The 115,343-nt window shown below is 60.6% G+C and carries 98 protein-coding genes (2 of these 98 running past the window's edge); 43 read left to right on the forward strand and 55 right to left on the reverse strand.

Annotation, left to right across the window (positions count from 1 at the left end):
- A protein-coding gene (gene pncA, locus QQL64_RS14995; protein ID WP_284401117.1) for a bifunctional nicotinamidase/pyrazinamidase crosses the window boundary here: on the forward strand, positions 1 to 103 show its end. The gene continues 536 nt to the left of window position 1, outside the view; only the last 103 of its 639 coding nucleotides appear in the window; the start codon falls outside the window, past its left edge; it ends in the stop codon at positions 101 to 103.
- On the opposite strand, the gene QQL64_RS15000 is transcribed toward pncA, so the two are convergent.
- Complete coding sequence (locus QQL64_RS15000) at positions 100 to 288, reverse strand: CPXCG motif-containing cysteine-rich protein (RefSeq protein WP_284402211.1); 189 nt, start codon at positions 286 to 288, stop codon at positions 100 to 102. The two genes, pncA and QQL64_RS15000, sit on opposite strands and share 4 nt — an antisense overlap.
- Before the next feature lie 142 nt (positions 289 to 430).
- On the opposite strand from QQL64_RS15000, the gene QQL64_RS15005 reads away from it, so the two are divergent.
- On the forward strand, positions 431 to 1,273 hold the full coding sequence (locus QQL64_RS15005) for an ion channel (protein ID WP_284401119.1): 843 nt from the start codon (positions 431 to 433) through the stop codon (positions 1,271 to 1,273).
- 40 nt (positions 1,274 to 1,313) lie between these two features.
- Here QQL64_RS15005 and QQL64_RS15010 read toward each other — a convergent pair whose 3' ends face one another.
- The gene (locus QQL64_RS15010) at positions 1,314 to 1,688 is read right to left on the reverse strand and encodes a YciI family protein (protein WP_284401121.1); all 375 of its coding nucleotides are present in this window, start codon (positions 1,686 to 1,688) and stop codon (positions 1,314 to 1,316) included.
- 197 nt (positions 1,689 to 1,885) lie between these two features.
- On the opposite strand from QQL64_RS15010, the gene QQL64_RS15015 reads away from it, so the two are divergent.
- Complete coding sequence (locus QQL64_RS15015; RefSeq protein WP_284401123.1) at positions 1,886 to 4,084, forward strand: alpha-N-acetylglucosaminidase; 2,199 nt, start codon at positions 1,886 to 1,888, stop codon at positions 4,082 to 4,084.
- Positions 4,085 to 4,096: 12 nt separating this feature from the next.
- On the opposite strand, the gene QQL64_RS15020 is transcribed toward QQL64_RS15015, so the two are convergent.
- The 4 genes from QQL64_RS15020 to QQL64_RS15035 form a co-directional block, all read right to left on the reverse strand.
- Complete coding sequence (locus tag QQL64_RS15020; RefSeq protein WP_284401125.1) at positions 4,097 to 5,320, reverse strand: ABC transporter permease; 1,224 nt, start codon at positions 5,318 to 5,320, stop codon at positions 4,097 to 4,099.
- 10 nt (positions 5,321 to 5,330) lie between these two features.
- Positions 5,331 to 6,650 (reverse strand): ABC transporter permease, encoded by a 1,320-nt coding sequence (locus QQL64_RS15025; protein WP_284401126.1) that lies wholly within the window; start codon positions 6,648 to 6,650, stop codon positions 5,331 to 5,333.
- 145 nt (positions 6,651 to 6,795) lie between these two features.
- A complete protein-coding gene (locus QQL64_RS15030; protein ID WP_284401127.1) occupies positions 6,796 to 7,551 on the reverse strand; it encodes a LytR/AlgR family response regulator transcription factor in 756 nt (251 codons plus the stop codon).
- Positions 7,548 to 8,633, reverse strand: a complete 1,086-nt coding sequence (locus tag QQL64_RS15035; RefSeq protein ID WP_284401129.1) for a sensor histidine kinase — start codon at positions 8,631 to 8,633, stop codon at positions 7,548 to 7,550. Before QQL64_RS15035 ends, QQL64_RS15030 begins: the two co-directional genes overlap by 4 nt.
- 286 nt (positions 8,634 to 8,919) lie before the next feature.
- Here QQL64_RS15035 and QQL64_RS15040 point away from each other — a divergent pair, with 286 nt between their 5' ends.
- The gene (locus QQL64_RS15040) at positions 8,920 to 9,441 is read left to right on the forward strand and encodes a nuclear transport factor 2 family protein (RefSeq protein ID WP_284401130.1); all 522 of its coding nucleotides are present in this window, start codon (positions 8,920 to 8,922) and stop codon (positions 9,439 to 9,441) included.
- Between the two features lie 76 nt (positions 9,442 to 9,517).
- Here QQL64_RS15040 and QQL64_RS15045 read toward each other — a convergent pair whose 3' ends face one another.
- Both QQL64_RS15045 and QQL64_RS15050 read right to left on the reverse strand, forming a co-directional pair.
- A complete protein-coding gene (locus tag QQL64_RS15045) occupies positions 9,518 to 11,122 on the reverse strand; it encodes a tetratricopeptide repeat protein (protein WP_284401132.1) in 1,605 nt (534 codons plus the stop codon).
- A gap of 119 nt (positions 11,123 to 11,241) precedes the next feature.
- Complete coding sequence (locus tag QQL64_RS15050) at positions 11,242 to 11,943, reverse strand: aspartate/glutamate racemase family protein (protein ID WP_284401134.1); 702 nt, start codon at positions 11,941 to 11,943, stop codon at positions 11,242 to 11,244.
- A 226-nt stretch (positions 11,944 to 12,169) separates the two neighbouring features.
- Here QQL64_RS15050 and QQL64_RS15055 point away from each other — a divergent pair, with 226 nt between their 5' ends.
- Together QQL64_RS15055 and QQL64_RS15060 are read left to right on the forward strand one after the other, a co-directional pair.
- Positions 12,170 to 12,775 (forward strand): hypothetical protein, encoded by a 606-nt coding sequence (locus tag QQL64_RS15055; protein WP_284401136.1) that lies wholly within the window; start codon positions 12,170 to 12,172, stop codon positions 12,773 to 12,775.
- A 285-nt stretch (positions 12,776 to 13,060) separates the two neighbouring features.
- Positions 13,061 to 14,302 (forward strand): outer membrane beta-barrel protein, encoded by a 1,242-nt coding sequence (locus QQL64_RS15060; protein ID WP_284401137.1) that lies wholly within the window; start codon positions 13,061 to 13,063, stop codon positions 14,300 to 14,302.
- Positions 14,303 to 14,338: 36 nt separating this feature from the next.
- Here QQL64_RS15060 and QQL64_RS15065 read toward each other — a convergent pair whose 3' ends face one another.
- Positions 14,339 to 15,427 (reverse strand): hypothetical protein, encoded by a 1,089-nt coding sequence (locus QQL64_RS15065; protein ID WP_284401140.1) that lies wholly within the window; start codon positions 15,425 to 15,427, stop codon positions 14,339 to 14,341.
- A 302-nt stretch (positions 15,428 to 15,729) separates the two neighbouring features.
- Between QQL64_RS15065 and QQL64_RS15070 the strand changes: the two genes are divergently transcribed.
- Positions 15,730 to 16,296 (forward strand): HD domain-containing protein, encoded by a 567-nt coding sequence (locus tag QQL64_RS15070; protein WP_284401142.1) that lies wholly within the window; start codon positions 15,730 to 15,732, stop codon positions 16,294 to 16,296.
- On the opposite strand, the gene QQL64_RS15075 is transcribed toward QQL64_RS15070, so the two are convergent.
- Positions 16,252 to 17,223, reverse strand: coding sequence for a LysR family transcriptional regulator (locus tag QQL64_RS15075; RefSeq protein ID WP_284401144.1), 972 nt, complete (start codon positions 17,221 to 17,223; stop codon positions 16,252 to 16,254). The two genes, QQL64_RS15070 and QQL64_RS15075, sit on opposite strands and share 45 nt — an antisense overlap.
- Before the next feature lie 102 nt (positions 17,224 to 17,325).
- On the opposite strand from QQL64_RS15075, the gene QQL64_RS15080 reads away from it, so the two are divergent.
- The gene (locus QQL64_RS15080; RefSeq protein WP_425603903.1) at positions 17,326 to 18,390 is read left to right on the forward strand and encodes an alkene reductase; all 1,065 of its coding nucleotides are present in this window, start codon (positions 17,326 to 17,328) and stop codon (positions 18,388 to 18,390) included.
- Between the two features lie 74 nt (positions 18,391 to 18,464).
- Here the strand turns inward: QQL64_RS15080 and QQL64_RS15085 are convergent, their stop codons facing one another.
- Positions 18,465 to 18,998, reverse strand: a complete 534-nt coding sequence (locus tag QQL64_RS15085) for a DUF6630 family protein (RefSeq protein WP_284401148.1) — start codon at positions 18,996 to 18,998, stop codon at positions 18,465 to 18,467.
- Positions 18,999 to 19,274: 276 nt separating this feature from the next.
- On the opposite strand from QQL64_RS15085, the gene QQL64_RS15090 reads away from it, so the two are divergent.
- Positions 19,275 to 20,291, forward strand: coding sequence for a hypothetical protein (locus QQL64_RS15090; RefSeq protein ID WP_284401150.1), 1,017 nt, complete (start codon positions 19,275 to 19,277; stop codon positions 20,289 to 20,291).
- Between the two features lie 44 nt (positions 20,292 to 20,335).
- Here the strand turns inward: QQL64_RS15090 and QQL64_RS15095 are convergent, their stop codons facing one another.
- Positions 20,336 to 21,001, reverse strand: coding sequence for a glutathione S-transferase family protein (locus QQL64_RS15095; protein WP_425603904.1), 666 nt, complete (start codon positions 20,999 to 21,001; stop codon positions 20,336 to 20,338).
- A 239-nt stretch (positions 21,002 to 21,240) separates the two neighbouring features.
- On the opposite strand from QQL64_RS15095, the gene QQL64_RS15100 reads away from it, so the two are divergent.
- From QQL64_RS15100 to QQL64_RS15110, 3 genes are all read left to right on the forward strand, one after another.
- Positions 21,241 to 21,591 (forward strand): carboxymuconolactone decarboxylase family protein, encoded by a 351-nt coding sequence (locus QQL64_RS15100; RefSeq protein WP_284401151.1) that lies wholly within the window; start codon positions 21,241 to 21,243, stop codon positions 21,589 to 21,591.
- Between the two features lie 211 nt (positions 21,592 to 21,802).
- On the forward strand, positions 21,803 to 22,051 hold the full coding sequence (locus QQL64_RS15105; RefSeq protein ID WP_284401156.1) for a hypothetical protein: 249 nt from the start codon (positions 21,803 to 21,805) through the stop codon (positions 22,049 to 22,051).
- Between the two features lie 139 nt (positions 22,052 to 22,190).
- Entirely contained in the window at positions 22,191 to 22,379 is a 189-nt protein-coding gene (locus QQL64_RS15110; protein ID WP_284401158.1) for a DUF805 domain-containing protein, read from the forward strand.
- A gap of 159 nt (positions 22,380 to 22,538) precedes the next feature.
- Here the strand turns inward: QQL64_RS15110 and QQL64_RS15115 are convergent, their stop codons facing one another.
- From QQL64_RS15115 to QQL64_RS15165, 11 genes are all read right to left on the reverse strand, one after another.
- Positions 22,539 to 22,964 (reverse strand): GFA family protein, encoded by a 426-nt coding sequence (locus tag QQL64_RS15115; protein WP_284401159.1) that lies wholly within the window; start codon positions 22,962 to 22,964, stop codon positions 22,539 to 22,541.
- On the reverse strand, positions 22,945 to 23,601 hold the full coding sequence (locus QQL64_RS15120) for a glutathione S-transferase family protein (RefSeq protein WP_284401160.1): 657 nt from the start codon (positions 23,599 to 23,601) through the stop codon (positions 22,945 to 22,947). The genes QQL64_RS15115 and QQL64_RS15120 overlap by 20 nt, the downstream gene beginning before the upstream one ends.
- 331 nt (positions 23,602 to 23,932) lie before the next feature.
- Positions 23,933 to 26,245 carry a prolyl oligopeptidase family serine peptidase gene (locus QQL64_RS15125; RefSeq protein WP_284401161.1) on the reverse strand — a complete coding sequence of 771 codons (2,313 nt, stop codon included), beginning with the start codon at positions 26,243 to 26,245 and terminating at the stop codon, positions 23,933 to 23,935.
- 177 nt (positions 26,246 to 26,422) lie between these two features.
- On the reverse strand, positions 26,423 to 27,178 hold the full coding sequence (locus QQL64_RS15130; protein ID WP_284401162.1) for a class I SAM-dependent methyltransferase: 756 nt from the start codon (positions 27,176 to 27,178) through the stop codon (positions 26,423 to 26,425).
- Between the two features lie 68 nt (positions 27,179 to 27,246).
- On the reverse strand, positions 27,247 to 27,909 hold the full coding sequence (locus QQL64_RS15135) for a hypothetical protein (RefSeq protein ID WP_284401163.1): 663 nt from the start codon (positions 27,907 to 27,909) through the stop codon (positions 27,247 to 27,249).
- A gap of 2 nt (positions 27,910 to 27,911) precedes the next feature.
- A complete protein-coding gene (locus QQL64_RS15140; protein WP_284401164.1) occupies positions 27,912 to 28,436 on the reverse strand; it encodes an RNA polymerase sigma factor in 525 nt (174 codons plus the stop codon).
- A 246-nt stretch (positions 28,437 to 28,682) separates the two neighbouring features.
- Entirely contained in the window at positions 28,683 to 34,715 is a 6,033-nt protein-coding gene (locus QQL64_RS15145) for an autotransporter-associated beta strand repeat-containing protein (RefSeq protein WP_284401166.1), read from the reverse strand.
- Positions 34,716 to 34,985: 270 nt separating this feature from the next.
- Complete coding sequence (locus QQL64_RS15150) at positions 34,986 to 35,798, reverse strand: sulfotransferase family protein (protein ID WP_284401168.1); 813 nt, start codon at positions 35,796 to 35,798, stop codon at positions 34,986 to 34,988.
- 110 nt (positions 35,799 to 35,908) lie between these two features.
- On the reverse strand, positions 35,909 to 36,649 hold the full coding sequence (locus QQL64_RS15155) for a tetratricopeptide repeat protein (RefSeq protein WP_284401169.1): 741 nt from the start codon (positions 36,647 to 36,649) through the stop codon (positions 35,909 to 35,911).
- A gap of 218 nt (positions 36,650 to 36,867) precedes the next feature.
- Positions 36,868 to 39,153, reverse strand: a complete 2,286-nt coding sequence (locus QQL64_RS15160; protein WP_284401171.1) for an FdhF/YdeP family oxidoreductase — start codon at positions 39,151 to 39,153, stop codon at positions 36,868 to 36,870.
- A gap of 332 nt (positions 39,154 to 39,485) precedes the next feature.
- Complete coding sequence (locus tag QQL64_RS15165; protein WP_284401173.1) at positions 39,486 to 39,698, reverse strand: hypothetical protein; 213 nt, start codon at positions 39,696 to 39,698, stop codon at positions 39,486 to 39,488.
- Positions 39,699 to 40,160: 462 nt separating this feature from the next.
- On the opposite strand from QQL64_RS15165, the gene QQL64_RS15170 reads away from it, so the two are divergent.
- Positions 40,161 to 40,715 (forward strand): hypothetical protein, encoded by a 555-nt coding sequence (locus tag QQL64_RS15170; RefSeq protein WP_284401175.1) that lies wholly within the window; start codon positions 40,161 to 40,163, stop codon positions 40,713 to 40,715.
- 134 nt (positions 40,716 to 40,849) lie between these two features.
- On the forward strand, positions 40,850 to 41,437 hold the full coding sequence (locus QQL64_RS15175) for a hypothetical protein (protein ID WP_284401176.1): 588 nt from the start codon (positions 40,850 to 40,852) through the stop codon (positions 41,435 to 41,437).
- Between the two features lie 30 nt (positions 41,438 to 41,467).
- Here QQL64_RS15175 and QQL64_RS15180 read toward each other — a convergent pair whose 3' ends face one another.
- Both QQL64_RS15180 and QQL64_RS15185 read right to left on the reverse strand, forming a co-directional pair.
- Positions 41,468 to 42,127, reverse strand: coding sequence for a hypothetical protein (locus tag QQL64_RS15180; RefSeq protein ID WP_284401177.1), 660 nt, complete (start codon positions 42,125 to 42,127; stop codon positions 41,468 to 41,470).
- A gap of 139 nt (positions 42,128 to 42,266) precedes the next feature.
- Positions 42,267 to 42,650, reverse strand: coding sequence for a hypothetical protein (locus QQL64_RS15185; RefSeq protein WP_284401179.1), 384 nt, complete (start codon positions 42,648 to 42,650; stop codon positions 42,267 to 42,269).
- A 507-nt stretch (positions 42,651 to 43,157) separates the two neighbouring features.
- Here QQL64_RS15185 and QQL64_RS15190 point away from each other — a divergent pair.
- From QQL64_RS15190 to QQL64_RS15200, 3 genes are read left to right on the forward strand one after another with little or no spacing between them, the layout of a single operon-like run.
- Positions 43,158 to 44,030 carry a fumarylacetoacetate hydrolase family protein gene (locus QQL64_RS15190; protein WP_284401181.1) on the forward strand — a complete coding sequence of 291 codons (873 nt, stop codon included), beginning with the start codon at positions 43,158 to 43,160 and terminating at the stop codon, positions 44,028 to 44,030.
- Positions 44,027 to 46,966 carry an FAD-binding and (Fe-S)-binding domain-containing protein gene (locus tag QQL64_RS15195; RefSeq protein WP_284401183.1) on the forward strand — a complete coding sequence of 980 codons (2,940 nt, stop codon included), beginning with the start codon at positions 44,027 to 44,029 and terminating at the stop codon, positions 46,964 to 46,966. The genes QQL64_RS15190 and QQL64_RS15195 overlap by 4 nt, the downstream gene beginning before the upstream one ends.
- Before the next feature lie 49 nt (positions 46,967 to 47,015).
- Positions 47,016 to 47,849, forward strand: a complete 834-nt coding sequence (locus QQL64_RS15200) for an enoyl-CoA hydratase/isomerase family protein (RefSeq protein ID WP_284401185.1) — start codon at positions 47,016 to 47,018, stop codon at positions 47,847 to 47,849.
- A gap of 77 nt (positions 47,850 to 47,926) precedes the next feature.
- Here the strand turns inward: QQL64_RS15200 and QQL64_RS15205 are convergent, their stop codons facing one another.
- The 3 genes from QQL64_RS15205 to QQL64_RS15215 all read right to left on the reverse strand — a co-directional run bounded on the left by QQL64_RS15205 (position 47,927) and on the right by QQL64_RS15215 (position 51,587).
- Positions 47,927 to 48,655, reverse strand: coding sequence for a TSCPD domain-containing protein (locus tag QQL64_RS15205; RefSeq protein ID WP_284401187.1), 729 nt, complete (start codon positions 48,653 to 48,655; stop codon positions 47,927 to 47,929).
- A 194-nt stretch (positions 48,656 to 48,849) separates the two neighbouring features.
- Entirely contained in the window at positions 48,850 to 49,341 is a 492-nt protein-coding gene (locus QQL64_RS15210; RefSeq protein ID WP_284401189.1) for a hypothetical protein, read from the reverse strand.
- Positions 49,342 to 49,439: 98 nt separating this feature from the next.
- On the reverse strand, positions 49,440 to 51,587 hold the full coding sequence (locus tag QQL64_RS15215; protein ID WP_284401191.1) for an adenosylcobalamin-dependent ribonucleoside-diphosphate reductase: 2,148 nt from the start codon (positions 51,585 to 51,587) through the stop codon (positions 49,440 to 49,442).
- A gap of 400 nt (positions 51,588 to 51,987) precedes the next feature.
- Between QQL64_RS15215 and QQL64_RS15220 the strand changes: the two genes are divergently transcribed.
- The 5 genes from QQL64_RS15220 to QQL64_RS15240 all read left to right on the forward strand — a co-directional run bounded on the left by QQL64_RS15220 (position 51,988) and on the right by QQL64_RS15240 (position 58,964).
- Positions 51,988 to 53,310: a Do family serine endopeptidase gene (locus QQL64_RS15220; RefSeq protein WP_404601072.1), complete on the forward strand. Its 1,323-nt coding sequence runs from the start codon at positions 51,988 to 51,990 to the stop codon at positions 53,308 to 53,310.
- Between the two features lie 207 nt (positions 53,311 to 53,517).
- On the forward strand, positions 53,518 to 54,903 hold the full coding sequence (locus QQL64_RS15225; protein ID WP_284401206.1) for a LysM peptidoglycan-binding domain-containing protein: 1,386 nt from the start codon (positions 53,518 to 53,520) through the stop codon (positions 54,901 to 54,903).
- 13 nt (positions 54,904 to 54,916) lie between these two features.
- The gene (locus QQL64_RS15230; RefSeq protein WP_284401208.1) at positions 54,917 to 55,618 is read left to right on the forward strand and encodes an HAD family hydrolase; all 702 of its coding nucleotides are present in this window, start codon (positions 54,917 to 54,919) and stop codon (positions 55,616 to 55,618) included.
- Positions 55,619 to 55,736: 118 nt separating this feature from the next.
- The gene (locus tag QQL64_RS15235) at positions 55,737 to 57,113 is read left to right on the forward strand and encodes a leucyl aminopeptidase family protein (RefSeq protein ID WP_284401210.1); all 1,377 of its coding nucleotides are present in this window, start codon (positions 55,737 to 55,739) and stop codon (positions 57,111 to 57,113) included.
- Positions 57,114 to 57,233: 120 nt separating this feature from the next.
- Entirely contained in the window at positions 57,234 to 58,964 is a 1,731-nt protein-coding gene (locus tag QQL64_RS15240; RefSeq protein ID WP_284401211.1) for a M1 family metallopeptidase, read from the forward strand.
- A gap of 9 nt (positions 58,965 to 58,973) precedes the next feature.
- On the opposite strand, the gene QQL64_RS15245 is transcribed toward QQL64_RS15240, so the two are convergent.
- The 14 genes from QQL64_RS15245 to QQL64_RS15310 form a co-directional block, all read right to left on the reverse strand.
- A complete protein-coding gene (locus QQL64_RS15245) occupies positions 58,974 to 59,582 on the reverse strand; it encodes a DUF4126 domain-containing protein (RefSeq protein ID WP_284401213.1) in 609 nt (202 codons plus the stop codon).
- A 311-nt stretch (positions 59,583 to 59,893) separates the two neighbouring features.
- Entirely contained in the window at positions 59,894 to 60,904 is a 1,011-nt protein-coding gene (locus tag QQL64_RS15250) for a trypsin-like serine peptidase (RefSeq protein WP_284401214.1), read from the reverse strand.
- 254 nt (positions 60,905 to 61,158) lie between these two features.
- Positions 61,159 to 63,465: a carboxy terminal-processing peptidase gene (locus QQL64_RS15255; RefSeq protein ID WP_284401215.1), complete on the reverse strand. Its 2,307-nt coding sequence runs from the start codon at positions 63,463 to 63,465 to the stop codon at positions 61,159 to 61,161.
- A gap of 10 nt (positions 63,466 to 63,475) precedes the next feature.
- The gene (gene lipA / locus QQL64_RS15260) at positions 63,476 to 64,486 is read right to left on the reverse strand and encodes a lipoyl synthase (protein ID WP_284401216.1); all 1,011 of its coding nucleotides are present in this window, start codon (positions 64,484 to 64,486) and stop codon (positions 63,476 to 63,478) included.
- A gap of 8 nt (positions 64,487 to 64,494) precedes the next feature.
- Positions 64,495 to 65,163 carry a lipoyl(octanoyl) transferase LipB gene (lipB, locus tag QQL64_RS15265; RefSeq protein WP_284401217.1) on the reverse strand — a complete coding sequence of 223 codons (669 nt, stop codon included), beginning with the start codon at positions 65,161 to 65,163 and terminating at the stop codon, positions 64,495 to 64,497.
- Positions 65,164 to 65,284: 121 nt separating this feature from the next.
- A complete protein-coding gene (locus tag QQL64_RS15270; protein ID WP_284401219.1) occupies positions 65,285 to 65,575 on the reverse strand; it encodes a YbeD family protein in 291 nt (96 codons plus the stop codon).
- A 35-nt stretch (positions 65,576 to 65,610) separates the two neighbouring features.
- Complete coding sequence (locus QQL64_RS15275) at positions 65,611 to 66,837, reverse strand: D-alanyl-D-alanine carboxypeptidase family protein (RefSeq protein WP_284401221.1); 1,227 nt, start codon at positions 66,835 to 66,837, stop codon at positions 65,611 to 65,613.
- A 63-nt stretch (positions 66,838 to 66,900) separates the two neighbouring features.
- Entirely contained in the window at positions 66,901 to 67,833 is a 933-nt protein-coding gene (locus QQL64_RS15280) for a septal ring lytic transglycosylase RlpA family protein (protein ID WP_284401223.1), read from the reverse strand.
- On the reverse strand, positions 67,830 to 68,798 hold the full coding sequence (mltB, locus tag QQL64_RS15285) for a lytic murein transglycosylase B (RefSeq protein ID WP_284402213.1): 969 nt from the start codon (positions 68,796 to 68,798) through the stop codon (positions 67,830 to 67,832). Before mltB ends, QQL64_RS15280 begins: the two co-directional genes overlap by 4 nt.
- A gap of 135 nt (positions 68,799 to 68,933) precedes the next feature.
- Entirely contained in the window at positions 68,934 to 70,049 is a 1,116-nt protein-coding gene (gene rodA / locus QQL64_RS15290) for a rod shape-determining protein RodA (protein WP_284401225.1), read from the reverse strand.
- Positions 70,046 to 72,055 (reverse strand): penicillin-binding protein 2, encoded by a 2,010-nt coding sequence (mrdA, locus tag QQL64_RS15295; RefSeq protein ID WP_284401227.1) that lies wholly within the window; start codon positions 72,053 to 72,055, stop codon positions 70,046 to 70,048. The genes rodA and mrdA overlap by 4 nt, the downstream gene beginning before the upstream one ends.
- Positions 72,056 to 72,101: 46 nt before the next feature.
- Positions 72,102 to 72,590, reverse strand: coding sequence for a rod shape-determining protein MreD (gene mreD / locus QQL64_RS15300; RefSeq protein ID WP_284401229.1), 489 nt, complete (start codon positions 72,588 to 72,590; stop codon positions 72,102 to 72,104).
- Entirely contained in the window at positions 72,587 to 73,588 is a 1,002-nt protein-coding gene (gene mreC, locus QQL64_RS15305) for a rod shape-determining protein MreC (protein WP_284401230.1), read from the reverse strand. Before mreC ends, mreD begins: the two co-directional genes overlap by 4 nt.
- 21 nt (positions 73,589 to 73,609) lie before the next feature.
- Positions 73,610 to 74,656 (reverse strand): rod shape-determining protein, encoded by a 1,047-nt coding sequence (locus QQL64_RS15310; protein ID WP_284401232.1) that lies wholly within the window; start codon positions 74,654 to 74,656, stop codon positions 73,610 to 73,612.
- 263 nt (positions 74,657 to 74,919) lie between these two features.
- On the opposite strand from QQL64_RS15310, the gene QQL64_RS15315 reads away from it, so the two are divergent.
- From QQL64_RS15315 to QQL64_RS15360, 10 genes are all read left to right on the forward strand, one after another.
- A complete protein-coding gene (locus QQL64_RS15315; RefSeq protein ID WP_284401234.1) occupies positions 74,920 to 75,855 on the forward strand; it encodes a carbohydrate kinase family protein in 936 nt (311 codons plus the stop codon).
- Positions 75,856 to 75,885: 30 nt separating this feature from the next.
- Positions 75,886 to 76,245 carry a DUF1304 domain-containing protein gene (locus QQL64_RS15320; protein ID WP_284401236.1) on the forward strand — a complete coding sequence of 120 codons (360 nt, stop codon included), beginning with the start codon at positions 75,886 to 75,888 and terminating at the stop codon, positions 76,243 to 76,245.
- Between the two features lie 20 nt (positions 76,246 to 76,265).
- The gene (locus QQL64_RS15325; RefSeq protein WP_284401237.1) at positions 76,266 to 76,952 is read left to right on the forward strand and encodes a M24 family metallopeptidase; all 687 of its coding nucleotides are present in this window, start codon (positions 76,266 to 76,268) and stop codon (positions 76,950 to 76,952) included.
- A gap of 123 nt (positions 76,953 to 77,075) precedes the next feature.
- Positions 77,076 to 79,232 (forward strand): elongation factor G, encoded by a 2,157-nt coding sequence (gene fusA / locus QQL64_RS15330; protein ID WP_284401239.1) that lies wholly within the window; start codon positions 77,076 to 77,078, stop codon positions 79,230 to 79,232.
- 160 nt (positions 79,233 to 79,392) lie between these two features.
- The gene (locus tag QQL64_RS15335; protein WP_284401240.1) at positions 79,393 to 80,994 is read left to right on the forward strand and encodes a peptide chain release factor 3; all 1,602 of its coding nucleotides are present in this window, start codon (positions 79,393 to 79,395) and stop codon (positions 80,992 to 80,994) included.
- 160 nt (positions 80,995 to 81,154) lie between these two features.
- Entirely contained in the window at positions 81,155 to 84,805 is a 3,651-nt protein-coding gene (locus QQL64_RS15340; protein WP_284401243.1) for a response regulator, read from the forward strand.
- Between the two features lie 3 nt (positions 84,806 to 84,808).
- Positions 84,809 to 85,666, forward strand: coding sequence for a CheR family methyltransferase (locus QQL64_RS15345; protein ID WP_284401244.1), 858 nt, complete (start codon positions 84,809 to 84,811; stop codon positions 85,664 to 85,666).
- The gene (locus QQL64_RS15350; RefSeq protein WP_284401245.1) at positions 85,663 to 86,232 is read left to right on the forward strand and encodes a chemotaxis protein CheB; all 570 of its coding nucleotides are present in this window, start codon (positions 85,663 to 85,665) and stop codon (positions 86,230 to 86,232) included. The genes QQL64_RS15345 and QQL64_RS15350 overlap by 4 nt, the downstream gene beginning before the upstream one ends.
- A 3-nt stretch (positions 86,233 to 86,235) precedes the next feature.
- The gene (locus QQL64_RS15355; protein ID WP_284401246.1) at positions 86,236 to 87,234 is read left to right on the forward strand and encodes a diguanylate cyclase domain-containing protein; all 999 of its coding nucleotides are present in this window, start codon (positions 86,236 to 86,238) and stop codon (positions 87,232 to 87,234) included.
- A 65-nt stretch (positions 87,235 to 87,299) separates the two neighbouring features.
- Entirely contained in the window at positions 87,300 to 88,211 is a 912-nt protein-coding gene (locus tag QQL64_RS15360; protein WP_284401248.1) for a CPBP family intramembrane glutamic endopeptidase, read from the forward strand.
- 78 nt (positions 88,212 to 88,289) lie between these two features.
- Here QQL64_RS15360 and QQL64_RS15365 read toward each other — a convergent pair whose 3' ends face one another.
- Genes QQL64_RS15365 through QQL64_RS15375 form a run of 3 tightly spaced genes read right to left on the reverse strand, consistent with a single transcriptional unit; the run spans position 88,290 to position 92,202 of the window.
- Positions 88,290 to 88,757, reverse strand: coding sequence for a hotdog fold domain-containing protein (locus tag QQL64_RS15365; RefSeq protein WP_284401249.1), 468 nt, complete (start codon positions 88,755 to 88,757; stop codon positions 88,290 to 88,292).
- A gap of 54 nt (positions 88,758 to 88,811) precedes the next feature.
- Positions 88,812 to 91,292, reverse strand: a complete 2,481-nt coding sequence (locus tag QQL64_RS15370; RefSeq protein WP_284401251.1) for an acyl-CoA dehydrogenase — start codon at positions 91,290 to 91,292, stop codon at positions 88,812 to 88,814.
- A 1-nt stretch (position 91,293) separates the two neighbouring features.
- On the reverse strand, positions 91,294 to 92,202 hold the full coding sequence (locus tag QQL64_RS15375) for an alpha/beta fold hydrolase (protein ID WP_404601045.1): 909 nt from the start codon (positions 92,200 to 92,202) through the stop codon (positions 91,294 to 91,296).
- 115 nt (positions 92,203 to 92,317) lie between these two features.
- On the opposite strand from QQL64_RS15375, the gene QQL64_RS15380 reads away from it, so the two are divergent.
- The 5 genes from QQL64_RS15380 to QQL64_RS15400 all read left to right on the forward strand — a co-directional run bounded on the left by QQL64_RS15380 (position 92,318) and on the right by QQL64_RS15400 (position 97,000).
- Positions 92,318 to 92,896, forward strand: coding sequence for a TetR/AcrR family transcriptional regulator (locus QQL64_RS15380; protein ID WP_284402215.1), 579 nt, complete (start codon positions 92,318 to 92,320; stop codon positions 92,894 to 92,896).
- A gap of 148 nt (positions 92,897 to 93,044) precedes the next feature.
- Entirely contained in the window at positions 93,045 to 94,814 is a 1,770-nt protein-coding gene (locus QQL64_RS15385; RefSeq protein WP_284401252.1) for a phosphoenolpyruvate carboxykinase (GTP), read from the forward strand.
- A 255-nt stretch (positions 94,815 to 95,069) separates the two neighbouring features.
- Positions 95,070 to 95,618 carry an RNA polymerase sigma factor gene (locus tag QQL64_RS15390; RefSeq protein WP_284401253.1) on the forward strand — a complete coding sequence of 183 codons (549 nt, stop codon included), beginning with the start codon at positions 95,070 to 95,072 and terminating at the stop codon, positions 95,616 to 95,618.
- Positions 95,615 to 96,073 carry a hypothetical protein gene (locus QQL64_RS15395; protein WP_284401254.1) on the forward strand — a complete coding sequence of 153 codons (459 nt, stop codon included), beginning with the start codon at positions 95,615 to 95,617 and terminating at the stop codon, positions 96,071 to 96,073. The genes QQL64_RS15390 and QQL64_RS15395 overlap by 4 nt, the downstream gene beginning before the upstream one ends.
- Before the next feature lie 21 nt (positions 96,074 to 96,094).
- Positions 96,095 to 97,000: a DUF4097 family beta strand repeat-containing protein gene (locus tag QQL64_RS15400; RefSeq protein ID WP_284401255.1), complete on the forward strand. Its 906-nt coding sequence runs from the start codon at positions 96,095 to 96,097 to the stop codon at positions 96,998 to 97,000.
- Positions 97,001 to 97,064: 64 nt separating this feature from the next.
- Here the strand turns inward: QQL64_RS15400 and QQL64_RS15405 are convergent, their stop codons facing one another.
- On the reverse strand, positions 97,065 to 97,934 hold the full coding sequence (locus tag QQL64_RS15405; RefSeq protein WP_284401256.1) for a hypothetical protein: 870 nt from the start codon (positions 97,932 to 97,934) through the stop codon (positions 97,065 to 97,067).
- 286 nt (positions 97,935 to 98,220) lie between these two features.
- Between QQL64_RS15405 and QQL64_RS15410 the strand changes: the two genes are divergently transcribed.
- Positions 98,221 to 101,112, forward strand: a complete 2,892-nt coding sequence (locus QQL64_RS15410; RefSeq protein WP_404601046.1) for a bifunctional diguanylate cyclase/phosphodiesterase — start codon at positions 98,221 to 98,223, stop codon at positions 101,110 to 101,112.
- Between the two features lie 14 nt (positions 101,113 to 101,126).
- Here the strand turns inward: QQL64_RS15410 and hslO are convergent, their stop codons facing one another.
- A complete protein-coding gene (gene hslO / locus QQL64_RS15415; RefSeq protein ID WP_284401257.1) occupies positions 101,127 to 102,020 on the reverse strand; it encodes an Hsp33 family molecular chaperone HslO in 894 nt (297 codons plus the stop codon).
- A 112-nt stretch (positions 102,021 to 102,132) separates the two neighbouring features.
- Between hslO and mtgA the strand changes: the two genes are divergently transcribed.
- From mtgA to QQL64_RS15430, 3 genes are read left to right on the forward strand one after another with little or no spacing between them, the layout of a single operon-like run.
- Positions 102,133 to 102,879 carry a monofunctional biosynthetic peptidoglycan transglycosylase gene (mtgA, locus tag QQL64_RS15420; RefSeq protein ID WP_284401258.1) on the forward strand — a complete coding sequence of 249 codons (747 nt, stop codon included), beginning with the start codon at positions 102,133 to 102,135 and terminating at the stop codon, positions 102,877 to 102,879.
- A gap of 37 nt (positions 102,880 to 102,916) precedes the next feature.
- Positions 102,917 to 103,885, forward strand: a complete 969-nt coding sequence (locus QQL64_RS15425) for a glycosyltransferase family 2 protein (protein WP_284401259.1) — start codon at positions 102,917 to 102,919, stop codon at positions 103,883 to 103,885.
- A 44-nt stretch (positions 103,886 to 103,929) separates the two neighbouring features.
- Positions 103,930 to 104,358 carry a CBS domain-containing protein gene (locus QQL64_RS15430; protein ID WP_284401260.1) on the forward strand — a complete coding sequence of 143 codons (429 nt, stop codon included), beginning with the start codon at positions 103,930 to 103,932 and terminating at the stop codon, positions 104,356 to 104,358.
- Here the strand turns inward: QQL64_RS15430 and QQL64_RS15435 are convergent, their stop codons facing one another.
- Entirely contained in the window at positions 104,359 to 105,621 is a 1,263-nt protein-coding gene (locus tag QQL64_RS15435) for an NTP/NDP exchange transporter (RefSeq protein WP_284402218.1), read from the reverse strand.
- A 114-nt stretch (positions 105,622 to 105,735) separates the two neighbouring features.
- On the opposite strand from QQL64_RS15435, the gene QQL64_RS15440 reads away from it, so the two are divergent.
- Positions 105,736 to 107,313: a GMC family oxidoreductase gene (locus QQL64_RS15440; RefSeq protein WP_284401261.1), complete on the forward strand. Its 1,578-nt coding sequence runs from the start codon at positions 105,736 to 105,738 to the stop codon at positions 107,311 to 107,313.
- Between the two features lie 204 nt (positions 107,314 to 107,517).
- Positions 107,518 to 108,846, forward strand: coding sequence for a serine hydrolase domain-containing protein (locus QQL64_RS15445; RefSeq protein WP_284401262.1), 1,329 nt, complete (start codon positions 107,518 to 107,520; stop codon positions 108,844 to 108,846).
- A gap of 98 nt (positions 108,847 to 108,944) precedes the next feature.
- On the opposite strand, the gene QQL64_RS15450 is transcribed toward QQL64_RS15445, so the two are convergent.
- The 7 genes from QQL64_RS15450 to QQL64_RS15480 all read right to left on the reverse strand — a co-directional run.
- Positions 108,945 to 109,994 carry an energy transducer TonB gene (locus QQL64_RS15450; protein ID WP_284401263.1) on the reverse strand — a complete coding sequence of 350 codons (1,050 nt, stop codon included), beginning with the start codon at positions 109,992 to 109,994 and terminating at the stop codon, positions 108,945 to 108,947.
- Positions 109,995 to 110,354: 360 nt separating this feature from the next.
- Positions 110,355 to 110,879 carry a met regulon transcriptional regulator MetJ gene (gene metJ / locus QQL64_RS18225; RefSeq protein WP_345782658.1) on the reverse strand — a complete coding sequence of 175 codons (525 nt, stop codon included), beginning with the start codon at positions 110,877 to 110,879 and terminating at the stop codon, positions 110,355 to 110,357.
- A 588-nt stretch (positions 110,880 to 111,467) separates the two neighbouring features.
- On the reverse strand, positions 111,468 to 111,863 hold the full coding sequence (gene gcvH / locus QQL64_RS15460) for a glycine cleavage system protein GcvH (protein WP_284401264.1): 396 nt from the start codon (positions 111,861 to 111,863) through the stop codon (positions 111,468 to 111,470).
- Positions 111,864 to 111,956: 93 nt separating this feature from the next.
- Positions 111,957 to 113,057, reverse strand: a complete 1,101-nt coding sequence (gcvT, locus tag QQL64_RS15465) for a glycine cleavage system aminomethyltransferase GcvT (protein WP_284401266.1) — start codon at positions 113,055 to 113,057, stop codon at positions 111,957 to 111,959.
- Between the two features lie 93 nt (positions 113,058 to 113,150).
- Positions 113,151 to 113,792: an alpha-ketoglutarate-dependent dioxygenase AlkB family protein gene (locus tag QQL64_RS15470; RefSeq protein ID WP_284401268.1), complete on the reverse strand. Its 642-nt coding sequence runs from the start codon at positions 113,790 to 113,792 to the stop codon at positions 113,151 to 113,153.
- On the reverse strand, positions 113,773 to 114,360 hold the full coding sequence (locus QQL64_RS15475; protein ID WP_284401269.1) for a class I SAM-dependent methyltransferase: 588 nt from the start codon (positions 114,358 to 114,360) through the stop codon (positions 113,773 to 113,775). Before QQL64_RS15475 ends, QQL64_RS15470 begins: the two co-directional genes overlap by 20 nt.
- Positions 114,361 to 114,415: 55 nt before the next feature.
- Positions 114,416 to 115,343 carry the 3' portion of an amidase gene (locus QQL64_RS15480; protein WP_284401271.1) on the reverse strand. The gene runs 473 nt beyond the window's last position, so the window shows 928 of its 1,401 coding nt (coding positions 474-1,401); its start codon lies beyond the right edge, outside the window; the stop codon is at positions 114,416 to 114,418.

The following is a 115,343-nucleotide window of genomic DNA, read 5'->3' on the forward strand; positions in this document are numbered from 1 at the left end:
GGATCTTACCCGCCCGGTAACGCCGGACAGCGATGCGAACACGCGTGCGGCGTTGGAGGCGGCAGGTATCGGTATCGTGGAAGCCGCCTCGCAGCTCGCTTAGGCGTCATCCTCGCCAGACGCCGATACATGGGCGTAGTCGTCCGCGTCGATCCATACGTCGATACTGATGGGTCGGCAGCACACCTGGCAGTCTTCGATATAGCGCTGATCGCCCGCCGACGCATCGACCAGAATCTCGATGCGTTCGCCGCAATAGGGGCACTGAATGTGGCGCGGGGCGAGCATGGCGCTAGTGTAGATCGAACGATCGGGCGACGGCGCTACAATCCCGCCGTGGCGCTGAATGGAGCAAACGCACATGACCGGGAAGCGAATTTCTTTGCTGGGGCGACGGCCGCGCATCGTACAAATCGGCGGGCGATCCTTCGTGTCTGAAGGGTTGCGGGAACGCGTCTGGGATGACTTCTACCATCGCGCCCTCACCATAACCTGGCCCGCCTTTTTCGGCATTGCCAGCAGCGTGTTCCTGATGTTCAACGCCGTGTTCGCGATGATCTACCAGATCGATCCGCACGGCATTGCCAATCAGTATCCGAAGGGGTTCGCTGGAGCGTTTTTCTTCAGCGTGGAAACGCTCGCCACCGTGGGTTACGGGGACATGCATCCGCAGTCCATTTACACCCATATCGTGGCGACGGCGGAAATCATCATCGGCATGGGCAACATCGCCGTGATCACCGGACTGATCTTTGCGCGTTTCTCACGTCCGCGCGCCAAGATCATTTTCGGCAAGCACCCCGTCGTGCGCATGCTCGACGGCAAGCAGACGCTGATGATTCGTGCCGCCAATATGCGCCTGAACCTGATCGCGCAAGCGTCGGCGCAACTTCACCTGCTACGCATCCACTCCACGCCAGAGGGGTTCCAGCTGCGCCGTATCGAAGATATGAAGCTGGTGCGCGACCAACATCCCATATTCATGCTGAGCTGGGCCCTGATGCACGTGATCGACGAGCAAAGCCCGCTCTGGGGCGCCACACCCGAGAGCCTGGAGGCCAGTGAATCAGCCCTGCTGATAACCATCGAAGGTACCGACGAAACCACGTCGCAATCGATGCTGGCCCGTCATCAATGGGGCATCAAGGACGTGCGATGGAATCATCGCTACATCGACCTGGTGCGGCGGGATGAAAACGGCGTCAACGTCATCGACTACAGCATCTTCGACGAAGTGCTGCCGCTGGACGAAGAGGAGAAGCAGTCTACGTGACTCGTCCGGCCACGTTGGGGTTCGCCGTGCTCACCCCAACCTACGCCCCGACGCGCTGCCGCTCCGCATTGATATCGTGCACCGGCCGCACTTCGATGCAGCCGGTCGCCGCCCACGGAAATGTCTGGGCAATGCGCAGCGCCTCATCCATATCCGCTGCCTCGATCAGATTGAAGCCGCCGAGGTACTCGCGCGTTTCCGCAAACGGGCCATCGATGATGGTCGTGCGTTGATTGCGCACCCGTACCGTTTTGGTCTGAGAAGGTGGTTCCAGCTGCATGTAATCGAGCAGATGCCCATCCGCACGCAGCTCATCGGCATGCTTGAAGCAGCCACTCATCATCGCGTCGTACTGACCGGGCGGCAACGCATCGAGCAGCGTGTCGTCGTTATAGATCATGACCAGAAATTTCATGACGTACTCGCTCAGGTTGTTGGACGAAGCGGCAACCGGCGCAGATTAGGCCAATCGTTGGCAAAGAATCCACTGCCCATGGTCACGGTGACCGGGGATACCGCCGTTATTCTGTAGCAGGCCATGCGATGATCGGCCAGATCGGGCATGAACGACCGGTGGTGGTCGAGTCGCCTGGCGTCCGAGGATGATATCGCATGCGTCCGTATGTCCTGCTCCTGCTGTTTGCTGGCATCGGAGGGTTTCTGCCAGGTGGCGCGACGTTTGGCGCGACTTCGCCGCCCTTCGATGTCCGTCCCGAACGCGATGTCCTCCAACGGCTCATGCCACGGCAGGCTTCACAGTTCGAACTTGCCGCCTTCGACAGCGCGGATGGTCATGAGCGCTTTCGCATTTCAAACGATAGTGGCCATATCAAGGTCGAGGGCAGTACACCCAGCGCCCTGCTCTTCGGGGTGAACTGGTATCTGAAGTACGTGGCACACGTGCAAATCTCGCCCAACGGCGACCGTCTGGGCACACGCACTTTTCCTCTGCCCACCGCCGTTATCGAGAAGGAAACTCCGTACGCCTATCGCTATGCCTTGAACCAGAACGTCGACGGCTACACCGCGGCTTATTGGGATTGGCCACGCTGGCAGCGAGAGATCGACGTACTGGCGCTGTCGGGCATCAACGCCATGATCGTCGAACGCGGCATGGATACCGTGCTGTACCGAACCTTCCGCGATGTCGGTTATTCGGATGGCGAGATTCGTCGCTGGATCACTCAGCCCGCGCACCAGAACTGGCAACTGATGGGCAATATGTGCTGCTTCAACGGACCGATCAGCACCACGTTGATGCAAAAGCGTGTCGCCTCGGCGCAACAGATCGTTGCGCGCCTGCGCGAACTCGGCATCACGCCCGTGCTGCCCGGCTTCTATGGCATCGTACCGGCCGATTTCCAGAACAAGTTCCCGCATGCCCATGTCGTGCCGCAGGGCGAATGGGCAGGCTTCACCCGCCCCGGCTGGCTCGATCCGCGCGACCCGATGTTCGCGAAGCTGGCGGCGGCCTTTTACAGGCATCAACACGAACTGTTCGGCGACAGCAGCATCTACGATATGGAAGTGTTTCAGGAAGGCGGCGATTCCGGCGACGTACCCGTTCCCGAAGCCGCTCGCGATGTGCAGAACGCATTGCTGACCGCGCATCACGACGCGCGTTGGATGATGCTCGCCTGGCAAGGCAATCCGCGGCAAGACCTGCTTAGCGGCGTCGATCGCCAGCATCTGTTGATCATCGATATCGACCACGATCGCGTGCCGCGCGACGATCGCCAGAAAGATTTCCAGCACGCACCTTTCTTGTTCGGCGGCATCTGGGAATTCGGTGGCCGCACGACACTGGGTGCCAATATCGGCAACGTCACGGAGCGGCTGCAGCGACTGGGACGCACCAACGACAATATGTCCGGCACCGCATTGTTTACCGAGGGGATGGATACCAATCCCTATGCCTTCGATCTGTTCACGGAAATGGCCTGGCGCCACGAGCCCGTCGATATCGCACAGTGGACCGCCGACTATGTGAAGCGCCGTTACGGCGCGGCCGACCCGCGCGCACTGGCAGCCTGGAACGTATTGCTGAATACGGCATACGACATTCGTGTCGACAGTGTGGTTTTCAACAGCGAACGCGATGCGGCGCAGGAATCCCTGTTCGATGCGCAGCCCAGCCTCGCCGTAAACCGCGCATCGAACTGGTCGCCCGAGGCCATGCGCTACAGCGCCGAAGCTTTCAAGCAAGCCCTGCCAGACCTGCTGCAAGTAGCACCTGCACTACGCAGCAGCGCGACCTATCAGTACGACCTGGCGGACATCGCGCGCCAGACGCTGGCCAACGAAAGCCGGCTGTTGCTGCCGCAAATCAAGACCGCCTACGACAACAAGGATCGTCAACGCTTCGAAACGTTGACTCGGCGCTGGCTACAGCTGATGGACTTGCAAGACCAGTTGCTCAACAGCAACCGCGACTTCCTCCTTGGCGCATGGCTTGCGCAGGTCCAGCCCTGGGCGTCGATACCCGAGGAACGCGCACGACTCGACTATGACGCCCGCTCCATCCTCACCACCTGGGGCGACCGCAAAGCCAGCGAAAGTGCCGACCTGCACGATTACGGCAACAAGGATTGGGCCGGCCTGACTCACGATTATTACCGCTTGCGATGGCAGACCTACTTCCGTGCGCTCGGCGATGAACTGCGTACGGGCCTCCCCGCCAAGCCCATCGATTGGTTCGCCCTCGGCGACGCGTGGAACCGTGGCACACAGCACTACTCCGATCGTCCGGTTGGCGATACGTATGCGATAGCCACGCGCGTTGCCGAAGCGCTGCACCTCGGCAGGCATTAGCTCAACGTGTCGTTACACCGAGCGGGTCACCTCCGCCGGCGACAAACGGGACGCACGCAGCGCCGGCACAAACACCGCTGATTGGCCAAGTAACAACAAAGCCACTGTACCCACCACCACGTACGCCAGCGACAATCTTTCCATTTCGAATCGATCGACCAGCAGCAGGTTCAGCCCCACTGCCAGCACGGCGCCAACCATAACGCCACCGAAACTGATCAGCAGATTCTCCGTACAAAAGTAGCCGAGAATATCGCCACGCGTCGCGCCCAATGCGCGGCGTACACCGATATGCTTTCTACGCTGGCTGACCCAGAAACTGGTCAATCCCACGATGCCGGCCGCCGTGGTCGCCAGCAGCACCAAGCAAATCACGCCCATGAGAATCGCCATGCCGCGGTCGCTACGGTAAGCGGCAGCGCGTATCTGGCTGAAGGTCTGCACATCCTTAGGTCCGATCACACGTAGCGGATTGGCGGCAAACAACGCTTTCGGTGCGGCTTGCGCCACCTCGGTCAGCTCGCCTGGCCGCGCACGCACCAGATAAGTCGTACCACTCATAAGTAATCGAAAAGGCACCAGGGTGGAACGTTCGACCCACGCATCGGAAAAACTACCGATCCATGTTTGCAGGCGGTCGACCACACCGATAATCGTGCTCGGCGGTGCGTTGCCGATGCATATCGTTTTTCCCACGGCCGAATCGCCAGGAAAAAGTTTGTCAGCCAACGCCTTGGTGATGATGATCACCTTCGGCATCAAGCTGTCGCGTGCAGCCATCTGCCCGACTTCTTCGCTGCGAAAATTGCGCCCAGCGACAAGTGTGAGGCCGAGAGTAGATAGGGCGTGCTCATCGGCGAAATAAATCGCGGTCGGAGACGTCGCGCTTTTCTGATCCATCGTATAGCGCACACCCTTCGACCAACCGCCGCTGCCCAGCGGGTACGCATTGCTGGCAAATACGTCCGCCACACCTGGCGTACGCCGCAACGTTTCCAGATCGGAAGACATCAATGCCCGCGCCTGCTGCGGCGTCGGACTACCGATCCATTGATTCTGGATCATCAGTACATGGTCTTCATCTACGCCGCTCGGTCGCGACAACCGCACCACGCGCTGATGGATGATGAACAGTGAGTTGCATACGATCGCCAACGTCAGTGCGATCTGCAGCACGATCAACACCGTCCCGGCCTTGTGATGCCAGAGTGCGCGCAGGATAGGCTTTATCTGCATGAACTTCGCCTCACTGTGATTTCAGCTGCCACGAAGGCTGCACGCGCGCGGCGCGCCACGCTGGATAAATCGCGGCAACGACCGTCGCAAAAATCGATACCAGCAATGTCAACCCGATCAGACTGACATTGGTATGGGCGAGCCTTGCTATCTCCGGCTCGAACAGGAGATCCGTGCTGAGCACGCCCGCCGCCGTGAGCGCCAAGCCGAGCACGCCGCCAGCCACACCCACCATCACCGCCTCGGCGATGAACTGCCGATAGATCGCGCCGCGCGATGCCCCCAGCGCACGACGTACGCCAATCTCTCCCGCACGACGCATGATCTTGGCCAGCAACAAGCCGATCGTATTGACCAGACACACCAGCAAGAAGCCTGCCGCCACCAGTAAGGAGACTTTGGCTTCCGGGGGCACCACGCCTTCGTGATCCAGCCAATCCGTCAAATCGAACAACCCCACATGGCTAACCCAATGAAACCTGCCACTGCTCTGTTGTTGTGCCGCGTAACCACTGAGGAACTCGCTATAACGCTGCACCGCCGCCGCGTCCGGCAACTCGACCCATAGCGACACCCACACGCACTCCGATTGCAGCCACCCGTCCCAACCGGGCGCCATCGGTTTGGACGAACCGGAACAGCTGTTATTGCCATTGGTATCCATGTGCAGGTCCACCGCACGCGTAAAAGGCAAGTAGAAATCGGGCGTGTCGGCAAAACCAGAACCATTGTTGACGTCATAGAACCGCGGCTGTGGGTTCCAGTCATCGATGACACCGACGATGCGATAGTCATGACCATTTAGATCGAGCATGCGACCGACACTGTTCGCACCGCTAAACAGTTTCTGATTGAGTTGGCTGCCGATGATGATCACATTGGCGCGTTGCTGATCGTCGCTATCGTTCCAGCTACCGCCGTATGCAAAGCGCGCCTCGAACATCGGAAAGAAATCCGCGTAGGCGGCGTAACCATTCGCCGTGAAAGCCCGATGCGCACCATCCTGCGGCACCACATTGTCGACCACCGGATAGATGGCTGTCTGGCGTTTCCCTACACGGGCGCGCATCAAGGCCATGGCATCCCTATAGGTCAGGGCGTCGGGCAGATGGTTGCGGGTCGAACCATTCTGCGGGCCCAGATTGTCGATTTGCGGAACGAACAGTTGCGCCGACTTATCCGGCAGCGGATCGCCCGATACGGCGCGGAACACCGCGTACGTCGTCATCGACGCAGCCACGCCCACCCCCATGATCAGCACCATCAGCGCAGTCAGTCCCGGACTTCGCCTGAAGCTGTGCAGAGCAAGCTGGAAGTAATAACCGAGCATGGGCTGGTCGCTCCTGGGTGACCCATCCGCCATCGGGAACGTGACGGCGCCACTCATACCCTGCCGTGGCGGCAGCAAAGCCGCATCGCTTTTGTGATGGCCGGCCGATGACGGGGGTTAGCGGTCTAGGGAGCGAGGCGAGCGGTCAACGAAGCCCGAGGGCGACACGCGCAGCATTCCGGAATCGGCGACTCAGATCGAGGCGCGTACCGTCATGGAGAACGACCTCCGCGTGACCGTGGAACATCGTATGAACTTCGCGAATACGATCCATGTTCACCACGATGCTTCGATGAATACGCAAAAAATGATTCGGATCCAGCGACTCGTACAGATGCCGCAGGGTCTCGCGATGCAGATACGTGTTGCTGCCGACATGGATGCGCACATAGTTGTCATCGGCGCGAATCCAATCGATATCCGCCACGGGTATCACCATGCTCCGTTCGGCCGCCTGTACGCTGATACGCTTCGCGTAGCTTCCATGACCATCGGCCGACGCATGCCGGCGATCGATCTGCAGCCCATACCAATGCTTCCGGACCCGGTCCATAGCCTGATCGAAACGCACCTGGTCGATCGGTTTCAGCACGTAGTCGATGGCGTTGGCGTCGAAAGCCTCCAGGGCGTGCTCCGCGAATGCGGTGGTGAACACCACCATCGGCAAAGGTTCGGGCGCGTGGCCATCGCGTAGCAAAGTGAAACCGTCGCCTCCTGGCATCTGGATATCGAGAAACAACAAATCGGGCGCCAACGCGGCCATCGCCTGCATCACTTCCTGGACGTTTCCGCACTCGCCGACCACATCGATATCCGTGTGCGACGCCAGCGCCTGCCGCACCGCTACACGCGCCAGAATCTCGTCGTCGACCAGCAACGCGCGGATCTTTGGCGTCGTCATGGGCTGCACTCGACATATGGAAAGCGCAACTCCACGCGCGTGCCACCATTGGATCTGCGCGAAAGATCCATCGTTGCGGCATCGCCGAACATAGCCCGCAACCGGGCTCGGGTATTGCTCAGGCCGACACCCTCGATAGGCCCGTTTTCCGGCAAGCCGAGTCCGTCGTCCTCCACGCTCAGATGCAGATCCCCGTCGATATGTCGCGCAAAAATATGCAACTCACCGCCATCGGTCTTGGTCAGCAAGCCGTGGCGCAATGCGTTTTCCACCAGCGGCTGCAAAATTAGACTGGGCACCATGGCGTTGCCAGTGTTACCCATATCCACATGGGTCACGAGGCGATCCTGAAACCGCACCTTCTGGATACCCAGATAGGATTCGAGGAATTGCATCTCTCGCGACAAAGGCACTTGCTGAGCATGGCGTTCTTCGAGGGTCAGCCGGAGAAAGTCGCTCAGCCGCGCAATCATCAGCTTCGCCTGCGGCGGATCGGCCAGCACCAGCGCCGAAATGGCATTGAGCGTATTGAATAGAAAATGGGGCTGCAATTGCATGCGCAGCACCTGCAGTTGCGACAGCGCGAGCTTGGTCTCGAGCTGAGAATTGCGGAGGCGTTCGTCCTTCAGCGAGTTGCGCGAGGCCATACCGCGCAACACCACTAGCATGAGCCAGTAGGTAAGTAACGCCAAATGAAATTTGTAGATCGCTTCTGTGTGAAGCAGATCGGTGAAAGAGTAGACATGACCTTTCGGATTAGGGCCGCACCACCAGAAAAAAAACTGCAGCATGACCAGGCTCTGCAGAGTAGCGACCCCGATGCTGCACGGAACATGCAGCATCCAGAACCGCCGCCAATCCTGCGAACCCATGCGCCCCAGCCAAGCGACCAGCGGCGTCAAGAGCATCCAGAGATAGAAATCGATCAGGTTCCAAGACAGCGCGCGGTACCACGAAACCGGATGCCCTTCGCTGATCGACCCCAGTACCGTACTTGCCGCGTACGAGAACGCGAGCATCGTCCAGAAGCCAAACGCAAGACTGACTACTTTCAGGTTGTGTGTGCGAGCAAGTTCGGTCATTCCTCTCTCGCCTCGTCGTTGTCCGTCATGCTGGCGAAAGCTGGCATGACGGCATGTGCGTAGTGGCCGTAGTGTGCGGACTCTACCTCCCATTGGGAAGTGTCAATTCCCACCACTACGTCTTGTCGAAACTCGCGATCGTTTCGCGGCTCTAGATGGGGTTACCGCTAACCCTCCCGATCCTACCGCTTACCCCAGGCCGCAGACGTTCATCACAAAGTACATGTCTCCTCCGTGTGTGTAGCCCACCATGGGCATACATCATCTTTTCCAACAGGAATGCGCCATGGCCGCTCTCGATTATCGCCGTTCGTTGTTCGGTGCCACCGTAGCCGCTGCGCTACTGGCTTATGCTGTTTTCCTTCCGCAATCCATTGACCTGCATGCGCAAGAATCGATGTCCGCATCGGCCGACGAAACTCAATTGTCCGAAGCGGGTGTGATGGCCGTCGACAATCACTGGAGCATCGCCGAATTGACCGGCGACATGGACTATCTGAACAAGATGCTGCTTCCCGAATACCGCTCAGTGAACACTGACGGCACGGCGCACTCGAAGGCGGCCATCGTCGCGGGCGCGGCAAAGCGCAAGGGCACCGATATCGCCAAAGCGAAGCTCGAGTTTGCCACCTACCAAAAAGAACACCCGTTTGGCAGCGCCGTGGTCATTCATGGCAACACGGCGATTGTGTCTTTCTACGATCCGGCACTTGGTCCGCAAAACGGCGTCAAGTCATCGGATGTCTTCGTCTACATTGATGGTCAGTGGCATGCGATATACTCGCAGCACACCGGCGTTCATGGTTGATCGAAGGCATCTCCCGTCGTCCCGACCAGCGCGGGACGACGGGCCCTAGATAGCTGCAGCAAGCCAGGGCAACGCGTTAGCGGGCCTGCAACGCCTCCACCACACCGAGACGCTGCATGTCCTGCAGCAACAACTGCACATCGCCCATCTGTTTCGGCGTCAGCTGCCGCGAAACCTGGGCGATCAATTTGTTCCGGTTAGCGACAGTCGCGTCGCTTAGCGCAGACGAGAGGCTCACGACGTTCGTCGAATGCACGCATAACGCGTAGGTAACGACGAGGTCTTTAGTCACACCCAGCCCGTTTGCATACATCAGGCCGAGATTGAATTGCGCCGTTGGATTTTCCTGCTCGGCACCTAAGCGAAACAACGCGATGGCGCGCGCGTAATCCCGCGGCACGCTCAGGCCTTTGACATACATCATCCCAAGATTGGTCTGCGCGGTGGCGTTACCTTGATCGGCGCTTTTTTGGAACCACTCGATGGCTTGGGCATAGTCTTTGGATCTGCCTTCGCCATTGAGGTACATGGTGCCAAGATTGGCCTGCGCCTGAGCATTCCCCTGCGCCGCGGATTTGTTGTACCACGCAAAGGCATCGGCATAGCTCTGCGGCACACCGCGGCCCTTGCTATACATCGTGCCCAAGTTGACCTGAGCGCCGGAGTCATTCTGGTCCGCGGCCTTTTGGAACCACGAGAGAGCTTGAGCGTAGTCTTGTGGTACGCCGTAGCCCATGTCGTACATCTCGCCCAGATTAGATTCTGCGCTGGCATTACCCTGGTCGGCGGCCTTGCGATACCACTGCACTGACTCGCCGAAGTCCTGTGCCACACCATGGCCATGGTTGTACATGGCACCTAAGTTGTTTTGCGCGTTGGCGTTCCCTTGATTGGCGGATTCGCGATACAAGGTCACCGCTTCCGCGTAATTCTGCTGTACTCCGATGCCTTGGTCGTAGGCCCTCCCAAGGTTGTACTGCGCCCATGCGTCGCCTTGCGCGGCCGCTTCGCGATACAAGTCGGCCGCTTTCACCGGATCCTTTGGCACGCCATTGCCGTTGGCATACATCACGCCAAGATTGGTTTGTGCTTTAGTGCTGCCCTTCGCCACCGCCTGGTTGTACCAGCGCAGGGCCTGGCCATAATCCTGCGGCACGCCCAAACCGTTTTGATACATCTGCCCGAGGTTGGCTTGCGCCGTCGAGTCGCCCTTCTCCGCTGCGTTGCCAAACAGGCTGAGAGCCTGGTTATAGTCCTTCGGCACGCCCTGGCCGGTTTCATACATCAAGCCCAGGTTGTTCTGCGCAACGGTATTGCCCTGCGCAGCAGCCTTGCCGTACCAAAGGGCGGCCTGAGCAAAGTCGCGGGGCACGCCTTCACCATGCGCGTAGATAAAGCCGAGTCGGGTCTGCGCGTTGGCATCCCCTTGCGCTGCCGCAAGACCGAACCAATGCGCAGCCTGTGCTGCGTCCTGTGGCACGCCGTGACCTTGGGCGTACATCAAACCGAGGTCATATTGCGCAACTTTGTTTCCGCGCTCGGCCAGCGGCGTGAATTCCGCCACGGCAACGGCGTAATTACCCTCTTTGGCCGCAAGAACACCTTTTTGAACATCCGCAGCAATGACGACGTTGCACGCCAACAGCAACACGCCGCCAAGGCATGTACTCCATCCTTTCATGATTGTCCCCTGTTTACTGAACCACCCTGACGTCAGCGATGCGGGCTATGCAATCGCGTCACCCGCTAACCTTAGCGTATGACCGTCCCTTGATTTATGCCACAGGAAACGCTCTGCCGCTAAGTATCCGCGGTGAGCAGCGCTATTTCCGCCGCTTTACGGGCATGAATGCTGGTGGTGTCGAAAAGCGGAACCGCCGAATCGCGTTGATCGACCAACAACGCGATTTCGGTACAACCCAGAATGATGGCCTGTGCGCCGCGAGCGATGAGATCGGCCATCACGCGTCGGTACGCCTCACGCGAGTCGTCAAGGATTTTCCCCAGGCACAATTCCTCATAGATCACGCGATGGACGGTTTCGCGGGCGTGCGGTTCCGGCGTCAGCACCGTCAACCCATGCTGTCGCAGGCGATCGGCATAGAACGCCTGCTCCATGGTGAACCGGGTTCCCAGCAGGCCGACGGTGTCGAATCCTGCGGACGCAATTTCCGCAGCGGTGGCATCCACGACGTGCAGCAACGGAATGTGCACGGCAGCTTCGATCGCCGGAGCCACTTTGTGCATCGTGTTGGTGCACAAAACCAATAAATCGGCACCGGCCGATTCAAGCTTGCGCGCGGCCTCCGCCAATATATGGCCGGACGTTTCCCAGTCGCCGATGCGTTGCAGTTGCTCGATCTCATGGAAATCGACGCTGTACAGAACGATCTTTGCCGAATGCAGACCACCCAGGCGCGCCTTGACCGCCTCGTTGATAAGACGGTAGTAGGGAACGGTGGATTCCCAGCTCATGCCGCCGATAAGGCCAATTGTTTTCATCGTTCATCCTTGAAGGGTACGGGCCGTTATGGACGGCCAAGGGGCGTACATCATGCATCGCTTCACAGACCAAAAGCGACAGGAATCGTACCAAAACTGGCACAAATTGCCGTATGACTTAAGTTTTTCCGATACCTGCCGATAACCCTGTTGGACCTTGCCATCCCGAGGCCCAACGGTGAATTCAGGATCGCCTAGCCATGGCGGCCACTGCCCGGGGACCTGCATGATCAGCACTCGGCCAAACCTCGCTTATCTCAAAGCTGCCTGGGCGGCGCACGCCAGCATCAGTGCCGAGAACTGTAAGCAGAGCTACGAGGAAGCAGGCATCAGCTTCGAGCGCGTCAACCATTCCTGGATCGTCCGCAAGGACGACACCCAAGTCTCTACCATGCCACTGCGCTATACCCGGCAGGACCTGCGTATGGGCTTTCTGGGCAGGATTGAAATGGAGGCGCGCAAGGCCGCCGCCGATATCGAGGCGGTTTTGTTGCGCGATCTGGATTTGCCTGACGATCACACGATCAGCGTGGAACTTGAGCAATCCATGCGCCAACTGCGCCGCAATGGCAGTCGCGCCCTGATCATCCTGATTGGGCCGGCGATGCTCACCGACACCCCCGAACAGATCTACGTAGAAATGCATGCGTTTCTCGATGCACCCAGGGCGTGTCTCTACGCACGCCGGGGCACGGAGGACCTTCTCGCGAATGCTTCCAAACGCGAGCGCCATCCGCGAGCAACCACCTATATCGAACTTGCCCAGATGGTGGCGGCGACCCTCAATACCGCCATGAACGCGGCAGTTTCAGCAGGGCTCGCTACGTATTAAAAAATCAAACTGACACTCTTATCGCGGTAGCATCGTCGCCGTGAACGTCAACAGCGTATGCGGCGGACGGAGGCGACGATGCGTTGCGCGATGCTAATCGTGTCACTGATGGGCTTGACCGGGATATCCGGATTCGTTCCGGCCGCTGCCGATGCTGCGCAGGGAACGCCCGCGCCTTTGCAAAGCGCCCATTGTGCGCAAAGCATCTTCAAGCGCCTCGGTGCCGCGTATCGTGAAGATGCACAACCACCTGATCCGAATAGCCCCGCCCCAGCGCGAAGAGGCATGAGTGCACCCTTGGATTCGCCCGCCTTCCCATCGGCCGAGTGGCAACTGGGCGGAGCCAGCTTTCCCATTGGCGCACCGGATGAGAATTCGCAGTATCCCTTGGAAAAAGCCGTGGGATGCACGGCGCTTGGGCAATGGATGCAGAAACATCGCATCGAGGCTTTCGGATGGGTGAACGTGGCGGGAAATATCAGCAGCTCCAATTTCACCAACTTTCCGCTTTCGTACCAGGTGCGTCCGAACCGCGTCGAGTTCAATCAAGTGGTCTTCAATATTCAGCGGATCGTGGACACCGTACAAACCGATCATGTCGATTGGGGCTTCAACGTTTCCACGCTATACGGTTACGACTATCACTTCACCACGATGAAGGGAGTGTTCAGCAACCAACTACTGAACAACTCGGTGCCGAATACGCAACTTCCGGGCCACATCTATGGCATCGATCCCATGTTGTTCTACGCGGACCTTTACGTACCTTGGGTTGCCGAGGGCATGGTGATCCGGTTCGGCCGTTGGCTATCGTTGCCGGATATCGAGGCGCAGTTTTCTCCGAACAACTACCTGGTAACGCATTCCATCCTTTACACCGCCGATCCATATACCCAAATGGGTGTGTTGACGACCACACGCCTCAACGCGCAATGGACCGTGCAAGTCGGACTGCACGGTAGCGACGACACTGCGGTCTGGAATCGCAGCGCGCGACCCACGTTTCAGGCTTGCGTTCGCTGGGTGTCGTCCAGCAACAACGACATGCTGTACCCATGCATCAACAGCGTGAATGGCGACAACTACAACTACGACAACCTGCAAATGTATGTGGCGACATGGGGCCATCGTTTCAGCCAGCGCTTCCACATGCTTACCGAAGCGTATGAGATGTACGCTCGCGGCATCCCCGGCTATGGTCCGGGTGGCGCGCCGGGGATGGCCGGATCTTCACCTTTTCCGGGCACGGCTGGCGAGTTTGGCATCGTCAATTATCTGAACTTCGAGCTGGACACGAACAACATGCTGTCCTTCCGCAATGAGTTCTACAACGACGAGAAAGGGCAGCGCACGGGCTACGCCACGCGCTACAGCGAGCACACGCTTGGACTCACGCACTGGGTATCCCAAGATCTCGAGATTCGCCCCGAACTGCGCTATGACCACTCGTATGACGAAGCCGCTTTTGACAGGGGCAAACGCGACTACCAGGTTGTCGCTTTGATCGATGCCATCCTGCATTACTGATACGCAGGTCGCTGTCGTAAACGCTACCCGTGCGTGTTAGCGCTGTTGAGCATTCAGCGACTGCGATGTCTGCGCACATTGCGTGTAGTAGGTTCTGATGGTGCCTTTGATGACTGACCCGAATCCAACGACAAAGCCGTAGCGCAGGGCGTTTCTTGTATCGCTAACCCATGCCCCCAGGGTATGCGCAGCGAGCAGCTGCTCAAGTTGCGCCAGGGTGTAAGGGCGACTGATAACCAGGGCGTCGTCGACGGCATCGATCGTTTCGAGTTGTCGCGGCAGAACTTCCTGTTGATCGACCTCGAAATGCGGATAGGTTCCGTGCGCCACGATCTGTCTCGCGCGACTGGCACCGATCGTGTAGTACGCCGTGAGCGTCTGACCATTGGGACGGCATTGCAGTGTGATCTTGTTGACGCCACCGCGAACGATTTGGCTGAGAACCAGGCTAGGCACTCCGGACGACGACTCGTAGGTCGCTCTGAGCATGAGATAACCGTTGTTCGCCAGTCCCGTGGCAAGCAGCTGGTCTGAGCTCAGCCATACGATGTCGTCATGCGATGTTGCGGGCGATGTCGTAGGTGCTGGCGTGAATGGAGCAGGATTGATGCCCATGTCCTTCAAGTAGGAAAGGATGTCACCCGATGCCGGCTGCGTCTTGCCGGTCTCATTCGCGGGCGGATCTGTGACGACAAACGCGTTCAGCCCGATGCGATCGTTACCGGATGGCGCCCAGCGATAGAGTCCGCCGAGATACGCATAGGCACAGGCGCCCACGCACACGGCCGCCTTGGGTGTAGTCGGCGAACGATGCTTGAGCCTCGGCACACCCAGATGCGTCGTCATCGAGCCCGCACGAAACAGCCGGCCCAGGGCAATGCCGGCAGCAAGGTCGCCGCCCTGCGAGTTCAGATAGATGTCCGAGCCAGGCGGAATCTTCCGCGAGTCGATCAGTGCCCCAACGCGGTGGGGAGCGTCCGCATCGATAACACCGTAGAGATAAACCTGCGGCGCCTTGGCGACGGTGAGCGTCAAGCGATCATCGTTGACCTGGATGGACAGCTGGCCGTCGAGCGGCGCCTGCGAGGTTCTTCCCGCGACACCTTGGCCGTAGGCCGCGAGCATCGGACCGATGCAAGCCGCCAGCAATAACGCGAACTGTACGAAGCGCCGGCGTCCAATGACCCGGCGAAGCCTATTTTCATCAACGTTAACGGGTTGCACCGCGATGTCCGTCGTTCAAAGCGCTGAGTGTCGCTCGGATCGGATGTCCCACAGGTGAACTAGGTGAATGACTAGGCGCCGATGCTCGGGGTGCGAGGCGTCGGTCGGCTCTAGACAGGGTCATCTGAAGGCCTAAGTGTCTGTCGCGCATTTGCAATCCGTTGCCGTTTAACTAACCCGTTCCGACTAAAGCAGCGGCTGTCATGACATCCACGAAGAACGTTCAGGAACTCCTGGATCTGCTATCCGCGAAGGGCAACGATGCCTACTTCGGCGAAGAAGTCTCGGTTCTCGAACACAGCCTGCAATGCGCCCATTTTGCCGAACAATCGCACGCCAGTCCGGCCACCATAACGGCCGCCCTGCTCCACGATATCGGACACATCTTGCATGGCTTGCCGGAGGATATTGCTCGGTACGGAAAAGATGGACGGCACGAAGAGATTGGAGCGACCTATCTTTCGCATTGGTTTGACGAAGCAGTCACGGAAACGGTCCGCTTGCATGTGGCCGCCAAACGCTACCTTTGCGCAACCGATCCCAGCTACATCTCTCAGCTTTCGCCATCTTCCATCGAAAGCCTGCAAATCCAGGGCGGCTTTATGAGCCGCGAAGAAGCGAACGCCTTTGACGCATTGCCGAATGCAAAGCTTGCCGTTCAAGTACGTCGCTGGGATGACGACGCCAAGATCCCGGCATTGAAGGTGCCTGGGCTGCAGCACTATCTACCCATCTTGCGCGCCGTTTTGCGAACCCCTGTTACGCCGTAGCTGGCTTCGACGCCGATCTTCGGCAGCGAGCGACAGCTCTTGCAATCGCGTCCTGAGAAAATCGATAAACAATCGCGTTCTCGCCGGCAATAAGCGTGTTTCGGTGATGGCGTGCACTTGGACCGGCGAGAGGCTCCAATCGGGAAGCACACGGCGCAATCGACCCATCGCAACATCATCGCGGGTGAGTTCGCTATCCAGCGCAGCGATACCCACGCCTGTGACGGCAAGGGAGCGACTCAGACCGACACTGTTCATGACGAAGCGCGACTCGACCGTAACGTCGACCCTTTCATCGCCGCGATGAAATGTCCTCAGTGCGCCACGCTGTTTCGATGCGCCCTGCCCAACACACAACACATGGCGCACTAGATCATTGGGATGTTCGAGTGGCGGCGCCTGTTTGATATAGCTGGGCGCTGCGTACAGATAACGCGGTATCAACGCGATCTGCCGGGCGACCAGCGTCGACGGTGCGGTCGGTGGCGGTCCGATGCGAATGGCGAGATCGAAGGGCTCGGTTTGCAGATCGACACGTCGCGGCGTCAGATCGAATTCGAAGCCGATCAAGGGATAGGTGATGGCGAAGTCCCTAAGGATCGGAGCGAGATAGCCGGTGGCGAAGTCGACTGGCATCGAAACACGCAAGGTGCCGCTGGGTCGCTCAACCACATCGAGCAACGATTCATGCGCGACACGCGCCTCCTCGACGATGCTTTGGCAACGTTTGAAGTACACCTCGCCGGCCTCGGTGAGTTCCACCTTGCGCGTGGAGCGATGCAGCAGTCGCAGGCCGATCACTTTCTCCAGCTCCGCGATGTGCCGCGACAGCGTCGAGTTCGGCATATCCAACGCCTCCGCCGCCTTGCGGAAGCTCTTGGCCCGGGCGACCTCCACGAACAGCCGCATATAGCTCAGTAGCTCCATGGCCATTGCTCCATGAATGGATCAGTGTATTCAAATATACCTGTTTATCCTCTTGATGGAACAATGCAGTATGGCGCCACGCTTTCCCATCAGGAGTTCAACGTGAACACCCTCTTCAGCACCCTTCAAATCGGCCGCCACACCCTGCGCAACCGCCTGGTGATGGCGCCGATGACCCGCTCACGCGCCGACGACACCACCGGCGTGCCCTCCGAGCTGGCGATCGCTTATTACAGCCAGCGCGCCAACGCCGGCCTGATCATTACCGAAGGCACCTACCCCTCGCCCACCGGCAAAGGTTATGTGCGCACGCCGGGCATCCATTCCGCGGCACAGATCGAAGCCTGGAAATCCATCACCAGTGCGGTGCATGCCGAAGGCGGCCGCATCTTTCTGCAACTGATGCACACGGGCCGAATCTCACATCCCAGCATGCAACCGAATGGCGCCACGCCTGTTGCACCCTCTGCCATCCAACCGGCGGGCAAGGTGTTCACGGCGACCGGCCCGCAGGACTTCGTGATGCCGCGCGCGCTTAGGACCGATGAAGTAAGCGGTGTCGTGAATGAGTACCGCCTTGCGACGCGCAACGCACTGGAAGCGGGTTTCGACGGTGTCGAACTGCATGCCGCTTCGGGCTATTTGCCGGAGCAGTTCCTCTCCTCCAGCACCAATCAGCGCACCGACCGTTACGGCGGCTCGCTCGCCAATCGCGCGCGCTTCATTCTGGAAGTGCTCGCGGCGATGACGGAAGAAGCCGGCAGTGATCGCGTCGGCATCAAGATGTCGCCGGAAATGGGTTTCAACGACATCAGCGACGCGCACCCTCAGGAAACGTACCGTTACCTCGTGGAGCAGCTCGCCCCGCTCAAATTGGCTTACCTGCATGTGGCTCGCAATAAGAGCGAGTTCGACTATCGCGCATTGCTACGGCCGCTTTTCAAAGGCACTTACTTGCACGGCGGCGGACTGACCAAGGAAACGGCGTCCACACTGATCGCGCAGGGCGATGCGGATGCCGCAGTGTTCGGCAGCCAGTATCTGGCCAATCCTGATTTAGTGCAGCGATTCCATGCCGATGCGTCACTCAATACGCCGGACCGCGACACGTTCTACTCCCCCGGTCCGCGCGGCTACATCGACTATCCCGCATTGGCTGCGGCATAAATCGCGCCGTTCGCTTCAAGCTCGCCTACCAAGAAGGTCCGTTTCGCATCGAAGCGGACCTTGGTCCTACGAACTCAGGTGACTTCACTGCCCAGTCGCAGGTTGATGCCCAGGGCTGTCGCCAATTCGCGTAAAGGCTCGTTGTCGCGCGTCAGCGTGACCCAACCGGCGTAGCTATCGTCGTCGGTTTCACAGGCCCACAAGGTGTAACCGTGCTCATTGAGGCGGTCGTACGCGATGCCAAAGAGCGACGCCGCGTCGATATCGGCGTGGAAATCGTCGTCATCCGGATCGCCGCCCCAGTCGATCGATATATTCCAGCGCGAGGACAGTTCGTCGATGGCTTGCACTAGCGCATGCGTGTCCTGGGCGTCGATACGGAAGCCCGATCGCCAGTCGATGATTCGTCGAATCACCCCGATGGGTTCAACGTCATGCTCATCGGCATGGACCACCGCATCTCGGTATTCCGCAAACTGCTGCAATGCCATCTCTTGGTCGCCGGGATTGATCAGTAGCAACAGCTGCCAGACCCGAGCTTCCACGGAGTCGTCGTCGCTCTCGTCGAAGCCGTCGTCGGCATCGAAGTCGTCATCGGTTGGGTTCACGGCAGGCTCTCAGTATCGATGGAACGCATCTTAGTCAATCCATCCAAGGCACCGACTCCAGCGCGTGGCTGCCGACCGTCCTCTTTGCGAGGTGTTGGCATGCTTGCTCGACGCGGTGGGTGATCTAGCATAATTTTCATGCACGAATCATGCCCCAATAACGACAAAATAGTTACATATTGTCGAAGTTTTGAACTGCAGCACACTTCGCGAACATAAAAACGATCATCGTATGCGCCACAACTTATTTCACCAGCATCGACACAGGGGGGCCTCATGATCGAGCTGGAAATTCAGGCCCTTGCGGTGAGTCGCGAGGGTCTTCTGATTGACATCGGTCGATGCGTCGTCGCGAGCGGATATACCCTGCAGCGTCAACGTCTGACGCAGGACGACCATGGTGTGCTGATGACGATGGTCGTGCGCGGCCCCTCGCGCAAACAGCGCACGCTCGAAGACGCGCTGGAAGCGCATGAACGCATCGTCAGTTTCGACGTCTCGCCGTTTGTGGAAGGCGCGCCGAAACCGCATTTCGCAGCATCGCCCCCCGCCCCGGTGATTCGACAACCTATCGCCCAGGCGCCGAAGACGGCTATCGCCGCCGCGCCGGTTGTCGCGCCTGCGCCGGTTGTCGCGCCTGCGCCGGCAGTCGATAAGCCAGCAGTCGACAAGCCCGTAGTCGATAAACCGAAAGCACCCGAGCTCGCCGCGGCACCGGCGATTAACGCCGTACCCGAACGGCAACCGGAGCCCGAGCCTGAATTCGAATTCTTCATCGCACCCCGGCCGGCGCCCGCACCCGCACCTGCGCCAGTTGTGCTCGAACCGTTTGTCGAAGTGATCCCGCTGGGCCCGGACGTAGCAGCCGTCGAAAAAGTAGTGCCGAAGTTGACCAACAGCTATCCGGAAGTTTTTCCGCGACTGCTAACGCTGGAAAACGAGGTGGTCGATGCCGCGCGAGAATCGTCGCTGATGCTGGCGGGACAGCGCACCGGCACCTGGGTATTCGAACGCGATTACGCCAACAGCGCCAAACTCGATTTGCGCGATGCGATCGAACGCATCGGCATCCCCGCGCTGCGTGCGCTGGTCGACGTCGAAAACAAAGGCGAGCAGGTACATATCCACAACAGCCCGCTATGCACGAAGGATGGTCACTCCGGCTGCACATTTTTCGCGGGCTATCTGGAGGGGCTACTCAGCCCCGCCGTTGTATCGAACGAACTATCGATTTTCGCCGTGTGTTGCCGCAGCTGGGGCGCGGGTGAATGCATATTGGCACTCTCGGGTTGAGCGAGTCGCCGGCAGTGCAAACGGCATCGGGTAGCGTTTTCGAATCAGTCGCGATCAGGGGCTCCTAGCGGGAACAAGGGGCGATAGGGCCTCGCCTCGTCCACCGCACGGGCAAACGACGGTCGCGCCAGCAGCCGTTGTCGATACGCGATCACGTTGGCGAAGGACGGATCGATGCGATGCGTCCAGTCCGCATAAAACAGGAACGGCGCAGCGCCGCAATCAGCCAGACTGAAGCTGTCGCCCGCCGCCCATTCGCGATGGGCCATGGTCTTGTCGAGCCATGCGTAGGCCGTATCGAGCATGGCGCGTGCATCTGCGACACCACGTGCGTCGCGCTCCGTTTCGGGCCGCAATGCGTCGAACACGATCTTTTGTTGTGGCGTAGAGATGTAGTTGTCGAAAAAGCGATCCATGAATCGCACCCGGAGCGCCACACTGGCATCCGCGGGAAGCAGCGACACTGGCCCCGGATGATGCAGACCCAGATGCTCGATGATGATGCTGGCCTCCATGATCGTGCGATCGGCATCGACCAGGACGGGCATGCGTTTCACCGGCCATAGTGCGGCGAACTCCGTCATGATCTCTGCGTCGTCGTAGGCCAGCTTGCGCCACTCGAACGGCGTGCCGTTTTCATAGAGCGCCACCAGCACCTTCTGGCAGTACGAGGAAAACGGGTGTGCGTAGAGCTTCAGCGTCATTGTCATGTCCTTCCAGTTAGCGTCAGGGAGGGGCAACCAGCTGCCCACTCTCTGACGACGAACCGAACCAAGAGAAATCGACCCGCCCGACTATGTTCATGCAGCCGGCTGGCGCGCCTTTTGCTTCTGTCGCTTGTTGCGGTGGCGGGGACCCCTTCCCCGAGTCCTCCCGGCTGGGAGCATCATTAAACGCTCCAGCCGGGCGCGGTGCCCGGCTGCAGCCCCAAACGGTCAGGAGACATCCCATGATGGATTGGCTGGATTACCGCAAGCAGTTGATGGGTCGCATCGGCGAGATCGGCAAGCTCAGTCCGGATACGGTCGCCGGATACCAGACTTTATCCAAGGCAGGACAGAAGACAGGGCATCTGGATGCCAAGACGCGTGAGCTGATCGCATTGGCCATCGCGGTCACCACACGTTGCGATGGTTGCATCACCGTACACACCGGCGAAGCGTTGAAGCACGGCGCCAGCCACGAAGAAATCGCCGAGGCGCTGGGTGTTGCCATTGCGCTCAACGCAGGCGCAGCGCTGGTGTACTCGGCCCGTGTCATGGACGCAGTCAGTGCTCACGAAGCAGGCCAAGCGGCGTGAATACCACGTATACGGTGCCGCACCGTTGTTGCGGCACCGTATGCGGGATGGCCACTTAAAAAATGAGGAAAGATGACTCTGCCCCCCGTTTCTAGACCCCCATTTCTCCCCTTTGCCGTCATGCCCATTTCAAAATCGGGCCCGTCATACGTCGTAGCCAATACCACGGGGCTTATCCCGCGACCTGGCCACCACCGAAGGGAGTGACGACGTGCTTCTGACCCCCGAAGAAATCGAGCTGCGGCTAGCGGAACTGAGTCGCTCGATGCCGCGCCTGCTTAAGGACAATCACGGCACCGAATTCTGGATCGAATTTATGGAACGCGCCGACGCGATCAAAGACCGCGTATCGCTCGATCATTTTGATTGGGTGACGGAAAGGATCTACGAAGTACTCGTGAATTACGGCATATCGCCGCCGTCGCGTTGGATACTCGGCCCTTTGTCCAACATCCGTTGAGGTGTGCTGCGTCGTGAGCTGACGCGTACAGTGGCTGGATAGCGTCAAGAAGAAATCAAACGAATAAGGGTGGCTGAATGCCGTCCTTTTTTGTGGCGTAAGCTATGGCCCACTCCAATGGGGAGTAAAGGGGCAACTTATGCATATGCATCCATTCTTTGGGTTGATCGCAGGCATCCTGGCAGTGATTCCGGCCTGGAAGATTGTTTCCAAGGCTGGCTACAACGGCGCATGGGCACTTTTACTGTTCATCCCGCTCGTCAACATCATCATGATGTACGTCTTCGCGTTCAATGTCTGGCCGATCGAGCGGGCACGTACGCCGTAATCGCCAGTAACAGTAACAAGCCAGGTCACATACCGGGCTGCATTTTCAACGCATGCCGGCAAACAGGCGAGCGTAGATAATCAACAGATAAACGGGGTCAGATGGTGCTTTTAAAAGCCCACCTGACCCCGTTTTTCGTAACGCTCATCAAAGAGTTCGTCAGGGAAGCTCCTGATGCTGTGGAAGGTCGTCGTTGATCGTGTACCACGGCGCCTTTGAGCCGACAAAAATGTGTGCGGTCGGCTGTATCGATGGCGCATCGACCAGCGTGCCCAAGGTGACGTGCACGTATTGCCCATCGCGAACCACCGAATAAAGATAAGCTCCGCACCGTTTACAGCGCGCGTCATGCCCATTTTCATCGCCAAAAATCAAAAGCGCCTCGTCGCCCTCGATGACTCTGAATTTGCTTCGTTCGATACCTGCAAAAGGCTTGAAGGCGGAACCGGTCGCTTTTCGACATTGAGAGCAGTAACAGTTCAGCGCATAGAGGAAGCTATCCTCCACGCGGTAACGGACGTCGCCACATAAACACTCGCCCGAAAGCATCCGGCTCGAACTCGTTTCATGAAGGCTCATGTTCATACTTTTTTCCCTCGAGCCATGCCTTCCTGGAGTGACATGTTTCCATAGCGCGCTTGTAGCCTTCGCGTGCGCGGACGCGAGCCATATAAGACTGCTCTACCTCGCCAAAGGTGATGCCTCCACTTGTTTTGGCCAACTCCAGGGCGTAGGTCACCGAAATGTCGGCGGCGGTGAACGTCTCGCCGGCAAGATAGGGCGTGCGTGCAAGCTGCCGCGTCACCAGCGTTAGCCGGCTCTCGAAAACGCTTAGCGCTTGGGCAGCGCTCCAGTTTTGCCGCTCGGACTCCGGCGCAAAATTGCGGGCACCAACGACGAAGTAGATGGAAGCCGCGAGGCCGGCTTCACCGAGGTGGAGGAACTGCTGGTAAGCGGGGAAAGCAGGATCGTGTGGGTCGGGCGCGAGCGATGTCGGTCCGTAGCGAGCCATCAGGTATTCCATGATCGCAATGGACTCGACCATCGTGACGTCGCCGTCCTGAATCGCCGGAATGAAACCGGCAGGGTTGATGGCCAGGAACTCCGCATCTTTCTCGACGCCGGCCAGAAGGTCCACCGGCCTCAGCCGGTACGCGAGCCCCATCTCCTCCAGCAGCCATACGACCCGGAAACCTCTTCCTTCACCAAATACAGTGATCATCTTTCGACATCCTTCTTTGATTCGGCCTTATCGACCCCCATCGAAAAGACGAACGGGAATGTCGAAAATCGACATCGTCGGCAGGATCTGCATTAGAGCTGGCACAAACGTTTGCTCCATGAGTTTCTGACTCGTTGCCAGAACGATAGCCATGGAGCAGATCAATGCGATCGGCGGTCTATTCCCAAGTCCTCCCAGTGACTTGGGCCATTAAACCCTCATTGTTACGAGCCTCTCAATGTCCGCTTCGGGTCGAAAGCGAACACGACGACAACTGCAAGAACTGATGCAACAGGGAATTATTCGCCAGCAGCAATTCTTTTCAGATACATCAATTTTTCGCTACTCCATTACGGTCTTCTCTAGGCACCGGCAGTTGTGCATCAAGGAAGGCGAAAATATCGGCGAATTCCGCTGCCTCGGCCCCGAGCGAAACCTGGATGCCATGCCCTCCATGCGCATCGGTACGAATCCAGACCGGGCGCCCGCTGGTATCGGCAGTACGCAAGCGCGCAGCGAACTTGCCTGTCTCCCAGGTAGCGACGCGGCTGTCGTTGAGACCCACGCTCAGCATCACCGCCGGGTAGGCAGTATGTGGACGAATCTGTTGGTACGGGTCTGTCGCCAGGATCCAGGGAAAGTCAGCCGCGTTACGCGGGTCGCCCATTTCACCGAGCTGGTTGGCGCCGTTGGGAGCCTGCATCAGACGCACCGGATTGAGCATGCTGACCAGAAACACGGCGGCACCGAAACGGTCGGGATAACCCACCACCGCGTTGCCAATTAGCAGACCACCGGCGCTCCCGGATATCAGCGCGGTGCGCTCCGGTTTGCTGTAGCCCAGTTCGCTCAGTCGCGCCACGCCGGCGACAAAATCTTCCACGCCTTTGTGCTTGTTCGCCCCCCTGCCGGCCTGATGCCACGCTTCGCCCTTCTCGCCGCCGCCGCGAACGTGCGCATACGCGAAAATGTTGCCGTGCTTGACCCATTCCAGGCGGTTGGGCCTGAACGACGGCACGATAGACATTCCGTAGCCACCATAGGCGAACAGGATGGCGCGATGACTACCATCCAGTGCGACATCTTTGCGGTGCAGGATGGTCAGTGGCACGTGCGTACCATCCTTGCTGACCAGCTCGGTTTCGGTCGCCTCGATCATGCTGTAATCGGCCGGGCTCGCTTCATCCTGGCCGAGGCTGTGCATGGCGCGACTTGCAGGATCGTAGCGCCAGGACTTCGGTGGCGTGGTCCACCCTCGCAGCTCCAGCAGGAATCCGTCCTGGTTGTCGTCGGCATGGAACAGCGAGGCTGCACCCATCAGCGGCATCGGCACCGTTTCGACCTTGCCGGTGGCGTAGTCGATGCGACGGATGCCGTCGATGCCGTTCCTCGATACTTTCACGTATAAAGCATCGCGCGCCGGCGCGACCATCTGCGTATCGTTAATACTGACTCCGACAATCATGTCGTCGCCCTGTAGCGGCAGGATGGAGCGTGCATCCTTGATCGATGCATTCGGGCGCGACAGATCCAACGCCAGTAATTCGCCGTTCGAGCGCCCGTGGCTGGAGACGAGATAGAGCGTGTCGCCGTGAATGGCGGCATTCTGTACCTCATCACTGAGGTCGGCAATGCAGCGCCAGGTTGCGCCGGGCTTTACCGCATCGGACTGCGCTGTCACGCAGAAGCGCTGTTCGGCTTGCGCTCCCAGTGCCTCGCCCAATGCCCAGCGCGAGTCGGTGGGAAATTCGATGACCGGGAAACGATTGGCAGTAATCGCAAACGAAGAATTGGCGCCCTCTCCGTTGCCCGCCCTCAGCAATATTGTGTCCTGTGTCGCCGGTGTGCCAAGCCGGTGCAACCGCAAGCGCATATCCTGCAGCGGATCGCCGCCAGTGCGCTGGTCGGGCGGCGCCATCTGGGTGTAGTCGAAACCGCTGCCATCAGGTAGCCACTCAGCGCCGAACTCGCCCCACACCGGTTCAACCGCGTCGCCGGTGGGTTTGCCACTTTTCACGTCGAGCACTTCCAAGCGGGTGACCTCATTGCCGCCGTGATCGATGTTCACTGCCACCTTGCTGCCGTCGGGCGAAGGCGTGAAAAAGGTGATCGAGGCGTGGCCGCCATCGTCCTTCAATGTTGCCGGATCGAGTAACTCACGCTCGGAGCCGTCCGCCTCGCGCACCATCAGGACGCCATTGCCCTCCGCCGTCTCGCGGATGAAGAACAATCTCCCATCGACATAACGCTGGGCGCGGTGGACCACGGCAGTGTTACTGACTTTTTGCAGGGTTTGCTGCCAAGCCTTCAGTGTCGGCAACGCATCGAGTTTGGCTCGCGTGTGGTCGCCCTGTGCGACTAGCCATTGCTGGAATTCTGCATTGTGCTCACCCTCCATCCAGCGGTAAGGATCGTGCAATGTGGTGCCGAAGATGTGGTCGACGACATCGACCGTGCGCGCGGTCGGCGGGTCGTCCGTCTGCGCGGCAATGGCGGGCAGTATGCCGAGCGTTAGGCTGCAAACTGCGGCGACGACGCATGATGCAAGGCGCCGATGGCGCGAGCGGGAAGTGCACAGCATGACGATGTCCTTGGTATGCGTGAGGAAACCCTGAGGCGTGTCCTTGCTTGCCTTACCCACCATGCGGAGCACTCCTTTGCGTCAATGGAGACAATACCGTCTCATGATCGGACATGACCAAACATGTGCTAGAAGCTCATCCAAAACCTTCACGCAGTCATCACAACCGACGCATGTGAGTCTGGTCGTAGAACAGGTCTGCTTTGGGTCGAAAGCAGACATCTAGTCTTAGTGTGGTGACTAGGATGAAAGTGGTCGATATCCCATGATAACAGGCTGAAAAAGCACGTTATCGCGCCTTTGTATCTGTACAAAGCCAGCGCGCACCATCAGCTCCCGGAGCTTTTCTATGGTGACGGCGTAGTAGCGGCTGCGTATCAATTTGGTTTCGCAGATACCCGAGGGAAGTTCGGTCGTCAGGTACAGCCTCAAATCATATTGATCGGCGTCCCACTCCCATACCTGCACAGCAAGAAAGCGGTTCCCATCCACCAGCCGCAACCCATAAGGACGGACATCTGGATTTTTGCGTTCAATGGCCGCGTAGTCGCGGACAGACAAGATCGCAATACCCCCAGGCAGAAGGCAACGCCAGCAGCTTTGGAGAGCTTGAAGAATGTCCGAATCTGAAAGGAGGTGGGGAATGCTGTTATCGCATGCGAGCACAGCTGCCACGGATTCCGACAGCGTCCCATCTAGCGTTCGCAGGTCATCAACGAATGCAGTAGCACACAAATCTCGACTTAAAAGCTCGTTACGCAATCGGTTAATTGCGCCGGAAGAAATATCGGACGCAGTTACCTGATATCCGCGCTGAAGAAGCCCAATAGTCTGCGTACCTATGCCACTAGCTGCATCGAGCACCGACGCACCCGGCAATACCCCGCTCTCGCAGAGCAAGTCGGCAAGAGCATCCCCTTGCTTGGCAATGGATGCATCCCAATCACCGTAAAGCAAGTGATAGTAAGGTGCGAGTTCGTCATAGAAAGAATTCAAAGCTCCCCCTTAAACCTTTGCACTCTTGATGTCCGCCTTGGTCGAAAGCGGACATCATGCAACCCCCTTCATTCGTGCTCGAACCGGGCAATGTCTTCCAGCATAGCTTCGACTCGCTTTACCGCATTACCTGCGAAGCTATCCTCCAGCCGGCGGCGATAACCCAGCCGACTTAGTAACGCATAAGCGAGGGCGACGACGACTAGCGAGGCCGCACCACACAGAGACAACCACAGCCATGAACCTGACATATGGCTCCACAAATCGACACCGGCGCCGTCCGCGCCGTACTGAATCAGCATCAGCATGGCTGGAATCCAAATAACACTGCCCAGCACGGCGAATACCGGTGCCTCCACTCTTACCCGCCATGCGCGCAACTGCGCGACACGCCGCTGAATGTCCAGCACGGGGGCGGCGTAGTCGATGACGTGCACCAAAGACAGTACACGTGCCGGAAAAATGATCGCCAGCGTGCCGAAGGCTTGCATGGCAATGCCGCAGGCCATCGCCTGCCAGATGTGGAGGTGCGTAGACCAGAAACTGATGCCCCACAGCGCGAGCGCGATACCAAGGACGATCTGCATCGACTGTCCCCACACCAACGGCCGCACTCTGCGGCGTAGCCGGTCCGCTTGGTCGCTGCGGAAGATCTGCCAATTCAATGCCTGCTGCCGCTCCAACTGCTGGTTAAGCGTCAGCCATGCTTGCTTCATGTCATCGAGTTCCATAGTCATGCTCCTGCCATGGCCGCGCCGGTCATCTGCCCGCGCAGCGTTTGCTTGATGCGACTGATCTTGGTCGCCACGTTGGTTTCGGTGATGCCAAGGATCTCGGCAATCTCCGCATACGGCTTGTCTTCCAGATAAAGCAGGATCAGCGCCCGATTAAGCGGATCGAGCTGCCCGATAAAGGCGTAGAGGGTGGCAATACGTTCATCGGGTTCAGGCGCCTGCTCGGCACCAATACTTTCCAGGTGATGCTGCTCCAGCGGCTCCAACTGTGCGCCTCGAACCCCGTTCGTTTTGCGCAACTGCGAAATCGCTACATTCAGCGCCACGCGGTATAGCCAAGTGGAAAACTTCGCCTTCAGCGAATCGAAGTGCGCGAACGAACGCCATGCCTGAAGGCCAATTTCCTGAGCCAGATCGCGCCGGTCTTCGGCGTGATGGGCGTACAGATTGACCACCTTGAACACAATGCCTTCGTGTTCGCGCAAGAGTGCCTGGAAATGGCGTGGGTCCGGCCGGTGGCTCATGGGTCGCTCGGGAGTCCTTCGATTCACTCCATGATTCGCTGCCCGCCAAAAAAAATCACACCGCCCGCGATGGCCAGGCAAAGGGTATGCCCGGAGGGGCCCACAGGGGTTCTAGCGCCATCCGGGAGTGCCAGGCCCATAGGGCAGGCACTAGTGGCAACAACATTGTCTGCTTTGGGTCGAAAGTGGACATCCGAGTAACACTTTGTCCAACGCTGAGATCCATAATCACGTTTGCCAATCGCTTCAGAAGTGCTTGGTGAATCCAACGCTCAGCGCGTTGTCGTGCAAACGGCTGCCGAAGAATCCTTGATAGTCCGCGTATAGACTCCACGATGCGCCAGCTTCCGCCGTAATACGTGCGCTGGCCGTGCCCATGCCGCGCCCTTGTGTTGCGCCCGGCAGGTCAAACACGGTGCCGTCCTGTGCGGTGACCTGCACGATCGGCGTGGCGTTGTTGTGGGTGTCGTAGCGGTAACCCAGGCTTACCTGCGGCACGTACGTCACACCCTGGGCGACGAAGCTGTGTTCGATGGCCATGTCTGCATAAGGCTGCAACGTGGTGTAGCGGCTGCGTGCACCGTCCACCGGAAAGCTCGATGCATTCGGATTGGTGCTGTAGAGCGTTTCGCTGAAGCCATCGAGAGTTTGACGCTGATAAATGGCACCGACTTTCGGCGTGAGCTGCCACTGCGACAACTGGAATGGCCACGCAGCCTGTACGGCAGCCGATTGCATGGTGCCATCGGGAGTGGAGGTAGCCGTGCCGATGCCGGTCGCACGATTGAAGTGATACTCGCTGTGCATGTCATCGATCGTGGCCGAGAGCACCACGGGACCGGCATTGGCATAGGCGTACAAACCGCCGTGCACACTGTCAACGCGACCATTACCGCCGATCGTGTCGTTGCCATTTACCTGTCCAACGCCTGCTTCTACACCAGCGTGTAGTACATCACCGAGCGCGTAATCGGCGCCGCCCAATAGGCCGAATGTTGTGCTGTTCGAACCACTGGTGCCATTCAATGAAATATTCGAGCCGGTGTATTGCGCCCAGGCGCCTGTACCGCATGACGCAGTAACGTTTTGCATCGACGATGCATGATCGGCGTTGCACTGCGTGCCACTTGGCGTCAAAGCCACGTCGAGCACGGAGCCCAGATCCTGTTGACCCGCCACATTCGTGCTGCGCATCAGGTTGCCGTACAGGTTACCGTCAAGCGGCATTACCAACCGTTGTCCCAATAACAGTGCGACCTCGGCCGAGCTGTAACTGATCCGCGATGGAACTGCTCCCGGCACAGTGCCGTTGATGGTGCCGAAGGCGCCAGTGATCGAACCGCCCTGCACCAGATCGAACTTGCTATCGCCGTAGGTGCCCGGTGCGAAGATTAGATCGAGCTTACCTGCGAGACTCGCATTACCGTTGACTTTCAGCATCGAAGATTGCGTCGGCGTTACATCGAGCTGCAACGTACCGTCCGCGTTCTGCGTGTAATTACCGTTGATGGTAAGCGTACCCATCGAGCCACCGGGCCACACCTTGCCGTCGCTGGTGACGTTACCATTGATGGTACCGTGGCCACGCAGCGTGCCACCATCTTGCACACGCACGGGTCCTGCAATGGACGCCGCAGCGGAATTGCTGTCACCTACTTCCAGCGTGCCCGCGCTGATCGTCGTGCCGCCGATGTAGGTATTGTTTCCGGTCAGGATCGTCGTTCCCGTTCCTATCTGCGAAAGCGAACCGGTTCCGCTGATGGCGCCCGGCAAGGTGACTGTTCCCGATTCATCGATGGACAGCATTGAGTTTTGATCTAGGTAGATGGCACTTACGAGCCCTCCTGATGTGCCGCCGTCGCCCAACTGCAACCTGCCGCCGACTACTGTCGTTCCAGTGAACGTGTTGTTGCCAGTGAGCGTTAGGATGCCCGCATCGTCGTCGTACAGGCGGCCGCTGCCTGAGATAACACCAGCAAAGGTTTCGCTACCCGAATGGAAGAAATCCAGGATTCCCTGAAAGCCACTCTCGCTGCCAAGCACGACATTGCCGACAATCGAGCCGGTCGTGCCGAATTTTCCGAGCACCAGCCAGTTGCCGAGGACGGTCGTGCCGCCGGTATAGGTATCGGTGCCGGTCAAATACACCGGAGAAGCCTCGCCGTTAGCGTTAAACACTGACAATGCACCCGGCCCGCTGATCACACCAGACATCGTAATCGGAGGATTCAATCCCCCTGTGGCAAAGAGGTTTCCCGCTCCAATGTAAACGTTTTCCGGTACGAACCCGAACCGATCAAGGTTGCCCAACTGCAAGCTCGATCCCGGCGCGCCAACGATATAGATCGTTCCGAGGAAACCCAGTGCGCCGCCAAAGGTGGCTCCGCTTAGCGTGAGATTGGCGTCTCGATCGATCACCGAACCGTTACCGGAAATGTTGCCGCTATAGACGTCGTTACCAGAATGATCGAAGACCAGCGTTCCGCCATTGAGTATGATGTTGCTGACCATCGAACCTGTTGTACCGCCGTTGCCAAGCTGCAGAATGCCCGCATCGATCATCGTATCGCCGAGATACGTGTTGGAACCCGTGAGCACCAAGGTACCCGCACCGCTCTTCAACAAGCCGCCATGGCCACTTAGCGCTTGCGATACGGTGAACGTGTTGCTTGCATCGTCGATATTGAAGCCGCCGCCAGCGCTGCCCCAGATGATGTTGCGTGCCGTCTGATTAAAGCTGGTGCCGGTGATCTCCAATGTACCGCCTTCGAAATCCAGCGGATTGGTGCTGGCACCCAAATTGGCATCCGACGAGACCGACAAATAGCCGCCACTCAATGTGGTCTTGCCGGTATAGAGATTATTGCCGGTAAGAACTAAGGTACCGCCGTCGGTCTTGTTCAAACCATCGGTGCCTTGCAACACGTTGTCGATGATCGCCGTATCGCCGCTGCTGACGCGCATAACCGGCGCGACACCATTCTGCCCGACCAGATCGATGGCACCGCCGGTGAGGTGATAGCCATCGCTGACGAATTGCATGCCGGTGACGCCGACCGTACCGCTGGTGTCATCCACGGTGACCGTACCTGGCGTGCCGCCAAAAATAGCAAAGCCCGGTTGTGGCGACATCGGCCCGACAAACTGGCCGGTGATGTCGGACCAGGTGTTCGACGAAATACTCCAGGTACCGCTGCCGCCACCCATCTGGCCCGGGCTGGCGAGACCGTTCGCATCCCATTCGTCGAGCGTGAGACTCAGCGTGTCGACGAGGTTGATCTGTTTATCGACGGTGAGAATCTGCAGGCTCATGCCGCTGGGCGGCGCAAAGCCCCCGCCGGTGATGCTCAGCGAGTTGCCCCAGTCGAATAGGTTGTACAAGCCCGGACCCATGCTGCCGAGATTGTTGACGTTGAGCGTGGAAGTGTCGATCGACAGATTGCCGTTCACCACCACGTGATCGCTCTGACCCGGCGTGCTGAAGTTCGGTCCAGGCGATCCAAAATCGAAATTCAGTCGTGAGCCGCTGCCGACGGTGAGATCGCCACCGATCGTCAAGGAGCCGATGGCGCCCGCTTCGCCTGGTGTAAGCGCGGCGCTATTGGAAAGCGTCACGCTGCCCGACACCGTGCCGTAACCGCCGAGCGTGCCGCCGTTGACGCTAACGTCGCCGCCCACCGTCGCCGTGGCATGAGAACTGTCGCCGACGATCAGCGTGGCGCCGGACGCCACGGTCGTCAGGCCGGTTGCCGTGTTGACGCCATCGAGAATCAGCGTACCGGTGCCGTTCGCCGTCAGCGTGCCCCCGCCCGAGATCACGCCGCTGTAAGTGCCGTTGGTGGTTTGATTGAACACCAACGCAGCGTTGTTGAGGATGTTGCCTTGCAGACTGGCGGTGTCGCCTTGCAGCGTGCCTGCGGTGATCGTCGTGCCACCGGTATAGTTGTTGACGCCGCTGAGCGTCAGCGTACCCGTACCTGTTTTGGTCAGTGTGCCCGCGCCCGAGATCACGCCGCTGTAAGTGCCGTTGGTGATTTGATTGAATACCAGCGCAGCGTTGTCGAGGATATTGCCTTGCAGACTGATGGTGTCGCCTTGCAGCGTGCCTGCGGTGATCGTCGTGCCACCGGTATAGTTGTTGACGCCGTTGAGTGTCAGCGTACCCGTACCTGTTTTGGTCAGCATGCCGTTGCCGATTATGTTGCCTGATATCGTCAGGTCGGCATTCGTTTGCAACGTGCCGCCGGTGCTGTTGGCCAGGGTGAAGCTGCGCACAGTGGCGAATGTGCCGGTGGTTTCCAGCGTGCCGCCACTGAGTACGACCACGCCGCTACTGTCGCCGAGGTTCGCGTCGGACGAAACGGCGAGCGTGCCGCCGTTGATAGTGGTGCCGCCAAGATAGGTATTGCTGCCGGAGAATGTCTGCGCGCCGCCATTGAGCGTGACGCCGCCGAGACCGGTGCCGGTTCCGCCGGGGACGATCGAACCGCTGAAATTGTCGTTGGTGGCGTTGTCGATCACCAACGTATGCGAGCCCAGTGTGACCACGCCGCTACCGGAAATGCCGGCGATGGTTGCTGTACTACCGCTGGTGCCGCTGATATCGAAGGTGCCGCCATCGGACATTTCGGCACCTTGCAGATTGCCGTTGTTGCTCAGCGCCACTGTGCCCTGGTTGATGGTGAATAGCCCACTGAATGTGGATAGATCACCGGCAAGTGTCAGTGAGCCCGTACCATCCTTGATCAATTGGCCCGTTCCGCTGATTGAGCCTGCAAAGCTGCCTGCGGCGGTCTGATTGAAATCCGCCGACGGCGTTCCAATGCCATTGCTAACGAACGCCAGATTGCCACCGAAAGCGCTGCTGTTGCCGGTGAGCTCGCCTTGCTGGATGGTCCAGTCGATGCCTGCGTTGCCAGTGCCCGTCAGCGTCCAATTGCTATTGCCAGTCTTCGTATTGCTGGCGAAGCCAACGATCAATCCCGCATTGATGGAGCCGTTGACGTCGCCGGCCAGCGTCAGTATGTCGCCGCCGTTGGTACTGCCGCTGATACTTTGGATGGCGCCGGTGAAGATAGCGCCCGACAGGATCACCAACTGATTGCCGCCGCCAGAAAACAGCACTGAGTCTGCCTGCACGGTCCCGTTGCTGCCGCCGGCAATCGTGCCGTCGGTGACGACGGTAACGCCACCCCATCCGCGCACGCCGACACCCGGCGTGCCATCCTGCGCACTGGGGATGGGAGAAACGGTGCTGGCGTTGCCGCCAATGATCGTGCCTGCGTTCTCAAGCGATGACCCCGCGCCTACGAGGTTGACGCCCGCGCCACCGCCGCCATAGCCGCCAGGCAGGTTCCCGCCATCCTGGTAAATCCCGGGATTGCCGCCCAGGCCGCCGATGATCGAGCCAGTCGAATTGTTGGTGACAGCAGCACCGGCGCCGAGCACCAACAGACCATCGCCACCGCCGCCACCGCTGCCGGCATAGCCGCCATTGCCGCCTGCGCCGCCGGCACCACCCAGCAGTCTGCCGTTATTGATAAGGGAGACGCCGCCTGCACCCGACGCGATGATCACACCCGCGCCACCGCCGCCGCCGCCGCCTGGATCGCCGTTCGTGGCATTGCCATTGGACGCCGTGGCTGTTGCATCGCCGCCTCTGCCGCCAGCACCGCCAGCAAGCGTGGTCGTACTCCCCACGATCGGCGACGAATTGCCATCGTTGATATAAACGCCTGCACCGCCGCCGCCACCGCCGCCGCCAACAACACTTGATCCGGACTCTGCTTGGCCCGCGCCGCCGGTGCTCCCGGTAACGGAGCTAACGACACCCTGCGATCCGGTCGCACCCACGACGCCACCCGCGCCGCCGCTGGAAGTGATGTTGACCGAGCCGACGTTGAAGATCCCGTTCGCGCCATTGCCGCCCGTGCCGTTGGTGGCGGTGGTGCCCGCGCTTTCGCTGGTGTTGGGGTTCCAGACGATCGCATCGCCGCCTGTGCCGTTGCCTGCGCCGCCGGTCGGGCTGCGACCGGGACGCCCGCCAACGCCGCCCGCCGCGCCACATCCCGACGGATCGGCAGGCGTGCAGGTCTGGCTCCATGCGGGCGCGCTTGCACATGCCAATGCCAAGGCGGCGATCGCCAAAGCGAGCGGATGGCGTCGCGGAGTGCGTGTGGCAGACGTACCGGAAGAAGAGCCTTGCGCATCTGCAAGTTCGGAAGCGACTTGCACTGCAGCCAACGACCGATTCCACACGAGTCGATAGACACGGTTCATGCGATTTTTCCCCTGTCGTGCACCGTGTCGCAGGAGCGGGATGCGATCGCGGCGTCAATCGGGCGGCTAAATACCGCCGGTGAAAGCCCCTATGCGCGGTGTCCTTGCGCGTAAACCGCCACCAGCGCATGCGCACGACTTGTCATATTGGGCCATGCGCTGACGCTATCCTGACGGATGTCGCACAGCGCATCAATAACTTCTCGCGCAAAACGCGCTGAGCACGACGTTGACGCGGTCTTTACAGGCTGGACTTTGCGATAGCTCGACTCAAACCACTTTCACGCCGCGGATATTGGCTTGCGCGTTCAACCAGAACGCATCGTTTTCGAAGCGCCGGAAGATATCCGGCGGCAACACCGTCGTGCGTTCCTGCGCCGCCACTTTCCTGCCGATCGCATGCAAGCCCGGCGTGCCGGCGCGCGCGTCGAATGCTTCAGCGTCGAAATGCACGTTGTCGAAATCGTGCTGGAACGGCGACTCTCCGACGAAGTCGTAAACCGCGGCCATGGCCTTGGCGGGGTCGCTCACCAACGTTTCATATTGCAGCAGCATCAGATGCTGCGCATGCTCGCCGTAAAACGCTTCCTTCAATGCGTTGTAGGCGTATCCCACCATGCCCTCGCCGTTGGCAAGGCCCTCGGCGCGGGTATACACGGTGCCACCGGTTTGAAAACTAAAAATGGAGGATGGGTGCAGCGCGTTGTTTCGCACGACTCTTTCTACGCTGTCGACAATCCATGACACATGCCGCACGCATGCAATCATTTTCAAGTCCGGAAAAAGCTCGCACAAGACCGGCAGCTTGGCACACCACGCTCGGTTGGTATCGAAGACGACTTCGGCCGCGAACTCCTCACCGTAGTAATGCTCGAACAGACCGCGCAGCGTGCGCCTGCGCTGTGCATCGGTGATGAAGGTCGAGAACTCATTGCGATCGCTCATTTCACCCAGCATGGCATTGACCATGCCGAGAAGCGGGCTGCTCATGTTCGCGTGGAAGCGGGGATTCTGACGCAGCAGCGCCGCCAGCAAGGTGGAACCGGATCTCGGCAGGCCCGAGATGAAGTGGATGGATCGCACCTGTTTCCCCTTTCGGCGCCGACTTTCGGACAGTCTGAAGGCGCGATTATGTGCACTTATCGGCAGCTAGTTCCAGGCCACTATTGCATTACCGCTTGCTTGGATAGCAATCACTTCCCCGCCTTCGCCTGCAGCCCCCTGACGTAATCAAGCTCGCCGATCGACCTCTGATCTCCCGGGCTGATGCTGAGGCAGGCGTTGTACTTCTGTACCGCCTCGTCGAACTTATGAAGCTCGACCAGCACGTAGCCTTGGCCACGCAAGGCGTGGCAGCGGAGCGTGATCTTTTGCTCGGGCGGCGCAAATTCGGCGGCGCCATCCGCACTCTGAAACGTATCGAGCGCGCTTGACCAGTTCTTTTCGTTTTCGTAGACATTCCCAAGCTCGGAGAGAAATTGAGAATTGGAAGGCGAGAGCGCCAGCGCTTGCTTAAGGCTTGCCTCGGCATGAACCAGGTCGCCCATGGAGCCATACGCGTAGCCACGAAGGTAATAAGCCATCGCCCAATCGGGCTTGCTCAACACCACCGAACCTTGATGGTTACTGGAAGCGATACCCGAATAGAACAGCGCCTCCGTCAGTGTTTCGGCGCAATAGACTTGCCTCTTGCTATGGGCGTAGGCCGTTTCGTAGGTGTGGATGACCTGCGCAAGCGGTCCGTTGATGGCATCGGCATTCATGCCCGCCTTGATCTGGGCCATGGCCTGCTGCAGAAGCTGCTCCTGGGCGGCATCGTCAATCGGCGAACCGGCCGATGTTTCAGACCGTGGCGCCGCTGGCGCGGCGTGCTGTGCATATGCCAAGTTGATAGAAAGAAAAAATAGAACTATTGCCAAGCCAAGCGTCTTCATCCGTGTCCCCTGTAGCAGCCGGTCGTTCAACCATGGATTGCATCACTCTTTCTAGAGACGTCTTCTTTGGTTTGAAAGATGACACTCGATTCTACATATACATATAGCCAGTCGCGGTGTCGGGATTCACTATGAAATAGTCCACGGCAAAAGGGCGGCCAAGGCAAATCCGGTCGCCCATACAACGTGCGAACCGACCAGGAGCAAGAAAGTAAACGTCAGCGACTTCCAGCCCGCGTCACACGCACTGGAACCGACTTGTAGGAAGGCGTTCCGCTTTCCTTGTCGATGTAGTCCAGAGGCACCAAGCAGTTGCCCTCGGGGTAATACGTGGCCACGGAGCCTTTTGCGATTTTGTAGATCACCGCGATCACCTTTGTCATGCGGCGCTCTTGGCGATTACCGAATGCGGTTTCCACGATGAGCTCGTCGCCTTCTTCGATACCACGTTCGGCGAGGTCGTCTTCACTCATGAAGAGCACATCGCGTCGCCCGAAAACGCCACGGTAACGGTCATCCAGTCCGTAGATGGTGGTGTTGTACTGATCGTGGCTGCGTAGTGTGGTGAGCTTGAGGATCGTTCGATCGGTAAAAACAGGATCTTCGTGCAAGCCGGTGAAGTTGAGGAACTCCGCCTTGCCGGATGGGGTATTCCAGATCCGCTCCGTCGGTGGCAGCGGCAACCTGAAACCTCCCGGGACACGGATACGTTCGTTGAATTTCTCGAAGCCCGGGAACACCGCTTCGATGGCATTGCGAATGCGGTCGTAGTCCTCGATCAGGTGCATCCACGGCACCTTGCTCTCGGGGAGTGTGGCGGCAGCCATGCCTGCCACGATGGCAGGCTCAGACTTCAATGCTTCCGATGCCGGCGTCAGCTTGCCGCGCGATGCATGCACCATCGACATGGAATCTTCCACCGTAACCGACTGCGGACCCGTTGCCTGGATGTCACGCTCGGTGCGACCAAGACACGGCAAGATGAAGGTGTTCTTGCACGTAAGCAGATGCGAGCGGTTGAGTTTGGTGGCGATATGCACAGAGAGTTCGAGTCGCCGCATGGCCTCGAAGCACGCCTCCGGGTCGGGCAGCGCCACCGCCAGATTACCGCCGAGGCAAATCAGCACTTTCGATTCACCCGCCACGATGGCCTGCATGCCCGCCACCGCATCATGGCCGTGAGCGGCCGGCGGACGGAAGCCGAAAGTTTGCTCAATCTGCTGGAGCATCGCTGCACTTGGCTTTTCCGTAATGCCAACGGTTCGATCACCCTGGACGTTGGAGTGGCCGCGCAACGGACAGATGCCTGCACCGGGCTTGCCGAAGTTGCCTCGCAGCAACAGCAGGTTGGCGATCTGCTGCACGTTCTGCGTGCCCATGCTGTGCTGCGTGATGCCCATGCCATAGGTGACGATGGTCGCCTTGGATTTGGCATACGCTTCTGCGACTTGTCGTAACGCGTCCTCGGTGACACCCGACGCAACCTCGATGTCCCGCCAGGACGTCGCGCGAATATCGGCCGCGAACGTTTCGAACCCGTTCGTGTGCTCGGCAATGAAGGCGTGGTCGAGGACGGTGGATTCCGGCCCCAGCGCCTCATCCATCTCAAGCAGCGCCTTCATGATGCCCTTGAGCGCCGCCGCATCGCCGCCGACTTTGGGCTGAAGGTACGTCGACGCGATCTCCGTCGCGCCAAAGGTCGCCATCTCCAGCGGATCTTGCGGATCGGCAAAGCGTTCCAACGCGCGCTCGCGCAACGGATTGAACACGATGATGGGAGCGCCGCGACGCGCCACCTCATGCAACGTGCCCATCATGCGCGGATGGTTCGTGCCGGGGTTGTGCCCCATCGCGATGATGAGTTCGCAATGATCGAAATCGTCCAGCGACACGGTGCCCTTGCCAATACCAATGGACTGCGGAAGGCCCACGCTGGTGGCCTCGTGGCACATGTTCGAGCAATCCGGGAAATTGTTGGTGCCGTATTCGCGGGCAAAGATTTGATAGAGGAAAGCCGCCTCGTTGGAAGCACGCCCCGAGGTGTAGAACTCGACGGCGTTCGGGTTGGCCTGGCTGCGCAGAATCGCGCCAATGCGCGCAAAGGCTTCATCCCAACTGATGGCCTCGTAAATATCCTTCTCTGTGTTGTAGGCCATCGGGTGCGTCAGTCGCCCCTGATCTTCCAGCTGGTAGTCGCTCCATTCGCGCAGCGACGTCACTGTGTGCGCAGCAAAAAACGTCGGAGGAACGCGTTTGTTCGTCGCCTCCCAGGTGACGGCCTTGGCGCCGTTTTCGCAGAACCTGAAAGTGGATTTGTGTTCCTTGTCCGGCCATGCGCAGCCTGGGCAATCGAATCCTTCGGGCTGGTTGGTTCGGAGGAGCACAACCGTGGCCTCCGGAGCATTCATCTGCTCTTGGATGGCCTTGGCCGTTGCTCGCAATGCGCCCCAACCACCTGCGGGTGCGTTGTAAGGACGAATGCCGGGGATCTCTTTATCAGCCATGACGCCATCTCGCTGTAGCGCTAGTGGTGCGCCTGATTATCGCCCGACTATGTGCCAGGCACGTGGCTTGCGCCGCCCGAGCTGCGGTGTCTGTTCCGGTAACGATCCGTCGCGCAGCACCTCGCCGAACTATCTTCCTCTGGACTGGCATTGTCCAGATGAAAGCGGAGAGGCGGAATGTTCACGCATCAGGCTTTCGGGAATTCTGAAGCAAGCGGCTACCGTGACGTAGCAGCGTCGACCCACGCCGATCTTCGGACTTTTCCCAAAAAAAGCCGACACACTGTTCTCACTCAATGTGCCGGCAAGGCCATCACACGGACACGCGCGATTTATCCACCCAGCTCAGGGGTCAGCGTGTCGACGTAGTGATGCAGGAAGTAGATGGCGGCGTTCAGGCCGTTGAGTTGTACTGGATTGAGCGGCAAAAAACCGCTGCTTTCGCCGTTTTCTTGCTCTCGCTTGAAGGCGCTGTGCTTCTCCAAGATGCCTTCAATCACCGCCACGGCGAGTGCGGTGCCGGCCATGCGTGCAGCGTTGGTCAACCGCCTTTCCCGCTCCAAACTCAGTGGAAAGAGCGTGCCGTCGACCGATGAAGTGGATTTCGATTTCGGTTCGTTGCGAACCAAAAGGTGTGCGTGTGCCGTATGATCCCTGAAGGCCATGATCAACTCGCTATTAGTTGGTTGTGGTTTAGCGGGTCGTGGGAGCTACTACTCCTGCGACCCGCGCTTCTCCAAGCATTGCTGCATGGGTCATCGGCGTTTCCGCATTCGCGAAGTGCGCCGGTGACTATGCGACCGTAACAAGTGATGTCACGGGTGTATGTAGGAAATGTATGCCGCGTGTTGTGCGTGTCGTTTAGTGCCAATAGCGCATCTCAACATGCTTGCCCGACGCATTCCAACCGCGCTCGCACAGCAACTCCATGGCTGCGAGTACTGACAACGCGTGAGCGGCCAGTACAAGCCAAAGTCATACGACTTGGAACTTTGGGCAGTCTCCCTATGTCTGTTGCTGGTGGCCTGACAACCGCCACCCAACAGGGGATAAGAATGAAAAGGCTTGCTCTTCTTGCGCTGTTTATAGCTGCTGGAAATGCTTTCGCTTTCCAGCAGTCAACGGCGCCCACACACACGCATCATGAATCCCAGTCCGGCGTTTCAGAGTTGCGTGACTTCTGGAATCACTATCAGGAAGCCGTCAAGCAGAAGGATGCGAAGACGTTACTCGGTTCATATCTAAACGATTCGATACCCGTGATTGGGGGCATCGCTCCTAAGTCCTACGCGATCATCGTTGCTGCAAACAAGCAACCTATTCCCCGCGTCCTGACATCGACGGGCAAAGACAATGCGACGGGCGAGACGAAATTGCCACCCGATGCAACAAGCAATCTGCAAATCCAAACCGACGGCGAAGTTGGCACCGTCTCCTGGGACTACGCCGCCACCGTGGGTCACGGCCAAATCACATGGACGGTAGTGCGTACGAATGACGGGTGGAAGATCTCGTCGATTGTCTACTCTATCAACGTGCCTGCTGCTGACAAAGCGGCGTAGCAAAGAAAAGGAGGCAGAGTGCTTTTCTGCTAGAAAAGCACCCTGCCCTCCCTATTTCCGACCATATATTTCGCTCTAGTAGGAATCGTTGTTGACGCGTTCCGTACCCTGTCCGACACTTCCCTAGGATTCGTTTGCATGCTTTGGCGACCTTCCTACCTAAGGAAATCAAACTCATGCGCTTTTCGATATCTCAGCGCGCCACTTTGAAACGTGGTTTGCGCACCTTTATGCCCACCGTGTTGGTAGTTGCAGCAAGCACCGTCAGCGTCTGTTCGCAGGTTATGGCCGCCGAACCGACCAGAGACGCGCTTATCCATGCCGCCGAAGTGGCGTACTTGAAGAGCGCGGTGTTCACGCCCGATTCGCCGATGATGGACGCCATGCTCGCGCCCGCAAAATCCGCCAACCCGGATGTATCGGCCGACATTTGGGCTGCTGTCAAAGCCGACACAGGATCGGCGATTACATCGGTGATGTTCGGTCCGGGAAGCGCCGTCGAAACGACCATGCACCAATCGCTCGACAAACTTTCCAATGCGGAGCTGCAGCACCTGACCGTACTACTGTCAGATCCGGTGATGCTGAAGTTTCAGCAGCTGATGGCCGACCCTTCGACGCAACGCGACCTCATGCAGGGCTTAATGGGCAGCACGGCAAAGATGCAGGCTGCTGTAAATGGCGTGCTGGTGCGGCATGGCCTAAAGGTGCCGAGTCCATAGGGACAAGTGGGTTGCCGCCAGGTGATGCATTTATTTTTGTTGCCGGGTGATATTCGTACACGAAAGCGTCCTCAGCGCTCCACTTTTGTCGAGCAAATGACATTCTGGGGAAGCTGGCGAGAAAAAATCGCGCTTGGTTCGTAGCCCTGGTTGCACGGTAAACACCAGATCATCTTTGGCCGTCCAAAGGATGTCGCTTGGCGCCCCTTGCAGTCTGTAAAGGAGAGTGGCGCCAGGAAGCTGATCCTTGCCTGGGCTGACCATGTAAATGGCTCCGGTACTCATCCCAAGGTGACTCAGACCAGTGAACACAACGACGCCGAATGGCATGGGGACAATGCCAAGGACGTTGTCCTCCAGCAAACGGTGGATTACTCCATCCTTGTCCCGGTAGACCAGCTCACCACCCCATTCGCCACGATTCCCACCCAGAAGCTGTCCCCCATAGACAGAAAGGATGTATTTGGGAGCGACGCTGATGGTCTTCACGTGTTTGCCGTCTTCGCCGTAGCCAACGACCTGTGTCTGGTAGATCAACGATGAGTTGTCACCCGACAATAGCGCACGCTTATTCGGCCAACGAGATTCCTCGACAGCCGATCCTTTTACCAAAACCTTATGGTCAAACAGGTTGCTATACGACTGACAACCGCAAAAAACCATCACCAGAGCAACAAGCATCCAGCGCATAAGTCGGTTTCCATCCCAAGGCAGGCACAAGCCCAGCAACCCAAACGGATGCCGCTCTCTCAATCACGTCTTCGATAATTCCGTAATTAAGGGGTCAAAGACATTTACTCAAACCAAAATGTCTCTGACCCCGGCAGCCTTAGCGCGACGCGCCGAGCAACCCGACTTTGTAACCCGCCTCACGCAGGCGACTGGTGGCTTTCATGCTCAGCACCAGCATGATGATCAGGTTGATCAGCGGAATGAAGCATCCAATGATCAGCAAGACCTTCGATCCCGTGGAATAGCCTAGGCCTGAACTCAAACGAAGAATGCCGATGATCGCCATCACCAGGGCGGCGATGCTGACCAGTGACATCAGCAATACGCCGAACGCGTGCTGGCCCGCGATGGCTACGAAATTCAAAAGAATCGAATAAATAATCAGCTTCTGGCCGCTGGCCGCCTGATCGAGATCGGCGTAATCGAATTGATCGTTGTCGACGTCTGACTTCGGTGCATCGTACGGATTGTTGGTGCCCATGTTTTCCCCCTTTCATGCGCTTGAGATCTACCGACCTACGACAGGACGGTAGGCTTTTGGATCATGCAATGAAGGGCGGCATCGCTGCCGCCCTTTGGGTGTGGCAAGCAAGAAAAGATGCAAACGCCAAACCCTTCAAATCTATGAATTAGGAATACGCCCCCGAGGAATTGATGCTAGGCGAATGCGAGAAAAGCTGCAAACAGCCGATCTCCGGGCAGCATTCGCTCGCAACGCGCGGGCTATGCCATTGACGGCATGGCACTTTTTTATCCTGCCCGGGCTTCGTTCGATCTCTTGTAACTCGCGTGACTTTTATACATACGCAGTCAACCTCGTACAAGCGAGAAAGACTGCGCTGCGCTAGCTTCGGTCTCAACGTAAACATCGCGAAGCCGTTTGACGCATGGGTCCGTAGGAAGCGTTTTTGAATCAAAAAAATGGCCTTGGCCAGAACGAATCTATGGCGCCGAGGCACGTGTCCGCAGACCACTGAAGGAGTAGCCCATGCGCATCGTCCATTTCGAGAAGGGAGGTGTCCTCGGAATTGCGGCGGATAGCGGCTCGGGCTGGCACGGCGTTACGAAGCGCCAGAGTGGATTTCCAGGCACGCTTCCGGAACTGATTGCGCAAGGCGCCGATCTGTTGCGCACAGGCAGAGATCTTCTGCTCAAGCACGCCATCGACCTGAGCGCAGTTCGGATACTGCCGCCGGTGCCCAAGCCGCCGAAAATTCTCTGCGTCGGCCTCAACTACGACGATCATCTCGAGGAAAGCGGACTCAAAAAGCCGGTCTATCCCGAAATTTTTGGACGGTTCGCGACGAGCCTGATCGCTCACGGTGAGCCGATCCGTCTGCCACGCGAATCGACCGCGCTCGACTATGAGGCGGAGCTCGCCGTGGTGATCGGTCGGGGAGGACGACGCATCAACCGCGACAGAGCCCTCGATCACGTTGCGGGCTACTCCCTCTTCAACGACGCGACGATCCGCGATTTTCAACTGCGCACGCCGCAATGGACGATGGGCAAGAATTTCGATGGCACGGGAGCGTTCGGCCCCTGGCTGGTGACGCCCGATGCGCTGCCGCCGGGGGCTCACGGGTTGCACATCCAAGGTCGTTTGAACGGTCAGGTGATGCAGGACTCGTCTATCGACAAGCTCATTTTCAGTGTCCCCGCACTGATCGAATTGATCAGCGTCGCGATCAGCCTGGAGCCGGGTGATGTGATCATCACCGGAACACCGGGTGGCGTGGGGGCGGCACGCAAGCCACCGGTTTACATGCAGCCGGGCGATGTCTTCGAAGTGGAGATCCAGGGGATGGGGGTCTTGAGCAACCCCATCCAGCGCGAGTCACAAGAGGACGCATCGCGATGAGTAAAAAGCTATTTTCTGCGGACGCTGCGCGCATAGGACGAGGCCATGGGCCATCGGAGAGCGATGCAGTCTCTGCCTCTCTGGTCGACGGGACACCCGGTGACCTGAAGGCCGATCTCATCGCCCTCCTGGGAAAACAGAGCGTCCTTTACAGAGCGATCGATCTGGTGCGGTTTGCCTCCGATGCGAGCCCGTATCGACTCATCCCACAAGTTGTTGTGCAACCCCGAACCACCGATGACATCGTCAAGCTCTTCCGCTATTGCCGAGAGAAAGGAAGGCACGCGACGCTCCGCGCCGCGGGAACCAGCTTGAACGGTCAATCCCTATCGGACGATCTACTGATCGACGTGCGCCGTCATTGGTACGGCGCCAAAGTGGAGAACGATGGTTTCCGAGTGCGCGCGCGTCCAGGCATGATCTTGGGACACATCAACGCCATGCTCGCGCGATACGGTCGACGACTCGGACCGGATCCGGCAAGTTTGAATGCATGCACCGTCGGTGGTGTGATCGCCAACAACTCTGGCGGCATGCGCTGCACCGTCAAAAACGACGCTTATCAGACCGTCTCGGCGATGACGTTCGTAACGGCCTCCGGCGCCGTCATCGACACCTCGGCTCCTGATGCAGAAGCGGCATTCGAACGAGCCGAACCGGATCTTGCGAGAGGGCTGCTGGCACTTCGCGCAGAGCTGCTTGCCGATCGTGAGCTGACCGAACGCGTGCGACGCAAATATTCGATACGGAATACCCATGGCTACCGGCTCTGCGCGTTGCTCGACGGCGAGACGCCACTGGAAATCTTTCGTCGTCTGCTCGTGGGATCGGAGGGTACGCTCGCGTTCGTTGCCGAGGCCGTGATCGGCACCGTGCCTGCTCCCAACGTGACCAGCGTCGCTTGGATACCTGTCCCCACCATCGACGAGGCGGTGGGCCTTGTGCCCAGCCTCGTCGGTCTCGGCGCCACCGCCGTCGAGTTGATGATCGCTCCCGCGCTCACTGCCGCCGGCAACGCTTTCGCGAATACGCCTTGCTATTGGAAAACGCTCGATCCGAATGCCGCGGCCTTGCTCGTGGAGTTCGGTGCCGAAGACACGCAAGCGCTCGAGGTTTTGCAGAACAAGGTCATCGCGCTGACCGCCAACGCCCATCTACTCCACCCCGTAGAGTTCACGAGCGTGGAGGAAGCGGTCGAGCTGGCGTGGCACGTGCGCGAGGGACTGCTAGGACTGGTCGGCAAACTGCGTCCGAAGGGCTCGACGCTCATTACCGAAGATGTGTGCTTTCCGCCGGAACGTCTTGCGCAAGGTGCGAGAGATGTCCAGGCATTGCTCAGCAAGCACGGCTTCATTCCCGGTGTCGCGGGTCACGCAGCGCACGGCAATCTTCACTTCACGCTGGTGGCGAACTTTAGCAATCCCGAGGATCACGAACGCTACGCGGTCTTCATGAAGGAACTCGTCGAGCTGGTCGTGCGCAAGCATGACGGTTCGCTCAAGGCCGAGCACGGTACCGGTCTCAACATGGCGCCCTTCGTCGAATCGGAATGGGGCGCAAAGGCCACCGCCATGATGTGGCGAATCAAGGAGCTGGCCGATCCCAAAGGTATTCTGGGACCGAACGTGATCCTGACGCGCAATGCAAAACTTCACCTGGAGAATTTGAAATCGGTGCCGCTGATCGAAAACGTTACGGATTCCGTGCAATGCATCGAGTGCGGATTTTGCGAACCGGTGTGTCCCAGCCGCAACGTCACCATGACGCCAAGGCAACGGATCGTGACGAGGCGTGAGATGGCCCGCCAATCGCCTGGATCACCGATGCTTGCCCAGCTGCAGGAGGAGTATCAGTACGACGGCATCGAGACCTGCGCCGGCGATGGTACCTGCGCCATTCCCTGTCCGATCGGCATCAACACCGGTGCGCTGATTCGCGAATTCCGTGCGATGGAAACCACGTCGACGGCCGACAACGTCGCGCTGCGACTCGCCAAGAACTGGAGCACGGTCGAGACGCTAGCCCGCGTTGGCCTGTCCGCCACACATGCCTTCTCCACGGTATTCGGATACAAGCCGCTGAAGGCCTTGACCGGCGTTGCGCGAGCCGTCGCGAGTCCGGATCTGATACCTAGTGTGCCGGGCCCTATGCCTCGGGCAGCTCGGGCTCTGCCGTCGACCGAAAAGAATGGCGCCGCCGCCGTCTACTTTCCCGCCTGCATCAACCGGATGTTTGGCCGCGATCCGGACAGTCCGGCTTCGCCTTCCTTGCCGGAGATGTTCGTCACTCTGTCCGAGCGCGCCGGAAAGCCGTTGTGGATACCGCCTGACGTCGTCGGTCTATGTTGTTCCTCCCCTTGGAAGTCGAAAGGCTATCCCAAGGGTCACGAATTCATGGCGAAATCCGTCGCCGACGCCATGCTGCGATGGAGCGACGATGGCAAGATTCCGATCGTCGTCGATGCGGCATCGTGCACGCTCGCTCTGAGCCAGGATATTGCCTCGTTACTCGATGCCGAGACCAAGGCCAAGTACGAGAGTCTGAGCATCATCGACTCGATTGCGTGGTGTCGCGACCTACTTCCGACGTTGACGATCCGACGGAAACTTGGGCGTATCGCCGTGCATCCAACCTGCTCCATCACGCATCTGGAATTGGCGAAGACGCTCAAGCAAATCGCGACGCATTTGGCCGACGATGTCGAGGTGCCGATCGGCACAACCTGCTGCGGGACGGCCGGTGATAGAGGCCTTCTCCATCCCGAACTCGTCGTCTCGTCGACCCGCGAGGTCAAAGCCGTTCTGGATGCTCACCCGGCCGAAGCCTACATTTCGGCGAACCGAACCTGTGAGATGGGCCTTCGACATGCGACCGGGCGACCGTATGAGTCGTTTGTCTTTCTGCTTGAAGAATTGAGTCGTCCGGAGACGCACTAACGGATGACCGCAAGCTCGCCGAGACGATGACCGACAAGGATCCGCTCCCATGCCATTTTCTGACTATCAATGTTTGAAGCTCGCCATCGATTCCGGAGTTGCGTTTGTCAGCATTAATCACCCGCCGATAAATCTTCTCGATGAAGTTCTGTCGCCGGAGTTGGACAAACTTGGCAGAGAGCTGGAAACCGATGACAGCGTCCGGGTGGTCGTCTTGCAGAGCGCTCTTCCTGATTTCTTCATAGCCCACTCTGGATTGGGCCGGGTTGGAGCCGCTTCGAAATTGGTGTCCCATACGCGCAGCTTTCGTCTTACACAGATGATCGGCGAGCGGTTCAGGAACATGCCCAAGGTAACCATCGCCAAAATCGAAGGACGATGCCGGGGCGGCGGGAGTGAGATCGCGCTGGCTGCGGACATGTGCTTTGCTGCCATAGGTAAAGCGATCTTCGGCCATCCAGAGGTCGCGGTTGGACTCGTTCCGGGCGGCGGTGCCACGCAACGATTGCCACGCGTCATGGGGCGCGCACGCGCCTTGGAAGTGCTCTTAAGTTGCAATGACTTCTCGGCGGAGCTGGCAGAGCGTTACGGCTATATCAATCGAGCGCTGCCGGCGGACGAGTTGACGCCCTTTGTCGAGAAACTGGCTTACCGCATCGCCTCATTTCCGGCGCATACCATCGCCCACGTCAAGGCGGCCGTGGATATCGGAGCATTCGGCTCATTGGCAGAGGGGCTTCTGGTGGAAGCCCATGAATCCGATTTGAGTGTCGCCAGCGAGGTGTCGCAAGCGCGCGTGAAGGAAGCATTGAAGGTCGGCGCCGAAACGTATGCAGGCGAGTTGGAGATGGACTTTCTAGAGAGACTCACCCCGGCAAGATAGCCCGCGACTGAATCAAAAAGAAAAGCCCCGCGCATGCGCGGGGCTCATTTATTTCTCTTGCACTTGAGCTACCAGGCTCAGCCGCACTTGCTATAGCCGCAGTTGAGGCAGGTCTGGCACCCGTCCATCAGCACCAGCGCCTTGGTGTTGCACTTGGCGCACAGCGTCGCCCCGGGCGGAAAGCCGGCGGAATCGTTGGTGTCGGCGTCGGTGGGGCTCAGCTCAGTTTTTTTTTGCGTGGCGTTTTCGTAGGCCGCGCGCTTCTCGGCGATGAGTGCACGCTGGCTGTCGCTCATCTCGGGATCGTGGATCAGGCCGATATTCTTCATGTGTTGCTCGATCACCGCGCCGATCTCGGCGACGATGCTGGGCATGTAGACGCCGCCGGCCTTGAAGTAGCCGCCGCGGGGGTCGAACACGGCCTTCATCTCTTCGACCAGGAAGGTGACGTCGCCGCCTTTGCGGAACACGGCGGAGAGAATGCGGGTGAGCGCCACGATCCACTGGAAGTGGTCCATGTTCTTCGAGTTGATGAAGATCTCGAAGGGGCGGCGCTGTTCATACTTGGTGCCGGCGTTGAGCACGATGTCGTTGATGGTGACGTACAGGGCGTGTTCGAACAGCGGCGATTTGATCTTGAAGGTGGAGCCGATCAGCGTCTCGGGACGCTCCAGGCTCTCGTGCATCTGGATGACTTCGGCGACCTGGGGCTCTTTGGCCTCGGCGACGGGTGCGGCGGCAGCGGCTTTGTCCTCGGGCTTGACGACCTCGTAGCCCTTGATCTTCTTTTCGATCTTGATCGTCATGTGCAGCGTTCCTGATGTGTGGCGGTGCGCGATGTTGTTTGATTGCCTAGGTTCGGCTTATCGCACTGGGTGGATGGCACTGACAAACATGATGGCTAGTGCGGCCCCTCACCCCGGCCCTCTCCCCGAAGGGGCGAGGGAGCAAAACTAAAAAACATCCGGCCCGGCGCGAACCGGGCCGGATGGGGTGTTGCTTACTTCTTGCGGGCGGACTTCTTGGCGACGCGCTTGGTCGCCTTACGACCGGCCTTCTTGCTGGCAGTGGACCTCTTTACCGCTTTCTTGGCGGTTTTCTTGCTAGCGGCTTTTTTCGCCGTCTTCTTACCGGCGGCCTTACGGGCCGTCTTTTTGCTGCTGACCTTCTTTGCAGCTTTGCGGGCCGTCTTCTTCACGGCCTTGCTGGCTTTCTTGGTCGCCTTCTTGGCAGCCTTCTTGGCAGTCTTCTTCACCGCTTTCTTGGCAGCGCCCTTCTTGGCGGCTTTCTTGGTCGCCTTCTTGGCGCCGGCCTTCTTCACCGCTTTCTTGGCGGCTTTCTTGGCGGCGGGTGCAGCTTTCTTGGCAGCTGCTTTCTTGGCTTTCTTGCGACGTGCCTTCTTCGGCGCAGCGGGTGCCGCTTCGGTCGAAACCGGTGCGGCCGGTGCGATCAGATCGTCGTGATGGACTTCGAACTCGGTATCGATGGACATGCGGGTATTCCCCTCCGGACGTTTGTTATGGAACTAGCGTTGAGTTTATTACGGTGTGTGTGCGGAAACGTAGCGCGAATTTGCGTTACATGCCACAACTAGAACTTGCCGTAATAACCTTCCTTCAAGGCATCGAACAAATTGGCGGCTGTATGCATCTCGCCGTCGTACTCCACTTCTTCGTTGCCTTTCAGTTCCACAACACTACCGTCCTCCAATTCGAAGCGGTAGAGGGTGCTCTCAAGATCGGCTTCTTTTACGAGCACGCCCTGGAATGCCGCGGGGTTGAAGCGGAACGTGGTGCAGCCCTTGAGACCCTGTTTATAGGCGTAGAAGTAGATGTCTTTGAAATCTTCGTACGGGTAATCGGTAGGTACGTTGGCGGTTTTGGAGATGGACGAATCCACCCATAGCTGCGAGGCGGCCTGGATGTCGACATGCTCTTTGGGGGAGATGTCGTCGGCCGCGACGAAGTATTCGGGCAGCTTGGTCTTGGGGTCATCGCTGAACGGCAGCGCTTCGGCGTTGATCAAGGCGCGGTAGGCGAGCAGCTCGAAGCTGTACACCTCCACTTTCTCCTTGGTCTTGCGGCCTTCGCGGATGACATTGCGCGAATAGTGGTGGGCGAAGCTGGGCTCGATGCCGTTGCTGGCGTTGTTGGCCAGCGACAGAGAGATGGTGCCGGTGGGCGCAATGGAGCTGTGGTGGGTGAAGCGTGCGCCGACTTCGGCCAGCTCTTTGACCAGATTCGGCGCCACGCTGGCGACGCGCTGCATGTAGCGGCTGTATTTGGCGTGCAGCACGCGGCCGGGAATCAGATCGCCGATCTTGTAGCCGTCCTCGACCATTTCCGGACGCTTGCGCAGCATGTCGCCGGTGACGGTGTAGTTCTTGGTGAGCACCGGGGCCGGACCTTTTTCCTTGGCCAGATCCAGCGCCATCTCCCAACCGGCCACGGCCATTTCACGCGACACGTCTTCGGTGAAGGCCACCGCTTCGGCGCCGCCGTAACGCATCTTGAGCATGGTGAGCGTGCTGCCCAGCCCCAAGAAGCCCATGCCATGACGACGCTTGGAGAGGATTTCGTTGCGCTGCTGCTCCAGCGGCAGGCCGTTGATCTCCACCACGTTGTCGAGCATGCGGGTGAAGATCTTCACCACTTCGCGGTATTCGTCCCAGTCGAAGCGGGCCTTGGGGCCGAAGGGATCGCGCACGAAGGTGGTGAGGTTGATCGAGCCGAGCAGGCAGGAGCCGTAGGGCGGCAACGGTTGCTCACCGCACGGGTTGGTCGCGCGGATGTGCTCGCACCACCAGTTGTTGTTCATCTCATTGACCTTGTCGATGAGGATGAACCCGGGCTCGGCGTAGTCGTACGTCGAGACCATGATCATGTCCCACAGATGCCGCGCACGGATGTGGCCGTAGATCTTGCAGGCGACCAGGCCGTCTTCGCGCTCGACATAGTTTTCGTGTGTGGGCCATTCGCGCCACACGACCGTGGCGGGGTCGTTGAGGTCGGTGTCGTCCTTTTCTTTGACGTGCACCGGGAAGACCAGCGGCCAGTCCTGATCGTGTTCCACGGCCTGCATGAAGCCGTCGGTGATCAGCAGCGACAAGTTGAATTGGCGCAGGCGACCGTTTTCGCGCTTGGCGCGGATGAATTCCTTGACGTCGGGATGGCTGACATCGAACGTGCCCATCTGCGCACCGCGACGACCGCCGGCGGACGACACGGTGAAGCACATCTTGTCGTAGATATCCATGAAGGACAGCGGACCGCTGGTGTAGGCGCCCGCACCCGACACGTATGCGCCGCGCGGGCGCAGCGTGCTGAACTCGTAACCGATGCCGCAGCCGGCCTTCAGCGTGAGGCCCGCTTCATGCACCTTGTTCAGGATGTCATCCATCGAATCGCGGATGGTGCCGGACACGGTGCAGTTGATGGTGGAGGTAGCGGGCTTGTGTTCCAGCGCGCCGGCATTCGACGTAATGCGGCCGGCGGGAATCGCACCGCGGCGCAGCGCCCATAGGAATCGTTCGAACCATTGTTCGCGCAGTTCCGGCGTGGCTTCTACATCCGACAGTGCACGCGCGACACGTTGCCAGGTGGCGTCGATGGTGGCGTCCACCGGCTCGCCCGTCTTGGTGCGCAGGCGGTATTTTTTGTCCCAGATGTCCTGCGAAGCAGGCTGCAGTGGAATGGCAGCGGCATCGCGACTCGTGGTTGTTGCACGCAAGGTGCTCATCGGCTTCCTGACCTCCCGGTATGGCCTCACGGCCCCGTTGGTTTCTTATATGAGTGATGGTGTCAGTCGACCGGAAACAAACCGGTCTGCCTGGTTCACGCCCCGCGCGTGAGGCCAGGCCTGGCATGACTTTGCGAACAGCGGCAGCCCCTCCTGACGATATCCACATGGGTACCAGTAATGGGTAATCAACCGGTACCTGCACACAACATGTTGTGGTTGCGAACGTGGAGGGAACGTTACCCCCGCGACCGGTCGATGTAAAGTGCTAACTGCGTCTCAGTTGTCGGGAACCGCTCGCCTGAGGCCGAGTCGAATAAACCAATTTCATCGCCGACCAGGAGACCTCATGGATCGCCGTTTCCTCCGCCGTTCCGCTGCGCTTTTCGCCATCGTAGCGATGGCTGCGTTGCCGATAGGTGCACGCGCAGCGCTGCCGCCCGTGGTGAATGGCCAACCCCTGCCCTCGCTTGCGCCGATGTTGCAAAACGTGACGCCGGCGGTGGTGAACATATCGACCAAGACACGGGTGCGGGTCCGCAATCCGTTCTTCGACGATCCGGTGTTCCGGCAGTTCTTCGGGCTGAACGGCTCGTCCCGTGAACAGGTGGAACAGAGCCTGGGCTCGGGCGTGATCGTGGATGCGGCGAAGGGTTACATCCTTACCAACAATCACGTGGTGGGCGGCGCGGACGACATTACGGTGACGCTGCAGGATGGGCGCAATGTAAAAGGCACGCTGGTGGGTACCGATCCGGCCACCGATGTGGCGGTGGTGAAGATCAACGCCACCCACTTGCAGGCGTTGCCGATTGCCGATTCCAGTTCGCTGCGGGTGGGCGATTTCGTGGTGGCGGTGGGCGATCCGTTCGGGCTGGGACAGACGGTGACCTCGGGCATTATTTCCGCGCTGGGTCGTTCGGGCTTGGGCGGGTCGAGTTTCCAGAATTTCATTCAGACCGATGCATCGATCAATCCGGGCAATTCCGGTGGCGCACTGGTCAATTTGCGCGGCGAACTGGTGGGCATCAATACGATGATCCTGTCGCCTTCGGGCGGTAACGTGGGTATCGGTTTTGCGATTCCGACCAAGATCGCCAGCGAGGTGATGCAGCAGCTGATTGCGCACGGCAAGGTGAGCCGCGGCAGCCTGGGCGTGCAGACGCAGGACATCACGCCGAATATCGCCAAGTTACTGGGATTGAAGGACAACAACGGCGCGGTAGTCACACGCGTGATGCCGGGTTCGGCTGCCGATCACGCCGGTTTGCAGGTAGGCGATGTGGTGACCGGGATCAATGGCACAACGTTGCAAAATGCCGATCAGCTGAGCAATGCCGAAGGTCTGCTGCCGGCCAATAGCACGGTCACGCTGAGTGTGTTGCGCAAGGGCACGACGCGGCAGGTCAACGCGCAGCTGGCGCCGGAAAAACTCGCCATGCTCGACGGCGGCAAGCTCGATCCGCGCCTGGCTGGCGTAACGTTCAGCGACCTTAATGATCAGCAGGCCAGCCAAGGTACGGCAGGTATCGCCGTCGCTGCGGTGAGCCCCGCCAGTCGCGCTGCGCAGGCAGGGCTATCCGCTGGCGATGTGATCGTGGGGATCGGCAATCGGCGTGTCACCAGCCTGCGCGATTTGCAGGGCCTGGCGGCGCTGCGGCCGCGTCAGCTGGTGTTGCTGGTGGCTACTGACGAAGGTCTCAATTACGTCGTGATCCAATAGGCGAAAAAGACGGAACGTGTCGACGAAAAGCTCTTGGCGCGTTCCGTCTCAATCACGCGTTTGACGCAAATACATGAACGTACTTGATGTTTATTGCTTGATGTTTTGCCCGCGGACCGCTGAAATACAGCAACCCCGTCACTAAACACACGGACTGTTGACGGCACACTTGCACTCATTCCGCCATTTCGTAGGTCGCGCCTTCTTATGTCAGTACGTATTACTCGCTTGCTTTCCATCGCCTTGATCGGCGCCGGCCTTTCCACCGTCGCCTTTGCCGCAGCGCAATCATCATTGGTGTGGCGCGGCGACGCGGTTACTGCCAACGGCGTGGTCAAGGGCATGGCGCAGGCATGGCAGTCGACCGGCCACGGCCGCGTCGAGGTGCAGCAGTTCAATACGGCGTCCGGCCTGGATGCGGTGTCTAGCGGCGCCGCCGATATCGCCGGTAGCGCACGCGACAGTTCCGGCAGCGCGCAGGACAGCGGCCTTACCTTCACACCGGTGGCGTGGGATGCCCTGGTGCTGATCACCAGCCCGTCCAACCCGGTGAGCAGCCTGACACTGAAGCAGGTGCACGACGTTTACTACGGCAAGATCAGCAACTGGAGAGACCTCGGCGGCAACGATGCGCCGATGGACGTGTACGCCGTGGCCAGCCCGGGCGATGGCGTGGAGTTCAGCTTGCGCAAGCTGTTGTTCGGTCGCGGTAGCCAGCCGGTGGCGGCGCCGCGCTTGTATGTGAACACGGTGCAGCTGGAGCAGGCGGTAGCGCTCGATCCGCGCGCATTCGGCGTCACCACGCTGTCGAGTGTCGCGGGCAATTCGAGGATCAAGATGCTGCGTATCGAAGGCGTGGCACCCAGCATGTCCAGCGTGTCCAGCGGCAGCTATCCGCTGTTCACTCCGCTTTACCTGGTGACCCGCGCCGGCAGCCCGAATGCAGCGTCTGCGCAGGAGTTTGTCGATTTTGCGCAGAGCGCCAAGGGACAGTCGGTGCTGCGCTCGCATAGCTTGCTGCCGTATCAGCAGGGCGCCGCACTTGCCTCGCTGGATGCATCGCGTCGTGGTCGCATTCTCGCCGAAGTCGGCGCGCGCGCCAGCGCCGAACCGACTCAGATTGCCGCAGCAGCCAGTCCGGCTGCCCGCGCCCTACCCGCAAGCGCCGCTGCTCTCGCCTCGCGCACGGCCGCTGCTCGCGCAACCACGCCTGGTTTGAGCGCGGTGACTGGCGCCGTGGTCGCCGCACCGGAACCGAGCAGTCTGAAAGGTGTGCGCGGCGACGCGTTTACCGTGGCCAGCGCAGCTAGCCATGGCAGCGACTTCGTCAAGGTCACTGCGGATGCCTATGTGAGTTACGGCAAGGTGGTCGCTGCCAAGGCAACGAAAGCCGCCAAGACCGCCACCTCGACCAGCAAAAAGGTCGATGCAAGGAAGATCGCCAGCGCGCGCACTTACCGCGTCGGCGCTGGCGAAACGCTGTATTCGATCGCGCGCAAGCACGACGTTGACGTGGCGCAGATCCGCACCTGGAACCACCTGAAGGACAACACCGTCCGCACGGGTCAGATACTGCGCATCGACGCGCGCTGAGACACGGCTTGCGGTGCGCATCCTCGCACTCACGATCGATCTCGACGATACCCTGTGGCCGGTGATGCCGGCCCTCGAACGCGCCGATCGCGATCTCGATGACTACCTGCGTCAGCACTATCCGCAAGTCGCGCAAACCTGGCCCATTCCCGCGATGCGCGCATTGCGCGCACGTGTGGCCGCCGAATTCACCGACCTGGCGCATGACTTCACCGCACAGCGCTACATCACCCTGCAGAAGGCGTTCGATGCCTGCGGCATCGCCGAAGCGCCGTTGGACGCGCTGTGGGAAATCTATGCCAGCGCGCGCAACAGCGTGGTGCTTTATCCCGACGCCCTGCCCGCGCTAGAACGCCTGCGCGCGATGCGTCCGGTCGCCAGCCTGACCAACGGTAACGCCGATCTGGAACGCATCGGTCTGCACATGCATTTTGCATATCAGATCAACGCGCGCGATATCGGCGTGGCAAAACCGGATGCGCGGATTTTTCTGGCCGCTGCCGAACAGCTCGGCGTGGCACCGGAGCAGATCTTGCACGTGGGCGACGATCCCGAGCTGGATGTGGTCGGCGCGCGCGAGGCGGGTCTGCGTACGGCATGGATCAATCGCGCCGGTCATCCCTGGCCGAACGCGCTTGGGCCGGCGCCCGATCTGGATCTGCGCGATCTGGCATCGCTGGTGGATTGGCTCGAGCACCATGGCGCTGGATCGTAGGTTGGGGTAAACCTGCTGCGCAGCAGGCCATCGGGGTTTTGAACAGCGTGCGAAAAGCGCGCATCATGCGCGGCTAATGACCCCGCTGCGCGCATGCCAGATATGCGCAAGGAACCCCATGTCCGCCCTGATCGAACTCCGCTCCCATCGCCACGCCACGACGCCGATCGAGGCCACCGACGCCATCCACCTCGGCGCGACCCGCAAACGTTTGAGCGTTGCGCAACGCAACTGGCTGGACGAAAACGGCTTCGATGCCCAACTCGGCAGCGTGTGTCTGCTGCCGGACGAGAACGGCAAGCTGGCGCGCGTGTTGGTCGGCGTGGATCGCCAGGATCCGCTCGCCGCATTGGCCGCGTTGCCGATGACACTACCGGTCGGAACCTACACGCTGGCCGCGGAGAGCGTTGCCCTTGACGCACAGTTGGCCGCACTCGGCTGGGCATTGGGTGCCTATCAGTTCACTCGCTACCGCAAGTCCCGGCGTGCCCCCGCGAAGCTTGCAGTCGATGCCAAGACAGCAGCCGCGCTCGCGCCACTGATCGAAGCCACTGCGCTGGTGCGCGATCTGGTCAACACGCCTACGGAAGATATGGGGCCCAAGCAGCTCGCCGATGCGGTGAAGCAGCTCGGCAAAACGCACAAAGCCAAAGTACGCGAGTGGGTCGGCGATGAATTGCTGGAAGACAACTTCCCGACGATCCACGCGGTAGGTCGCGCCAGCCATCGCGCACCGCGCCTGATCGAGTTGCACTGGGGCAAGGCATCGCATCCGAAACTGGTGGTGGTCGGCAAAGGCGTGTGCTTCGACACCGGCGGCCTCGATCTGAAACCGTCCGATGGTATGCGCTGGATGAAGAAGGATATGGGCGGCGCCGCCCATGCGATCGCGCTGGCCGGCCTGGTGATGCAGGCGAAACTGCCGGTGCGGCTGACGCTATTGATTCCTGCGGTGGAGAACGCGGTCGCCGGCAACGCGATGCGTCCGGGTGAAGTGATCGTCACGCGTGCCGGTCACAGCGTCGAAATCGACAACACCGACGCCGAAGGTCGCTTGGTGCTGTGCGACGCATTGGCCTACGGCGCCGAGCAGAAGCCGGACCTGATCGTCGACTTCGCCACACTCACGGGTGCGGCGCGCGTCGCACTCGGTCCCGACCTGCCCGCGTTGTTCGCCAACGACGACGCCATCGCCGAGGTGGCGCTCACCTGCGGCCGCGCGGTCGCCGATCCGCTGTGGCGACTGCCGCTGTGGCGTCCGTATCGCAAGATGCTCGACTCCTATCTTGCCGACTTCGCCAATGCCGGTGCATCGCGCCACGCCGGCGCGATCACCGCCGCACTGTTCATGGAGCGCTTTGTGCCTGAAGGCATGCCCTGGGTGCATCTCGACACCTACGCATGGAACGACGCGGATCGCCCGGGCCGCCCGCGTGGCGGCGAAGCGATGGGTCTGCGCGCCTTGTTTGCGTATCTCCAAAAGCGCTATCCCTGACGCCGCCATACCGGAACAGCCGGCAGCATGCTCGCTGCTCCCGGCGTGACTTCCGGCTTTGCCAGAGGTTGCGCCAAGCTGGCACGATGCGGGACACCCTTCGCCACCTCAAGGCTGTCCATGCACGCTCTGCGCCCCGCCCTGCTCGTACTCAGCCTGGCTCTCTGCCTGGATAGCCACGCCGCAACAACGGCACAACCGCAACAGCCGCCGCTTACGGCGCAGACGGAAAGCTCAGGCGGCGTGATGCCTGCCGAGCAGACTCGCGTGCATTTCGATCACGCGGAATTGCATATCGCGGTCGACCCATCGAAGCAACGCATCGACGCCAGCGCCACGCTCACCTTCAGCGCACGCTCGCCCACCGACGTGCTGCTGCTGGATCTGGATCGCAATCTGCCGATCAGCGCGATCGAGGTGGACGGCAAACCGCTCGCCGCCGCGAGCTGGAGCAATCCGGACGGACGCCTACGCATCCAGTTGCCACGCAAGCTGGCAACCGGCGACACGGTGCACGCCACGGTGCACTACGCCGGACAACCGCACATTGCCAAGAACGCACCCTGGGACGGCGGTTTCGTATGGAGTCACACCGCGGACGGCCAGCCCTGGGTAGGCAGCGCCGTCGAAGGTGAAGGCTGCGATCTGTTCTGGCCGTGCATCGATCATCCGCAGGGCAAACCGGATCTGGTGGATCTGTATGTGACGGTGCCCAAGCCGCTGGTCGCGCCGGGCAACGGCGTATTGATCGGCGTCAGCGACGATGGCGATACGCGCACCTATCATTGGCGCGCCAAGCATCCTACGACCTACGCCATCTCGATCAATGTTGGCCCGTTCAAGGAACTGCAAGCGAATTACCGCAGCCGTTATGGCAACACCATTCCACTGCAGTACTGGTACTTGGAAGGCAACGAGCAGCAGGCCCGCGCGTTGTTCAACGAGTTCCCGCGCATGCTGGATTTCAATGAAGCGGTGATCGGTCCCTACCCGTTCGGCGATGAAAAGATGGGCGTGGTGGAAACGCCGTACGAGGGCATGGAGCACCAGACCATCAATGCCTATGGCAACCACTACAAGAAAGACGGCAGTGGCTTCGATTGGCTGTTGCAGCATGAGTTCGCGCACGAGTGGTTCGGCAACCAGATGACCAATGCCGACTGGGATGACATGTGGCTGCACGAAGCGTTCGCCACGTACATGCAACCGCTGTACAGCCAGAGCATCAATGGCGATATGGGTTACTACGCTTGGTTGCAGCGGATGCGCCTCGGCGTCGAAAACCATGCGCCGATCGTTTCCGGAAAAAGTGAGACCGAAGCGCAGGTCTACGATCACGGCCCCGATCAGGACATCTACGGCAAGGGCGCACTGATGCTGCATTCGTTGCGGCAGCTGATCGGCGATCAAGCTTTTTTCGATAGTCTGCGCGTGCTGGTCTATGGACGTCCTGACCCGAAGCCCGGCAATTTCGCGCCGCACTACGCCGACACGCACGACTTCATCGCGATCGTGAATAAGGTCAGCGGTCGCGACCTTAGCTGGTTCTTCAACGTCTACCTGTATGAGGCCGCGTTGCCGAAGTTGGACGTACAACGCCAGGGCGACACGCTCAGCCTTCACTGGCAAGCACCGCACGACCGGCCCTTCCCGATGCCGGTGGAAGTACAGGTCGACGATGCCGTGCACGTGCTACCCATGGATCGCGGCACCGGCGCTCTCGCCGTGCCGACCGGTGCGCTGGTGATCGTCGATCCGCATTCGAAGCTGCTGCGCGATCTGCCGCAGGTCACCGAATATCAGCAATGGCTGAAGCAACAGCCTAAACGGCAGAAGGCAACGCAGAACTGAGACGCGGGCTCAACCTGCACCCGACAACATCGTGCCGACCTTGCGCAGCTGTCCCAACAGCATGCGCAGGCCGCGCACGATTTTCGGCAGCAGCCAGCACAACAGCACAATGAACAGCGCCAGCAGAATCAGCAGCACTAGCGGGTGCTGCCACATCAGGTAAAGGATGCCGAGCAGCGAGATGTCCTCTCCGGCGCTCGCGCTCCAATTGCTGATGGGTTCGGGCGATGTGTTGATCAAGGCACGTCCGCCCGACTTGGCCAGATGCGTACCGGTTACCACGGCACCGCCCAGCAAGGCCGCGGCAAGCTGCTGATCCATCCCTGCGTTCTTGAACACACCCCACGCCAACAACGTGCCCACCGGGATGCGGATGAAGGTGTGGATCGAATCCCAGACGCTATCGAACACCGGAATCTTGTCGGCGAGAAATTCGCCCACCATCAGCACGCCCGACATGATCAGCACCCAATTGTGGCTGAGCACGTCCAAGCCTGGCGGCAGACTCACATAACCCAATCGTCCCAGCATGCCGGCGATGAACAGGGTGGCATACAAGCGGATGCCGCTGGCCCAGGCCAGTCCGCCGGCGAGCGCAAGGTTCGGTAGAAGATTCATACAGCGACACCTCCATAGCCGGGAAGCCTCTTTGACGGGCTGCGAAGACGTCTGTTAGGACGTCTCCGTGGCGAAGAGTACTGCTTCTAAGCTAGAGGACTCTGGGAGCGGCCGTGAATGGCCTCGTTTGGAGTAGTGACGAAACGGATTTGGGTCAGGACTAAGGCTTGCGAAAAGTGCCACCCCAAGCCTTGTTTACTGCAATCTGTCCCAAGCGCACTTCGTCTTCACGCTCGCTTCGTCTCAAACCTGCACACCTCCAAGTGCTCGATTTAGTTAAGCGAAGGGCATTCGCTTAACGCTCTGCTGGATCAGTGCAAGGCCGCATTGTCGGCTTCCGGATAGATGACGCCGAAGGTTGTAGGGCGCAATCGTGCGTAATTGTGCCCATTGTGAACGACACCAATCACTTCAGGCGACAATGGGCCCCCATGATTCAGCACTAGAGGCCCACCGCTGTTTCCGCTTTGCGTGGCGCACATAGGCACAAAAAGTCCAACGCCATGCGGACTATCTGTAGCGTGGCCAACACATCGGCGTTGCTCGCCGTTATAGGGGCCATCCCCTGGGATCCACGCCCCGGGATAGCCGATCACTTCCACCGCCTTGAAATCACCACTGTCCGTCATCAGCGGCGCCAATCCACCGCCCACCACTTGTTCGATCGGATAACTGCCTTTAGTGAAGGGCATGCTGGGATAAATGCTCAGGACAGCAACGTCATTATCAACCTCGTGCTCCCCAGCACTGAGGTAAGGAATAAACGCCTGCTTCACCGGCCACTTGCCATAGGGCGCGCGCCCGGCTCCCTCTGCAGCACCGTTGTACGCCGGAACAAAGACCATCATCTCCTTCCAACGGGCGTAAGCCTGCACGCAATGCGCTGCGGTGAGCACCAAACTCTTACTACGGGACAGAATCACCGATGCAGAACAGTGAGCAAGCTTGCCAGCGGATTCACGGTAAAACAGCATGCCATTCACCTTCGACAAAGCGTGTTCCGTATAGGGCTCAGGCATGACCACGTAGCCGGATTGATCGCCTCCAAAAGGTTTCTCCAAGGGCCTCCATGGCATGCCCTCCGAGGTCTCGGCCAACTTCATCTTCCCTTCGTCCCAGAACTCAATGATGTCGCTCGGATTTTCCTGAATGGGACTCGCCTCTATCGGCGCATCCATCCTGTTGTTGGTTACACCCTCACCGTTTGGGCCCTGTTGCGCATGAGCCGAGTGAAAAGCCGTTGCCATACCTAATGCAACGCAGGTCCAACCTATCGTCCGCACACCTAGCTTGTTCCAGAACTTGCTGCAGATCCTTTTCATCGTAAATTCCCTATGTGTCTTGGCAGTGATGCGATGTTTCAGCACACAAGCAGTTTCGCCTTCGCGAATCCCACGGCATTGAAAACAGCGCATGTACTGAATACACGGGGCTCGAACTAATTCGAATCAGCCATGCAAACACAGAACGTGTAGTCATTGACTCCGATGGTGTAGCGCAATCGGAAATCCCATTAGTCCAATGCAAAAAAAAGCAGCGCCGAAGCGCTGCCTTTTGTCTTGCCTGTCGAAAACCCTCAGTGGCCGCTGCTCGAAGCAGCCGCAGGAGCCCTCGATGCACCGCCGGACTGGCCAGCACTGTTCTGCGTCGGCAACGGCGTCGCGCCAGCGACGGCAGCCATGGAAGCACTGTTGCCCTGCTTGCCGCCATAAGGCAACACTTCCGCCGCGAGTTTGGGATTGGCATTGATCAGTCCCACCGCATCGAACAGGATGTGCGCGGTTTCCTGCAGCTGCGGATCGGGTGCCTTCTTGGCATCCGCCTGTTCCTTGAGCTCGGTCTTCAAGCTGCGCTCGCTGGGATTGAGGCCGTCGTCGAGCTGGGCGTCGGCATCGGCTTGAGCGGAGTCGGCGCCATCGATGGCTTTGTGCCGTGCGCGGAAATCGGCCTGGAGCGCGTCCAGCTGCTTACGTTCCGTCTCGCGCTGAGCGAAGTTGAGCGAGATGGTGGTGCGGTCGCTGAGCTTCTTGTACTGCGCGAGTTCGTCCAGCATCAGCTGCCATGCCGGCGACTTGGCACCGCGAGCATCGTGCAGCTGATCCAGCTGGGTCAGGTAAGCCTTCATATCGGCCACCGGCTTGTAATCGGCCGGTGCAATCTGCGTCCACGGCAGCGCGTTGTCGTAAGTCGACTCGCCGAAATCCTTCTCGTCACCATTGTTCGGGTACGAGATATCGGGCGTGACGCCGCGCAGCTGAGTGGAGCCGCCGTTGATGCGGAAGAATTCCTGCACCGTCATCTTCAGCGCGCCGTAGTTGGGCTTGGTGGTGGGATCGGAAGCAAAGCGGTCGAGGTCGATCAGCGTCTGCACCGTGCCCTTGCCGAAGGTCGGCGTACCGATGACCAGACCGCGGCTGTAATCTTGAATCGCGGCGGAGAAGATCTCCGATGCCGACGCTGTGCCGCGGTTGACCAACACGGCCAGCGGACCGCTCCAGGCCATGCCCGGATCGTCGTCGCCCTGCACCTGTACCTGACCGCGCGCATCGCGAACCTGCACCACCGGACCCTGGTCGATAAACAGGCCAGTGAGTTCATTGGCTTCGTACAGCGAGCCGCCGCCGTTGTTGCGCAGATCCATGACCACGCCCTGCACGCCTTCGGCCTTCAGTTCGCCGAGCAGCTTGGCCACGTCGCGGGTGGCGCTCTTGAAGTTCTTGTCACCTTCGCTGCGTGCACCGAAGTCGGAATAGAACATCGGCAGTTCGATCACGCCGATCTTGCGCGTGACGCCGCCATCCGTGACTTCGATAACTTTCTTCTTGGCCGCCTGTTCCTCGATAGCGACTTTCTGGCGCACCAGCGAGATCATCTCGTGCTTGCCGTCCTGACCCTGATCGGCCGGCACGATTTCCAGACGCACGGTGGTGTCCTTCTTGCCGCGGATCAGGTTGACCACGTCGTCCAGACGCCAGCCGACCACGTCCACGATAGGACCGGTCGCGCCCTGGCCGACGCCCAGCACCAGGTCGCCGACATGGACCTTGCCGGACTTGGAAGCAGGACCGGCAGGCACCAGCTCGCGGATCTGGGTGTAGTCGTCGCGCGCTTGCAGTACCGCGCCGATGCCTTCCAGCGACAACTTCATCTGAATATCGAAGTTCTCCGCTTCGCGCGGGCCGAGGTAATCGGTGTGCGGATCGGTGGAGTTGGCGTAAGCCGTCATGAAGGTCTGGAAAGCGTCTTCGCTGTCCAGCTGTTTCACGCGATCGATGTAGCCGGCGTAGCGCTTGTCGAGCGTCTTGCGGATCTCATCGTCGCTCTTGCCGGCCAGCTTCAGGCGCAACCAGTCGTTCATGGTGCGCTTGCGCCACAGGTCGTTCAGCTCAGCCTGGTCTTTCGGCCAGTCGGCATTCTTGCGATCGACGTTGTAGGTGTCATTGGTGTTGAAATCGAAACCTTGCTTCAACAAACCGCGCGCATAGTTCATGCGATCGATGGCGCGCAAGACGTACTGATTGAAGACATCGAACGGCGCGGACAGATCCTTGTTCCAGATCGCGTTGCCGAACTTGTCTTTGTCTTGCGCGAACTTCGCCATGTCCTGCTGCGTGAAGAACACCTTCTCGCCGTCGAGCAGCTTGAAGTACAGCGTGTAGATCTTCTGCGACATCGCATCGTCGAGCGGTTGCGCGTCGTAGTGGAAACGGGTGAGCAGATGCGCCGAGATCAGCGCGGCATCGGCCTCGCTGGCGGTGGGCAGCAAGGGCAGCGTGGACTCCTTGCGCGGCTTGCTAGCACCGAGATCGGCCGCCGATTGTGCGGACGCCGTTACGGTGACGCTGAGGGCCATCAACAGGGCGAGCAGGGGACGAAAGGTCATGGAGTTCTCTTCAGGCTTGCTCGGTAACGCCAGCTGCGTGAGCTTGCTGGTCGGCGTGGTAGGAGGAGCGCACAAGCGGGCCGGAGGCGACATGGTGGAAACCCATGGCTTCGCCGGCTTCGCGTAGCGATTCGAATTCGTCGGGCGTCCAGTAGCGAACCACCGGATGATGATGCGGCGTGGGTTGCAGGTACTGCCCGATGGTGATCATCTCGACGTCATGCGCGCGCAGATCGCGCATGGTCTCGATCACCTGTTCGTACGTTTCACCCAGGCCCAGCATGATGCCGGACTTGGTGGGGACGTCCGGATGCTGCGCCTTGAAGCGCTTGAGCAGATCGAGCGACCACTGGTAATCGGCGCCCGGTCGCACTTCGCGATACAGATGCGGCACGGTTTCCAGATTGTGGTTGAACACGTCCGGCGGAAAATCCTTGAGCACTTCCAGCGCGCGTTCCATGCGTCCCTTGCCGCGGAAATCCGGCGTGAGGATTTCGATGCGGATCGTCGGGCTGGCATGACGCACGGCGCGGATGCATGCGGCGAAATGTTCGGCGCCGCCGTCGCGCAGATCGTCGCGATCGACGGAGGTGATCACCACGTACTTCAGGCGCATGTCGCGAATGGTTTCGGCCAGACGCGCCGGCTCCAACGGATCGGGTGCGGCGGGACGACCATGTGCGACATCGCAGAACGAGCAGCGGCGTGTGCACACTTCACCGAGAATCATGAAGGTGGCCGTGCCCTTGCTGAAGCACTCATGGATGTTCGGGCAAGATGCTTCCTCGCACACCGTGACCAGCGCGTTCTCGCGCAGACGCGCTTTCAGCTGCTGCACAGCATTGCCTTGCGGCAAACGCACGCGGATCCAGCTCGGTTTGCGCAGCGTCGGCACGGCGGTATCGAAGCCCGCGCGGTTGAGCGCGATCTTGTCGTTGCCCACCTGCTTCTCGACAACCGACGTACTGTTGACGACGCTGATCGGAATGGTTTTCGCGGAGGAAGCGGAGGTATCGCTCATGAAGTAGGTCAGACCGCCGCGCGAGCGGGGAGTTCGGGAATAAGGGGGGCAGCCGGTTCGGCATCGAATCCGAACTGCCGGCAAAGCTCGCCGATCAGCACATCTTCGACGTCCGCCAGCCGCGACGGACCGCCCAAGTCTAGCACCTGCGTGACCGCCAGACCCTTGTAACCGCAAGGATTAATGCGGTGGAACGGTTCCAGGTTCATGTTTACGTTAAAGGCTAGTCCGTGGAAGCTGCAGCCCCGCCGGACCCGTAGCCCCAAGGCGGCGACCTTGGCATCCGCCACGTAGACACCCGGAGCGCCTTCTCGGCGCACCGCTTCGATATTCCACTGTGCCAGGGTGTCGATGATGGCCTGTTCGATCCGGTTCACCAGTTCGCGTACCCCTACCCCGGCGCGGCGCAGGTCGATTAACGGATAGGCAACGATCTGTCCGGGCCCGTGATAGGTGACCTGGCCGCCGCGGTCCACGGGCACTACCGGAATCTCGCCGGGCGCCAGCACATGCTCCATCTTGCCGGCCTGTCCCAGGGTGAATACCGGGTCGTGTTCAAGCACCCAGAGTTCGTCGGTGGTCGCGGCGGTGCGGTTGTCGGTAAAGGCGCTCATCGCCTGCCAGACCGGCTCGTAGGGCTGCCGGCCCAGGCGGCGGATTTTCAGCGGTTGGGACATGGATCGCGGGCCTGCATGGGGATAGGGCCAAATCTGTGGCCAGGGCCGAGCGCTTGCAAGTGGAAGAAGTCGCGGGTGCCGCCGACCGGACAACCATCCCTGGATGCCCGGAATGATGGACTTAGAGCGTGAAGCGGATGTCGGGGTCGGCACGCAGCGCGGCGTGCGCGGCGTCGTATTGCTCGCGCGTCTCGCAGCGGAAGCTGACGGTGACCGAGAGGAAGTTGCCTTCGCGCGAATGCTTGTGCCGCACGGTCTCGTGCAGCACATGTAAGCCGACGCCTTCGAGGATCTGCGGTACGCGGGCCTTCAGATCCGCGTTGGCGTTACCCATCGCGGTGATCTCGAATTCGCCCGGAAACTGGAAACCCTGGCCTTCCTGTTGCGGCTTGATCTCGCCCAGGTCTTTCATCGGCCTTCTCCGTTCACTTCAATCAATGGCGTTCGTCACTTTTTACCGCTGCCGTGGAACCACAGCAGGATGCTGTCCCATAGACGCTTGAAGAAACCGCCCTCGGGTGCATCGTTCAGAGCGACAAGCGGCACGTCCTCGATCGGCTGACCGTCCTCGGTGACATGCAGCGTGCCGACTTGCTGGCCCTTCTTGTATGGCGCAACCAGCGTGGACGGAATGTCCATGGTCGCCTTCAGCTTGTCGTAGTCACCAGTCTTGACGGTGACCAGCACATCTTCGGCCACGCCGAGCGGCAACTGGTCGTCCTGACCCTTCCACAGGCGCGGCGAAGCCTGCGCCTTGCCAGCCTCGTAGAGCTTGTGGGTTTCGAAGAAACGGAAGCCGTAGTTGAGCAGCGCCATCGCCGAATCGGCGCGCGCTTTCTCGCTGCTGGCGCCCATCACGATGGCGATCATGCGCTGGTCACCGCGCTTGGCCGACGCATCGAGACAAAAGCCGGCTTCGGCGGTATGGCCGGTCTTGACGCCGTCCACGCTCGGATCGCGCCACAGCAGCGTGTTGCGGTTGCCCTGCTTGATACCGTTCCACTCGAACTCCTTGATTGCGGAGATCGCGTAGTCTTCCGGATAGTCGTGAATCAGTGCACGCGTCATGATCGCGACATCATGTGCCGTGGTGTAGTGATTGTCGGCCGGATAGCCCGAGGCATTGACGAAGTGGCTGTTCACCATCCCCAGCTGCTTGGCATACGCGTTCATCAGGCTGGCGAACGTGTCTTCGGAGCCAGCGGTATGTTCGGCCAGCGCAATAGCGGAATCGTTGCCGGACTGGATGATCATGCCGTACAGCAGATCTTTCAGCGGCACCTGACTATTGAGCTTGAGGAAGCTGGTGGAGCCGTCTGTGCCTGCACCGCCCGCACGCCACGCATGTTCGCTGATGTTGACCTGGTCGGTGAGGTGGATCTTGCCCGCTGCAACCTGCGCCGAGATCACGTAGTCGGTCATCACCTTGGTGATCGAGGCCGGCACCACGCGCTGATCCGGATTCTTCGAAGCGAGCACCTGGCCGGTGGCGTAATCCATCAGCACCCAGGCCGTGGCGTCTACATCCGGCGGCGGCGGCACCGGCACCTGCACGGCCGCCGGGGCGGGCACGCTCGGAACCGGCTTGGGCGGGGTCTGCTGGGCGACAGCGCTAACGCCGAACACCAGGGCGGCGACGGCAAGAATGTGCAGGGGGCGGCGGAACAGGTTCATCGTCGGCTTACATCCAATTTGCTGAATCATCGGCGCGCAAGGCACCACTACTTTGGAAAACGCTCAGTCTACCGCGACCTGTGGGTGCGGCAGGCCCATTTGTTCGATCTGAGAGGTCACCCGATCGGCGCTGTCCACGTCGGCCAGGGGGCCCACTCGCACGCGGTGCACGAGACGGCCGCCAATGGTCGCATCTACGACCTGCACCGGAGCGAAATTCGCCACGCGCAATTGTGCCGCGACGTGTTCGGCGTTGGCCTGGTCGGCGAAGGCACCCACCTGCAAATAGATGCCTGGGGGTCGTGCGGACGGGGCCGAAACCACCACCGGCGGCGGGGGCTCCTGCGCGGGCGAGGACGGATCGATGCCCTGCACTTCCACCAAACCGGTGCCCTTGGGCCACACGCCGATCTTTACGGCGGCGGCGTAGGACAGATCGATCACGCGGTTTTCGTGAAAGGGGCCGCGGTCGTTGATGCGCACGATCACACTCTTGCCGTTCTCCAGATTGATCACCCGCGCATAACTGGGCAGCGGCAGCACCTTGCTCGCGGCGGTGAATTTGTACATGTCGTAGTCCTCGAGATTCGAGGTTTTGTAACCATGGAACTTGCTGCCGTAGAACGAGGCGATGCCGCGCTCGTCATAGCCGCGTGCCGAAGGCAGCACGCTGTAGCTGCGACCCAAGACGGTGTACGGCGATTTGTTGCCGTAAAGCGAACGCGCTTCGACTTGGGGCACGGGCTCGGGCAGATGGCTCACGTCAGGCGGTGGCCCGTCGGGAACGCTGTCGTCACTGCTGCGGTAACGGCTGCTTTGCGGCTGATTGGTGTCGTCGTAAGTGCCGCCGCTACTGGATCCAGTTGAACTGCTCCCACGCGAAGAAGAAGCAGGCGACGACGAGTGCGACGACGACCGCGTGCTGCGGTGGCCGCCACAGCCAACTAGCACCAACGCAGTTGCGAGCAGCCACGACAGGCGCCAAGCCATCCTCATTGGGCAGCGCTCTCCGGCTGGTTCACCCCTTCGGCGATCGCCTGTGCCAGCTGGTTCACCGCCATCGCGTACATCGGGCTACGGTTGTAGCGGGTGATCACGTAGAAGTTCTGGAAGGTGAACCAGTATTCCGAGCCTTGAGCCCCCTGCAAGATTTGCAGGCTGCTCGACTCGCCCGGATTGAGATGCTGCAGCGGTGCGTAGCCCCAGGCTTCGAGTTGCTCCACCGGCCACTGCGGCGTGGAATCCTTCACCGTCAGCGCCTTCGCTGCCGCATCGGGTTGCGCACGTGCGGCCACCGGACCACCGGTAACCCAACCGTGCTTGGTGAAATAGTTGGCCACGCTCGCGACGATATCGGGCAGCGAATTCTGCAGGTCGATACGCCCGTCGCCATCCTCATCCACCGCGAAGTCGCGGATGCTGCCCGGCATGAACTGGCCCCAGCCCTGCGCGCCGGCGTAGGAACCGGTCAGCGTGTCGATCGGACCGGCGAGATGATTGTCCGGCAGCTCCAGCAGCGTCTTTAGTTCACCGCGGAAAAAAGTGGCGCGCGGCGGGTAATACAGACCCAGCGTTACCAGCGCATCGAGCACTTTGTAGCTGCCGGTATTACGGCCGTAGAACGTTTCCACACCGAGGATCGCCACGATGTATTCCGGCGCTACACCGTATTGCGCGCCGATCTTTTCCAGCAAAGCGCGATGCTGGCGATAGAACGCAATGCCGGCATCGATGCGCGCCGGAGTAAGAAAAATTCCCCGATACTCGCTCCACGGTTTCGCTTCCGCCGGACGGCTGATCGCATCGAGGATGCTCTGCTGCCTTCTCGCGCCATCGAGCAGCGCGTTGAGCGCGGCGGGATCCTTGCCCGTATCCTGCGCCACTTCGCGCACGAGTTGCGCTTGTCCTGGATGCTCCGCCCAAGCAGGAACCGCGGTCATCATCGATAACGCGAGAAGCATCTGCAAGGGACGAAAACGGTTCGGCCCTAGGGCCGGCTGCGGGATGGATTTCGCTGTCGTGATCGGCATTGCGTAAAGCGTAACATGCAATGCGGCGCAATCTCTGACACACCGCTGGCGCGATGCGGACCGAGCTTAATCGTGCACCTTGCGATTGGCATGAATCGACATCAGCACGCCGAAACCCACCAGCAGCGAAACCGCAGACGTGCCGCCGTAACTGATCATCGGCATCGGCACGCCGACCACGGGCAACAGTCCCGCCACCATGCCGCCGTTGACGAACACGTAGACGAAGAAGCTCATGCCGATCGCACCAGCCAGCAGGCGCGAATAGGTATCGCGCGCCTCCATCGCAATCCACAGGCAGCGCCCGATGATGAAGGCATACAGCACCAGCAGCGCGCACACGCCGACCAACCCGAATTCTTCGGAGAACACGGCGAAGATAAAGTCGGTGGTGTGCTCCGGCAGGAAGTCCAGCCGCGACTGCGTGCCCTGCTCGAAGCCCTTGCCGAACACGCCACCCGAGCCGACCGCGATCTGCGACTGGATGATGTGCCAGCCGTTGCCCAGTGGATCGGACTCCGGGTTCAGCATGGTCAGAATGCGGTCGCGCTGGTACTGATGCATGAAATGCCAAGCGACCGGAATCATCCCGCCCACGGCCGCAAGCAACATACCGATGCGCCACCACGCCATGCCGGACAGGAACAAGGCAAACGCGCCGGCCGCCGACACCAGCAAGGCGGTGCCGAGATCGGGCTGTTTGGCGATCAGTCCCGCGGGTATGGCGATGAGTGCGCCAACTACCGCGATATCCTTCCAGCCCGGCGGCAACTGTCGAGGATGCAGATACCAGGCCACCATCATCGGCATGGTCAGCTTCATCAGCTCCGACGGCTGGAAGCGCATGATGCCCAGATTGAGCCAACGATCGGCACCGCGACCCTCGCCCAACACCGCCACCACCACCAGCAACATCGTGCTGCCGATATAGAGCCACGGGGTCCAGTTGCGAAATACCGAAGGCGGGACGCGCGACATCAGCAGGATCAACGCGCCACCGAGTGCGAATCGAGCCGCTTGTCCGATGACGAGCGAAAGGTTGCGGTCGCCGGCGCTATACAGCGTCATCAGCCCTGCACAACACAACGCCAACAAGGCGACGGCCAGCGGCAGATCGACGCGGGGACGCGTCAGTATCCGCCGCAGGAAGCGATAGAACCGGGTGCGCACGGTATCGATCATGGCGTGCTGTTCTCCGGACTGGATGTATCGGACGCCGGCATATCACCTTGCGGCGTATCTTCCGGCGCATTGGGCGACGTGCTGGATGATGGCGTCGGTTCCATCTCCTGCAAAGGATGATCCGCTGGCACCGTGCCGCTCTGCGTAGTCAGCCAGATATCCAGCATCTTGCGCGCAATCGGGCCTGCGTCCTTGGCGCCCCATGCGCCCGCCTCCAGTACCACCGCGACGGCGATGCGCGGATCCTCGGCGGGCGTGAAGGCCTCGAACCACGCACGGTGACGCGCGGCAAGATAGGCGGTGTTGCGGTTTTCATTGTACGCGTCACTGGTGCGCGAGAAACGTTCCGCGGTGCCGCTCTTGCCGGCGATGCGATAGGGAAACCCTTCGCCGAGCTTCACACCCTTGCCGGTGGAGAATGGATCGGAGCCATAGATCACCAGCTGCATGCCATCGTTCACGGCCTGCCAGTCCTTGATGTTCTTGATCACGGACGGACCGGTGGGCGGATTGGCCAGCGGCGCCGGCTTGGCACCGACGTCCGCAGTCGCCATCACCACACGCGGTGCGTAAGGCACGCCGTGCCCTGCGAACGTGGCGATGGCATGCGCCAGCTGCATGGGCGTCACCAACCAATAGCCCTGGCCGATGCCCGTAATGACCGTCTCGCCGGGGAACCACGACGCCGGCTTCATATGTTTGGCCTTCCATTCGCGCGAAGGCAGAATGCCTGACACTTCGCCCGGAAGATCCACGCCGGTGGGGCGCCCAAAGCCGTAAGAACCCAGGAATTCGCTGAGCCGATCGATGCCCAGGTCCAGCGAGAGCTTGTAGAAATAGGTATTCACCGAGTCTTCGATCGCCCGGTACAGATTCACGGTACCCACGCCACCGCGTACGTCATCGCGGTAGCCGCGCGCCTGTCCGGGGATATAGAAAACACCGGTGGAAACCACCGTGTCTTGCGGGGTGCGCACACCGTATTCGAGACCCGCCAAACCAATGAACGGCTTCACGGTCGAACCGGGTGGGTACACACCCTTAAGCGCACGGTCGATGAGAGGCTTGTCGGCCGCCGAAGTGAGCGCCGTGTAGTCCGTCAGGCTGATGCCGTTGACGAACAGATTCGGATCGAAACTGGGAACGCTGACCATGGCCAGTACCTGGCCGTTGCGGGGATCGATCGCCACGGCGGCGCCCGGTCTCCCTTCGAATGCCTCTTGTGTCGCCTTCTGAACGCGTGCATCGATGCTCAGATACAGATTCTTGCCCGGCACCGGCGGATCGATTTTCAGCACGCGCTGAATGCGCCCGTCAGCGCTCACTTCGTCCAGTTCGTAGCCTGGCTTGCCGTGCAGTATGTCCTCGTAGGTACGCTCCAGACCGGTGCGCCCGATGTGCGTAGTGCCTTTGTAGATTTCCGGATCGAGTCGATCCAGATCGTCCGCATCGATACGGCTGACATAGCCCACGACGTTTGCAAACAGCGGTCCGAGCGGATATTGGCGAGTGAGGTACGGCACCACGTCCACGCCAGGGAATCGCCAGCGATTCACCGCGAAGCGAGCGATGTCGTCTTCGGTAAGGCGCATCTTCAAGGGCACGCTGTCGAAACGACGCGTCTGTTTGAGCTGCTTGCGGAAAGCGTCGAGATCGTCCTGATCCAGCGGCACCACTTTGGCCAGTTCGGCCAGCATGGCCTCCATGTGCGACACCTGCTCCGGCACCACTTCGAGCCGGAAGGCGGGTACGTTATCGGCCAGCAGCACACCGTTGCGGTCGTAGATCAGGCCGCGTGCCGGTGGGATTGCCCGTGGCTTGACGCTGTTGTTGACCGAGCGCGTGGCGAATTCGTCGTGATGCAGCACCTGCAGAAAGACGTAGCGGCCGACCAAGGCACCCAAACCGAGCAGGATCAGCGCAAAACCCGTCAGCGCGCGCCGCCGGAACAACTCCTGTTCGCCGCGGGTGTCCTTGAATGCGCGGCGCCTGATCAGCTTCGCCATGCCCGCACCTTCAGGCCCAACGTCTGCGCCATGTCACCGGGGCCACTCATTGGAGGCGCAACCGCATCCGCAGGTCGTCGAGCAACAGGAATAGGAAAGGCCACAACGCTGCGCTGACGAACGGCGATGCCCACCACATAGCGGGCGGTGTCGCCTCGCCGGCAAACGCGCGCACGATCAGCAGCAGGAAGCGATCGTTAACGAGCAGCGCCAGCACCGCCAGGGTCTGCTGCCACATCGGAAAGAAGCGCAAACGCGAACGGAAGCGCAAGGCGATGAACGCGAGCACGCATAGGCGCAGCGCCTGTTCGCCCAACAGGACACCGTTCAAAAGATCCGCGCCGACACCGAGCACGAAGGCCAGTCCCAACGTTATCCGCTGATCGCCCGATTCCAGCGCCCAATACAACAGCACCAGCGCAGGCCAGTACGGCTTGAAGGGCTCAAGCACATGCGGCAGCGGCACCAGCATCAGCACTAGCGCAAATACCAGCGTGCCGACGAACCACCATAAGGAGAGTCGCTGCCGGCTCATGTCTGCGGCACTCCCGCCTGCGCTGCCTTCGGCTTGGCTGGCGACGTCGGCACTGTTGGCACAGATGCATGCGGAACAGCGGCGGTGGAGGCCGGTGCCGGCGCCCCATCGGCAGGCGGGCCAGCCGATGGCGGCGGTGGTGGCGGTCCGACCGGTTCGGCGAGATCGTGCAGCAAGAGCACTTCGTCGCTGCGATCCAGGTCGGCGCTAGGCATGGCGTGCGCTTCCAAGAACATGCCGGTGGGAGCCGGACCGACACTGCGGATTTCGCCCACCGGAAAACCCTGCGGGAAGCGTCCACCCAATCCGGAGGTGAGCAGTTTGTCGCCGACGCGCACGTCGGCGGCCATCGGAATCGTCGGCAAGGTAAGTTGTTCGCCGCTGCGCGAACCGTAGGCCACCGTGCGCAAACCGGTGCGCTCGATCACCACCGGCAGTGCTTGATCGGGATCGGTCACCAGCATGACCGTGGCGGAATTGGGCAGCACGTCGACAACCTGGCCCATCACGCCGTGCGCATCGATCACCGGCTGGCCGGTTTTGACGCCGTCGCGCGCGCCCAGATTGATCATCATCAGGTGGCGGTAGGCACCCAGGTCGATGCCGATGACACGCGCCATCTGCACATGCAGCCCCAGGCTGCGCTGGGTATCGAGCAATTCTTTCAGGCGCTGGTTCTGCTCGGCCACAGCCGACATGCGGTTGAGCTTGGCGTTGGCGAGCAGCAGGTCCTCACGCAGACGCTGGTTCTGCTCGGTGAGCATGCGGCGATCGGCGAAAGCCACGCCCAGCGCATGCATGCCGTCGGCCGGCAGACTGGCCAGTCGGTATACCGGCTCGACGACGATCGACGTGGCATAGCGCAAGCGCCACAGCCAGCCGTTGCGGTGGTCCAGCACCATCAACACCATCGCTAACGCGAGGTAAAAGATCAGCCGCAGCGTGCCGGCTGCGGTGCCGGCGAACAGGGGCGAGGATTCCTCGCGCGCGAGCGGCATGGCCTGGCCCCTTGAAGTGGCTTATTCGGGAGCGAAGAAGTCGCTGCCGTGCTGATCGATCAGCTCCAGCGCCTTGCCGCCACCACGGGCCACGCAGGTCAGCGGATCGTCCGCCACCTGCACATGCAGACCGGTCTCTTCCGAGATCAGACGGTCCAGATCGCGCAGCAGCGCACCGCCACCGGTGAGCACGATGCCGCGCTCGGCCACGTCGGAGCACAGTTCCGGCGGAGTCTGCTCCAGCGCCGCTTTCACCGCCGCCACGATACCGGCGAGCGGCTCGTGCAGGGCTTCGAGGATCTCGTTGGAGTTGACCGTGAACATGCGGGGCACGCCCTCGGCCAGGTTACGGCCGGAGATTTCGATCTCCTTGACCTGGCTCTGCGGGAAGGCGCAGCCGATTTCCAGCTTGATGCGCTCGGCCGTGGATTCGCCGATCAGCGTGCCATGGTTGCGACGCACGTAATTGATGATGGCTTCGTCGAAGCGATCGCCGCCCACACGCACGGACTGCGAGTAGACGATGCCGTTGAGCGAGATCACCGCCACTTCGGAGGTGCCACCGCCGATATCCAGCACCATTGAGCCACGCGCCTCGTGCACCGGGATACCAGCGCCGATCGCAGCGGCCATGGGCTCCTCGATCAGGAACACGTCGCGGGCGCCAGCACCTTCGGCCGATTCCTTGATGGCGCGGCGTTCCACCTGGGTGGAACCGCAAGGCACGCAGACCAGCACGCGCGGGCTAGGACGCAGAAAACGGGAACGATGCACCTGGCGGATGAAGTGCTGCAGCATCGCCTCGGTCATGGTGAAGTCGGCGATCACGCCGTCCTTCATCGGACGCACGGTGGCGATATTGCCCGGGGTGCGGCCCAGCATGCGCTTGGCCTCGCCGCCTACGGCGGCAACAGTGCGGGGGCCGCCAGGTCCGCGATCCTGACGGATCGCCACGACGGAAGGTTCGTTTAGGACGATTCCTTGGCCCCTGACATAGATCAGCGTATTGGCCGTGCCAAGGTCGATGGAAACATCGTTGGAAAACATCCCTCGAAACTTCTTGAACATGGGTCCGCCGCGTGTTGACTCTGGCTAAAAAGTAAGCGGGCCAGTCTAGTCAGCAAACCCCCTGTCCGCAAGGACATTCTCGTTAAGAAAGCCTGTTTTTGCTTCCTCTTCCCTGCTGAAGTATGCAGAAAGAGGAAGACGGACAAAGGTCGCCTTCCCACCTCGATGCCGTTACGATGACGGGCTTTGATCGAAACGAATGCCGCGACTGATCGCACGGTGCGATCGGCCGGTCATCCACCTACCCGGGGCACCTATCCAACATGTCTGCCGTTATCTGCGGATCGCTCGCCTACGACACCATCATGGTGTTCCAGGACCAGTTCAAGAACCACATCCTTCCCGACCAGGTGCACATCCTGAATGTGTCGTTCCTGGTGCCGGCGATGCGCCGCGAATTCGGCGGCTGCGCCGGCAACATCGCTTACAACCTGAAACTGCTCGGCGGCGATCCGCTGCCGGTGGCCGCGGTTGGGCAGGATTTCGCTCCGTATCGCGCGCACCTGGAAAAGTGCGGCATCCGCATGGAAGGCATCCGCGTGTTCGAGGATCAGTTCACGCCACAGTGCTTCATCACCACCGACCTGGACAACAACCAGATCACCGCTTTCCATCCGGGCGCGATGTCCAGCGCGCACGAAAACCATGTGCGCGACATTCCGCAGATCAGCTTCGGCATCGTCGCACCCGATGGCCGCGACGCGATACTGCAGCACGTGGATGAATTCGCGGCGCGCGGTGTGCCGTTCGTATTCGATCCGGGCCAGGCGATGCCGCTTTTCAGCGGCGAAGAGTTCCGCGCGATGATCGACAAGGCGACGTACGTGATCGTCAACGATTACGAATCGCAGTTGCTGCAGCAGCGCACCGGCTGGAGTGCGGCAGAGATTGCCTCGCGCGTGAAGGCATACATCGTGACGCTCGGCCCGCGCGGTTCGCTGATTCACACTGACGGCACCACGCACGAGATTCCGCCGGCGCGCGAGCGTCAGGTCGTCGACCCCACCGGTTGCGGCGACGCATACCGCGCCGGACTCATCTTCGGCATCATGAAGGGCCTGGATTGGCCTACGATCGGCCGCATGGCTTCATTGATGGGCGCGCTGAAAGTGGAACATCCCGGCACGCAAAATCAGCGCTTCACCTACGCGGAATTCGCCGCGCAGTTCAAAGAGCAGTTCGGTTACGCACTGAGCTGATCCGCAGGCCTGCAGCAAGGAGAACGCAGCATGTCGACAATTGCCAACATCGTGGTCGGAATCATCGCGCTGATGCACGTTTGGTTCCTGGCCCTGGAAATGTTCCTGTGGGACAAACCCGCAGGACTGCGTGCCTTCGGCATCACGCCGGAGTTCGCCGCGCAGTCGAAGGTGCTCGCCGCCAACCAGGGGCTCTATAACGGCTTCCTTGCTGCGGGTCTGGCCTGGGGATTGATACTCGGTGGCGTCGAAGGCACGCATGTGAAGATCTTCTTCCTAGCTTGCGTACTGGTCGCCGGCGTGTACGGCGGCCTCACGGCCACGCGCAAGGTGCTATGGGTCCAGGCACTTCCCGCCGCGATCGGCCTTTTGCTCGTGCTGTCGAGCTAAACACTCGTGGCGGATCGGCCATGACGCAGCATGATCGAGAGGCCCATGATCGACAGGCCGTGGGACAGCGCTTCGATCCCTCGAAGATGCAACACGCGCGTGCGCAAAGCTGGGCAGCCCTGCACGGCATTCGGGAACGCATGCGACCTGGGATCAGCGAAGACGAGGCGAAGGCCGAAGCCGCCAATGTGTTCAGGGACCTGGGCATGGAACGGCTGTGGCACCCGCCGTACATCCGCATCGGCCCGAACACCACCAAAACCTATCGCCAACCCTCCCAGCCCGATATACGCCTAGGCGAAAACGACATTTACTTCATCGACCTGGGCCTGGTATTCGACGGCCACGAGGGCGACGTCGGCGATACCTTCGTGGTCGGCCATGCGCCCGAGCGGCAGGCCTGCGCCCAGGCGGCGCGGGATTTGTTCCAGGAAGTCGCCGCGAAATGGGGCTCGGAGGGTCTCACCGGCCACAACCTGTATAATTACGCCCAAGAGCGCGCCGAGGCGATGGGCTGGCGTTTCAATCACGCCATCAAAGGCCATCGCATCAGCGATTTTCCGCACTCGGTACACAAGGGCGGCGATCTGGGCGATTTTGAAGAAAGCCCTTCCAGCGGCCTATGGGTGCTGGAAATCCAGATCGCGCACCCGACCGAACCGTTCGGCGCTTTCTACGAGGATCTGCTGACCAACCCGGCGCATTGAGCGCGCCAGACGGCCAGCCAGCCTCGGCAACGCCGGATACACATTTGAAACGTACTCTGCGGACAGTGCACGGAATGTCCGCCCCCTGTTCGCCCAACGACTTTTACTTACGGAATCAAGACTGTGGCTCGCCAAAAACCCCTAAGCCTCTACCGCAACATCGGCATCATCGCGCACATCGACGCTGGTAAGACCACCACGACCGAGCGCGTGCTGTACTACACCGGTAAGAAGCACCAGATCGTCGACGTCCACGATACGAAGGACGGCAAGGGCTCGACCACCACCGATTACCTGGAACAGGAACGCAAGCGCGGCATCACCATTCAGTCGGCCGCCGTGTCGACCGAGTGGAAGGGTCACCAGATCAACGTGATCGACACCCCAGGCCACGTGGACTTCACCATCGAAGTGAACCGTTCGCTGCGCGTGCTCGACGGTGCCGTGGTGGTGTTCGACGGCGTGGCCGGCGTGGAACCGCAGACCGAAACCAACTGGCGCCTGGCCGACCAGTACAACGTGCCGCGCGTGTGCTACGTCAACAAGATGGACCGCATCGGCGCCAACTTCGCGCATTGCGTGAAGGGCATCAAAGAGCGCCTGGGCGCCAACGCCCTGCTCTGCCAGGTGCCGCTGGGCAGCCACGACGAGTTCGTCGGCATGGCCGACCTGGTCGCCGGCGTCGGCTACATCTGGAAAGGCCACGACAAGGACAGCCCGTGGGATACCGTGCCGCTCGCCGAGATCGCCAGCAAGGTGAAGTTCGAGTCCACCGCCGATAACGAATGGGTCGCCAACCTCGCCAAGCTGCGCGAAGAGACGATCGAAAAGGCGCTGGAGATGGACGACGAGGCGTTCGACAAGCTGCTCAACGCCGGCGACGTCGACACCTACATCGCCAGCGGCGACTTCAGCATGGAGCTGTTGAAGAAGTGCATCCGTAAGGGCTGCGTGCAAGGCAAGCTGGTGCCGGTGTTCTGCGGCTCCTCGTACCGCAACAAGGGCGTGCAGCAGTTGCTCGACGCCGTGGTCGACTACATGCCGTACCCGGGCGAAAACGGCGGCATCGCGATGGTGGACGAAGACGGTCACGTCATCGGCGAGCAGGGCGTGATCGACGAAGCACCGGCGCGCGCGCTGGCGTTCAAGGTGATCAACGATCAGTTCGGTACCCTCACCTTCTGCCGCATCTACTCCGGCGTGATCAAGAAGGGCGACACGCTGCAGAACGTCACGCGCGGCAAGAAAGAACGCGTGGGCCGCATTGTGGAAGTGCAGGCCAACGCCACCAAGGACATCGAAGAAGTGCGCGCCGGCGACATCTGCGCCTTCGTCTCGATGAAGGAAACCGAGACTGGCGATTCGCTCTCCGATCCCGCACATCCCGCCCTGCTGGAGCGCATGCGCTTCCCCGACCCGGTGATCAGCGTGGCCGTGGAACCCAAGAGCCGCAACGACATCGACAAGCTCTCCACCGCGCTCTACAAGATGGTGAAGGCCGATCCGTCGCTGCGCATGGAAGTGGACAAGGAAACCGGACAGACCGTGCTCAAGGGCATGGGCGAGTTGCACCTAGAAATCACCATCGACCGTATGCGCACCGAGCTGGGCGTGGACGCGACCATGGGCAAGCCCAAGGTCAGCTTCCGCGAAGCGTTCGGCCAGACGGTCGAGCACACCTACACGCACAAGAAGCAGTCCGGTGGTTCGGGTCAGTTCGCCGAAGTGAAGATCATCTTCGAGCCGGGTGAGCCGGGCACCGGCGTGGTGTTCTCCGACGAAATCGTCGGTGGCCGCGTACCGCGCGAATACATCCCGGCGGTGGAACATGCGATCACGGTGGAATCCCGCCAGGGTCAGGTCGCCGGCTACGAAGTGCTGGACTTCAAGGCACGCCTCGTCGACGGCAAGTACCACGACGTGGACTCCTCGGCACTCGCCTTCGAAATCGCAGGCCGCGCCTGCTTCCGCGAAGCACAGCGCATGTCCAAGCCGAAGCTGCTCGAGCCGGTGATGAAGCTCGAAGTCGTGACCGAAGCCGACTACCTCGGCGACGTGATCGGCGACATCAACCGTCGCCGCGGCTCGATCAGCGACCAGGGCCAGAAGGGCACCAATGCCTTCGTGCAGGGCTTCGTACCGCTGGCCGAAATGTTCGGCTACATCAACTTCCTGCGCTCGGCCACCAGCGGCCGCGGCAACTTCACGATGGAATTCGACCATTACGAAGAAGTGCCGGCGAGCATGGTTGCCAAACTGATGGAGAAGGAAGCGAAGTAAACCTTCGTCTTCCGCTTCGCCGGATGGCAGCATCCGGTGCAAACACAGCAAACCCGGGGAGCGATCCTCGGGTTTGTTGCGTCTGGGGCCAGACGCTTGCGCCAAGCACCCCACTCATTCCACGTTACAATGGCGGGTTAAAAGAGCCCTAGACCCTCCCATGTCCAGCCATCTGCAAGAAACCCACCGCCGCCGCACCTTCGCCATCGTCAGCCATCCTGACGCGGGCAAGACCACGCTGACCGAAAAACTGCTGCTGTTCGGCGGTGCGATCCAGATGGCCGGTTCGGTGAAGGGCCGCAAGGCGGCGCGGCATGCGACGTCGGACTGGATGGCGCTGGAGAAAGAGCGCGGCATTTCAGTCACCTCGTCGGTGATGCAGTTCCCGTACGAGGGCAAGATCGTCAACCTGCTGGACACGCCCGGTCACGCGGACTTCTCCGAAGACACCTATCGCGTGCTGACTGCGGTGGACTCGGCGCTGATGGTGATCGACTGCGCCAAGGGCGTTGAAGAACGCACCATCAAGCTGATGGAGGTTTGTCGTCTGCGCGACACGCCGATCATGACGTTCATCAACAAGCTCGACCGCGAAGGTCGTTCGCCGATCGAGCTGCTGGACGAAGTGGAATCGGTGCTGGGCATCGCCTGTGCGCCACTGACCTGGCCGATCGGCATGGGCAAACGCCTCAAGGGCGTGTATCACCTGCTGCTGGACGAAGTGCATGTGTTCGAGCCCGGCAAGAATTTCACCCGGCAAGATTCGACCATCTTCAAAGGCCTTGATGCACCGGGTCTGGAAGCAGCGATCGGTGCGGAAGCATTGAACGAATTGCGCGAAGAACTGGAATTGGTGCAAGGCGCTTCGCATCCATTCGATCTCGATAAATATCTGGCGGGCAAACTCACGCCTGTATTTTTCGGCTCCGCGGTGAACAATTTCGGCGTGCAGCTGCTGCTGGATTTCTTTGTCGAGCACGCGCCTCCACCGCGGTCACGCAGCACGCTCAGCCGTGAAGTGAAGCCGGAAGAAGAAAAGCTTACCGGCTTTGTCTTCAAGATCCAGGCCAACATGGACCCCGCCCACCGCGACCGCGTGGCTTTCATGCGTGTGTGCTCAGGCACGTACAACGCCGGCATGAAGATGATTCAGACACGCATCAACAAGGAAGTGCGTATCGCCAACGCGCTTACGTTCATGGCCAGCGAACGCGAGATCGTCGAGAGCGCCTATCCGGGTGATGTGATCGGCCTGCACAATCACGGCACGATCAGTATCGGCGACACGTTCACCGAAGGCGAAGCCATCAGCTTCACCGGCATCCCCAACTTCGCGCCGGAACTCTTCCGCCGCGCGCGTCTGCGCGATCCGCTGAAGATGAAGGCACTGCAAAAGGGTCTGGCGCAGCTTTCCGAAGAAGGCGCCACCCAGTTCTTCCGCCCGCTGATGAGCAACGACCTTATCCTCGGCGCGGTCGGTGTGCTGCAGTTCGATGTGGTGGCCTACCGCCTGAAGGACGAATACGGGGTAGATGCTAGCTTCGAATCCGTCGGCGTAGTGACCGCCCGCTGGGTGCATTGCGACGATCCTAAGAAGCTGGAGGAATTCCGTGAGAAGAACGCAATGAACCTTGGCATCGATGCTGCCGGCGAACTGGTCTATCTGGCCCCTTCGCGCGTCAACCTGCAGCTCGCCCAGGAGCGTTCGCCCGCGGTGCGCTTCTCGGCTACCCGCGAACACGCCGCCTCCATCGACGCCTGAGCCGCCTCCGCGACAGCCTTCACCCGGTCGTCACTCATCCGGCATCCCGGCGGCTACCGCGCCCGCGGGCATCTCGCTAATCTGATCTCAATGGCCCCATCTGCCGCCCGGGTTTCCCCGGGCGCCAACGGCCGCCCATTGCACATCAACGGGATTTCGCATGGCCAGTTCCAGCGTGACGTCGACACCGAGGAAGTATTCGTGGCTGGCAAACCTGCCCATTCGCTACAAGATCCTTCTGGCGACCGGCCTGCTGCTCTGCGTGTTCCTGGTCAATGGCCTGGTCAACGTCGCCTCGCAGAACCGGCAGGCCGAGACCCGGCAATGGGCCGATCACACCTACCAGGTGCTGGTACAGATCGAAACGCTGCAACGTAACGCGTTGTCCGCCCAGATCGGTTTGCGCGGCTTTCTGCTCAGCCACCGTGCCAGCGAACTCGCGCAGATCGACAGCAGCAATAAGGCGTTTCAGGAACGGCTGGCGACGCTGCGCCAGCTGACCAGCGATAACACGCTGCAACAGCTTCGTATCGATCACATCCAGGCACTGGTCGCGCAATGGAATCGCGAACTGCAACAGATGGTCATCGCACCGGATGCGGCCATCAAAACCACCGATCCACAAGCCGTAGCGCAGGAAACAGCGCGTATTCAGGCGGAATATCTCGCCCATCGCACGGTAAGGACCGAGGATTTCAGCGCGATCATGGATGAGATGAGCGCCACGGAACGTCACCTCCTGGTTGAACGCAATAACAACATAGAGCGCGTATTGCGCGACACGTTCTACATGAACATGGTCAGCGCGCTGATCGGGTTGCTGCTTGGCCTGATGGTGATCTCGCTCACCTCGCGCATGGTCACTCGCCCGATACGCCGCCTGACCGACCTGATGACCCGCCTCGCCGCGCATGACCATGACATCCAAATACGCGGCATTGGACGCCGCGACGAAATCGGTGAAATCTCGCAAGCGTTGCTCACATTCAAACAGATGGTCATCGACACGGACGAGCAGGCTAAGCTGAAGCACCAGATGGCGACGATCTCCGCCAGCCTGCAGGAAGCCACCAACCATCGCGATTTTGCCGAACGCTTTACTGCCCAGCTCATGCCGCTGCTGCAAGCCGGCATCGCCCTGCTCTACGGCTACGACGAATCGCGCCAGCGCCTGGATTTATTGGGTAGCTACGGACTGCGTCTGCAAAACAGCCCCGATGCATACGTACCCGGCGAAGGTCTCGTCGGCCAGTGCGCGCTTTCGCGAAAGGCGATCGCACTCGACGATGTGCCGAGCAACTACCTACGCATCGACTCCGGTAGTGGCGAGGCATTGCCGCGCCATCTAACGATCCAGCCTTTGCTACTGCGCGACCAACTGGTAGGCGTGCTCGAGTTCGCCAGCTTTACGCCGCTTTCGGCATCGCATCGGCAACTGCTTGACGAGCTTCTGCCATTGGTGGCTCTCACGCTGGAAAATCTCAATCGCGCGGTGAATACGCAAGACTTGCTCGACCAGACGCGCGAGCAAGCGGACGAACTGCGTCTATCGAGCGTGACGATGCGCCAGCAGCAACAGGCGTTGCGCGAAGCGAACGATACGTTGCAGAACAAAACGATCGAGCTGGAGGAACAATCGCAACGCCTGCTCGCATCGGAAGAAGAACTGCGCGTGCAGGCCGACGAACTGCAAGCCTCCAACGAGGAGTTGCGGCTCAAAACCGACACACTGCGTCAACAGAAACAGCAACTGGAGGCACTCCAACGCGACACCGCGCAAAAAGCCGAGGAACTGGCGCGCGCCAGCCAGTACAAAAGCGAATTCCTCGCCAACATGTCGCACGAGCTGCGCACACCACTGAACAGCCTGCTGATCCTCTCGCGCAGTCTTGCCGACAATCGCGAAGGAAACCTCGAAGAAGAGCAGATCGAATCAGCACGCATCATCCACGATGCAGGCTCGAGTTTGCTTCGTCTCATCAACGACATCCTCGACCTGTCCAAGATCGAAGCGGGCAAGATGGAACTGTCGCTGATGGATTTTTCGCTGCAAAATCTCGCGCGCAGCCTGTGCCGCAATTTCGACCATGTGGCTCGCGAGAAAAAGCTCGACTACAAGGTGATTGTCGACGATGGACTGCCGGCCGAAGTCCATACCGACCCCAATCGCCTGGAGCAGATCATCAACAATCTGCTTGCCAATGCATTCAAGTTCACGGCGAAGGGTGCCATCCTCGTGCACATCGGCCGCCCCGCCGCCGACCTGCCGATACCCGAAGCATTGAATGGGCATGATTTGATTGCGATCAGCGTGAAGGACAGCGGCATCGGCATACCCGCTGACAAACTGAATCGCATCTTTAACGCCTTCGAACAGGCCGACAACAGCACCAGCCGGCAATTCGGCGGTACGGGCCTGGGCTTGAGCATTTCGCGGCGCATGGCCGAACTGCTCGGCGGCGACATCGTCTTGCGCAGCGAAGTGGGCAAGGGAAGCGAATTCGCGTTGCTCCTGCCCGAACGCAGCGCCGACACTACGGCGACGACTGCAACGGCGGCATCGGCGACCGGCCAGGCGCCGGCAACGCGACCGGCCACGCGCGCTGTGTTGCCCGCGATGGGCGTGGCTGACGATCGCGAGCGCATCGCGCCGGGGGACAGCGTCATCTTGATTGTCGAGGACGACCCCTCATTCGCACGCATCCTAGCCGACATGGTGCGACAGAAGGATCATCGCATGCTGCACGCGGTCGACGGCGAAAGCTGTCTCGAACTTGCGCGCCGCTATCACCCCGTGGGCATCCTGCTCGACGTGATGCTGCCCGGCATGGACGGCTGGACGGTGATCGAGCGACTCAAAGCCGACCCGGCCACCCGACACATCCCGGTGCACTTTATCTCCGCCACTGACGATGCCGGGCGTGGGCGCGAGTTCGGTGCCGTGGGCTTCCTTACCAAGCCGGTGACGCGAGAAGCCATCAACGAAGCGTTCGAACGCCTGCTGCATTTCGCGAAGGGCCGCACGCGGCAACTGCTGATCGTCGATGACGATGCCAGTGCACGCAGTGCCGTTCGCACCTTGCTGCAACACGACGACGTGGTGATCGACGAAGCTGGCTCCGGCGAAGAAGCCATGGAAAAGATCGCAAAAATGGGCTACGACTGCATCGTGCTCGATCTTGGCCTGCCCGGCATGTCAGGCCTGGATCTCCTCGAGAAACTCGCCGACAGCGGCAGCATTCCGCCGGTGGTGGTGTATTCGGGCCGTGATTTGAGCCGCGAAGAAAATCTGCGCATCCGTCAGTACACCGACAGCATCGTGATCAAGGGTGCGCGTTCTCCGGAACGTCTGCTCGACGAAGTTAGCCTGTTCCTGCACAGCATCCGTCACACATCGGGCCCAAGCCCGACCGCCTCGCCCTCCGGCCAGGACGAACTGCACGGTCATCACGTGCTGCTGGTCGACGACGACATGCGCAATTTGTTTGCCCTGTCCAAGGTGCTTCGCAGCTGGGGCATGCAGGTAACCATGGCTCAGGATGGCCACAAGGCTTTGCAGATGCTCGCCGAGAGCCCGCACATCGAATTGGTGCTGATGGACATCATGATGCCCGGCATGGATGGCTACGAAGCCACGCGCGCCATCCGCGCACAACCGACGCTTGCTCAACTGCCGATCATTGCGCTCACGGCCAAGGCTATGCGCGGCGACCGCGAACTGTGCCTGGAAGCAGGCGCCAACGATTACTTGTCCAAGCCGATCGACCTGGACAAGCTCGCATCAATGATGCACGTCTGGCTACGCGGCTGACACATGGATCAGTCACCGGTATCTCCCGAGCTGGACAACATCGAGGTAGAGCTGTTCGTGCAGGCGCTCCAGCGTCGCCATGGCTACGACTTCAGCCAATACGCGCCGGCGTCGCTGAAACGGCGCGTGCGCCAACTCTCCGATCAACTCGAATGCAAGACGATCAGCGGCCTGATCGAACGCGTCATGCACGAGCCTCAACTATTGCCGCGCCTGCTGGAAGGCTTAACCGTGCCGGCCTCGGACATGTTCCGCGATCCGGTTATGTTCCGCGCCCTGCGCGAGCAGGTTTTGCCGGTGCTAGCCTCGTATCCTCAGATCAATATCTGGCAGGCCGGTTGTGCGCATGGTCAGGAGGTGTACTCGCTCGCGATCCTGCTGGAGGAGGCCGGGCTTTACGAGCGCACGCAGATTTTTGCGACCGACCTTAGCGAACGCGCCCTGCAACAGGCCCAGGAGGGCATCTACCCTGCTCGCGAAGCGCAACAGTGGTCGCGCAACTACCAGGCATCCGGCGGAACGCGTTCACTGGCCGATTACTACAGCGCGCGCTATAACCTGCTCAAGCTCGACCAGCGATTGCGCCGGAACGTGACGTTCGCACGGCACAACCTTGTCTCCGACGGCGTGTTTTGCGAAGCGCATCTGATACTTTGCCGCAACGTGCTCATCTATTTTTCCAATCTGCTGCAGGATCATGTGCTATCGCAGTTTCGCGACAGCCTCGTCCGCGGCGGCTTCCTCTGCCTGGGTTTGCGCGAAAGCTTGGACTACGCGTCGTCGTCGGCCGATTTCAGTCCTTTCGCGGGGCCCTTGCGTATTTACCGTCTGGCCAGTCGTTCGGAGCGAAAACTCGCATGACCACGCCTGCGGCCATCGTGATGGGATGTTCGGCGGGCGGCGTCGATGCGCTCAAGGCGGTGCTTGGCGGACTCGACGCAAAACTGACTCAAGCCGTGCTGGTGTGCTGCCATAGCAGTTCCGACACGGTCGACCTGCTCTGCGAAGTGCTGGGACGAGTTTCGCCGCTGCCGGTGATCGAGGCCGCCGAACGACATGCCGTGCGTCCAGGTGTCGTGCAGATGGCACCCACCGGCTATCACCTGCTGGTGGAAAGCGACTTGCATTTCGCCCTGTCGATCGATCCGCGCGTCAATCACGCGCGCCCCTCCATTGACGTCATGTTCACCTCCGCTGCTGAAGTCTGGCGCGAGACGCTGATCGGCGTCGTGCTGACCGGCGGCAACGTCGACGGTGCCAAAGGCCTGCATCGGATTCGCCAGTTGCACGGCGTCGCTGTCGTTCAGTCTCCGGCCAGTGCCGAAGTGGCGCTCATGCCGCAAGCCGCGCTGGACATCGCCGGTGCGGACCACTGCGTTGCCCTGCCCGAAATTGCCCCTCTGCTCAATCGTCTGTGCCTGGCATAACTTATGTCTCCTCCTAAAATCCTGGTTGTCGACGACACGCGTGCCAACCTGGTCGCGATGCGCCGCTTGCTTGCCGATTGCGGCGCCGAACTGGTTGAGGCGAGCAGCGGTAATGAAGCCCTGTCGCTATGCCTGGATCAGCGATTCGCGCTGATTCTGCTTGACGTGAACATGCCCGACATGGATGGCTTCGAAGTGGCTGCCCTGCTTGCCGAGGCCGAACAATTGCACGACACGCCGGTGATCTTCGTGACCGCCGCTTACGCAGATGATCTCAACCGACTCAAAGGTTATCGCTCCGGTGCGGTGGACTACATCGCCAAACCGATCAACGACGCGATCCTGCAATCCAAGGTGCGCGTATTCCTGGAGCTCAATGCAGCGCGCATGCAGCTTCAACAAGCGATGGAAGAACTGTCGGCGCGCAATCAGCAATTACAGGTGGAAATCGCCGAGCGCCAACGTATCGAGGCGAAAGTGCGGCATCAGGCCACCCACGACATGCTGACCGGCTTGCCCAATCGCGTGCTGTTCCATGATCGCTTACGCGCGGCGATGCAACGCAGCACGCGGCACGACAGCCGCTTCGCACTCGCGCTGGTGGATATCGACGGCTTCAAGGCGGTGAACGACACGTACGGACATCCTGCCGGCGATGCGCTGCTGCAGGCCATTTCCTCCCGACTTAGCGGCCACGTGCGCACCAACGACACAGTCGCGCGTTTGGGCGGTGACGAATTCGCGCTGATCTTCGAGGACGTGACCGGCGTCCCGCCGTTGCTCGAGCGCTGCCAGGAAATGTGCCGCATGCTTGCCCAACCGTATTCGCTCAGTGGCCAGCGCGGGGATTTCATTGCGCACGTGAGCGCGAGCATCGGCATCGCCTTGTGGCACGACGGGATCGATAGCGACGAGCAATTGATCCAAGCCGCGGACCGCGCACTCTATGAAGCCAAGGAAAAAGGCAAGAACCGGTGCGTGCTATCGCCGCCCGACGCGTGACGTATGGCACTGCGTTCGCCGCTCAGCACCGCTTAGCCTGCCTGCAACCACATCAGGAGATATGTATGACAGGATCCGTCGCTTTCATCACGCCATCGTCGGCGCCGGCATGGCAACGCTGGCTGGTGTACTCGGCGGGAGCGCGCATCGTGCTCTTCGCAGCCATGCTGTTTGGAATCGGCTATGTCGTCCACGCCATCGTGCCGATGCTCGGCTGGACGGGCAAAGCCGCCAATCCGTTGCAGCACGCGTTCGCCATGATGTCGTTGCAGCTGCTGCCTGCCATCCTCGGCTACGTCATCCTCGTACTTTTTATCGAGCGAAGGTCGATCCGTGAGTTGTCACCGCGCACGATACCGACGTACGGTGTCGCCGGCCTGATCGGCGGCGTCATATTGTTCAGCGCGATCGTGGGCCTGTTGTGGTTGTTCGGCAGCTACCATGTGTCCGGCACCAATGCGCAGGTGGATTGGATGCCCGCGGTGCTGGAGGCCGGCATCGGCGCTGGCATCGGCGAAGAGATCATCACGCGTGGTGTGCTGTTTCGCATCCTCGAAGAAGGCATGGGCACCTGGTGGGCGCTGGCCATTTCGGCTTTGTTCTTCGGCGGCGCGCACGTCTTCAACCCGGGCGCCACGTTGTGGAGTTCGCTCGCCATTGCCGTCGAAGCGGGTATCTTGCTCGCTCTTGTTTTTCATGTGACGCGTTCGCTATGGGCCTGCATCGGCCTGCACGCGGCTTGGAACATCATGCAGGGGACGGTCTACGGCATCCCCGTATCGGGCATGAAAGAGAGCGGATGGCTGATCTCCACGCGTACCGGGCCCACCTGGCTGAGCGGCGGCGTGTTCGGTGCCGAGGCATCGGTGGTGGCTATGTCGGCTAGTTTGCTGGTATCGATCGCGTTGCTGATCGTGGCGCTGCGTCGCGGAAGCATCGTGGCGCCGGCCTGGTCCCGCCGATCGACGGGCCTCTGACTAAGAATCGTTCGGTAGATCAATCATTGCACGTTGAATTCATCGACCCGATGGATTCAACGTGCGGTGTGCGCATGGCTAATGCCGTGGCGACACCCACATCGTAATACGCGCCCGGAAGACCGGAAGACCCGCAGGGTCGGTAACCTGCACGATCACCGGCCAATCGATGCCGGTATCCGCGGCAACATTGGTTGTCTCTGGCGTGGCGATCGCGCACATGGTGCCACGTGCCTTACTCAAGTATTCCACGCTCATCCCTTTGGGAATCCAGCGCATACCAGGCGGCAAGGTAGCCTCCGCCATCACGCCGGCGCTCAATTCGGCCATATTGCACAGCGCGATCGCATGCACGGTACCGATATGATTGTGTACGCGTCGGCGATCGCGGATGCGCACTTCGCAACGCCCTGGTTCCAGCGCCACAAAGCGCGGCGCGATGGTCGAGAAATACGGCGCCCTGAGGCAAACCGCACGCGAAAACAGCCAATGACCGCCCGGCCAACGCGTGATGCGGTGGTACAACGACAGTAGCGACGCACTCATCGTATTCCCCTAGGACGGTGGCCCATGACGGGCCACCGTAGAAGTCACGGCGTCTTACGCGGCGCGTTGCGCGGCGTCGGCCAATTTTTTCGGATCGTTGCGAATCACCGCCGCACGCAGCTCGGCCGGATCGAAATCGTCCACGGAAATGAACTCGAACACCCCTTCGCGCACGCGCTTGAGCAACGCCGCTTCGCTGGGATCGATCACACCGGCTTTCACCGCCTCGTCCAGCTGGCCCTGGTAGTCGTGCGCAGTTAGTTGCCCAGCCTTTAGCGCCTTGCCGAACTTGCGCTCCATGGGCTCAGCGGCGATCACGTCGGGCAGCAACGCATTCATGCGACCAACGGTGTTGTTGGCCGTTGGCGTGAGATAGGCCCATTCGAGCAAACGATCGCGCGCTTCGCCCGGCGCCGTGATGATGGCGGCAACGCGACGGCCGAGGCGGTCCGACGGCGGCACTTCGCGGCGACCGAACGGGAACACCAGCACGTGCAGCAACCACGCCACGGGGCGCACTGGGAAGTTGCGGATCGCACCGTCCAGCGCCATCTGCGTGCGCCACATGCATTCGTGGAATGCCCAAGCCAGCAACGGGCGATCCGCTTCCGGACGGCCGGTATCCTCATAACGCTTCAGCATGGCGCTCGCGATGTAGAGATAGCTCAATACGTCGCCCAAGCGCGCGGAGAGCTTTTCCTTGAACTTCAGCTTGCCGCCGAGCACACCCATGAAGGTATCCGCACACAACGCCAGCGCAGCGGAATAACGATTGAGTTTGCGGTAATAGCGACGCGTATACGCATCACCGGCCGTGTCACCGATGCGCGCACCGGTCACGCCGAGCACGAAGCTGCGCACGGCATTGGAAATACCGAAACCCAGATGCCCGAACAAAGCGCGGTCGAATGTTTTCAAGCGATCGCCGTAGTCGGGGATCGACAGCGCCTGCATTTCCTTAAGCACATAAGGATGGCAGCGAATGGCACCCTGACCGAAGATCATCAGGCTGCGCGTCATGATGTTGGCGCCCTCCACCGTGATAGCGATCGGCACACCCTGCCACGCGCGCCCTGCGTAGTTCTTCGGACCTAGCTGCACGGCCTTGCCGCCGTGCACATCCATCGCGTCGCCCGCGATCACCCGGCCCCATTCGGTGGCGTGATACTTGGCGATAGCCGACGGCACCGCTGGCTTTTCACCGCGATCTACGGCCGCCGCTGTGGCGCGTGACAACGCTGCCGTCGCATAGGTGAGTCCACCGATACGCGCCAAGGCCTCTTCCACACCCTCGAAGCGCGCAACCGCGAGTCCGAATTGCTTGCGCATGCGCGCATAAGTGCCCGTCGCCGCGACTGCCATGCGCACGCCGCCGGTGGCATTGGAAGGCAGCGAGATGGCGCGCCCCACCGAGAGACATTCCACCAGCATGCGCCAACCGTGGCCGGCCATATGCGGCCCGCCGATCAGCGTCGACAGCGGCGCGAAAATATCCTTGCCGCGCACCGGGCCGTTCTGGAACGGCACGTTGAGCGGGAAATGACGGCGACCGATTTCCAGGCCCGGCGTGCTGCGCGGCAGAAGCGCCAACGTGATGCCAAGATCCTCTTTGTCACCGAGCAGGTGCTCGGGATCGTACAGACGGAACGCCAGACCCACGACCGTGGCGATAGGCGCCAGCGTGATGTAACGCTTGTCGAAATTCAGTTTCATGCCGATGGTTTCAACACCATCGACGACCTGCTTGCACACGATGCCGTAATCGGGAATCGACGTGGCGTCGGAACCCGCGTAAGGGCCGGTGAGTGCGAAGCACGGAATTTCCTCACCGACCGCCAGGCGTGGTAGATAGAAATTCTTCTGTTCGTCGCTGCCGTAATGAAGCAGCAGTTCGGCCGGGCCGAGCGAGTTGGGCACCGCCACCGTGGAAGCCACCGTTGCCGACATCGTGGCCAGTTTCTGCAGCACCGCCGAATGCGCCAGTGCGGAGAACTGCAGGCCGCCGTACTGCTTCGGAATGATCATGCCGAAGAATTTGTGCTTCTTGACGAAATCCCAGACTTCCGGCGGTAGATCGGCTAGCTCGTGAGTGATCTGCCAGTCGTCGAGCATGCCGCACAACTGTTCCACCGGGCCGTCGAGGAAGGCTTTTTCTTCCACGCTGAGCTCGGGCTTGGGTTGCTTCAGCAACTCATGCCAGGCGGGTTTGCCGGAGAACAGCTCGCCTTCGAAACCGACAGTGCCGGCTTCCAGTGCTGTCTGTTCGGTATCCGATAATTTCGGCGTCACCTTGGCGAACAGTTTCAGCAGCGGCGCGCTGATCTGCTTGCGACGAAAGTCGATCAGCAGCAGAGGTACGGCGATCGCCAGCTCGATGATCAGCAAAATCACCATCGTTACCGATGCTTGCGTCAGCAAGCCGACCACCAACGTGATGGCCACGGTGGCCACCGCCCAGGTGCGCAAACTGGTGCGGTGGTATGCACAGGCGCCAGTCGCTATGAGCGCCGCCAGTAGGGTCAATAGTACGGACATCTCAACACCTCGTTGCAGGTTGCTTGGCCGCGTCCGCAGGGACGTCGGCGGTCTCCAGGCTTGCGATGAAGCCTGCGATCTCGGCCGTGAATGCATCGTTTGCATCGCCGGCCAACATATGGGTGGCGCCCGCTACCTCGGCATGACGCGCATGCGGCACCAACGCAAGAAACTCGTCGACCGTGCGATGCGAAACCACATCGCTCCGCTCGCCGGAAAGGAGCAATACCGGCACATCGACTTTGGCTGCGGCCGCGAGCAGTCGCGGTTGATAACGCTCGCTTTCGCTCACCAGGCCACCGGCCAGCAAGGCCGGATCCCAGTGCCAACGCAGGCGCCCGTCTGCGCCTTCGCGCAGCAATGGACGCAGCTGTTGTTCGCTCTTGCGTTCGCGTCGTTGCGGTAGATAAGCCGCGATCTGTTCGGCCGCTTCGGCGTAACTGGCGAAACCGTCCGGGTGCGCTTGCATGAAAGCCAGGATGCGCTCGACACCCGATGTTTCCCAGCGCGGCGTGATGTCCACCAGCACCAAAGCGCGGAAAGGCGATGGCCGGACCTCCCCCGCTACCACGAGGCCCAACAAGCCACCCATCGATGCCCCCACCAGAATGGGCGGCTCCGGCTGCGCACGGGCCAATCCGAGCAGATCGTCGACAAACTGTTCCATGTGGTAATCGCCACCGGCAATCCGGTCGCTTTCGCCGTGGCCGCGGCTGTCGAAACTCACGCAGCGGAAGCCTTGCCTCGCCATCGTCGCCGCCGCAGCGTTCCAGGCGCCACGCGTCTGGCCAAAGCCATGCGCGAACAGCAGCGTCGGCTGGCCCGACGGATGACGCAGATCCACCGCCAGAGACAAACCGTCGGCAGTGAGGAAAGAGGTCTTGGTGGACGGGTTTGATTCCATACGCATGAGTATGGAATGCTCGCCTAGCTGTCGTCAACCGGCATCGGAATCTGAGTTTTCCGGCAGCCTGTCGGCGACAGCTCCGCCACAGTTTCACCCCTGTCTGGGCTACCATACGGAAATGAATGTCCGTCAAAAACCCGAACGTACACGTCTTTCCGCCGAAGATTGGGAAGACGCCGCCCTCAGCCTGATCGCCGAACAAGGCGTCGGGGCCCTGGCCGTCGAGGCGCTTGCCCGCCAACTTGGCGTCACCAAGGGCAGCTTTTACTGGCATTTTCGCACCCGTGAAGCCCTGCTTCAGGCCGCCCTGGAGCGCTGGGAGCAGTACGGCGAGCGCGAAATCATCAGCCAGATCGAGGCGATTCCCGATCCGCGCGAACGCCTGCCCGAACTGTTCCGCCGCGTTGCCCATGAGCTGCAACCGCATCGCGTCTATGCCGCCTTGCTAAAGGCATTGGACCACCCGCTGGTGGTGCCCGTGATGGCACGCGTCTCGAAACGGCGTACGGAATTTCTGCATACGGCCTACAGCGAGGCCGGTATGGAGGCCAACGAAGCACTGAACCGTGCGCGCCTCACCTACGCCGCCTATGTCGGCTTCCTGCAGCTGAATTTCACGCTCGGTCTGCCAAGGTTGAATCATGAAGAGTTCGACGCCTACGTCGAGCACATGATTGCGACCCTGATCCCCGCCTAAGCCCCCGGTACACGCCGATCTTATGCCGCCGACAGGGTCGTGCGGCACCTGGCCGCATGCCTGTTTGCTGCATGCAACCTTGCAATGCCACTACTCGTAACATACCGTCGCATATCCTTTTTGTGGGTAGACCAAGGCGAGGAAAGATATGGCGAGCAAGCTGGACACGCTCGAGCATTGGGTCAATGACGTGGCGGCTATGACCCGCCCCGCGACGATCCATTGGTGCGACGGTTCCGATACCGAATATCGGGCGTTGGTGCAGCTGATGCTGCAGAACGGAGATCTGATCGAACTGAACCAGCAGACTCATCCGGGCTGCTATCTACACCGCTCCAGCCCGTCCGACGTGGCGCGCGTGGAGCATCTGACGTTCGTTTGCACGGGGGATCAGGCCGACGCCGGCCCCAACAATCACTGGATGGCACCCGCCGAGGCACACACCAAGATCGACGCGCTGTTCGACGGCTGCATGGAAGGCCGCACCATGTACGTGATTCCGTATTGCATGGGACCGATCGACTCGCCGCTCTCGCGTTGTGGCGTGGAAATCACCGATAGTCCCTACGTGGTCGCCAACATGCGCACGATGACCCGTATGGGCGCCGCGGCGCTGGCGCGCATCGAGCGCGAAGGAAGCTTCGTCAAGGGGCTGCACTCGACCGGCGAACTCGATCCGGAACGCCGTTTCATCATGCACTTCCCCGAAGAGCTGACGATCAAATCGTACGGCTCCGGCTACGGCGGCAACGCCTTGCTGGGCAAGAAATGCCATGCCTTGCGTATCGCCAGCTATCAGGCGCGCAGCGAAGGCTGGTTGGCCGAGCACATGCTGATCGTGGGCATCGAAAATCCGCAGGGCCAGACTCACTACATCGCCGCCGCATTCCCATCTGCTTGCGGAAAAACCAACCTGGCGATGCTGATTCCGCCGGAGGGCTATCGCAAGGACGGTTGGCGCGTGTGGACCATCGGCGACGACATTTGCTGGATGCGCCCGGGCGAAGATGGACGTCTATACGCCATCAATCCGGAAGCCGGTTTCTTCGGCGTGGCGCCTGGCACCAGTCGCAACAGCAACCCGAATGCTCTGGCCTCGATCGCGCGCGACACCATCTTCACCAATGTCGCCGTTACCGCGGACAACCAGCCCTGGTGGGAAGGGCTGCCCGGCACGCCGGTCACCGACTGGCAAGGCCGTCCGTATGATCCGGCCAACGGCCCCGCCGCGCATCCGAATTCACGCTTCACCGTCAGTGCCAAACAATGCCCGACCTGGTCGCCAAAGGCCGAAGATGCCCGAGGCGTACCGATCAGCGCCATCGTATTCGGCGGCCGTCGCCCCTCGCTGCTACCACTGGTGATGGAAGCGCGGGATTGGACACACGGCGTGCTGATGGGCGCTGCGATGGGTTCGGAGACCACCGCCGCCGCCACCGGCGCTGTCGGTGTATTGCGCCGCGATTCGATGGCGATGAAGCCGTTCTGCGGCTATCACTACGGCGATTACTTCGCGCACTGGCTGTCGTTCGACAAAGCCGGCTCCAGGCTACCGAAAGTCTTCCACGTGAATTGGTTCCGCAAGGGCAAAGACGGCAAGTTCCTGTGGCCGGGCTTCGGCGAAAACCTGCGGGTGCTGGAATGGATGATCGCCCGCGTCGAAGGCAAGGCGCGCGGCATGGAAACACCCATCGGCATCCTGCCCGCCAACGGTGAGCTCAAGATGGACGGCGTGGACATGCCGCGTGAGACGCTCGCCGAGCTGCTCGAGGTCGATACCCAGGGCTGGCAGACCGAGTTGCACGCCATCGGCGAGTATCTCGACAGCTTCCGCCCGCGCCTGCCCGCACGCCTGCGGCAGGAACAGCAACGCGTCGCCCAGGCCCTGGATACTCCGCGCAAAGCGGCCAACGCTTAAGACATGGCTTTTTGCCTTCGCCTCCTCTCCCCTCTGGGGAGAGGATTGAGGTGAGGGGTTGGGGCTTGCTCCGATCTTGATCAGAGCACGCTCCAAATCACCCATTACGCGAGGTTGACCCCTCATCCCAACCTTCTCCCCAAAGGGAGAAGGGGCAATCGCAAAGAGCCGCATTTCAAAGGTGTAAACCTATAGGCGCGCAGCCGCATCCAAGCTGGCAAGATGATTGCTGCTTTTGCTGTCAATGGGAGCGCCATGTCACCTGCACTCGCTGCGGGAAACAACGATACGGATGACGTGCGCGCGGCCGCAGCAGGCGACCGTCAGGCTTTCCAGCGCCTGTATCGCCTGCATGTGGGCCGCATCCATGGCGCGATGCTGCGACTGTCCGGCTACGATCATGCGCGCGCCGAAGATCTTACGCAGGATGCCTTCGTACGCGCCTGGCAGAAGCTGGACAGCTTCCGTGAGCAGAGTGCCTTCGGTACATGGCTTTACCGATTGGCGGTGAATGTGGCACTGATGGACATACGGGCGCGGGGCGCCGATCCCGTCGGCTATGTCGACGAGGACAACGTTCCCGAGCATGGCGAGACACCGTTCTGCGCCGCCGAACGCGAGGAGCTGGAACGCGCGATCGGCCGGTTGCCGCCGCGGGCTCGCGCTGTACTGGTACTGCATGACGTGGAAGGTTGGCGCCACGAAGAAATCGCCAACGAGCTGGACATGGCAGTAGGGTCATCCAAGGCGCAACTGCACCGTGCACGCGGCTTGTTGCGCAAGGCTCTTGGAGAAATGCGATGAACGAATTCGAATGGCTGCGCCAGATGCGCGAACTGAATCAGCCCGTCGCTCCGCAGAACGACGTATGGGCGCGCATCGATGCTGCTCTAGACGAAAATGCTGCGCCAGCCGATGTCACGGCACCGGCACCTATCAAGCGCGCGCGCCCTCACCGCGTATGGGCGCTAGCGGCGAGTATCGCAGCCGTCGTTGTGATAGCCGGCGGTGTCGTATGGCGCATGCATTCGGTTCCGCAAACCACCGAATCCGTGGCGACGAACATCCCCAGTGACAAGACACCATGGAAACCCAACGACCCGCGCCTGGCCGGCGCCGCGCTCGAACTGGGTGCCGCACGCATGGAACTGCAACAGGCGATGCAGCAAGCTCCCGACTCACCGGCCCTGCAGCGCCTGCTGCAGCGGACCGACGCGCAACAAGCTCGCTTGCGCGAGCTAGAGAAACAAGCTGGCTAAAGCTACCTGGACACCATAACTATGAAAAACGCCCGCTATCTGCCGCTGTTGCTCTGCCTGTCTTGGGGAGGGCAGGCTGTTGCCGAAACTCCGATTGACCTCAGCCACCCTGCTGCGCCAACGGCACATATCGACATCAGCAACATCAAAGGCGACGTCACCATCACTGCATGGGATCGCAACGAAGTACACGTCGGTGGCGAACTCGGTAACGGTGCCGTGCCGCTTACCATCGAAGGCAGCGACAACAACCTGTCCATCAAGGTGCAGGCGCAAGGACAAAACGGCTGGTTCAACTGGGGCAGCGACAAGGCGATGTCGTCGACCAAGCTGGATGTCAGCGTGCCGCGCGGCGCATCGCTAAAAGTCAGCGTTGTAAGCGCACCGCTGAGTGTGGACGGCATCGACGGCGGCGACATCGAAGTGAATTCGGTGAGCGGCCGGGTGCGCATCGATGCGCGGACGCCCATGCTCCACGTCGTCACCGTGAGCGGCAACGTCGCTTTCTCCGGTCAAGCCAAGCAAGCAAAACTGCAAACGGTGAGCGGCGACATTCTCGCGCCTTCACTCGGCCATACGGTCGATCTGCAGACGGTTTCCGGCCACATCCAGGCCGGCGGCGGCCCCTGGCAGCAGCTCAGCCTGAGTACCGTTTCGGGTGACGTGCAACTCAGTGGCGGACTCGCGGCCGGCGGCACGATGAGCCTCGACAGCATGAGCGGCGATCTGCAGCTGCAGTTCCCCGCTTCCCTGTCCAGCAGCGTGCACGCCGCCACGTTCAGCGGTGATCTGCGCAGCGATTTCGGCACGCCCAAGCAACCCGAACACGGCCCAGGGAGCACGCTCGATACCGTGGCTGGCGGCGGCGACGGCAAGATCAGCATCGAAACATTCAGCGGCGACCTGCGCATCCGCAAGCAGGACTGAGCATGACCGGACATAAAAAAAGCCCTCGCAATGCGGGGGCTTTTTTGTGCGTCGAGGAATCAGATCAAAGATCCTGGTGATACTGCACGTAAGGCGTACGCGATTGATCCGGTTCGGGCGGCCCTGCCGGCGTGTTTGTCGCGTTACCGGAAGACCAGAGATTCTGCGCACCGAAACTCAACGAACCCTGCCAAGGCAGACGCCACGTCACGCCAAGATCGATGCTGTTCCAGCGACGATCGGTAGTAAAGCTGTTCGGCATCCCGGGTTCCGGCGCCATCGTACGGCCGATGATGCTGCCGCTGATCGGACCGTGATCGATACCGAAGCTCAAGGCTTTCTGATCCAACGTGCTGAGGCCCATCAGATTGCCCGGCAACAGCCGGATGCGTCCCACGCTGGCGCCGAGTAGCAGACCGCTATTACCCGTCAGGGCAACACGACCGCGCGCATTCACTTGAGTGCTGCTGTCGAAATCCGGCAAGCCGTTAACACCGGTTACCGCGCCAGGCAGTACGCGCGGCAGCGGTGTGGTGTTCGGAACCTGATCCTGCGCAACGCTCACGCCGAGGCTATAGCGACCGGCGTTGTAGATAGCGCCCACTTCGCTGCCGACAATGCGCGGCTGAGTGACCCAGGAACGCTGATTGACACCGACTTGCGCCGTGACATTGGGTGTCACGCCGTACAGCAAGGTGCTCGAACTTACCGTGCCGCCCGAGAGCGGATTGAGCGAAAGCAACGCGTTATTCGCCGCCGCCGTCGTAGAACTCTGCGATTGCAGCAGCAACGAACCTTGCGTGGGCTGACCGGACTTCAATGAGCTCTGCTGTTGCAGCCACGCCATGTCGCTGACCTGATCGCCGCCCACCGTCTGCCCTGCCGCAACGAACGGCACGAACAATAACGGCAATGTCAGCAACAGTCGGCGCATGAAAGTTCGAATTGGCGTAGCAGACCGCGTCCGGCCCTCAGAGAGGGGCGGACTCCCGGGTGCCAGTATACCCCGTTTTACTTTTTACTAACACCCTGGATAGGCCACACTTTCTGTGTCGCAATGCGCCAAAACAGCCTCCCGAACAAGGACTTGCTGGCACGCTGGATGCATGATCGGGAAACCTTTCCGACCCGGCTACCAATAACCATCCACGCTGGCGACATGACGGTATCGTCACGATATATAGTCATCCGAGATAGCGCGCATGGACCCGCAAACAGCCATGAGTTCAGTGCCTGACAGCCGCAATTTCATGTCGGAATCCACCGGGGCTATCCCGGCGGAGCTACGTGAGACCATGGAACGGCTGTTTCGTGCCGTGGACGCGGGCAGCGTGCTGGAAACCTGCGAGGCAGCCCTGGGGCACCTGGGCATCAAGGGCCGGCTGCTTTGGCTGCCGCCGGAAGCGGACGACCAGCTGCCGGGACCGGGCCGGCTAAGTCTGGCCAAGGATCCGCAGAGCCTGCAGACCCTGGTGCTTGAGGGCGACCCCGCCGAGCTAAACGGCAAGGTGAGCGCTGAAATGGTCTGGCTGGGGCGACTCGCCGGGACCCGCCTACGCCAATTGAGCGAAACCGGTCGTCTCTACGAGGCCATTTCGCGCCTCGCCATGGCCGAGCGCCTGCAACGCGCCCTGTATGCCATCGCCGACCTGGCCGGCACAGCGCACAACATGACCGAGATGATGCAGTCGCTGCACACCATCGTCGGCATGCTGATGTACGCAGAGAACTTCTACATCTTCCTCTACGACCCCGCGACCGACAGCGTGCGCTTTCCGTATTACGTAGACACGATGGACCAGAAGCCGCCCCCGCCGGACGAGAGCTATCCGCTGCAAGACATGCGGCACAGCCTGTCATGGAACCTGCTGCAAGGCGGGCAGCCAATCATGGGTTCGGTCGAGGAGTTGTCGCGACAGCTGGAAGGCCGCTTCACCCTGGTCGGGCCCGCCTGCGAACACTGGCTGGGCGTGCCACTGCTACGCGGCAGCCAAGTGGCCGGCGGCATCGCCGTGCAAAGTTATCGGGCCGATACGCACTACACCCGACATGACCGCGACTTGCTCAATTACGTCGCGCAACATGTGCAGACGGCGCTAGAACGCCGCGAAGCGCATGCCGAACTGGAACGAAGGGTCGCCGATCGTACGGCAGCGCTGCGTGCTACCAATCGCGTGCTGCGCCAGCAAGTGCTACAACGCCAGCGTGGCGAACGCCTGCAATCGGCCTTGTTTCGCATCGCGGAACTGGCCAGCGCACCGGAAAGTCAGCAGAACTTTTACGCCGCCGCACACCGTGTCGTGAGCGGTTTGCTCTATGCGCGCAATTTCTACATCGCGCTACTCGACGAAAGCGGCCAGAACATCAGCTTCCCCTATTCGGTGGACGAGATCGAGACCGTGCGCAATCCGCGCCCGCTCGGCAACGGTGCCACCGAGTACGTACTAAAACACGGCAAACCCCTGCTGGCCGATCGGCAAAGTTTCGACCGGCTCGCTGCAGCCGGTGAATGCGTGGAAGCCGGGGCACCCTCGGTCTGCTGGCTCGGCGTTCCCCTGGTATGGGACGACCGCGTGATGGGTGTCCTCGCCGTGCAAAGCTATTCGCCCAAGCACATCTACGACACGCGCGACCAGGAACTGCTCACCTTCGTGAGCTATCACATCGCCAATGCCCTGCAACGCAAACAGACCAGTGAAACGCTGAAGCAGGCGTACGTGAATCTGGAGCGCCGCGTCACCGAACGCACGCGCGCACTGGCGTTGGCCAATCGCGACTTGCGCGAGCAGATCGCCGAGCGCGAACGCGTCGAGCGCCGACTGATGTACGAGACCTTGCACGATTCACTGACCGGCTTGCCCAACCGCACGCTATTGCTGCAGCGTCTTGGTCAGGCGCTGCAGGCTTATCACAACGATCCCAGCAAGCTGTTCGCGGTGCTCTTCATCGACCTGGACCGCTTCAAGGTCATCAACGACTCGGTGGGTCACTTGATTGGCGACGACTTGCTGTTTCAGGCAGGCAGCCGGATTCGCGCGTGCCTGAAAACCCGCGATCTGGTGGCGCGATTGGGCGGCGACGAATTCGCAGTGCTGCTGGAAGGCATTAACGACGCCAGCAAGGCCCGCACCATCGCCGAACGTATCATCGCGGAACTGCACGTGCCGTTCCGTCTCGGCGTGAAGGAAATTTTTACCTCGGCGTCGATCGGCATCGCCCTGCCCGCCCAGCACTACCAGCAACCGGAAGAGTTGCTGCGCGACGCGGACGCCGCGATGTATCGCGCCAAGGACGAGGGTCGTCACCGCGCCGCTATGTTCGACGATCGCCTGCGCCGCGAAGTGCTTTCGCTGCTGGAAATGGAAGGCGATCTGCGTCGCGCGCTGAGTCGCAATGAATTCGTACCGTTCTACCAGCCGATCGTCGCTCTCGACGACGGACACACCGTCGGTTACGAAGCCCTGCTGCGTTGGCGCCATCCCGACCGCGGTCTGCTATGCCCCGGGGATTTTCTCGCCGTCGCCGAAGAAAACGGCAGCGCGGAAACCATCGACTGGCAGATCTTCGAACAAGTCGCCTCGCAGGCAAGCATGTTGGCCGGGACCGATGGCTTCGTCAGCTTGAACGTATCGGGCCGACACTTCCGTATGCCCGATCTCGACGAGCGCCTGCTTAACCTGTTGCGTGCCCATCGCGTCAATCCGCGGTCGTTGCGTATCGAAGTAACCGAACGCACCCTGCTGGAAAATCCTTCGCAAGTGAAACGCATACTCGACAACTTGCGCCAGCACGGCGTAGGCATTGCGCTCGACGATTTCGGCACCGGCTATTCGTCACTCAGCTATCTGCATCAATATCCAATCGAAACACTGAAAATCGATCGCAGCTTCATTACCGAACTGGCCAACCCCGGCAGCCATAGCGTGCCGGTGGTACGCGCCATCCAGGTGCTGGCCGATTCGCTGCAAATGCAGGTGATTGCCGAAGGCATCGAAGAGGAAGAGCAGCGACAGGCGCTGCGGAGCATCGGCTGTCGCTACGGCCAAGGTTTTCTGTTCGCCCGGCCGCAAGCCGCCGAGGTGTGGCTGGGCACGATCAGCACCGTGGGCTGATCGCGCAACTTATGTCACTGCACCGTTGAGGTGGTCGCCGTGCCGCCGCTCAACAGATGCGCCGCATCGACGCGATCGAACGTGTATGCACGCGCGCAAAATTCGCAAGTGACCTCGATGGTGCCGTGATGCGCCTCCAGCGTGGCCTCGATCTCGTCACGCCCCAGCGAGCGCAACATCGCTTCCACTCGTTCGCGCGAGCAGCTGCAACCGAACGCCAGCGGCCGTGGTTTGAACAAGCGCACCGTTTCTTCATGATAGAGGCGATAGAGCAGCTGCTCCGGTGGCGTAGTGAGCAATTCGTCGCTACCGAGGGTGGCGGTTAGGTGCTCGATGCGCGGCCAGGCGTCCTCATCCTGGACCGCATCGCGACCGCCCTCACCCGGCAGCTTCTGCAACATCAGGCCGACGGCATGCTGATCGTTGGCCGCCAGCACGATGCGTGCCGGCAGCTGCTCGGACTGCTGGAAATAGTTTTCCAGCGCGCCAGCCAGCTCCGGGTGCCGCAGATCGACCAGGCCCTGATAACGTTGACCACGCTCGGCATGGCCGATGGTGATTGCCATGATGGCGTCGGGCAGGTCGCTCAAGGTCAGGGCGTCTGGCAAGGAGTCATTCCAGCGCGCCAGTCCGCGCAGGCGCCCGGTGTCGGAGCATTCGGCGAACAATAGCCGCAGGGCTCCGGCGCTCTTCAATTCGATCGACAACGCGCCATCGAGCTTGATGTTACCGGTCAGCAGCGCGCTCGCCGCCAGGGATTGGCCCAGCAAGTCTCGCAGGGGGGCGGGATAGTCGGCACGCCCCGCAACCTCGCGCCAGGCTGGGCCCAGCCGCACGATGACACCTCTAACCCCTGCGCGTTCAAGCAAAAAACGATGCAGCACATCTTCGACGAGCACGGTTTCCACTTCGATTACCTCTAAAAGCCAAGAGGCGAGAGATGGGGGCTCGCCTGGGGACTGACAATAGTCGGCACGGGTGGCCGCTTATACTGCGCCGGGTTTTTCTGTCTGGTCGGCCATGTCTCATCTTCCCTCTTTTCGTCGTCTGTTGCGTTATGCCGGCATCGTCGTTCTGTCATGGGTGGCGCTGAGCTGGCTGGTCGTGTTCGTGCTGCGCTTCGTGCCACCCTGGACCTCGGCGGTGATGATGGAACGCCAGTTCGCTGCGGTGATCCACGGCGAAAAAGCCTTTCATCTGCAGCATCACTGGGTTCCCTGGCCGCGTGTTTCGCCCTGGGTACCCTTGGCGATGGTGGCCGGCGAAGACCAGAAATTCCCGTTTCACCACGGTTTTGACTTCGATTCCATCCAGAACGCGATCGATGCGGCCGATGACGGCAAGCGATTGCGCGGCGCCAGCACGATCAGCCAGCAGACCGCCAAGAATTTGTTCCTGTGGAATGGCCGCAGCTTCATCCGCAAGGGATTGGAGGCGTATTTCACGGTGTTGCTGGAAGTGACCTGGCCCAAGCGCCGCATCCTGGAGGTCTATATGAATATCGCGCAGCTCGGCGACGGCATCTACGGCGTGGGCGCGGCCAGCGACACCTTCTTTGGCAAGTCGCCAGCCCAGCTTGGCCCCGCGCAGGCCGCCAGGCTGGCCGCGGTGCTGCCCAATCCGGATCGCTTTCGCGTCGATCGACCGAGCGTCTATGTGATGGAACGCAGCCGGTGGATCGAAGAGCAAATGGATCAACTCGGCGGACCGGGCTATCTGGAAAGCCAGCAGCCGCCACGTAATACCCGCATTCCACGACGGCGCTGATCCGTTAGCATCATTGCCACTACAACAGGTCCGAAGCATGCCGAAACTCACTGTCGTCGTTCCCGCCTACAACGAATCGGCCGTACTGGCGATCTTCCACGAACGCTTGCGCGGCGTGTTGGACACGCTTTCGCTGCAATGCAACGTGCTGTACATCGACGACGGCAGCCGGGATGACACCTGGACGATCATGCAATCGCTTGCTGCGGCCGATGCGCGCGTCGGTGCACTCAAGCTGTCGCGCAATTTCGGCAAGGAGATCGCCCTCACCGCCGGCCTCGATCATGTCGATGCCGATGCTGCCGTGGTGATTGATGCGGACCTGCAAGACCCGCCGGAGCTGATCCCCGAACTGGTGGCGCAATGGCAGGCCGGCTACGACGTGGTTTATGCCACACGTAGCGCGCGCGCCGGCGAGAGCGGCTTCAAGCGTTTCACGGCGGCGGCGTTTTATCGCACCATGGAGATACTCTCGGATGTGCCGGTGCCGCGCGATACCGGCGACTTCCGGCTACTCTCGCGCCGCGCGCTCAAAGCGCTGTCGCAGTTGCGCGAACGGCAGCGTTTCATGAAAGGGCTGTTCGCGTGGATCGGCTATCGACAAACCTCTGTCCAGTACATGCGCGATCCCCGCAAGGCCGGCAAGACCAAATGGAACTACTGGCGGCTGGGCCAGTTCGCCATCGAAGGCATTACTTCGTTCTCTAGCGCACCGCTGCGGCTGGCGACCTGGACCGGCGTGACGGCCTCTCTGGTCGCTTTCCTTCTCGGGCTCAAGGTACTGATCAAGGCGCTGATGCATCGGGATCCTGTGCCTGGTTATCCCAGCCTGATGGTGGTGATCCTGTTCCTCGGCGGCGTTCAGCTGCTTGCGCTGGGTGTGATCGGCGAATACCTCGGCCGCAGCTATGCCGAGAGCAAGCAGCGGCCGCTGTACTTCATCGAAGAGGAACGTCTTCCGGCGTCCCAGGGCACGCTTCACACTGAAGCCACACAGCAGCGCTAAACTGTCCCGACGCGGCCATGCTGCGGCCGTCGGGGAGGTTTGGCATGCGTCAAGTCAAGCATTTGCTTGCCACGAAAGGCAACGACATCTTCGCCATTGCGCCCGAGGCGCCGGTACTGGAAGCGATCAAACACATGGCCGAGCGATGCGTCGGCGCTTTGCTGGTGATGCGCGGCGAACAACTGGTCGGCATCGTTTCCGAACGCGACTACGCCCGCAAGGTGATCCTGCAGGGACGTTCTTCCGCCCAAACGGCGGTCTCCGAGATCATGAGCAGCCCCGCGCTCACCGTCACGCCCGAGACGGATGTTTTCGACTGCATGCGCCTGTGTACCGACAGCCGCATCCGCCATCTGCCGGTGGTGCATGGAAATCGCGTACTGGGTGTGATCTCGATCGGCGATCTGGTCAAGGAAGTGATCAGCGCGCAGGCCGAGCAGATCGACCAGTTGCAGCGTTACATCACCAGCTGATCAATGCGGCGCCGGCACGCCGGCGCCTTGCGATGATCTGGCATCATTTTCCGGCGCCAGGTCGGGTGACGTGGCGGTTTTGCGCGCCACCCAGGTCGCCACGGTCGCGATGCCGGCACCGATCAGCGCAATGCTGCCGAGGCCAACGCCGAGCTTGCCCAATCCGCTGATACCGCTGGTGATTACCACATCGCCGAATCGCCACACCGCGGTCTCTATGAAATTCTTGCCCTTGTAGCGCGTTTCGCGCGGCATGCGCGTGTAAAGCGCATCGCTCGCCGGCTTGGTCATGCCATACATGAAGCCGCGCGTGCCCACCATCATCAGGGCCAGCAAGGGAACGCCATAGCCCCACAGATTCAGCTGCCCATGGCCGCCTATCATCACCATCAACAACAAGCCGAGGTTCACCAGCTGCGGTAGAACCAGCGCCCATACCGCCCCGCGGTGCACAAGCAGCCAGCGCGATAGCGTCAGTTGGAGAAACGCACCGAGCAAGTTCACCGCCAGATCGATGTGCGTGTAAAAAGCCGTGCGCGCCGCCGCCGAAACAAGATGCGCTTTGGCATAGTCGGCCACCAACGCGTAAGCCAGCGTGCCGACGCCGTCACCCAGCAACATCAGGATCGCCATGTAACGCAAGAACGGCTGCGACCACAGCTCCCGCACGCCAGCCCAAAGCGAACCACCTACGGGCTGTTCGCCGAGCCCACCGTTTGCCCGCTGCGCAGAGATCCGCAAAAGCAGCAGCAACGAAATGCTCAGCATGGCTGCCGATACAAGCAGTAGTGGCGCCACCCCGATCAAGCCGACCAACAAACCGGTCAAGATCGGCCCAAATATCGCCCCCGCCATGCCGCCGAGTGCGATCAACGGAAACACATCACGTGCGCGCCGACTGTCGAACACATCCGCCATGAAGCTCCAGAACAGCGACACGACGAACAAATTGAACACACTGACCCAGATGAAGAACACCACACCTAGCGCGCGTGCACCGAGACGGTCCTGTGCCAGGAATGCCGGAATGAAAGCCAACAGACACACGATGAAGAAGCTGTAACTCCAGCCGAGCAGACGTCGCCGCGGAAAGCGGGCCACCAGCACACCGAACACCGGCGTCAACAGCAGCATGGCCAGAAAGGTGGCGGCATAAAACAACGGCAATTGAGCCGAGCCCACTGCACCGCCAAGCTGATCGCGCACCGGTCGCACGATGTAATAGGCGGTCAACACGAAGAAAAACGCGAGCGCCGACACCATCGGCGTGGCGTCTTTGCGTACGGCAACGGTGGGCGGCAAACTCACTGGCGGCTTCCAGCGTGGGGCGGCGCAAGACTAGCATGCACCCATGACCCCGGTTCTCGAGGAGCTGACGTGGATTACGACTATGTGATCGTCGGTGCCGGCTCGGCCGGATGCGTACTGGCCAATCGCCTCAGCGCACATCCAGGGAAACGCGTACTGCTGTTGGAAGCAGGTGGCTCCGATTGGAATCCGCTGATCCATATGCCCGCCGGCATTGCACGTCTGGCAAAAAATCGGCGTCTCAACTGGAACTACGAGACCGAACCCGAACCGTCCCTGCAAGGACGTCGCCTGTGGTGGCCACGAGGCAAGACGCTGGGCGGCTCCAGCTCGATCAATGCGATGTGTTACGTGCGTGGCGTACCCGCTGATTACGATGCCTGGGCCGACGCCACCGGTGATGCGCGATGGTCGTGGTCGCAGGTGTTGCCGTGGTTCCTGCTCAGCGAAGACAATACGCGCGGTGCGAGTGCGTTGCACGCCACAGGTGGCCCGCTTGGTGTGTCCGATCTGCGCCATCACAACCCGCTTTCCGCTGCCCTGATCGAGGCAGGCACCAGCGCGGGATTTAACCGCAACAACGATTTCAATGGGCCCGATCAAGCTGGCTTCGGTTTCTATCAAGTCACACAACGGGATGGCGCGCGTTGTTCGACAGCCGTGGCTTTTCTGCGACCGGCGCGCGCACGACCCAACCTGCATGTACGCACACATACGCTAGTGGAACGCGTGCTGATCGAACAAGGACGCGCCGTAGGCGTACGGCTGCGACACGCACACCACAGTGAAGACGTACACGCCGGCGAAGTCATCTTGGCGGCGGGTGCGATCAACTCGCCGCAATTGCTGATGCTCTCCGGCATCGGGCCTGCCGATCACCTGCGCGAACAGGGCGTGACGCCTGCGCTCGATCTCCCTGGCGTGGGCGCAGGGCTGCAGGATCATTTGGACATCTGCACCTTGATAGGCAGCACGCAGAACATCACCTACGACCACCTCAACGAACTGGCGGCCGGTTGGCGCTACTTGCGCCATCACGACGGCCCCGGCAGCTCCAATGTGGCCGAGTCGGGCGGTTTTGTGCGCAGCCGATGGGCTACCGACTCTCGGTGCGATATTCAATTCCACTTCGTGCCGGCATTGCTCGACAACCACGGTCGCCATCGCCTGCCCGGTATCGGCTACACGCTTCACGCCTGCTACTTGCATCCCCGCAGCCGCGGACGACTGCGCTTACGCTCAGCCAACCCTGCCGAGCCGATCGCCATCCATGCCGGCTACCTGAGCGATCCGGAGGGCCACGACCTGGCGCGAATGATCGAGGCGGCGAAGCTCTCGCGCGAGATCCTCGCTCAACCGGCCTTCGATCCCTATCGCGGCGACCATGTCTTCCCGGAATCCGAACTGCATGGCGACGCTGCATGGGAAGCCTTCGTTCGCCGCAAGGCAGAAACGATTTATCACCCGGTGGGAACGTGTCGCATGGGCCGGGATGCACATGCCGTGGTGGATAGCGAGCTGCGCGTCCAGGGCGTCACGGCGCTGCGCGTCGTCGATGCCTCGATCATGCCCGCGTTGCCTACCGGCAACACCAATGCGCCGACCATCATGATCGCTGAACGGGCCGCTGCTCTCCTGTTGGCGTGACAACGACGAGTTCGAATGTTTAGCCACTGGACAGGTCACCAGCAATTTAAGTCACACGCTCCGCACGAATGCCATCGCGACTGGTATCCCGGCGTTGTGGCCTTGTCCGAAGTGCAGGACAATCCGGCCATAACCCCACGGATGACCCCCCACACAGCCCCAGGACCGAAGGCGTGTCCTAACGCCAGTAGTACGCGGAGTCGCATGCAGTTTCGTAAGCTTCCCCTGTTGATCGCCGGCTTGCTCGGCGTCACCACCCCTCTGATCGCCGCACCGGTGGCGCAAGCCGCATCTCCCGCCAGCCAGCCCGACCCGGTCGTCCATCCGGCGCGGTACGACGCGACGGATCTCAATGCGACAACCAGCATTCCGCCGGAACGGATCAAGGCGAGCCTGGATGCCTACGCGCACTGGCTGGATGTGGTGGCGCAGCGTAATGAAGTCGCTGGTCTCGCCACGGCCGTTGTGGTCGACGGCAAGGTCGCTTACGAGCGCGAAATCGGTTATGCGGATACCTCTACGCAGGAGCCGATAACGCCCGACACGGTGTTCCGCCTCGCCTCACTTTCGAAAGCGTTCGCGACGGCGCTTACCGGTCTGCTGGTCGACGATGGTCACTTCAGCTGGGACACCAAGCTTGCCGAAGTGCTGCCGTTCTTCCAGCTCAAGGATGCGCAGGCCTCCAGCGAGGTCACGGTGAAGGACATCCTGGGTCAACGCCTGGGACTGCCGCACAACACCTACGACCGCATGCTGGAGGACAACGTCCCGTACGAAGAGCTGGTGCGCAAGCTCGATGAAGTAAGCCTCACCTGCAACGTTGGGCAATGTTACGGCTATCAGAACGTGGCCTTCAGCCTGATCGGCGACCTGATCTATGCGGAGACCGGTGACTTTTTTTATCACCAGGTCGACAAGCGCATCTTCTTCCCGCTGGGTATGACAACGGCCAGCTATGGTCGCGAAGCGCTGGAGAGCAGCAAGAGCTGGGCACGCCCGCATCGTCCCAGCGGAGAACACAGTTGGACGCCGTTCGATCCCAATGACGCGTATTACCGCGTGGCGCCCGCAGCCGGCGTCAACGCCAGCCTGCACGACATGGAGCACTGGCTGATCGCACAGATGGGCGGACGGCCGGATGTGCTGTCCCAGCCGCTGCTGGAGTACTTGCACACACCCGTCGTACCCACGCCAAGCGAAACACACGCCTCGCCGTGGCGGCGCGCCCGACTGACTTCCGCCAGCTACGCCTTGGGCTGGCGCGTGTTCACCTACGCCGGCGAGACCATGGTCTTTCACGCGGGCGAAGTGGAAGGCTACCGCACCATGATCGCCTTCTTCCCGAAATACCATATCGGCATGGTGTCGCTGTGGAACTCGCCCGGCGCCATCGGCACCGACCTGATGCCGATGGTGTTCGACAGCATACTGGGCTTACCGCACGTCGACTGGGCGGGCGTGGAAAGCGAACCGCCCGCAGACAAAGCGTCGCCCGCGAGGCCCCACCACAAGCATCGCTATCGCCGCGACTGACGTCGCCTGCAAGCCTGCTGTCACGACAACGTGCCAAAAGAAAGAGGCGGAGCCGTTATGGCCCCGCCTCTTTTGTTTTCCGCTTTCCGCAGCAGGGACTACTGCGAATTGCTTAGCTTGAACTCGATACGCTTTTGCTGCTGCGATGCGGTAGCCGTGCCATTGCGCAGCGCGGGCGAGAATTTGGCGCGTCGGATGGCGTCGACAGCGGCGTTGTCGAAGACATGCCGCGGCTCGGCATTCACCACCTGGACGCCGCTGACGCTGCCGTCCGCATTCACCGTGTACTGCACATCCACCCAACCTTCCTGGTTGCTGCGTAGCGCCGTGGCCGGATACCGCACGCGAATGCTGCTGACCGGTATGGCATCCCGCGTTTCGCCACCACCTGCCGACGTGTTGTCGCCAGCTCCCTGACTGGTGGCAGCGGTCTGTGCGACCTTGGCCTGTTCGTCCTGCCTGGCTTTCTGTGCGGCCAGCGCCGCCTGTTCCTGTGCCGCCTTGTCGGCAGCGATCTTATCGCTGGCCGCCTTATCTGCCGCAGCCTTGTCGGCCGCTGTCTTCTGCTGTGCGGCAAGATCCTGCTGATGTTGCTGGTCGAGCTGCTTCTGCTGCTCCTCGTCCAGTGTCTTGCGCTGGGCATCGAGCTTGGAGCGCAGGATGGTCAGCGTGTAGTTGGTCGGATCCACCTTCGCCAGCAGATCGATCTCGCGCCCGGCCTCATTGAAGTCGCGCTGATTGATCACCTGCTCCACACCACTGGCCGCGAACGGGAACGTCTCGCGCAAGGCGTCGGCAGCCGTCTGGTTGCCCGGCTGCTTCTGCAACACCTTGAGGTAGAACTCGAAGGCATTATTGCCGGCCGGCGCAAGCACGCGCTGTTCGTTCATCGCCTTGCGCGCTTCGGCCAACAGATCGTTAAGGCTCATCGCCTCGACATTGACCGGCGGTGCCGCCTGCTGAATCTGTGCGACGGGCGTGGACGGATGACCGCCGACGTCCGACAACTCCATGTCCTGGTGAGGCTTGATGATGAAGAACCAGGACGCGATAACCAGACCCGCGACAATGGCAAGAACGGCGATGGTGACGGGCTTGACAGCCCCGCGCGCACGCGAGCGCGCATGACGACTATTTCGGGTATCCATGATCTCTCACTAACTACGTGGCATCAGGTACCCGCGCTTCCCCCCTGTTATCCAGGAGCGGCTTCCCCCAGGTTCGCCGCGGCGCGGATGGAGAGAAGGTAACGCGATTGGGGCGATACAGCAAATGCGGCGTGCTTCACGGCATGGCGTGGAAATTTGCTGCTAGGGGGCTTTGATCTATAGCGAAGGCCGTTATCGGCACTGCCAGCACGGGTCACGAGGGTGCCCGCTTAGATGTTCGATTCCGGAGGCCGGAAACGAAGCGTCCCGGCATGGAAGCCGGGACGAAACGCTTTCGAAGCACCTCCCTGCGCTGGGCACCGCAGGGAGACAATTCCGATAGAACGCTAGTTGTTGTGCTTACTTCTTGGCTTTGGAGGTCTTGGTGGCCTTCACCACCTTGGCAGCCGCGGCTTTCTTGGCAGTGCGCTTGCGCGTTGCCTTCTTCGCGGCCTTCTTTACACCAACGCGCTTGGCGGTGGTCTTCTTCGCGCCTACGCGCTTTGCAGCCTTCTTGGCGGTCTTGCGCACAGTGCGCTTCTTCGCGGTGGCCTTCTTGGCGACCGGCCGCTTCTTGGCGGCGACTTTACGGGTGGTTTTCTTGGCGGCTTTCTTAGCCGATTTCCTAGCAGTTTTCTTGGCAGTGGCCATAGTTCGTCTCAGCTCCTCATCAGTTGGCAGTGGTTGCCCAGTAAAAGCGTGAAGGAACGCCTCAACCAGCAAATCGCTGTTCGTGGCGTGCCTTAAATTGTTCACCTGGCGGTAGGTGCGTAAATCCGAAAGCAGTCGCAGTACGTGCATTGGAATCGAAACAGTGATCTTTCTCACTGCGCTGGCTTTTGCGCCATGTTCGACGTAAGGCTTAATGAATTTCGATGCCGCCATTGGTACCGTTCCCCGTTATATGGTGCGAAAGCTATTCCTGAATATTTCAACTGTCAAATGATTTTCGCCATGAAATCAATCCCTTCGACCCGGAACCCTGCCCGCAACACTCATCTCGAAGGCTTCATGTCAGTTGCAAAAATCAATTCGACGAGCCATCTAAACATCCAAAGCGCTCGCTTCGCGCATTGCCAAAAAAAGCCAAAAACAAGCTAAAAAATGTAATTTTTCTCATTCACGCTGATACACGCAATGTATCAATACAAACATGTTTGCTGCTTGATGCGCGACGCCGTTTCGGTCGCCCGAAGGGGTCAATCCGGAGCATGAACGAATTTAGACTGAAACGCGTCCGGAAGACGTCAAAAGTGGTCCGAAGCATCCCCGAACACCCTCGACGCGCATCCGGGTGACACCTCGCAACGTGCACTCGATGGATCGCCGTCGAGGTATCGCTCGCAGTGTTTGTCATGTGTTTTCACGAAGCGCGCCACAGCAAAATGCACGTCGTCGTCGCATGGGTGCATACGTGAAAACGGTAACGGCCGCATAGGCGGCCGTTACCGGAACAAACGGATCTGAGACCGATCAGTGGTCTTCGTTCTCGATCAGCTCGGCGTACGCATCGGCGTCGAGCAGCTCATCGAGTTCGGCACGATCGCTGGCTTTGACCACGAAGATCCAGCCGTCGCCGTAGGCATCCTCGTTAATCGTTTCGGGCTTGTCGTTGAGGTTTTCGTTGACCTCGACAATCTCGCCGGACACCGGGGAGTAGATGTCCGAAGCGGCCTTGACCGATTCGACCACGGCCGCACCGTTGCCGGCCTGCACATTGCTGCCCACTTCGGGCAGTTCCACGTAGACCAGATCGCCGAGCTGGCCCTGGGCGTGGTCGGAGATACCCACGCGTACCAGGCCGTTGTCTTCGACACGGGCCCACTCGTGGGACTTGAGGAATTTCAGATCGCCGGGAATCTCGCTCATGGTCGGGTCCAGTCGTCGTTAGTTTCGATCAGGGGTGGAGGCGTGGATTCTAACCGCTTCCGCAGCGGCTCAATACCCGCCCAGAATCTTTGCTCAAATCCCTTCGCAGGGTTTGCCGTCGCGCACGAATGGAAACTTGACCACTCGCACCGGCATTTCGCGGCCGCGGATATCGACCCGCACGTCGCCCGATGCGCCGGATGGAATTCGCGCGAAGGCCACCGCCTTGTTCAAGGTCGGCGCGAAGCTGCCGGAAAGAATCTCGCCGTCGCCGCGGTCCGTCAACACTTTCTGGCCATGGCGGAGCACGCCTTTGTCGTCCAGCACCAGGCCGATCATAGTGCGCGGCACACCGGCGGCTTTCTGCGCCTCGAGCGCTTTGCGACCGATGAAGTCGCGGCCTTCGTCCAGCGCGATGGTCCACGCCAAGCCGGCTTCCCACGGCGAGACGCTTTCATCCATGTCCTGGCCGTAAAGATTCATGCCGGCTTCCAGGCGCAACGTGTCGCGCGCGCCGAGCCCGCAAGGTGCGACGCCGGCTGCCACCAGCTCGTTCCAAAAGGTGATGGCCTGTTCGGATAGCACCATGATCTCGAAGCCGTCCTCGCCCGTATAACCGGTGCGTGCGATGAACAGTGGCGCGCCGTGCGGCCCCTGCGCTGCGGCAGCGGCGAAACGGCCCAGCTTCTCGATGCGTGCACGATCCACTTCGTGCAACAGGCCAATCACCTTGGCGCGCGCGTTCGGGCCCTGCACCGCGATCATCGCGAAATCGGGACGTTCCTGCACGGCCACGCCGAATGCTTTCGCCTGCTGCCCGATCCAGGCCAGGTCTTTGGTGCGCGTGGAGGCGTTCACCACCAGACGGAAAAATTCATCACCCAGGAAGTACACGATCAAGTCATCGATCACGCCGCCCTGCTCGTTCAGCATGCACGAGTACAGCGCTTTGCCCTGCACTTTCAACTTGTCGACGCTGTTGGCGAGCAAGTGGCGCAGGAAATCCCGCGTGCGCGCGCCATGTAGGTCGACGACTGTCATGTGCGAGACGTCGAACATGCCAGCGTCACGTCTCACTACATGGTGTTCTTCGATCTGCGATCCATAGTTGATCGGCATGTCCCAGCCGCCGAAATCGACCATGCGCGCGCCGAGCTCGCGATGGGTGGCGTTGAGTACGGTCTTCTCGGTCATTGCGGGGCCTGCCAAGGGTAAGAATAGGAAAGGGGGTCGCGCATTATCGCCACCGCCCAGGATCAATCCAAGCTGCACGGCGTCATGGGCGGGCTATGCCGGCACCTGGATGAGGCGAAAGGTCAGATTGATCCGCGCCGCGGTCACCGCCGGACTCTTCGGCAGATCATGCTGATAGCGACGCTGCGTAGCCCCTGCCATGCATAGCAAGCTACCGTGCGTCAGTCGCAGATCCAGGGTATCTGCAGGCACGGCGCGCGTTCCTTTCGGCAGCCGTCGACGCAAGCGGAAGCGGCGCACAGCACCGAGACTCAACGAAGCGATCACCGGTTGCGACCCCAGCTCGGGCTCGTCATCGCTGTGCCAGCCCATGGAATCGGCGCCATCGCGATAAAGGTTGGCCAGCACGCTATTGAAGCGCACGCCGCAGGATTGCTCCGCGCGTTCGCGCAAGGGAAGCAGCGATGGCGTCCACGGCCTCGGCTCGAAGCGGCTGCGCGAATAGACGTAAGTGGCGCCGGGATCACCGATCCAGCAACTCATCCGCGGCGCTTCCAGCTCGCGACCGAACATGCGAAGGCGGTGACGCTCCCAGGGAATTTCTTTCAGCAGGCACTCGAACAGTGCATCGGCTTCATCGTCGGTCAACCATGACCAGGCACAGCGCACGTCCGCATCGGTGATTGGCAAACGTTGCCAAACGTCGCTGGCGATCTCAGCGCTCGTCGCGGGCATAGGTATAAACCTGCGCCGGCGGCAGATTTCGCCACACCATGCCGACCCGGGTGCAACGCAACCCGAGCTGCTGCTGTACCCGCTTATCCAGCGGACTGCGCCAACCGTAGGTGTACTGCACGAAGACACCGCCGGGGCGCAACACCGCCAGCGCGGCAGAGACGATGTCGTGCTGCAACTCAGGTGGCATCGTCAGCAAACCAAGGCTGCTGAGGATGGCATCTGCGCCTTCCGGTGCCAGCACGCCCGTGCGCTGCGCCAGTTCGTTGACGTGACGCGCATCGGCGCAAAGCACCTGCGCCTGTGGAAATCGGCGTCGAAGAATGGCGTGCATCGTGGCGTTCATTTCCAGCACCAGCAGCTGGGCCGGCGATACGCCATGGTGAAGCAGTGCTTCGGTGATCACGCCGGTACCGCCGCCGAGTTCGATCACACAACTGGCCTTGGCAGGCATGGCCGAAACCATCATGCGCGCCAATGGCCGTCCGGAAGGCAGCACGGAGGCCATCTGCAGCGGATGCTTGATCCACTCCCGAAAAAACGTGAGTTGTTGCGTGTAGGCGGGCATGGGGAGGCCTGATTGTTTCCTACCACTCTACCCGGGTATCCGTAACAAAACGTTGTCACCCGACCAGAACAGGGTAATCCGGCGCCGCATCGAGCGTGGCCGACCACACCTCGGCCAACTCCAGCAAGCGCAGATCCGAACCGCGCGCGCCCACGAGCTGCAAACCGATCGGTAAACCGTCCGGCAGCGTGCCCATCGGAATACTCACCGCCGGGCAGCCGGCCAGATTGGCGAAGCTGGTGAGATCGGCCTGCGAATCGGGCACCGGGCCGTCGAGCGGAAACGCACCCTGTGGCGTGGTGGGTGTGACCAGCACATCGATCTGCGCGAACAATCGGCGCATCTTCAATGCGGCCGCATCGAGCACTCGGTCGGCGGTTGCGTAATCAGCGGCCGTCTTGCTTGCGGCATAGTCCAGCATCTGACGGAAACGCGGTGATACGGGATGCTCTGCATCGGCCAGTTGCGTGGCGAAGGTGCCGAGCATTTCCGCTTCCATGAGCAGCAGACCGGCGCGACGGGCGCGGGCGAAATGCCAATCCTCGAAATCCACCGTACGCCGTTGGCCGAGTTCACGATCGAGCTTTGCGAGCGTCGCCTCGAACACGTCGACGACAGCCGGCTGCACGCCCAATCCAGGCAGATTCGACAGCACACCGCAGCGCAATTTGCCAGGCTCCCAGTCCGGCGGCGCGAGCGCCACACGGCGCCGGCGTGAGCGCGGATCGTCAGCGTCGTAGCCCGCCAACACCTGCAAGAGCACGGTAAGGTCATTCACGCTGCGCGCCAGCAGGCCTACGGTATCCAGCATGCGCGCCGCCGGTATCATGCCGCGGACAGAAATTTCGCCCTGCGTGGGCTTCAATGCGAATACGCCGCAATAGCTGGCGGGAATGCGGATCGAGCCCAGGCTGTCCGAACCGATGGCCGCTACCGCTAACCCCGCCGCTACGGCAGCTGCCGCGCCGCCTGAGGAACCACCC

The organism is Dyella lipolytica (genome assembly GCF_030160075.1).
Taxonomy (GTDB): domain Bacteria; phylum Pseudomonadota; class Gammaproteobacteria; order Xanthomonadales; family Rhodanobacteraceae; genus Dyella_B; species Dyella_B lipolytica.

What these genes read in the sequence shown, in the direction of transcription:
- QQL64_RS15000 (WP_284402211.1), bottom strand. Translation starts at nt 288, where the DNA reads ATGCTCGCCCCGCGCCACATTCAGTGCCCCTATTGCGGCGAACGCATC.
- QQL64_RS15010 (WP_284401121.1), bottom strand. Translation starts at nt 1,688, where the DNA reads ATGAAATTTCTGGTCATGATCTATAACGACGACACGCTGCTCGATGCG.
- QQL64_RS15015 (WP_284401123.1), top strand. Translation starts at nt 1,886, where the DNA reads ATGCGTCCGTATGTCCTGCTCCTGCTGTTTGCTGGCATCGGAGGGTTT.
- QQL64_RS15020 (WP_284401125.1), bottom strand. Translation starts at nt 5,320, where the DNA reads ATGCAGATAAAGCCTATCCTGCGCGCACTCTGGCATCACAAGGCCGGG.
- QQL64_RS15025 (WP_284401126.1), bottom strand. Translation starts at nt 6,650, where the DNA reads ATGCTCGGTTATTACTTCCAGCTTGCTCTGCACAGCTTCAGGCGAAGT.
- QQL64_RS15030 (WP_284401127.1), bottom strand. Translation starts at nt 7,551, where the DNA reads ATGACGACGCCAAAGATCCGCGCGTTGCTGGTCGACGACGAGATTCTG.
- QQL64_RS15035 (WP_284401129.1), bottom strand. Translation starts at nt 8,633, where the DNA reads ATGACCGAACTTGCTCGCACACACAACCTGAAAGTAGTCAGTCTTGCG.
- QQL64_RS15040 (WP_284401130.1), top strand. Translation starts at nt 8,920, where the DNA reads ATGGCCGCTCTCGATTATCGCCGTTCGTTGTTCGGTGCCACCGTAGCC.
- QQL64_RS15045 (WP_284401132.1), bottom strand. Translation starts at nt 11,122, where the DNA reads ATGAAAGGATGGAGTACATGCCTTGGCGGCGTGTTGCTGTTGGCGTGC.
- QQL64_RS15050 (WP_284401134.1), bottom strand. Translation starts at nt 11,943, where the DNA reads ATGAAAACAATTGGCCTTATCGGCGGCATGAGCTGGGAATCCACCGTT.
- QQL64_RS15055 (WP_284401136.1), top strand. Translation starts at nt 12,170, where the DNA reads ATGATCAGCACTCGGCCAAACCTCGCTTATCTCAAAGCTGCCTGGGCG.
- QQL64_RS15060 (WP_284401137.1), top strand. Translation starts at nt 13,061, where the DNA reads ATGAGTGCACCCTTGGATTCGCCCGCCTTCCCATCGGCCGAGTGGCAA.
- QQL64_RS15065 (WP_284401140.1), bottom strand. Translation starts at nt 15,427, where the DNA reads ATGCTCGCGGCCTACGGCCAAGGTGTCGCGGGAAGAACCTCGCAGGCG.
- QQL64_RS15070 (WP_284401142.1), top strand. Translation starts at nt 15,730, where the DNA reads ATGACATCCACGAAGAACGTTCAGGAACTCCTGGATCTGCTATCCGCG.
- QQL64_RS15075 (WP_284401144.1), bottom strand. Translation starts at nt 17,223, where the DNA reads ATGGAGCTACTGAGCTATATGCGGCTGTTCGTGGAGGTCGCCCGGGCC.
- QQL64_RS15090 (WP_284401150.1), top strand. Translation starts at nt 19,275, where the DNA reads ATGATCGAGCTGGAAATTCAGGCCCTTGCGGTGAGTCGCGAGGGTCTT.
- QQL64_RS15095 (WP_425603904.1), bottom strand. Translation starts at nt 21,001, where the DNA reads ATGACAATGACGCTGAAGCTCTACGCACACCCGTTTTCCTCGTACTGC.
- QQL64_RS15100 (WP_284401151.1), top strand. Translation starts at nt 21,241, where the DNA reads ATGATGGATTGGCTGGATTACCGCAAGCAGTTGATGGGTCGCATCGGC.
- QQL64_RS15110 (WP_284401158.1), top strand. Translation starts at nt 22,191, where the DNA reads ATGCATATGCATCCATTCTTTGGGTTGATCGCAGGCATCCTGGCAGTG.
- QQL64_RS15115 (WP_284401159.1), bottom strand. Translation starts at nt 22,964, where the DNA reads ATGAACATGAGCCTTCATGAAACGAGTTCGAGCCGGATGCTTTCGGGC.
- QQL64_RS15120 (WP_284401160.1), bottom strand. Translation starts at nt 23,601, where the DNA reads ATGATCACTGTATTTGGTGAAGGAAGAGGTTTCCGGGTCGTATGGCTG.
- QQL64_RS15125 (WP_284401161.1), bottom strand. Translation starts at nt 26,245, where the DNA reads ATGGTGGGTAAGGCAAGCAAGGACACGCCTCAGGGTTTCCTCACGCAT.
- QQL64_RS15135 (WP_284401163.1), bottom strand. Translation starts at nt 27,909, where the DNA reads ATGGAACTCGATGACATGAAGCAAGCATGGCTGACGCTTAACCAGCAG.
- QQL64_RS15140 (WP_284401164.1), bottom strand. Translation starts at nt 28,436, where the DNA reads ATGAGCCACCGGCCGGACCCACGCCATTTCCAGGCACTCTTGCGCGAA.
- QQL64_RS15145 (WP_284401166.1), bottom strand. Translation starts at nt 34,715, where the DNA reads ATGAACCGTGTCTATCGACTCGTGTGGAATCGGTCGTTGGCTGCAGTG.
- QQL64_RS15155 (WP_284401169.1), bottom strand. Translation starts at nt 36,649, where the DNA reads ATGAAGACGCTTGGCTTGGCAATAGTTCTATTTTTTCTTTCTATCAAC.
- QQL64_RS15160 (WP_284401171.1), bottom strand. Translation starts at nt 39,153, where the DNA reads ATGGCTGATAAAGAGATCCCCGGCATTCGTCCTTACAACGCACCCGCA.
- QQL64_RS15170 (WP_284401175.1), top strand. Translation starts at nt 40,161, where the DNA reads ATGTCTGTTGCTGGTGGCCTGACAACCGCCACCCAACAGGGGATAAGA.
- QQL64_RS15180 (WP_284401177.1), bottom strand. Translation starts at nt 42,127, where the DNA reads ATGCGCTGGATGCTTGTTGCTCTGGTGATGGTTTTTTGCGGTTGTCAG.
- QQL64_RS15185 (WP_284401179.1), bottom strand. Translation starts at nt 42,650, where the DNA reads ATGGGCACCAACAATCCGTACGATGCACCGAAGTCAGACGTCGACAAC.
- QQL64_RS15190 (WP_284401181.1), top strand. Translation starts at nt 43,158, where the DNA reads ATGCGCATCGTCCATTTCGAGAAGGGAGGTGTCCTCGGAATTGCGGCG.
- QQL64_RS15195 (WP_284401183.1), top strand. Translation starts at nt 44,027, where the DNA reads ATGAGTAAAAAGCTATTTTCTGCGGACGCTGCGCGCATAGGACGAGGC.
- QQL64_RS15200 (WP_284401185.1), top strand. Translation starts at nt 47,016, where the DNA reads ATGCCATTTTCTGACTATCAATGTTTGAAGCTCGCCATCGATTCCGGA.
- QQL64_RS15205 (WP_284401187.1), bottom strand. Translation starts at nt 48,655, where the DNA reads ATGACGATCAAGATCGAAAAGAAGATCAAGGGCTACGAGGTCGTCAAG.
- QQL64_RS15210 (WP_284401189.1), bottom strand. Translation starts at nt 49,341, where the DNA reads ATGTCCATCGATACCGAGTTCGAAGTCCATCACGACGATCTGATCGCA.
- QQL64_RS15215 (WP_284401191.1), bottom strand. Translation starts at nt 51,587, where the DNA reads ATGAGCACCTTGCGTGCAACAACCACGAGTCGCGATGCCGCTGCCATT.
- QQL64_RS15220 (WP_404601072.1), top strand. Translation starts at nt 51,988, where the DNA reads ATGGCTGCGTTGCCGATAGGTGCACGCGCAGCGCTGCCGCCCGTGGTG.
- QQL64_RS15225 (WP_284401206.1), top strand. Translation starts at nt 53,518, where the DNA reads ATGTCAGTACGTATTACTCGCTTGCTTTCCATCGCCTTGATCGGCGCC.
- QQL64_RS15235 (WP_284401210.1), top strand. Translation starts at nt 55,737, where the DNA reads ATGTCCGCCCTGATCGAACTCCGCTCCCATCGCCACGCCACGACGCCG.
- QQL64_RS15240 (WP_284401211.1), top strand. Translation starts at nt 57,234, where the DNA reads ATGCACGCTCTGCGCCCCGCCCTGCTCGTACTCAGCCTGGCTCTCTGC.
- QQL64_RS15245 (WP_284401213.1), bottom strand. Translation starts at nt 59,582, where the DNA reads ATGAATCTTCTACCGAACCTTGCGCTCGCCGGCGGACTGGCCTGGGCC.
- QQL64_RS15250 (WP_284401214.1), bottom strand. Translation starts at nt 60,904, where the DNA reads ATGAAAAGGATCTGCAGCAAGTTCTGGAACAAGCTAGGTGTGCGGACG.
- QQL64_RS15255 (WP_284401215.1), bottom strand. Translation starts at nt 63,465, where the DNA reads ATGACCTTTCGTCCCCTGCTCGCCCTGTTGATGGCCCTCAGCGTCACC.
- lipA (WP_284401216.1), bottom strand. Translation starts at nt 64,486, where the DNA reads ATGAGCGATACCTCCGCTTCCTCCGCGAAAACCATTCCGATCAGCGTC.
- lipB (WP_284401217.1), bottom strand. Translation starts at nt 65,163, where the DNA reads ATGTCCCAACCGCTGAAAATCCGCCGCCTGGGCCGGCAGCCCTACGAG.
- QQL64_RS15270 (WP_284401219.1), bottom strand. Translation starts at nt 65,575, where the DNA reads ATGAAAGACCTGGGCGAGATCAAGCCGCAACAGGAAGGCCAGGGTTTC.
- QQL64_RS15275 (WP_284401221.1), bottom strand. Translation starts at nt 66,837, where the DNA reads ATGAACCTGTTCCGCCGCCCCCTGCACATTCTTGCCGTCGCCGCCCTG.
- QQL64_RS15280 (WP_284401223.1), bottom strand. Translation starts at nt 67,833, where the DNA reads ATGAGGATGGCTTGGCGCCTGTCGTGGCTGCTCGCAACTGCGTTGGTG.
- mltB (WP_284402213.1), bottom strand. Translation starts at nt 68,798, where the DNA reads ATGCTTCTCGCGTTATCGATGATGACCGCGGTTCCTGCTTGGGCGGAG.
- rodA (WP_284401225.1), bottom strand. Translation starts at nt 70,049, where the DNA reads ATGATCGATACCGTGCGCACCCGGTTCTATCGCTTCCTGCGGCGGATA.
- mrdA (WP_284401227.1), bottom strand. Translation starts at nt 72,055, where the DNA reads ATGGCGAAGCTGATCAGGCGCCGCGCATTCAAGGACACCCGCGGCGAA.
- mreD (WP_284401229.1), bottom strand. Translation starts at nt 72,590, where the DNA reads ATGAGCCGGCAGCGACTCTCCTTATGGTGGTTCGTCGGCACGCTGGTA.
- mreC (WP_284401230.1), bottom strand. Translation starts at nt 73,588, where the DNA reads ATGCCGCTCGCGCGCGAGGAATCCTCGCCCCTGTTCGCCGGCACCGCA.
- QQL64_RS15310 (WP_284401232.1), bottom strand. Translation starts at nt 74,656, where the DNA reads ATGTTCAAGAAGTTTCGAGGGATGTTTTCCAACGATGTTTCCATCGAC.
- QQL64_RS15315 (WP_284401234.1), top strand. Translation starts at nt 74,920, where the DNA reads ATGTCTGCCGTTATCTGCGGATCGCTCGCCTACGACACCATCATGGTG.
- QQL64_RS15320 (WP_284401236.1), top strand. Translation starts at nt 75,886, where the DNA reads ATGTCGACAATTGCCAACATCGTGGTCGGAATCATCGCGCTGATGCAC.
- QQL64_RS15325 (WP_284401237.1), top strand. Translation starts at nt 76,266, where the DNA reads ATGACGCAGCATGATCGAGAGGCCCATGATCGACAGGCCGTGGGACAG.
- QQL64_RS15335 (WP_284401240.1), top strand. Translation starts at nt 79,393, where the DNA reads ATGTCCAGCCATCTGCAAGAAACCCACCGCCGCCGCACCTTCGCCATC.
- QQL64_RS15340 (WP_284401243.1), top strand. Translation starts at nt 81,155, where the DNA reads ATGGCCAGTTCCAGCGTGACGTCGACACCGAGGAAGTATTCGTGGCTG.
- QQL64_RS15345 (WP_284401244.1), top strand. Translation starts at nt 84,809, where the DNA reads ATGGATCAGTCACCGGTATCTCCCGAGCTGGACAACATCGAGGTAGAG.
- QQL64_RS15350 (WP_284401245.1), top strand. Translation starts at nt 85,663, where the DNA reads ATGACCACGCCTGCGGCCATCGTGATGGGATGTTCGGCGGGCGGCGTC.
- QQL64_RS15355 (WP_284401246.1), top strand. Translation starts at nt 86,236, where the DNA reads ATGTCTCCTCCTAAAATCCTGGTTGTCGACGACACGCGTGCCAACCTG.
- QQL64_RS15360 (WP_284401248.1), top strand. Translation starts at nt 87,300, where the DNA reads ATGACAGGATCCGTCGCTTTCATCACGCCATCGTCGGCGCCGGCATGG.
- QQL64_RS15365 (WP_284401249.1), bottom strand. Translation starts at nt 88,757, where the DNA reads ATGAGTGCGTCGCTACTGTCGTTGTACCACCGCATCACGCGTTGGCCG.
- QQL64_RS15370 (WP_284401251.1), bottom strand. Translation starts at nt 91,292, where the DNA reads ATGTCCGTACTATTGACCCTACTGGCGGCGCTCATAGCGACTGGCGCC.
- QQL64_RS15375 (WP_404601045.1), bottom strand. Translation starts at nt 92,202, where the DNA reads ATGCGTATGGAATCAAACCCGTCCACCAAGACCTCTTTCCTCACTGCC.
- QQL64_RS15380 (WP_284402215.1), top strand. Translation starts at nt 92,318, where the DNA reads ATGAATGTCCGTCAAAAACCCGAACGTACACGTCTTTCCGCCGAAGAT.
- QQL64_RS15385 (WP_284401252.1), top strand. Translation starts at nt 93,045, where the DNA reads ATGGCGAGCAAGCTGGACACGCTCGAGCATTGGGTCAATGACGTGGCG.
- QQL64_RS15390 (WP_284401253.1), top strand. Translation starts at nt 95,070, where the DNA reads ATGTCACCTGCACTCGCTGCGGGAAACAACGATACGGATGACGTGCGC.
- QQL64_RS15395 (WP_284401254.1), top strand. Translation starts at nt 95,615, where the DNA reads ATGAACGAATTCGAATGGCTGCGCCAGATGCGCGAACTGAATCAGCCC.
- QQL64_RS15400 (WP_284401255.1), top strand. Translation starts at nt 96,095, where the DNA reads ATGAAAAACGCCCGCTATCTGCCGCTGTTGCTCTGCCTGTCTTGGGGA.
- QQL64_RS15405 (WP_284401256.1), bottom strand. Translation starts at nt 97,934, where the DNA reads ATGCGCCGACTGTTGCTGACATTGCCGTTATTGTTCGTGCCGTTCGTT.
- QQL64_RS15410 (WP_404601046.1), top strand. Translation starts at nt 98,221, where the DNA reads ATGAGTTCAGTGCCTGACAGCCGCAATTTCATGTCGGAATCCACCGGG.
- mtgA (WP_284401258.1), top strand. Translation starts at nt 102,133, where the DNA reads ATGTCTCATCTTCCCTCTTTTCGTCGTCTGTTGCGTTATGCCGGCATC.
- QQL64_RS15425 (WP_284401259.1), top strand. Translation starts at nt 102,917, where the DNA reads ATGCCGAAACTCACTGTCGTCGTTCCCGCCTACAACGAATCGGCCGTA.
- QQL64_RS15430 (WP_284401260.1), top strand. Translation starts at nt 103,930, where the DNA reads ATGCGTCAAGTCAAGCATTTGCTTGCCACGAAAGGCAACGACATCTTC.
- QQL64_RS15435 (WP_284402218.1), bottom strand. Translation starts at nt 105,621, where the DNA reads ATGGTGTCGGCGCTCGCGTTTTTCTTCGTGTTGACCGCCTATTACATC.
- QQL64_RS15445 (WP_284401262.1), top strand. Translation starts at nt 107,518, where the DNA reads ATGCAGTTTCGTAAGCTTCCCCTGTTGATCGCCGGCTTGCTCGGCGTC.
- QQL64_RS15450 (WP_284401263.1), bottom strand. Translation starts at nt 109,994, where the DNA reads ATGGATACCCGAAATAGTCGTCATGCGCGCTCGCGTGCGCGCGGGGCT.
- metJ (WP_345782658.1), bottom strand. Translation starts at nt 110,879, where the DNA reads ATGGCGGCATCGAAATTCATTAAGCCTTACGTCGAACATGGCGCAAAA.
- gcvH (WP_284401264.1), bottom strand. Translation starts at nt 111,863, where the DNA reads ATGAGCGAGATTCCCGGCGATCTGAAATTCCTCAAGTCCCACGAGTGG.
- gcvT (WP_284401266.1), bottom strand. Translation starts at nt 113,057, where the DNA reads ATGACCGAGAAGACCGTACTCAACGCCACCCATCGCGAGCTCGGCGCG.
- QQL64_RS15470 (WP_284401268.1), bottom strand. Translation starts at nt 113,792, where the DNA reads ATGCCCGCGACGAGCGCTGAGATCGCCAGCGACGTTTGGCAACGTTTG.
- QQL64_RS15475 (WP_284401269.1), bottom strand. Translation starts at nt 114,360, where the DNA reads ATGCCCGCCTACACGCAACAACTCACGTTTTTTCGGGAGTGGATCAAG.